Source organism: Synechococcus sp. WH 7805, assembly GCF_000153285.1.
Taxonomy (GTDB): Bacteria; Cyanobacteriota; Cyanobacteriia; order PCC-6307; family Cyanobiaceae; genus Synechococcus_C.
Genome location: NZ_CH724168.1, coordinates 388142 through 499272, shown reverse-complemented (window position 1 = coordinate 499272; position 111131 = coordinate 388142). Strand labels below are relative to the sequence as shown.

The window sequence follows — 111131 nt, the reverse complement described above, 5'->3', positions numbered from 1 at the left end:
TCCTGATGGATGGAGGCTGTTTCAAGCAGCGAGAGCACCCGGGTGGTGCGGGTCGTCAGCGGTGAGCGGATCAGACCTCCCAATCCGCTGGCCCAGTTCTGAACCAGCAGAGTTTGCAGAGTGGTGTCCGGCAGCCCTTCGTTGCACTTTCCATTGTGGGGGTTCCTGGCGATGTGACTCGCCTTCAGTGGTTCGATCCGAAGCCGGAATCCCGCTGACTGTCCCACCGCAGGCCTTCTGCTTCTACCAAATGTATCGCCGCCGTTCTCACTTCGTGTTCATGCAGGGCGCACCAACACCAGAGGCGTGCGCTCGTTGGCGTTTCCTGCGGGATTCGGTTTCAAAGCGCGGTGAAGCAGTTCCTCGTCACATCCACGGCTCGACGCCAGCACCTTGACGCGTCCGAGGTCATTCACATCAACGATGGCCACTGAAACGCCGAGGGCTGCAGCCGCTTCATCACACAGGCGCTCAGGGTCCTGTGGCCCCAGCACGATCGTTTGGTCGTAAGGAGGCGTCGTTCCGGTGATGTCATCGATCAGGCGGGCCTGTTCGCCAGCCAGTCGATAGAACCAGCCACGCTGTCCCAACGGTTTGAGCAGAGAGCCGACCAGCCAGGCCAGCAACACCCGGGTGGGTCCCACCTGGTCGATCAAGGTCTGCAGACCGCAGGCGGTGGCCAGGCTGCTAGTGGGGTGAAACACGCGACAGAGCAGCCGGGCCAGCCATCCCGGACTGATCGTGGAGGGATGGGCATAACGCCCCTGGATTACCGCCACTGGTGTCTCCCCGATCGTGAGGATGTCGCCCTTCTGAAGCAACTCGCCGGCATAGTGACGCAACACCTCGATGGAGTCATCGAGAGGTCCGAGCAGATGGGTCTTCAACGGCAGCACCGAGCATCCTTCGCCCGATCGGAATGCAGCCTGAGCGGCTGCCATGACCGCCGGTCGGCGCAGGGGCACGACCACACCCTGGCGACGGCTTAAGCGACCAAAGGGTCCGTAATTCACCCACTTCACGTCCACCCAGACCGTGTCCACCCTCTCGCCGACAGGTGCAGGTGTGTCACCAGTCAGCGTGATTGCCACGTGGACCTTGGTGCTCTTGTGACCCTTCACGATGTATGCGGGCCAATAGCCATCGGCCCGTGTGTCCTCGTCTGGGTGCTGCGGTGTGATTCGGGTGGAGGTCACGATGTCGCGCAGATCGGCGCTGCCGATCAGGGTGGGGTGGACCTCAAGTTCCGGAACCATCACCTCCATGCGCGCGTGGGGATTGCTGATCTCCAGCCACCCCTCCATGACAAGAGATGCTCCCCTCTGGTTGATGGACCAGTCGCTCTGACGCAGCACCAGAGGGGAAGCGGGTCGGAGTCGATGACGTGCTTCGATCCAGGCGATTGCCAGCCCCAGCAGCAAGAGAATCAGCAGGAGACCATCCATGAAATCGCCGGTCCTGGACCGGAAGCAATGGCGCGCAGCGTAAGGCGTCCGAGCCGGGGGCTCAGCGGGTGATCACCTCGGTGTTGAGCTCGTTGAAACTCAGACTCGTACTTCCGCCTGTGGGGGCGGGGATTCCGGTCGCAGCACTGATCGCCGCATTGATCTCTTCGAGAGGCACCTGTCCCTCTGAATCAAGAATCACTGCACCATTGCCGTCGAGCACCACCACCTGAGGAACAACTCCTTTCCAGTAATGGGCAGGGTCGCTCTGACCCTGGTCACCGCGATCCTGCAGGGCATCGGTGGTGAGGGGCAGCAGGTCCACGCTGTTGCCCCAGACGCGCTGCAGTTCCGATACCGATGAGGAAAACACCTTGCTGGTGCTGCTGTCGTCGAGGTAATAGACCAAGACGCTGGTGCGGCCTGCGGCCTGCGATTCGGCCAGGGTTGTGGCGGGTGGAACCAACGATCCGTTGCCTGCGTACAGAGCGAAGATGTTTCCGTCGTAGCTGTCGGTCTCCCTGGCAGCTTGTCCAGGGAGTGCCATCAGAACCAAAGCAAGAACCATCGAAAGGGAGCGAAACAGGAACCCAGCCATGGTTCAGCAGAAAAGACAACGCATTCTGATCCTTCTCTCTGCACCCTGTCAGCTCTGCGCTCAGCTTCTCCCGAGGCTGCGCCCCATTCCCTGGGCAATGCCCCGGCCGATGAGACCGATCGCGCGACCGACAACCTGAGTGAGAACCACCACCATCAAATCACCGAATCGCTTCACCAGACTCTGCACTTGGGGAGCGATGGCATCGCGGGCTTCAACCAGAAGGGCGACCTGCTGTTGCCACCACTGCAGCTGTTTCAGTTCCTCATCCCTCGGTTCCGTCAGCAACAGGGGCTCGATCTGGCCTGAGTGCAGTCTGTACAGCAGTCTGCGACTCTCGTACAGGCGGATCGGACGTTCAATCCATTCCTGCCAACGGGACTGACTGTTGAGCTGGTTGCGCAGCCGCTCGAGTTCACGGGTGGAAATCAGCGCGTGATCCAGCAGATAACGACGCAGTTCAGGCCACTCGCCGCAGACGCCTAGCAACTCGCCTCCGATCAACTCCGCTGTGCGAACCAGCCAGTTGCTGATGAGTGTCTCGAGCTGGAGTAAGGCCCTGGGATCGTCGGAGGGAAGCAGTTGTCCGTCCACAAGAACGGGTTGGTCCTGCACCAACGCCGCAAGCATGGTCATGGGGTCGGGAAGTTCCTCATCGCCTCGCAACAGATCGGTCCGTTTCAGTAGCTCCTCTGCAACCGGTTGCATGGATTCGCCGAAAGGCACGCGCACGTAGCTGCCCGCCACACTGCGTAGCGCTTGTTGGCGGACCTCCGGCTGCAGGGCATTCCATCGCGTTCTCAGGTCCTGTTGGCTCAATGGAGCTGCGGGGGCTTCCTGCCGTAGGCGCAGCAGCACGGCATGCAGTTGTTTGAGCAGGGCCAGGAGCAGATCGCGGCGACGCTCCGGAAGCAATCCCTCGATCGCGAGCAACTGTCCGGTGCCATTACCCAGGCCTCCGCTTACGGCGGTTTGAAGCCGGTCCTGGATGGCCTCCCATACCGCCTCCGTGTTGCGATCCCTGAGGCTGAGACTGATGCTTTCCGTCGGCTGCGAGAGGGCAACGGCATCGTCAAGACCCATCTGGAGAGGCCCCCAGAGCCACAGCAGCAGATTGCGCGCACTCAACAGCTCCCGCCGGCGTCCTTCCAGCAGCAAGCGCAGTAGCGACTGGTCGGGTGGAGGATTCAAGAGTGCCTCGATGACCTGCAGATCGGCACTGATCTGCTGCAGACCGCTCAGCAGCAGCCAACTGGCAGCGCCGACAGGCTGGCCTGGATGCTCAGCAGCCGATGCGCGGGATTCGATGTTGAGCACCCGGCCCCCCTGCAACAGGCGATGGATGGCGGAACGCAGACCCTCAAGATCGGGATCCTGAAGAATCCCCTCACAGTTCAAAGCCAAAAGCTCCCTTGGATCACGGCTGAAATCCGAGGGAAGAAGAAGCAGGATCGGAGCCGGAGTCCAGCGTTGCTGGAGCTGGAGAATCTCACGATCGAGAAGGAGTGGCTGGCTGCGGCCGGGGAGCGACCAGATCACCAGGTCGGGGTGACCCTCCAATGCATCACTGCTGCGCCGAATGCTGAGGGGATGCTCAGCGGTGGAGAGTTCAGCTACGAGGCTTTCACCGAGTAGGTCGGGAGCGAAAAGGAGAATCTCCCTGGCCTGAACGTTCACGGTGCTCAGCTCTGATGCCTACAGGCGTCAAGGTAACGGTCCTGTTCAGGATCCTCCAGTGGTTTCTGCACGACGGCCACTGAGCTGAAGCGTGTAGGACTCGATCCTGTAGCCGGTGCGCTGTTCAATTTCCTGAAGTAAGGCCGGGGGAAGTTCAACGTCAAGATCTTCTATCGCGCCGCTTTCCAGGCAAGTGATGTGGCTATGGGGGTCATTGCGGTACCCATAGAGACGACCACTGGCACGATCGAGACACTCGATAACTCCAGCGCTCTGCAGGGCTTCGAGATTCTGATAAACCGAGGTATGGCCAATGCTCCGGCCCCTCTGATTCAGTTTTTCGAAAATGTCCCTCGCACTGAGATGGGTTCCCTCGCTCCAGAGCAGATCCAGCACCATCCTGCGTTGTCGGCTCAAGCGCATGCCGAGTGTTCGGCACTGCTCGAACGCTTGCTGAAGGCTCCTGTGTCTGCCTCCATCCTGAGTGAGGGGTGACACGAGCGGAGACTCCACAGCGGTAGTCGGAATGACTTCACTTTAAAACCCTCCCCGGGAGGGTGCATGGCTCAGGCGAAATCCTGAAGCAGGTCCGATGGGGGATCTTGAAGCCGGCCATTCGCCAGTGCTCTTAACGCTTCGCCTAGATCAATCCGTCCGTCGTAGAGCGCACGACCAACAATGACGGCTTCGACCCCGAGCGGTTCCAACGTCAGCAAGGCCAGAAGATCGGCCATGCATCCCACACCACCGGAGGCGATCACAGGAACGGAACTGGCTTCAGCCATCTCTCGAAGGGCCTGCAGGTTCGGTCCCTCCAAGGTGCCATCGGTGCTGATGTCAGTACTGATGATCGCTGCGATGGCGGAGGCGCTGAAGCGGCCGGCCAGCGCGGTGGCTTCTGTGTTGCTGTCCTCGAGCCATCCCTTGGTGGCTACCTTCCCGTGGCGGGCGTCGATGCCCACCACGACCCGCCCGGGATGGCGCTCGGCCAGATCCATTACCAGCTGGGGCTGCTCCAGGGCCACGGTTCCCAGGATCACCCTGTCGAGACCACAGGTGAGCAGAGTCTCCGCCCGCTCCGCAGTTCTCACACCTCCACCGAGTTGAACGGGGATCGTGAGTGCTGACGTGATCGCACGGATAGCGCTGTCGTTGGCAGGTTCCCCACTGCGGGCGCCATCGAGATCCACCAGATGCAGCCGCTCGGCGCCCTGTTCCTGCCAGCGCATGGCCTGGGCCACGGGGTCATCACTGAAGCGAGTGACCTTGTCGTAATCACCTTGGTGCAGACGAACGCAGCTGCCCCCCAGCAGATCGATGGCGGGAATGATCTGCATGGCCGGGTCAGGGAACAACCCCCATCCTGCATGGCTGGGTTGAGCGCGCTTCAATGGCTGCCGATCCGCTGGACTGACTGTGCAAATCCTGTTGATGGGTGGGACCCGCTTTGTTGGGAAACCTCTCGTGAGCCGCCTTCTGCAGCAGGGTCATCAGCTCACCCTGTTCACTCGTGGTCGGCAGCCCCTGCCCGACGGTGTTGAGTCCTGCGTCGGTGATCGCCAGGACGACACCGCCCTGGAGCAGCTCCGTGGCCGCCGCTTCGAGGTGGTGATCGACAGCTCTGGACGGACTCTTGCTGACAGCCAAAAGGTGATTGAACGGACTGGAGCTCCCTCCCACCGTTTTCTTTACGTGAGCTCTGCTGGGGTTTACGCCGGCAGTGAAAGCTGGCCTCTTGATGAGCAGAGTCCGCTGGACCCGCAGAGTCGCCATGCCGGCAAGGCTGAAACCGAAGCCTGGCTGATGCGTGAGGGGATTCCCTTCACGAGTTTCCGGCCTACCTATATCGTCGGCCCCGGCAATTACAACCCGGTGGAGCGCTGGTTCTTCGACCGCATCGTGCATGGGCGCCCGATCCCACTTCCGGGTGATGGAACCACGATCACCCAGGTTGGCCATGTGGAGGATCTTGCTGAGGCCATGGCCCGCAGCCTTGAAGTGGATGCCGCCTGCAACCGCATTTACAACTGCTCGTCCCATCGCGGAATCACTTTCCGAGGTCTGATTGCTTCCGCCGCCGAGGCCTGTGGGCGCGAGTGCGCTGATCTTGATCTGCGTTCATTCGACCCCAGTGGTCTGGATCCGAAAGCCCGCAAAGCGTTCCCCTTGCGGCTCAGTCACTTTCTGACCGATGTCTCCAGGGCGGAGCGCGAACTGGCCTGGATGCCCCGGTTTGATGCTGCCACCTCAATGGCTGACAGTTTTCAGCGGGATTACCAGCTGAACCCCACGCCCAATCCTGATTTCAGTGGTGACGATGCCCTGCTTTCGGCGGCGTGATGTAGGCCAGCCCAGACCAGAGAGCCAGCCCCAGGGCTGGCCAATAGAGGCTCCAGCCCAGCTGACGCAATCCCAGGACGACTGGACCGGCCCCCCAGCTCGGAGGCCAGATCAGCAAAAACAGGCTTAGGAACTGCAGGGTGGTTTTTGTTTTGCCGAGCCAGGAGGCCGGAGCTCCGCTCTGGCTTGCTGATCGCCAGCCCGAAATCAACAGTTCCCTTGCCAACAGAAGCCAGACCGACCAGAGGGGGAGGACCTGTTCGCTGGCGAGCCAGATCAATGGAGCGCTGATCAGAAGCTTGTCCGCCAGGGGATCGAGTCTGGCCCCCCAGCTGCTGCCGCCATCGGCCTTGCGGGCCATCCAGCCATCAGCCCAGTCACTGAGGGCACCCAGGAGCAGTAGGACCCAAGCCGTTGAGAGCTGCTCGGCGGCAAGAGCCAGCAGCACGGGGGCGCCCAGAACAGCACGGAACAGGGTGAGTCGATCCGCCCAGGATCGCCAGGGAGAGACCAAGGCTCAGAATGCGTTCAGTTGATCGGGTTCCATGGTGCTCCAGCAGACGGTCGGGGAGGTGATGTCCGCTCCGGTGCTGACAGTCACTCCTGCCACGCCCTTGAAGGATGCCGTGACCCTGTTGAGTGACCACCACATCAGTGGTGTGCCTGTGGTCGGTGATGACGGCACTCTTGTGGGTGAACTCACCGAACAGAACCTGATGGTGCGCGAAAGCGGGGTGGATGCTGGGCCTTATGTGATGCTTCTCGACAGTGTGATTTATTTACGCAATCCCCTCAACTGGGATAAGCAGGTTCACCAGGTGCTGGGCAACACCGTGGCCGATCTCATGAGTCGTGACAGCCACTGCTGTGCGCAGTCCCTGCCTTTGCCAAAGGCTGCCTCCATGCTCCACGAGAAAGGAACGCAGCGATTGATCGTGGTGGATGAAGAGCGCCGGCCTGTTGGCATGCTCACCCGCGGTGATGTGGTGAGAGCCCTGGCATCCGCCCAGCCCTAGCGCTGGGCGAGGGGCTGGATGCGGATGGCAATCGGCTTGATCAGCCGGAAGTCCACCATGTCGCCCACCTTGAGATCTGCGAACACTTCATCTTCGAGTTCAGGACGAATGTCCAATTTGTGAATCTTTCCGAGGGGACCGCGCAGGGTCACTTTGTGATCTGTGCGTGATAGCCGGACGACTTCGGCGGTTCCGGTCGCCATGGCGACCCGCGTTCCCGACGGGAGTGGACCGAAGGCGTTGCCGAGTCGGCGATCTTCCCGCTGGAAGCTGAGTTTGGTCTGGTTCGAGGGCCTGAGATCCACCACCAGGCCCTGGAGAAGCTCGATGGACACCTGATCTCCAGATTTGAGGCCCGCTGCGGTGGGATCGATTGCACTGGTCAGCAGGCTGGTGTGGCCTTGGGCACCTTTCACCTCGATCACTTTCTGACCGGGAATGATTCTTTGAATCGTGGCCTGCAGCTGAGCCAGTTCGAAGGCTTCAAGCAGTTCGCTCTTGAGGGCCGCGCCGTCATCGATCACGGTGCTGACCATCGGCGCCTGTCCGTTGAACCTGTAGCTCTGCATTGCCGCTTCTGATGCAGGGAGCTTGCGCACATCGATCGCAAGTGGCTGGATCAGCCGGAAGTCAACGGTGTCTCCGACCTTGAGGCGGTCAAAAGGGTTCACCCCGGGTGTGGGGACCACATCGAGGTTGTTGATTCCGCCCAGAGGACCCAGCAGATCGATGGAGTTGTCCTTGGCATCGATGCGGATCACACGGCCGGTTCCAGATGCCAGAGCCACGCGCATGCCCTTCTTGAGCCTGCCCATGTCCATGGGCAGGATGATGTCTTCGCGATTGAAGCTCAAATCACTGCTGGAACTTGGTTCCAGTTCCACCACCAGGCCGTCGAGAATGGAGAGGTTGACTTCGTCCCCCGCTTTCAGGCCAAGGGGAGTGAGATCGATGCCCACCGTCAGGATCTCTTTGTGACCGTGGGGATCGATCACCTCGATCACTTTCTCTTCGGGCAGAGCGGTGGTCACCGTGGCTCGCATCTCGGTGACTTCAAATGCAGCTAGCTCTTCGGGTGAGAACCCTGCAATAGCGGCAGGAGCCAGCAGAGCCGTGAGTCCAAGGCCTGCACCGATCACACCCCGCAAGGGTCCGCAGCGGAGCAGGGATCGGAGAGCGGAGGTGGGAGACACGGGAAGGTCTGATAAGTGGGGAGACGCTAGCCCGACCCGATCTAGGTCACAATGGCCGCGCAAACGCGAATTCAGCCATGCCCCTCCCTTCCTGGCGCATCGCCCTGCCGGCGGGGCTGGCCCTGTTGTGCGTGGGCTTGGCTCCGATGCAGGCTCGGGCTGAAAAAACCATCGAGATCAGCCTCAAGCAGCGATATCTCACGCTGTTTGACAACGGCAAGGTCGTGGAACGCTTCCCTGTCGCCATCGGTGCTCCGGAATCTCCGACCCCCGCAGGCAGTTACGCGATCACGCGCAAAGAAGAAGCTCCCGTTTACCACAAGGGCGGCAAGGTCATCGCACCCGGTCCGAAGAATCCAGTTGGTGTTCGCTACATGGCTTACTTCCAGATCGGTTCCGGTGAGTACGCGATCCATGGCACAGCCTGGCCAAATTGGGTCAAGCTTCGTGCCGCCGTCAGCTTGGGATGCATTCGCATGCTCAATAAAGATGTCGTCACGCTCTTCCAGCAGGTGGATGTCGGCACCCCTGTGGTCGTAACCACCAACTGAACTTCATCAACTCAGCCATGTTCAAGCGCTTATTTCCCTCCCTGCTGATCACAGGGTTCGCCTCCTTGTCCACATCTGCAGCTGTGGCCTCTGCGATGAAGGAGATGCCGGAACAGAAGTTTCTCGATCAGGTCGAGGGTCCCGGTCATGTTCTGATCACCGCCAAAGGGGTGGAGGCTGTAAACGCGGAAGCGCGTCGCCAAGGTCTGCAGTTCCCGGCGATCGGTTACTGGTCGCCAGACAATGTGTGTTTTTCCAAGCCCCCACGTGGGGATTGCAACGGTCTCTTCCGCCGCTGATTTCAGGGGAGGGAAGGTGGAAGAAGCGGAGGCGGTGGCGCGCCAATCAATGGTCTCTCACTCTCTTCTGACTGAACCAAGTCAATAGAGTCAACGTTCACATCATCGTTCTCTAAATCTGACTGAGCGGGGCTGACTTGAATATCGGGTTCGATCACTTCGGGTGGTGGTAGATCCGGAGGCAGATTGGTCTCAAATGGAGGAAGAGCTGGGTCCAGCTGTTCGGTCAGCCCGTCTCGAGGAGGCTGTTCAAGCAGAACCAAGGGGTCAGCGGTGATTGGCGGCTCAGGCAGCGGAGACCGATCTCTGACCTCGGGCGAATCTGCAGACTCCGTGTTGCTGTCTCTTGTTGTTGGTTTCGGTGTCCAGATCATCCGGGCGATGGGTTCAACCCCTTGCTCCATCACCCGGTTGAGACCAGCCAATGCCCTGTCAGCAAGACGCGTTCCAACCAACTGGGCGCAGTCCAACGGTCCGCTGCAGGATTTCTGAGACTGCAGGCGTTCCGAAAGATTGGCCATCAGGCCTCCCTGCAGCTGGTTGCGCCGTTCACTCAGACGGAGGAGGTAGGGGACGTGGACAAAACTTGTCGCCCCTCCGCTGATCCAGTTGGCATCTTCCTCTGTGAATCCCTTCACCCCAGGGATGATCAGACGGCTTTTGGACGCATGGTCTGGCATGTAGGCCGCAACCAGTCCCCGTCGCCGCGCCAATTCCTTGGTCTGCTCGAGAGTAAGGCCGTCCTTGCTCATTAGCATTTCCAGGCGTCCGTCACTGCGCAGGCCGAAGATCATCCTGATCCGTGGCAAGTAGTAGCGGATTCTCTGCCCCATGCTGATGCTGTAAGCGCCTTTGTAGCTGTCAGGGGCTTGCTCAAGATCGTTGTAGATGCTGTGCAGTCCACCGATGAACATGTCGTAGGTCTGCTCGCGTTCGGGGTTGAGTTCTCCGTAGCCGAAGTCCACACCTCCGTCGTTCCGGATTCCAACGAAGGCCCTTTGGCGGGAAGCCGTGCGGTTGCGCCCTCGCCAGATGCGCTGACCAAATTTCAGATCGCCTAGAGGAACGGTGATCTCCTGTCCACCGTTATCGATGTGACGTTCGTACATCGGACCGGACACGTAGGCCAGCGCTGCTGAGTCCTCGAAGGCATCCTGTTCGCGATCCCATCCTTCGAGCAGACCCAGCCTGACTTTGCGTGGGTCGAAATCGAGGGCGTACACCTCATCATCCGGTTGGTACCTGAAGGTGCCAAGCGCGTCACCTTCAATCTCTTTGTCAGTGCGCGGCGTGACGTCAAGATCGGGAGTCCTTGGTGCGAGCGCCAGCAAACCTGCAAAGACAGCGAGTGGAAACCCGAGAACCAGCCATCGTTTCCGTAAGCCAAGCCCTTTCCTTCTTCGCTGAGGCCTCCGACGTTCTCTGCCGGTCGCGGGTGCAGTGTTCCGTTTCACCGGGCCTGCCGTCGCTTTTTTGGTTGGGGTTCGGGAGTGAGCCAAGGAACGATGGTGCCCTCGGCCACCAGCCATTTGCGGTAACGGTGACCGCAGTCATGCCCTCCCGTCAACTCTCCGAAGGCAGGAATCAGCATTCGCTGCTCGTGTTTGTCGAAGGCGAAGCACGGAAGTCGCAAGCGGTCAGCACCATGGCGCAGGGTTACTGCTGGATGAATATGGCCGCAAACATTAAGTAGTTCGGCCTTGTCTGGGCCTTCTTCGGGTTCGTGGCTCAACCAGAGTTCGCCCAGGCGGAATGCTGTTGTTCGGGGAAGCACCGGCATTTGCAGGTCCCTGTCGTGGTTCCCTCCAACCAGAAGAACATTGGTTCCAAGCCGTTCAGACAACGTGGCTAGGTCGTGCATCAACCGGGGTGTGAGCCCTTGGCGACCATGAATCAGATCGCCCAAAATAATGAGTCGGTCGGGATTGAAGGTGATACAAATCTGCTTGAGACGCTGGAGCGTTCCGCGATCCTCATCACTTGGCACTGGAATACCAAAAGCCTGAAACACCTCGGCCTTCCCGAGGTGGAGATCAGCCACTAGAAGATCTCGGCTCGCCTCTCTCCAGATCCCTCGATCCGGCAGAAGCACAAGCTGTTCCTCCCGCCAACGCCAGCTGCAGCAGCCCGCCGGGATCGCCGAATCTGCATCTGTAGCGTCGATGGCAGCCAATGAGTCCCTTGATCGTTCATTGTCAATTCATTCTGGGTCGGTTGAATGTCACGTGCTTCCCAACCCTTCGCACCTGCAGGAGAAACTCTGTATTGGCTCCAGCGTCGATTGATGTCTCTCGAGCGGCAAGAGCGTTTTGAATGTGCCTATGCCCTGAGGATGGAGGTCGCGGAGTGGATTCTTGGAGCTGAAGATGGCAATCTCAAAGTTCCACGGTTTCCCGAACCTCAATGACACTCGCCTTGCTGCTGGCTTTGCTCGGTTCGCTGATCGCCATGGGTTTCATCGTGAGGCGGCTTGAGAACAACGGCTGAGGCGGTGAAGTTGAAGGTCGCATTTCTTTTAGCGGGTCTAACGGCGCTCACTTGGCCTGCAGATGGTCTGGCCCAAACCCTGCGTGTGGGTGTGAGTGGCTCTCCTCCCTTCGTGATGAAGGATGGCGGTTCATTGCCCGGTATCAGTGTCCAGATCTGGGCTGAAACTGCTGCACGCCTCAATAAGCCCTACAAATTGGTTCGATTTCCGACCACCGAGGCGAATATCGAAGCCGTGGTGAATGGACAGGTGGATCTCGCCATCGGGCCGATCAGCATCACCCCTAATCGACTGGCTAACCCCAAAATCGATTTCACCCAACCTTATTTCCACGGCACAGAAGATCTGCTGTTGCCGTTGCGAGCACCCGGGCTCTTGGAACGACTTCGCCCCTTTTTTGGTTGGGCGGCGTTGTCCTCAGCTGGCGGATTGATGCTGCTGCTGTTTCTGGTTGGGAATCTGATTTGGCTGGCGGAACGGCGGCGGAACGCCGCTCAGTTCCCTCGTCACTACCTCAGGGGTGTGGGTAACGGCATGTGGTTTGCCCTGGTTACGCTCACCACAGTGGGTTATGGCGATCGGGCTCCGCTCTCCAAAACCGGTCGCGCCATCGCAGGCGTTTGGATGGTGATGTCGCTCCTGGCGCTCTCATCCATCACTGCGGGTTTGGCCTCAGCGTTCACTGTCTCGCTGACTCGACTTGACCCATCGGGCGTCCGGGAAAAGTCGGATCTACGCGGAAGGACCGTTGCCGTTGTGGATGGAACGACCAGCCAAACCTGGGCGAAGATTTATGGGGCGCGGGCGAAGACAGCTTCAACACTGAATGAAGCCATTGATTTGCTCAGCAAGCAGGCGGTCGAAGCGGTGATTTTCGATGGAGCGCCCTTGCGCTACTACCTCCAGCAAAATCCTGGAGCTCCTTACAAGATGGCCCCATTCAGTCTTGCGAATCAGACCTTCGGTTTTGTTGTGCCTATCGATAGCCCATTGCGGACTCCGATTGATGTGGTGTTGCTCGATCTGCAGCGCAAGGGAGAGGTGAAAAAGATCACGGATTCTCTACTGCAATGACTGGGATCGTTCAGATTCAGCCCTTAAAGCAGCGTTCCATGCCTGCGCAGGCCATCCTCGATTAAAAATGTGGCGAGACTGCTGCAGCTCCGGCCTTCTGCCAGTGCCTGTTGCTTGAGTCGATTCATCACGCCGGCAGGAAGGGTGACATTCACCCGTTCCGATTCAGCGGCCTCAGCGACCTGTCCGGCAGTGATGTCCTGATGCTCCGACTGAAGCTGTTCCTGGAGTTCATGGAGCAATGTCTGAAGGAACGACACGTTTACGTCTCGCTGGCGTAACGCTATCGTATCGTAATGGCTGATAGTCGTCTGACGTTATTCTGTTGCGGCTTTCTCAGGGATTGAATGGAGACTCTGACCCTCAAGCTGGAACCCGGTCAGGATCTTCATCAGTCCCTTCATCAACTTGCGTCTGATCACCAGCTCAGCGGCTTCGTTCTGGGGGTTGTTGGCGATCTTTCAGTGGCCTGTTTTCAGTGCCCCGGTCAGCCCCATCCCACCCAGATGCAAGGCATTTTGGAAGTGATCACCTTGAACGGCACGCTGTCACCACAAGGTGTTCATCTCCATCTCAGCCTCTCGGATGGAGCTTGTCAGGTTTGGGGTGGACATCTCGAACCCGGAACCATCGTTCACAAGGGTGTCCAGCTGCTGGTCGGGCTGAATGAATTACCAGGACAGAGCCAACCAACCAGCAACGAGCGGGTCGAGTTGGCTGTTCTCCAAGGTTGTCCCTGGTGCCATCGAGCGCGCCAGCTTCTCGAGCGGCAAGCGATTCCCCATCGCATCATCGCTGTCGACTCCGACAGCACCTTCGAAGCCTGTCAGAGACGCAGTGGGCTCAGGGTGTTTCCCCAGATCTTTGTTGATGGCGACTTCTTTGGCGACTACACCGCCCTCCATCAGCTGCATCAGAGCGGTCAGATTGATTCCCTTCGATGAGTGAGTCATCGGATACCGGACTTTGGTCGCACAAACCATGGTGGTGTCAGCCATGGACGATCGTTCTCACCGGCCTGATCGTGGTGGGTGGCAGCTGGTTGATGCTCCACCGCCTCTGGGTGACAGGCTCCATCGCGATTGCTGTGGTGTGCTGGTGGGTGCTGTTTCTCGTGATCGCACCAGCCGCTTACCGCAATCAGTCACGCTGAGCCGCTCGAAAGCGTTGTTTCTCCTCCAGGAGTTCGGCTTCTAATTGTTCGATCAGCTGGGTGACGAGCGCCTGAAACTCAGGTTGGCATCCACGGAACGCGGCCTTATGACGGATCGGTTCATTGCGTGTGCGTAGATCGGTCAGCATCAGCTGAAGAGCATCGATCCTGGCGTTGCTGTTCAAGATGTCACGTCAGACGCGTGGCGAGGTTATGACATCGGGAGCCAAGCATCAGAAGCGCACAGTGGTTTCCATCAAAGTGCCGAGCTGGCTCAGGGACGTTCCTCGTGGCGTATCAGCCCCGAAAGGTCGGCTGAGATAAAAAACGGCTGGTGTAACGCTGATCGAATCCGAGATCTGAACCATGAGCCAGCCCTCCATGGCGAAACTCGCATCGTCAGGAGTCGCCCCACCCTTTAACGCCGTCGCAAAGATCGGCTGGCCGACGGCTAGACCCAACGACGTGTCGTTCAACAGCCAATCGGTCCACTGCAGCGCCACTGTCCACGACTGGGAGATGGAAACCAGTCCCTCACTGTTCACACTGTTCTTGTAACGGGTGCTGTTCCAACCCCAACCGGCACTGATGGAAGGCACCCATCCCTTCCTGGCCGGTTGCCAATAACCACTGAGTGCCGTGCCCGTTGTGATTCCCGGTTGATTGAAGCTGCGAAGAGTGAAAGGGCTGGCGTAGTCAATGATGCCGAATCCGTTCTGAATGGTTGCCAGGGCAGCCGCGATTCCCCACTGATCAGCTGCATAGCCCACCTGCGCGGTTGCGCTGCTGCCTGCATCCGCCCCGAAGAGTCCGGATCCGGACGATCCGTTTTCGCCTTGTCCGGCGATGTAGTTGAGGCTGATGCTCAGCGGCCCCCGTTCCCACATCACACCGCCACCGGCGCCAAGATTGCTGCTGTATGCACCCGAAGCCCCTGCCTGGGTGAAGAGATCTAGAACTGAGTCTTCGGGGTAGACACTGGGCCACATCGCCAGCATCACGCTTTGATTCACACGACTACCAACGGTGAAAGTCCAGTTCTCCCCAACTGGGAACTTGTACCAGGCACGATTGATGCCGAGCTTATTGGGATTGGGTCCCTGCTGGAAGGCCACATCCAGCTCTGAAAGTTGACTCGGTCCACCACCACCGAAAGTATTTTGATTTGAATCGAGATTGCCAGCTCTCAGACGGACATTGAGAAGATCCTGGCCCGTGAAGCTCGTGCGCAGGATCAACTTCTCGTCATAGCCGACGATCGTCGCTCCAAAGCTGCTGCGAATGTCGTTGCGCTGCGCTGCGGAGTTACCGCCGAATGCATTGGCCCCGATAACCAATGTGGTGACTCCTTTCAACTGAGTCGTGGGCGAGAACGCTGTGGCTTCAAGGCTCCTGACGGCATCATCCAGGTGGTTCACGCGCTTGTTGCGCTGTTGAATCAGTTCATCGCTGAGTTCATCGAGCAATCTCTGGATTGCTTCGCTTGTCGATCCCTGACGTTGTAAACAGTCCTGCAGCAATGAAGCCGCCTGAACTCGATTGAGCGAATTTGTTGGAGAGATCTCAGTTGAGCAGCCAGCGATCTGCAGCAGACGCGCCAGATGGGGCTCAAGAGGGGTAGAAGACAGGGTTGTATCGACGATTTCCGACCGACCGGAATGAGCGCTCAAAACACTCAGGAGGCCATAAAGCGCCAGGGGCAGCAGGCGTTTCATTGGGCGTTAGGAATCAGACAATGAGCCAGGGTTGACCGAGGCCAGATTGCCAACACCTGGCTCTTTTCTCTCTGGGCATAGGCCTGTTTCATGACCTCTTCGATCAAGCCATCGCTGGGGTCATGCCGGTACGACCTGCCGAAAACCAGCGGCTTCCAAAACCTTCAACGGAGTCTCGAAAAGATCGGACAGCACGCCATCGTTGAGGACCTCTGCTGGTGCACCATCCACAACGACACCACCCTTGCGCATTCCCACCACCCGGTTGATCTCAGGGATGATCGTGTCGATTTGATGGGTGATCAGGATCAGGGTGGTTCCGCTTCGGCACAGCAGCCTCAGCTGGGCCAGCAACCCGTGCCGGGCTCGCAGATCAAGGGCGTTGGTCGGTTCATCGAGAACCAAGACCTGCGGCTGATGCACCATGGCTCTTGCGATCAGCACCCTGCGTTTCTGTCCTTCGGACAGGCTTCCGAAAGAGGAGGATTCAAGCTCCTTAAGGTTGAACTGATTCAGGAGTGCCAAGGACCTTTGAACCTGCTCTGGGTTGGGATCAAGACCGCGTCTAAGCCCGATGGCTCCGAAGAAGGCGGAGTGCATGAGTTCACTGCAGGTCATTGCATCGGGGATCCGTTGCTGCAGCTCCGAATCCACCACTCCCAGACGCTCACGCAGGGCCCAGAGATTGATGCGCTCCTCGCCGAACATGCGGAGGTAGGACTGCGGTTGAACCACGGGGTGAAGGCAGCGACTGATGAGCTTGACGAGCGTGCTCTTGCCGGCCCCGTTCGGACCCAGAATCGCTGTGGATTCACCGATCCAGAGACGCAGTGACAGATCCTCGACGATGCGTTGACCTCCAGCCCAGGCTTCAATGCCCTGAAGGTCTAGCCATGGTGCGTTTTGATGGCTTGCGTGCTGAAGGGGCATGGAGTGATTGTGGCTGCTGAGCCGATGGGATCCCGATGATCAACCGCTGCAGCCGATGCGGCTCCACCAGTTTCCGTGCCGATCGGTCTCTCGGAGGTCGTCTCGTTTGCTCCCATTGCGGGACACCTGCTGGCCAACGCGTGCGAAGCGAGGGTCGCGCCTCGGTCGGGCCGCGCCGCAAAGGCATCAGGTTCTGGGTGATTCTGGCCCTGATGGCACTCGTGCTCGTTCTGGTTGTTCAGTCGCTCTGAATGTCCTGAAGTCTGCCGGTGAGCAGCTTCAGGGTTGGCGCCAGGGGGCGGAGTTCATTGAGTCTGGGGCTCAGAATCTGCCCAGTTCGCAGCTCTGCAGCGGAAGCCAGCACCATGTCCTGCCCTTCATTCAGTTCAAGCAGGTGAAGATCTCTTTGAAGCTCTCCCAGGAACACGTGGGCAGTGCGTTCGGCGGTGCTGTGTCTGATCCACAGCCTGACGTTGGCGGGGCACCAACCGATTTCTTCGATCAGCTCCCTTTGAAGGGCCTGTTCAGCGGTCTCCCCTGATTCAAGGTGTCCGCCGAACAGGCCCCAACATCCAGGAGCCGCGATGCCATCGATGTCGTCACGAAGCTGGAGCAACCAACGTCCATGACGTCCGAGCATGGCAATGGAGACATCGAATGGCATCGGCTGCTCAGAAGATGCCGAGCTTCTTCTTCTTGCAATATCCGGCGCCGATATTCATCCAGCCGGACAGGCAGGCTTTCCCGTTGGTGGGAGCCACTTCGTAATAGATCGGCGACACGCAGGTTGTTCCCAGGGTGTTGACGTAACCCAGCGGACACTCCTCATAGCCGGGAGCCTTGGGGATCTCTTTCTGCGCTAGCGCTGACGCTGGAGTCAACAGGGGAGCGAGTGCCGCCAGCCAGATCAGCTTTTTCATGAATTAAGCAGAGTTGAAAACGGGCTGAAATTAACAGGAAATTGATTCGGTCGTGGTTCAGATCACAGGCAATCATTGACGCAGATGCGTTCAATCATTTGTTTAGGCACCTTTGGCGAATGTCAACGATGAGATTATTTGTCTTTTGGTCGTAGAAAAGAATCAATGCGCATCTCGCGGCGGCGCAGAAGAGCGAAGGTCGTGCCTGCGTTTCCCCTACAGATGCGCAGGATGTCATCCAGGGCTGTGATTTCAAGCCAGGCTGGGAATGATTGATTCACCTTTTTCATGAACTCCAGGCGGCCTCCTCCTGGCAACCCAGGTCCGACCCAGCCTCCTTTGCGGAAGCAGACTGAAACCCGGGTCGCACTCGCGATCGACAGCTCTGCCTCAACAGTGATCGCCGCTAACCCTCTGAGGGGACCATTGAGCCTGAGAACATTCATGCCTCGGCTGTGAACTGGGTCCAGGATCTGCAGATTGTCCAACCATGCCGCCTGTTTCAGCCAGGGTTGGCTTGCGCTGCTCCAGCGCAATTCCCACACCCCGCTGAGTTGTTCGCTCTGCTGATTGAGGTCTACATCAGACCCGGCTTCGGCGTTCTTGATCAAGTCTGGGATGGACGGGTCGTTGGGATGGTCTCTGAGGAGCTGAATCAGTTTGTTCATCGGATCAGATCAGCTCCGGGTGCATTGGATCGCCTTTGAATGGCCCTTGAACAGCTGATGTGATCCATCCACCGTAGAAACCTCCTGGCTGGGGGATCACCGGTTCAGCATTGACCCAGCATCCCTGCATCAAACCCGGATACAACGCAAACCAACCAGCAATGGCTTGAAACCCTGCTGTGGGTGATGGATAACGCCAAACAGCGCGATGAATCCTGCCCTGTGATGTCACCACATCGAAGTACTCCGCCACTCCTTTCCATTCGCAGAAACTTCGTCCCGCTGCGGGTGAGAGCAAGGCCCTGTCCATCCCCGTCGGCGGCAAGTAGTAGGTGGGAGGGTGGTACGTCTCGAGCACGCGCTGGCAGCCCTTGCCATCGAAGAGCACCTCACCGGCGACTTTGATCAGAACGTGATCGTCGGTGGATTCCAGTCGTGGTGGTCGGGGGTAATCGGCGACCTTCTCTGGTGCCATGGCGTCGTCATCATTTGACCTGATGATGGCGCTGCCTCAGCTGCACCGGAGTGATGCGATCTGTCGACCCCCACCAGCCGGTTGTGATTCTCGGTGGTTTTCTGATCACCGAGGAGGCCTATCAGCCGATGGCCGAAGCCCTGCGGCTCTCGGGGGTGGAGCACGTGGTGGTCGTTCCGGTCAGCCGGTTCGACTGGCTGCTCACCAGCTGGGGATTCGGCTGGCGACGTGTTCTGGATCGCGTCGCTGCCGCTGTTGATGCGTTGCAGCCCCTCTCGGCAAGTGGTCAGGTCACGTTGGTCGGCCACAGCTCAGGCGGTGTGATGCTGCGTCTTTATCTCAGTGATGTGGAGTTCCAGGGTTGCCGATACGGCGGCTCTGATCGCTGCAATCGCCTGGTCACACTCGGTAGTCCCCATCAGGCCGTCCGAGCAACGCCCCTGCGCGCCATGGTGGACCGCCGCTTTCCGGGCTGCCATCACCCCGGCGTGGATTACGTGGCTGTAGCCGGCGCGTTGGATCTCAGTGGTTCGACAGCGTCAGCATTCAGTCGACGCAGTGCTTCCGGCAGCTACAGGAGCATCGTCGGGGATGCTGCAGTGGCAGGCGATGGCCTCGTTCCGGTCTCTTCAGCTCTGTTGAAGGATGCGCGTCATCTCGTGCTGAACTCCACCGCCCATGGTGGGCTGTTCGGTGCGCCCTGGTACGGAAGCCCTGAGAGCGTTCAGTCCTGGTGGCGGTTCGTTCATGGTTGACGTTGGATCAGATCACTGCATCCGGCCTTGGCTTCGGCAATCGGCCATCAATGCGCCAGTAGCCGAACCAGTCAGGCTTCAGATCCGTCTCCGGTGGATTGGGCACTGACTGCAAGCTGATTCGCCATCCGCCGATGCCGTCGATCGGCAGACAGTCATCGACGTCGCCAATGGACTCGATCCCATGGAGATCATCCTTGTGAACCTGTAGGGATTCCTTCAACCAACGGGCTTTGGCCCGGGCCTTGGCAGCCTGTTGAGATCTGGCCACCACCAGGCCGAATTGATGCTGTTCCTGAAGCGACTCACGTTGATAACCGCCGAGATTGACGAACCAAAGTCGATCGACAGGTTGCGTATTCGCTGAGGTCAGGAGTTTCTCTGGCATCGGTGCTGCAGGCAGCGGGCGCACTGCAAAGCCATCCACATGCGTGATGGCTTTGTAGCTGTCGACATGCAGACCCTTCTGCAAGCCGAACCATTCGCGCTTCAGTGCTGGAATGGTGTCTTCGATGCAAGACCCCACCATCCAGCGCACATCGTGGAGTTCCACGTGGCATGTCGCCGTGCGTCCTCCGAGGACGACAAGAAACAGGGTCGGTTGATCGATCATGACGACAGGGCGAAGCCTCCCACCAGCCCGCAAACCAGAACGACCCGCCAGGCCGGTTGCTTCCAACCCACCAGCAGCAGAAAGGCCATCAACGCCAGACTGAAATCGGCACTGGACTTGATGCCAGCCAGCCAGACCGGCTGAAACAGTGCTGCCAGCAGCACACCCACCACAGCAGCATTGATGCCCTTGAGGGCGCGTCGCATCGTTGTTCGCTTCCCGAGGACACTCCAGAACGGCAGGGCGCCTCCAACCAGCAGAAAGGCTGGAAGAAACAGAGCCAGGAGGGCAAGCAGGGCGCCGCCGACGCCCTGCAACCCGCCGCGCAGATCAAAGCCGAGGAAGGCGGCAAAGCTGAACATGGGGCCGGGTACAGCCTGAGCTGCTCCATAGCCGGCCAGAAACTGGTCAAGGCTGATCCACCCAGGGGGCACCAGAGACTGCTCGAGCAGCGGGAGCAGAACGTGGCCTCCCCCGAACACCAGCGATCCAGCCTGAAGAAAACCTGCCAGCTGCTGGATGGCCACCGGTCTGGCTTCTGCGGCAAGCCATGGCAGAGCTACAAGCATGCCGACCAACGCCACCAGAAGAAGAAGGGACACGCCTCTGTGCACGGGCACCTTGAGCAGTTCATGGCTCATGGAGCGATCGTCGGGGGGAGGCAACAGGGTGAGACCTGCGACCGCTCCGATCACTAGTGCCAGAAGCTGCACCCAGGCCAGAGGCACCAGCAGCACCAACACAGCTGCAAAAGCCATCAGGCTGGCGCGGTTCCGATCAGGTGCCAGCTTGCGCTGCATGCCCAGCACGGCCTGCGCCACCACGGCAACGGCGGCCACTTTCAAGCCCTGAACCCAGCCTCCGGCCAGCCAGTCCGGATTGGCTGACAGCACAGCGGACGTAAGCACCAGCAGGATCGCCGACGGAAACGTGAATCCAATCCAGGCCGCCAAGGCTCCTGGCCAACCAGCACGCATCAGGCCAAGGCCCATCCCTACCTGGGAACTGGCGGGGCCAGGCAGAAACTGGCAAAGGGCCACGAGGTCGGCATAGGCCGCGTCGGTGAGCCACTTCTCCCGTTGCACGAACCGCTCACGGAAATATCCGAGGTGTGCCACCGGTCCACCGAACGATGAGCATCCGAGCAGCAGGAATTGGCGGAACACCTCGACCACGCCTTCCATGGATGTTCCCGGATGTTTCACGTGGTTTGGTGTGTTGTGAGGATTATTGTCCGCAACCTCGCTGGCGAACAAGGGCGTAGCCCTCCCACATCGATCGATAAGCGTCGGTTGCTCCAGCTGGAACATCTCCAGCCATGTTGATATAAATTCTGTCTCGCATTTGGTCTTTGTAAGACTGAGGCATGGATGGATCCTTGAAAGCAGCGCATGTTTTGTCTGCAGCTGCGACAGGGTCAATGACCGGTTGAGCCATCACGGGTGCACTCAAGGCGATGATGACTGCGGCGGTTGCAGTGCGATTCATTGATTACTGTCTAATTCTTCAACGATAGGAACCGATTGAGCTGCAGGACTCCATCGTGAAATCGATTAAAGCGCTGTTTTGCAAACAAGACAGCTGCTGTTTTGCAGCGAAGGTCACCTTGTGCAGCGCTTTGAATCAAGGCTTTCCAGTTGGCTGTCCATCAATGAAAGAACGCCATTTGAAAAGCCCTGCTTCGTAGAAACCACATAACATCGCGCTTCATTCTATTCATCGGAGTCCCAATCCTCGATGTTCATTGAGTCGGTTTTTGGAAGTCGATCATTCAGACTGGTCAAACTACAGCTTGATCGACCACCAATGGAAGGTTCCGTATTTGGGCAATTCGGATTATTGACAGCACGCATGTATTGGTTACCCCATAATAAGGTGGCACGACCGGTTAACAGGCCATAGCGCCGATTCGCGCCTTTGCACGTATGCCCATTCCCAGCCAATTGAGGCTCATTTTGACCAAAAATGCCTTGGTATTGACATACGATTGATCTGCATTGACCTGCACCTGAATAGGCGTAACCAGCAGGACACGAATTTCCCATTTCATTTTGCAGGCCAGGCCGGTTGGTTTGATCAACCTGAATAACTTTCTGTTGACTTGCGTCAGTGGTCATCGCCTTAACGCATCCAACGTAGTCCTTGGCATCAAGACACATTGCATGGATCTTGGGGTCGACTCCCTGGGCCATGGCAGATAAACCACCGAGTAAAAGAGCTGTGAGTGTGAGTGAAGATCTATTCATGCAAGCTTTTTAGAGATACGACTTGACGATTAAATACAAGAGTAATAGGGAATGAAAGGCTTGATTGACTGCCTCCTTGATGCGTAAAAATATGATCATAACGCGATCGAGCTTTTTCAAATAAGCTTGACCGTGAAGGTCGTTGTGACTAAAAGAAAAGTATATCACTCTATTGATAAGCAAAAGCTTTCAATATAGAGGCATAATAGCTATGAGTAAGCGTATGCATCATCATCTCTTCGCTTTGTATCCTTGTAGTGCCTAAGCGCGATGTTGTACGACTTAAGTATTCATATTGACCATTGAATGAACTGAGATTTCATTTTTGCTTCGCTTCCATGGCGTAGCGAAGCCTTTTGCTAGTTTTGTTGAAATCCGCTGAATGGTTGTCCGATTGTCAATGTCTCATAAACGTTTACTTTATCTGGACCAAATTAAGGCAGTCATAGTTGGTCTGGTCATTGCACTCCATGTTCCAGTTGCCTTTTTCCCGACGGGCTGGAGTGGGGTCCGTATTCCCATTGAAGGAATAGTGGGGGAAGGATTTATAGGATTCTTCAATTGGTATATCTACGCCATTAATTCTTTCATCATGCCAATGATGTTTTTAATTTCGGGTTATTTTGTTCCTCGATCAGTGCATAAGAAGGGAGTCGTGCAGTATTTAAAAAATCGTTTAATACGCCTTGGTATTCCATTTATTTTTGGTTTATTTATTGTCAATAACATTTCACTTCTGATTGGTAGGCTTTCTCCCTCGAGTCCACTGGAGTTTTTATCCCTGAGCGATATTCCATTCAACAGAATCGGCGTTTTGTGGTTTTTGCTAGTTCTATTTGTATTCGATTTGATTTATTGTGCTTGGGTTAAGTTAAGGGGTGATCACTATTTAGTCGATACGGATATTCCATTACCAACAATGCGTTCATGGGTTATCAGTGCTGTCGTTTTAGGATTCATTGAGGTGGCTATGTCAACACAAACTGATCTCTGGGCCTTTTTGCGCAGTACACCTTTGAATGGACTGGGCTTTCAAGGAATGCATGTATTCACCTATGCATTTTTATTCTTTATCGGATGCAAAGCGTCGTTTCATCACTGGTTTGAGCGGATTGATCCGCATCTGGTCATAAAGTGGTTCCGATTGTCGATGTTTTTGCTTCTGAGCCAATTCGGTTTTTCGATGGTGCTTCTGAATATGACTTTGACTTTTAATACCGACATTTTTAAAAACCCAGCATCACTTATTTTGTTTGGACAGTTTATTTATCCTGCGATCGCATGGGGAGTCTTGTCGTATCTAATCATGTGGTTTCAAAGGCATGAAGACTGCTTTGGGCAATGGTTGTCAGTTGCAGGATCGAACAGCTACGGGGCCTATGTGATTCATCCAATGGTGTTGGTGTTGGTTCTAATGGCGGTCGGCTTCATTGGACTCAATCCTTGGCTGACTGCACTCAATGCAATGGTTCTGACAACTCTTTTCTCGTTCGGTTTTGCCGGGCTACTCAGAAGGTTTCCTGTCGTAGCAAGGATCCTTTGAATGAAATGATCTTTAGAGTCGTTGTATATGCATGCTCAGTTCTCTACCATTTTTCAGTTTCTATTAACTTTTGTCTATTGAATGCGTTTGTCTTAGTCTCGTTGGCGCCAGTCATCCGGCTTGTCTTGGCTGAAGAATTCGGTAATGTCATCGACTCCTTGAAGGTTATTGCGATGGTTGCACGGGTCGACAAAGCCGATGTCCATCTGATTCAAAAAATCGTCAAAGTTACCACGTTGCATGGTTGGTTTTGCCGCAGTACGCCTTGCCTTGCGCAGCATCTCACCTGCTGAGCCATTGGCTTTGGCCAGCTTTGACACCCAAATCATTTCATCGAGTTCAACTTCTAAAGCTTCTGTTATTCGATTGCAAATCGACTGTAGTTTCAGTCGTTGTTTCGTGCTCAGCATACGACTTTGCTTTAATTCTCTAAATCCTAGCGAGCGTTGTTTTAGGTTCAGTAAATTATGATGCACTTTTGACCATTACTGCTTTGTGTGCTTTTGGTGATTGTCTGCGTCGTTTTGGAAGGTGATCCATAAGCTAATTAACTGTCTTTTTCCTCGGCAGGGTGCGCTCTTTGAGGTTGATTGCGTTTTTGAAGTCCCTGTTTTGTGCGGATGCTGCTCAGTCAATTTGTTAAATTGTGCCTACTGGTGCCCTGCTATCGATTTGTGATAGCAAAAAGTGAGTTCACAATATTTATTAGGCAAGCTCTTTGTGTTGCCTAGTGTGCTCACTGATTTTGACAATTCATTTGGTTTGATGCGGTTTGAGAGGTTATTGGTGGGGCTTGAGTGGAATGATTGATGGCTTGAAAATTAAATTAATGATGTTGTGGATGTGCTTGTCGTGGCGATTTGATTGGCGCTACTGCTCCTGGTTCAATGCTTCGCGCATCATCCGCTCCACGCGCTCCTGCACGGATTCGTTGGTCATCCGATTGTTTAAGCGTTCCACGAGCAGGGGAAAAGCGAGTGGCCCTGGACGCGGCGTGGGGCAGTGCAGGGTGTCGCCCTTGCGTATCCGTTGTAGAGCGGATCGCAGGCGAGGGAGCTCGAGCTGCTCCTGCAGCACCTCGTCTCTGGCCTGGCGGAGCAGGAGGTTGTTGGGTTCGTGTTTGCTGAACACTTCCCAGAGCAGGGAACCGCTGATCTGCAGTTGGCCGGTGGATTTGTTCTGGCCCGGGAATCCCTGCACCAGCAGTCCGGCCACCTGGGCAATGCTGCGAAACCGGCGTCGGCACAGTTCCGAAAGGTTCAGGGCCTGCTCCAGATCCTCTTCCAGCGTTGTGTCATCAAGGAGCTCGTCGAGGTGGTCCTCCAGCAGCTGGTCCATCGGATAGCCCCTCGGAGCCAGCAGTTCAAATCCGTAATCGTTCACAGATACGGTGATCGTTCCCCGCTGAACGCGCGTGAGGCGCGTTGCCCAGAGAAAGCCAAGCCCTTCATGCACAAACCTGCCCTCAAAGGGATAGGCGTAAAGGTGCATCCCCTCCCGGGTTCGGCAGGTTTCGATCAGCAACTGTTCGCTTCCAGGCAGGGTCGAGAGATCCATCTGTCGCTCAAATAAGGGCTCAAGCGCTTTCAGTTCCGGTGTGTCGAGCTCGCCGCGCCCGGCCCGGGCTACTTCTTCGCGCAGATGATGGGTGAGCAGATCAGACAGCGACATCTGCCCACCAGCCCAGGCCGGTACAGCAGTGCTTTTCTTGGTGGTGCTCTTTACATATGCGGTCATCTCCCTGAGGCGAACGAATTCCAACTGGCGTCCGGCAAAGAAGAACACATCCTTGGGCTTGAGCTGGCTGATGAAATTTTCTTCGACGTGACCGAGCACCGAGCCACGCACGAAGCGCACGCGAATGGAGGGAGCGGAGGTGATCGTGCCGATGTTGAAGCGATGCAGCCTGGCAATGGCGTTTTCACGGATCACGAAGCGTCCGTCGTCTGTGGCTTCCAACTTTCTGTAGCGGGGGTAAGCCCCGAGGCAATCGCCTCCCTGCTCGAGAAAGCGCAGGCACCACTGCCAGTCGCTCTCGCTGAGTTGTTGATAGCTGGCCGTGGTGCGAATCGCATCCAACGTTGATGCAGGCTTGAAGCCCGGTCCGCAGGCGAGTGTGGTGAGGTGCTGCAGAAGCACATCGAGCGGTGCCTTGGGTGGCCGTCTTTCTTCCACCAAGCCGTTTTCCAGTCCGCGACGCACGGCACTGAGCTCAAGCAGTTCCAAGGCGTTGGTTGGCATAAACAACACCTTCGAGGTGCCTCCGGGCAGGTGGGCCGAACGTCCGGCTCTCTGCAGCAGGCGGGCCAGATTCTTGGGAGATCCGATCTGCACCACCTGCTCAACCGGTTGAAAATCAACCCCCAGATCCAGGGAGCTGGTGCAGACCACCCAAAGCATGGACCCTGCTTTCACAGAAGCTTCAATGGCTTCGCGTTCGCTGCGATCCAAAGCGCTGTGATGGAGAGCCAGCAGGCCCTCCATCTCAGGGCAGGCGTAGCGCAGGCACTGAAACCAGCGTTCCGCCTGGTTGCGGGTGTTGGTGAACAGCAGTGTGCTGGTGGTGGGGACCAGGGATCCGACTAGGTCTTCGTAACGTCTGAGGCCGAGATGGCCTCCCCAGGGAAAGCCATCGATGCTGTCCGGAAGAATGCTGCTCACACTGAGGCCCCGCTTCGGCGCTCCGGTGATCAGACAGGGATCGCAACGGTCTCCGAGGGCATGCTGTGCCGACTCCTCCAGATTGCCGATGGTGGCGCTGATGGCCCAGGTCTGAAGCGCGGGGCGTTGTTGTCGCAACCAACTGAGCGCTAATTCGGCCTGAATCCCTCGCTTGCTACCGATCAGTTCGTGCCATTCATCAAGGATGACGCTGTCGAGAGTTTGAAACAGACGCTCGCAGTGGCGACCAGCCAGAAGCACGCAGAGAGACTCAGGCGTGGTGATCAGAATCTCCGGAGGCGTTTTGATTTGGCGTGAGCGCTCGGCCGTTGGCGTGTCTCCATTGCGGATGCCGACCCTCAGAGGCCATTGCATGGCATCAATCGGTTGCTGTATCGCCACAGCGAGATCACGGCTCAGTGCGCGCAGGGGCGTGATGTAGAGGAGTCGAACGCCTTTCTGCTCAGAAGGTGCCTCGAGCATGCGAGCGATCGAGCCCATCACGGCGGCGTAGGTCTTCCCAGACCCGGTTGGAACCTGGATCAATCCGCTCTGACCACTCAGGTGGGCGTTCCAGGCCCGTCGCTGGAACGGCATGGGCGTCCAGCCTTGAAGCGCAAACCAGCGCTCGATGGGAGTCAGGAGATCAGTCAGATCAGAACAACCCTGCCAACGGCGACGTCATCAATCATTCTTGAATTCTCTTCAGACCATTTTGGTGAGTCATTTGTTCTGACTGGATTCTCAGATCTTCGTTGTCGCAAAGCTGCTTCGCCTGCTCGAGCGAATCGGCACTTTCAGCCGAACGGTCTTGGCGCCAACGCAGAATTCTGGGAAATCGAACTGCCAGTCCACATTTATGTCGTTTGGATGGCTGAATGCCTTCGAAACCGACTTCAAACACCAGCTCCGGGTTCACAGAGCGGGTGGGTCCGAAACGCTCCCGCGTGTTTGAGCGAATCCAGCGATCGAGATCGAGAATCTCTCGGTCGCTTAGGCCGGAGTAGGCCTTGGCAAAGGTCACGAGTTGATGTTCTTCAGGATCTGACGATCGACGGTCCCAGAGCGCGAAGGTGTAATCGGTGAACAGATTGGCCCGGCGTCCACGTCCTGCCTGGGCGTAGATCAGCACCGCATCCAGGGTCATGGGATCGCGCTTGTGTTTCCACCAGTGACCGCGTTTGCGCCCACTCAAGTAGGGGGACTGCATCTGTTTCAGCATCAGCCCTTCAGCACCTTCATTGACGGCACGCTGGCGAAGGGTGTCGAGGTCCTCCCACGCGCTGAGCGTCTCCCCGGCGCTGATACGTAACTGTCCCGCTGATCGGGCCTTGTTCATTGGGGAGAGGAGTTCGTCCATCGCGATCAAACGCTCTTCAAGCGTTCTGCTGCGACGATCCTGTCCTTGGCTTTCCAGCAGGTCATAGGCCACGAAGCAGATCGGGCACTCCTCACGGAGTTTGCGGCTCACACTCTTGCGTCCCAGACGGCGCTGCAGATCACTGAAGGGTCGGGGCCGATCCGCATCGACTCTCCAGCAGATCACTTCGCCATCGAGAACCGTGTCATCCGGAAGGGAAGCCGCCATCTCGATCAGCTCAGGAAACTGTTCATTGATCAATTCCTCTCCACGACTCCATAGATACGTTCCGGATTCGCGCTTGATCAGTTGACCCCGGATCCCATCCCATTTGTGTTCCACCCACCAGTCCTTGGCTTGCGTGTCCCGAAGGGTGTCGCTCTGAAGGGGGCTGGCCAGAAAGAAGGGATAGGGGACCGGTCCACGATTGACCCGCTCCGCTTCTGGTGCTGCCGTCAGTCCTTCAAACCAGCGTTGCGACGGCTCCTGTGGTGCCATCAATCGTTCCAGGACCAAAGCCTCCTCAAGCGAAAACCCCTTGGCGATCGCTTTGACCACCAGCCCTCTGGCAACTCCGATGCGGAAGCCTCCGGTGAGCAGCTTGTTGAACAGAAAATGGCGCTCGTCAGGCAGGGTGCTCCAGATCGTGAGCAGCGCGGCGCTCTGGAGCTGGGGTTCAAGCGCAGCCAGCGCCGGTAGCAGCTGTTCCATCCACCAATGCAGTGGTGGATGGGTCTCAATTGTGCTGATCCAGTGTTTCAGCGTGGAATCAACCGACTGTGGCGGGATCGCCCCCTTGAGCTGCGGCCAGAGCAGGGCCAGCGTTTCAGCGGAATCACCGACGTGACTCTGGCAATCCTCGAAGAGCCAGTCGGGAATGGCGTCGCAGGCCTGAAGAACGTCCCGAAGCCGGCGACCGGTCATCAGTCGCCTTCGTTTTTCGCCCATGAGCAGCAACGTGCTCCAGGCGTTGTCGTGGGCGTCGCCGGCGTGCAGATGCTCGGCGATCAGGTCAACCTTGCGCGTCGTGCCTGTGGATTGATCCAGGCTGTCAATCAAGGTGGCGAAGGCATCCATAACCGTGCAGACAGCCTGCGAGCCGCTCAGAAACTCCAGCGATTGAGGTTGCTGTTCTCAGGTCCAGTCACCTGCACATTGCATCCCGGCACCGACGAAGCAGCACGGTTGAAGTCCGTTACATATGACTTTACGTAGCTCCGATCGGCATAGCGCCATAGAGCCTGCTGGACCTCCGCGAGCGCTGTTCCGATCCGATCTCTGCTGAGCACACCTTCTTTTAAGCCCGTGCAGATGTCCGTCGCTGCGGACTTGCCATCAGCGCGGAACACAACGCTGTTGATCTGTTCAATCGTGATGGTCACTGTCTAAGCCGCCATCGGTGAAACCAGGACAACCAAAGTGGTACCTGTCCCCACCAGAGCAAGACGTCTGAGCAGCATCGTGATGAAACGGTGCTCCGACCTTAGGTCAGCTGAGCTGTTCAAGGGGGCGGGCATCGAGCCCATGGCGCTCCCTCAGAAACCGCGACAGCACATCGTTTTGGCCGTGGGTCACGTAAATCGTTCTGGCTCCGGAGTCGAGAACGGTGCGGATCAATCCCTGCCAGTCGGCATGGTCACTGAGCACGAAGCCACGTTCGTAGCCGCGGCGTCGACGTGCACCTCGCACAGCCATCCAGCCCGAGGCGAAGGCTGTCTGGGGGGAACGGAACCGACGCATCCAGGCGGAGCGATGGGCCGATGGCGGAGCAAGGATCAAGCGTCCGGCAAGAGGATCTTTGCTTGAAATGGCGCTCACTGGACAGCTTGGCGTCATGGCGATTCCGGCTTCTCGGTAGCTGCGGGTCACGGTTTCCACGGCGCCGTGAAGCAGTACCTCGTCTTCAACGCCGATGGCGTGAAGCTCCGCCATCAACCGTTGAGCCTTTCCGAAGGAGTAGCAGAACAGCAAGGATGGATGCTCCTGTTCCCCCTGCCACCACGCTCGAATCTGTTCAGCAACGCGGTACCCGGGCTCCCAGGCATAGATCGGCAGCCCGAAGGTGGCCTCGGTGATCAGCACATCGCACGGCACCAGCTCAAACGGTTCACAGCTTGGATCGTCACATCGCTTGTAGTCACCGGTGACCACCCACACTTCACCTTCCACGCACAGGCGGATCTGGGCAGAGCCGAGCACATGCCCGGCACTGTGAAACGACACGCAGGCCTGGTTGAGCCAGAACTGGCGGCCGTAGGGCATGGCATGGAGAGTGATCTCCTGCCCAAGGCGTTGTCTCAGGACTCCTTCGGATGAATCAACAGCCCAGTATTCGTGGCAGCCAGGCCTGGCATGATCAGCGTGGGCATGGGTGATCAGCGCGCGTCTGACAGGTCTAGACGGATCGATCCAGGCATCAGCAGCGCGGCAATAGAGACCGCTGTCGGTGTGTTCGAGAAGCGGCATCCCCACCAATGCCGTTCAGCGACTCATCTCGAGCATGCGGCGGATCGGAGCCTCGGCATCAGAACGGAGCGATTCCTCCATGGCGATCTGAGGCGCAAGGTTTTCAAGACAATCGCGCAGCTTCTCCAGCGTGTTCAGACGCATGTAGGGACAGGCGTTGCAGCTGCAGCCATCGAGTCCTGGTACATCGATCAGCGTTTTGTCCGGCACCCGCTGCTTCATCTGATGGAGAATCCCCGGCTCAGTCAACACAATGAAAGTGTCGGAACAGCTTGTTTGTGTGTAATTGAGCAGTTTGCTGGTGGAGCCGATGAAATCGGCCAGATCCAGAAGATTCTCCTGGCATTCCGGGTGAGCGATTACCTCAGCTTTGGGATTCTCGAGCTTCAGGCGTAACACCGCCTCTTCACTGAAGGTTTCATGGACGATGCAACGTCCTGGCCAGAGGGTGAGGTCACGGCCGCTCTGGCGCTGCACCCAACGGCCGAGATTCTGATCTGGAGCAAACAAGATCGGCCGGTCGGCCGGCAGCTGATTGACCAGGTCCACAGCATTGCTGCTGGTGCAGATCAGATCACTCTGTGCTTTCACCGCCGCGGTGCAATTGATGTAGCTCACCACAAGGTGATCCGGATGCTCAGCGCGGAATCTGGCGAATTCATCGGCTGGACAGTCATCCGCCAGGGAGCATCCCGCGTCGAGGTCCGGCAGAACAACTGTTTTTTCTGGACTGAGGATTTTTGCGGTTTCAGCCATGAAATGAACGCCGCAGAACACGATCACATCTGCATCGGTGCTTGCCGCTTTTCGTGAGAGCTCGAGGGAATCGCCGATGAAATCAGCGATGTCCTGGATTGCCGGCTCCTGGTAGTAATGCGCAAGGATCACAGCGTTGCGTTCCTTGCGGAGTCGGTTGATCGCCGCAACAAGGGCGGTGTCAGCGCTCATCTGAGCCTTCTGGGGCAGGATGGACTCAGCCTAGGCAGTTGCTCTGACGACGCTCCGTCTCGCCATTGCCGGAGATCTGCACGGTGACTGGGGAGACCGTGATGCTGAGCTGGTGGAGCAACTGGGCGCCGATGCCCTCTTGTTCGTGGGTGATCTCAGTGATGGTGACCTGAGGCTGGTCAAACGGATCAAGCAGCTGGCCTGTCCGGTGGCGGTCATCCTTGGCAACCATGATCGGGGCAAAGACCGTAGTGGTGCTCTTCTCCAGCAGCAGTTGACTCTGCTGGGCGAACTCAACTGTTCATGGGCACTCCGTTCCTGGCAGGCCCCTGCTGTCGGCATTGTCGGCGCCCGTCCCTGCAGCGCCGGAGGAGGGTTTCACCTCTCTCACGCGGTTCAAGCTGTGTTCGGTCCGGTGACGGAAGAGGAATCGGCCAGGCGGATCGTTGCAGCCGCAGGTCGTGTTCCCGACGACTGGCCGCTTGTGGTGCTTGCCCATAGCGGTCCCACTGGGTTGGGGTCTGATGCTTCGAGTCCCTGCGGGCGGGACTGGAAACAACCGGCGATTGATTGGGGTGATCGTGATCTTGCGTTGGCCTTGGATCGCATGCAACGGCGGCGGCGTGCTGATCTCGTGGTGTTTGGGCATATGCACCACCATCTGCGCGGGGGTAAAGGCGAACGCATCACCTTTCACCGCGACCGGGTGGGCACGCTGTACGTGAATGCAGCCTGTGTCCCACGCACGGGTGTGGATGCATCGGGGCAACCCCTCCATCACTTCACCTGGGTTGAATTTGATGGCACCCTGCCCACGCTGGTGAGTCATCGCTGGTATAGGCCGCAGGGGGACCTCGCTTACGAACAGACGCTCCACCGCCTGAGCGCGTGGGGACCCGATTGATGTTGATCTATGTCTGCATCAGCAGTCATGGTTTTGGCCATGCAGCCCGCCAGGCCGCCATGCTGCGGGAGCTGCATGCGCTCTGTCCCGACTGGACCTTGGTCATCAGCACGATGGTGGATCGCTGCTTCCTCGAGCTCGTTTTTCGGGACCTTCCCGTGGTGCTTCGTCCTGTGCAATGGGATGTGGGGATGCTCCAGGCCGATGCTCTCGGTGCTGACCCGGCCGCCACTCTGAAGGCGTTGCAGGATCTGGAGGATGCCCTGCCCCAGCGGTTGGATCAGGAAGTGGCTTGGATATCCAACCAGGAGACGCCAGTGCTCGTTATCGGCGATATTCCACCCGTCGCAGCTGAGCTCGCCGAGCGGCTGCAGGCTCCATTGGTCTGGATGGGTAATTTCGGTTGGGATGATATTTACACACCTCTCGGATCCGCCTTCGAGGGATGGGTCCGCCGCGCGCAGGAGTGCTATCAACGCGGGTCCTTGCTGCTGCGTTGCCCGTTCTCCCTGGCGATGAACTGGCACCTGCGGGAAATCAGTTTGACGTTGGTCGCTGCTGAACCCAGGTCCCTTCCCGCAGCGTTTGAGGCCGAGTTGCAAAAGGACTCATTTCCGAACGTGCTGGTGGGCTTCGGGGGGCTCGGACTGGGACTGGAGCCTTCGCTGTTTACGCGTTGGCCTGATCATCGCTTCTTGCTCAACAGGCCGCGGAATCCCGATCTGAGAAAGCATCTCGCGTTGATCAACAACGTGACCTTGCTCCCCGACGACGTTCGCCCCCTGGATGTGATGCCCTACTGCAGGCGACATCTCGGAAAACCGGGTTTCAGCAGTTTCTGCGAGGCCATGGCAGCGGATCTGGGACTGCATGTGGTGGAGCGTCAGGGATTCGCCGAAGCCGACACCTTGATGGAAGGGCTCAGGCAGCACGCGTCCCATCGCATTCTTCGGCGGGAGGAGCTTGAGTCTGGTTGCTGGGGATTGGATCAGCCCTTGCAGCCGCCCACCCACGGCAGGCTTGCTTCCACTGGTGCGTTTGAGGCCGCCAAGGCTGTGAAGAGAGTCGCAATCGATACTGTTCAGCGGATCTGATGGCCTCCATAGGCCTGACTTATTTCTGCTGTGATCGCAGTGCTGATCTGGCCCTACTCGGGGTCGAGGCTGCTGGTCGAGGGTTGGACGATTTGCGGCGTGTCACAGGTGATCTAGGTGGCAACCCCGCTATTCGACACAGTCAGGCCGTGTTGTTCTCAACATTGGAGTTCTGAATCTCGCTTTTAAAGCGTTCATAACTTCCTGTTCTACGGCTTCATCTGCATGACTTCCCTTGCTCGTTTGATCTGTCGTGTTCTTCCGGCGGTATCAGCAAGCGTCTTGCCCTTGTTGTCTTTATCAGCTCCTGCGGAGGCCGTTCTTCCTCCGGTGGGGAACGATCGTTCTCGTCTGGTGATGCTTCCTGAGGAAGCCCAGATGTCGGCTCTCCCCTACGTCATCACCCCGGAACGTCGGGCGATGCTCAACACCATTCGTTTTGCAGAGGGAACCTGGAAGGGTGGCCTCGATCTGGGTTACAGGGTGATGTTCGGTGGTGGACTGATGCGATCGTTGGATCGTCATCCCAACAGGGTGATTTATTCCTCCCGTTATGCCAGTGCTGCAGCGGGTGCTTATCAGTTCATGCCCTTCACCTGGGATTTAGTGAAGCGCAGCCTCGGCGTTCGTGGTTTCGGTCCGGAAGTTCAGGATCAGGGTGCGTTGTTTCTGATTCAGCGCCGCAAGGCTTTGAGCCTGACCGATACAGGTGTCATGACACCGATTCTTGCGGCCAAACTGGCCCCAGAATGGGCATCCTTTCCCACACTGCGCGGACGCAGCTATTACGGGCAGCCTGTGAAGCGTTTCACCAATCTCAAAGGTTTTTACAACTTGAATTTGGCCCAGCTGCGCCAGATTCGTGATGCCAAGAGAGAATCCTTGTCGGCCGATTCTTCTCAAACTGATTCCGGCATGCCGAAAGCCCCTGTTTGCACAGGTCCCACCATTCTTTGTGACATGCCCTGAGGAAAATCCTCAGGGATCGATGCATTTCACCCCTTAATCGTTTGATTCACTCAAACGTCGGCCCACCGTTGCTTGCGCGATTAAATACGCACCAACCGCCCCTCCGATGAATCCCATAGCGTTGCGGAGGAGAGGTAGGAGCTCACTGGTGCGTGTCACGACCGGAGCGATCCCGAAGACCCCAAACAGCATGATCCAGAGAGGAGAAAGGAGCAGTAACCACGCCCACGCCACACGCTCCCCCTCCTTGCGTGGATAGGCCGCAAAGCCGGCGATCAAGCCTCCGAGTACTGAGGTGCTGAGTGTCCAGAGCCATTGCTCGGTGGGAAGACCGGGAACCACCTGGCAACCACCGCGGTCAAGACAGAGTTCCACAGCATCAATCGCGGCGATGAGCGATCCATCCTCGCCATGGTCACGCACGTAGTACTGATTTCCATAGCGCGTTTGCAACTCGACCCACCAAGTGCGGGGCATCAGGGCGAAGAACGCGTCGCCCACGTTGAAATTGAGCAGATTGCCGCCGCGGGGATCCCCCACCATCAGCAAGCTGCGTTCATCGAGCCCCCAGAATTCCTTCACAGCCAATCCTGGGGTGCGTTCGTATTGGGTCAGAACCCTGATCTTCCAGCCGCTGCGTTGCTCGAAGGCATCCAATGACACTTCTAGCGATTGCAGTTCCTTTGCACTGAAAATTCTGGCCAGATCAATCACAGGGGTCGGGTGATCCGGAAGCAGTTCAGGGTTGTCGATGGCCTGTACGGGTGCTGCAAGCAGAAGCAGCAGAGGAAGGATTAGAACTGCCGCCCAGCGACAGAGTGTTCGGCGGAAGCCCATGATCGTCAACGTCTGCCCGCCATTCTCACCAACTGATGGTCTCGGATGTGTGCTGCCCAGCCTGGTTGCTGGACCGACTTCGGCAATCCGGAGGAGAGGTTCCCTTCTCACTGTTCATGCACTGGGCCCTTCACGACCCCGACCACGGGGCGTATGGATCGGGCCGTCTTGCGGTCGGGCCGGAAGGCGACTTCACAACATCGCCATCTCTCGGGGAGGACTTCGCTGAACTGCTTGTGGATCAGCTGGTGGATTGGCTTCAAGCCCTGGCTGAATTCCATCCTGATGACCGCCTCTCAGTGGTGGATGTGGGCCCGGGTGAAGGCACTCTCACCGCCCAGCTCATCCCCCTGCTTCTCAGCAAGGCACCTGGATTGGTCGATCGTTTGGACTGCGTTCTTGTGGAGTGCAACCCAGGCATGGAACTGCGGCAGAAGCAGCGCCTAGGCGCTAGCCCTGCCATTCCCTGCCGCTGGAGTTCACTCGAGGACTTACGCCTTAACCCCTTGGTCGGCGTTGTGGTGGCACATGAGCTGCTGGATGCTCTCTCCGTTGAGCGGTTGGTGCTCAGATCCGGAACCTTGCAACGTCAGATGGTTCGTCTCCGAGACGAGGGTTCCTCAGCACAGATTCATCTGGCGGAGGGGCCGTTCGATGGAGAGCTCAGGGCACGGTTCCAGAGTGAATGTGATCGCTCAGGAATGGTGATCCCACCCGTTGGAGCCGAGGATGGCTGGACCACGGAATGGCATGCATCCGTTGCCCCCTGGATGCGTGATGCCGCTGCGGCAGTGAAACAGGGTGTGCTGCTGGTGGTGGATTATGCCTTTGAAGCTGATCGCTATTACACCTGCCATCGCAGCGATGGAACGTTGCTGGCCTATCAACAGCAGGTCGCAACCAATGATGTCCTTCGCAATGCCGGTACCCAGGACATCACGGCCCATCTCTGTGTGGACGGAGTGGTTGCAGCAGCTGAAATGCATGGCTGGATGTTTGAAGGACATCGCCGTCAAGGGGAGGCTCTTCTTGCTCTTGGCTTGGCCGAACGATTCAGTGCCCTTCAATCCCTTCCCGCTGCGCAACTGGGAGAGGCACTGCGCCGTCGAGAAACTCTGCTGCGCCTGGTGGATCCTTCCTGTCTCGGTGACCTGCGCTGGATGGTGTTCCATCGGCAGAACGAAAGACCAGAGAATGCCCTCGGGCAACTCAGCCGTTTACTGCGGGATCCTCAACAGGTCAGTGCTGGCCCTCTAGACACTGCCTGACGTCGTCATCACTGATCTGATCACTGATTAGCACCGATCCAATGGCATTCGGCACGACGAATCGCAACTGCCCGTGGCGGACCTTTTTGTCAGAGCGAAGTGTGTCAAGCACTCTGTCGATTGCCAGTGAAGGCCATTGGGTGGGTAGCCCGGCCTTACGGATCAGGGTCAACTGACGTTGCTGATCTGTCTCCGTCCAGAGGCCTTTGATGACGGCAAGATCACCAACAGCTGCCATTCCGATGGCAACGGCCTCACCATGCAGCCACGTGCCATAGCGCGTGAGTGTCTCCACGACATGACCGAAGGTATGGCCGTAATTGAGAATCGCCCGGCGTCCGCCTTCCCGTTCATCGGCGGCAACCACTGCAGCTTTGGCCTGAGCGGATCGCTCGAGAATCATCTGCAGCAACTCCTGATCCATCCTGCCTGGCTCGCTGAGATCGTCAGCCTGTTCGAGACGATCAAACAGTTCAGGATCGCCGATCACTCCGTATTTGATCACTTCCGCCATCCCGGCACGGAACTCCCTTGTGGGCAGTGTTCTCAATGTGAGGGGATCAATCAACACCAGCGATGGTTGATGAAATGCCCCAATCAAGTTTTTTCCACAGGCATGATTGACTCCGGTTTTGCCTCCGATCGAGGCATCCACCATCGCCAGAAGTGTCGTGGGAACCTGCACCACCCGGATGCCTCGTAGCCAACAGGCAGCAGCGAATCCAGTCATGTCACCCACCACTCCGCCACCTAGGGCCAGCATCAAGGAGGTGCGTTCCAGACCGTTCCGTTGTGCGGCGTCAAGAATGATCCTGAAGGTGTCGAGGGTTTTCTGCTCCTCGCCAGCATCGATCTGGAGGAGCACCGGCCTGAAACCTCCTGTCTCGAGACTGGTCAGGCATTGAGCGGCGTAGTGATCTGCGACATCCGGGTTGCTCACCACAAGAATTCGGGTGCCTTCTCGCACTTGCAGCGCAGAGATTGCGTCACCCACATGGTTGAGCTGTCCCCGACCGATGATCACGTCATAGGGGTTGCGTTCGAGGGCAACACGGATCCTGGCTTGTGGTTCCATTGCCGTTGTTGTCTCTGGGGTGATGGTCACTGACCCTATCCTCAGCACGAAACGTTTCGGGTTGGATTTTGATGAAATCCGAGGTTGATCGCAGCAGAACCCTCACGGCCTGGGGCTTTCTGAGTCCTGCGCTCATCCTGCTTGGTTTGTCGGTGCTGATTCCAGCCGCAATGGCGCTGGTCATGAGCTTCACGCAAACTGGTCTTGATGTTTCCGAACCTTTGCGTTTCATCGGATTCGCCAATCTGCGGCGGTTGGCAGGCGATCCGATGTTCTACAAAGTTCTAGGAACGACTTTGTTGTATCTCTTCGGAGTTGTACCACCGATTGTTCTCGGTGCCCTGAGTTTGGCTGTGCTTGTGAACAGGGCGATTCCATCAATTCACATCATCAGGGCTGCTTTTTACACCCCGGTGCTCGTTTCGATTGTTGTTGCAGCCATCGCCTTTCGATGGCTTTATGCGGAAAACGGACTGATCAACGGCTGGCTCGGCGCTCTCATCGGCTCTGGATTCATTCCGATTGATTTCCTCACCAACCCTCTTCTGGCACTTCCTTCGGTGATGTTGGTCACGCTGTGGAAAGGATTGGGTTACTACATGGTGATTTTCCTGGGCGGACTTCAAGGGATACCTGCTGAGCTGTATGAGGCAGCTGAACTCGATGGCAGTGAAGGCTGGAGGAAACATCTTGATATCACCCTTCCTCTGTTACGCCCATATCTCACTTTGGTTGCAGTGATTTCAGCGATTGCAGCCACCAAGGTATTTGAAGAGGTGTTTCTGATGACTCAGGGTGGACCTGCAGATTCCACACGCACGCTTGTTTATTACGTCTACGACCAAGCGTTTGCGGAGCTTGAGATCAGTTATGCCTGCACAATCGGTCTGGCTCTATTCCTGATCGTCCTGTTGCTGTCAGCCGTTCGACTGGCCTTCACGGATGATCGTCCACTCATCTGAATCATGTGCTTGACCGAATCAGCTGTCCAATCTCCGCTCGGATGGCAAGCTTCAGGTTGAGCAAAGAACTGACATGGGCAGCGCTGACGGCGCAATCGGTGTGATTGGGGGCGGGCAGCTGGCCCGCATGCTGTCGGAGGCGGCTTCTCTCCGCGGCATTGATGTGTTGGTTCAAACCTCGTCCGAGGACGATTGCGCCGTTGCTGCATCCAGCCGATTGGTGAAGGCTTTGCCGACCGACCAGGACGCCACCCGAGAACTGGCTCGCGATTGCAGTGGCATCACCTTCGAGAATGAATGGGTGTCGGTGGACGCCCTGATGCCTCTGGAACGTCAGGGTGTCAGCTTTGTTCCTTCGCTGGCCAGCTTGGTTCCCCTCGTCAACAAACTCTCCCAGCGCCGACTTCTCGACGATCTCTCCATTCCCAGCCCTCGATGGATCTGTCTGGCTGAGATCAACCCAGGCTCGCCAGCTCTGCCTCCTGGCTGGAACTTCCCCGTCATGGCCAAGGCTGCGTCCGGTGGGTACGACGGAAAGGGCACGCAAATCATTGGCAATCTCAATGATCTGGCCCATCTCATGCGCAATGTCCGAGCACAGGACTGGTTGCTCGAGGCATGGGTCCGCTTTGAACGGGAGCTGGCTCTCGTAGTCAGTCGCGATCGACATGGTCGTATCCGCCATCTGCCAATGGTGGAAACCCAACAGAAGAATCAGATCTGTGACTGGGTTCTCGCCCCTGCCGAAGCGGAACCCCTGCTGGAAGCAACCGCTTACAACATCGCGGCCTCCCTGCTGACGCGCCTGGGATATGTGGGTGTGATGGCTCTGGAATTTTTCTACGGACCGGAAGGTTTGTTCGTGAACGAAATCGCTCCGCGCACCCATAACTCCGGTCATTTTTCCATCGAAGCCTGTTCCAGCAGTCAGTTCGATCAGCAGCTCTGCATCACGGCAGGGCTACCCGTTCCTTCAACAGAGCTCGTGGTGGAGGGCGCTTTTATGGTCAACCTTCTTGGCTTGCCAGAAGCTGAGGCAGGTGATGGCCACTCAGACCTCAACGAACGTCTTGGCAAGCTTCGTGCGATACCCAATGCCCACGTGCATTGGTATGGAAAGCAGGAACTGCCTGGCCGCAAAGTGGGTCACGTCACCGTTGTGCTGCATGAGCACAACGCAGGGTCCCGTCGCCAGACAGCGATGACCATCCTCCGCCAAATCCGAGAAGTGTGGCCGAATCCTCTAAATTGACGCTTGGACTACTCAGTTGGTGAGAGCCTTTTTCTAGTGCTCTGATCTGACTCTCTTTCGACTTGGGGCAACTGTCGTGATGGTGCCGTAGACCGGCCTCGTAGCCGGAAACGAAGCCTCACTTTGTCGCCCCTTCTGGTAACTCCAGGTCGAACACTGGGGCTTGCACGGCTGGGTGGTTCACCCCTTTCAAGGGCTCGATTCGTCAATCCTTACCCGTAATTCCTCTTTGCTCAGCGGTGTCACGACAAAGACTTCCTGAACGGTGGAGCCTCTGCGGGCCATGACCTTGAATCCCCCTTGCACCGGTGTTGAGATTCGAAGCTGTAAAGCTGTGCAGCGACCTCTCACGCGACTGATCACACCTGGAGTGATTGTTTGAATGGCAGGATCTGCAACCAACTCCTTGAGCCAGGGAATCAGACCTTCCAGGTAAGTGCTGTGCGTGATCACCAGGCGTCCCACAACCAGACCAACAATGCGAAACAAGTTGGTCGAAGCTAGGGGATTTGGCTACAGAGAAGACAGCGATGCTGTCCTGCCATGCTCCGATCTGTTGACAGACTTCGTCTTGAAGTGACCACCCCACTCCGGGATCGCTGCGGTCCTCAGGCCAGAGTCTTAACAGCGGAGGTCCACGGTGATGAAGTCAGGGGGCTGGCGTTCTGTCCTGGAAAAGTGATGCGGTATGTGTTGGTCGCTCAGAATCAGAAATTGAAAACCACGGAACTGCTCAAGCTCACCCGAGCCAGCCGCCAACCGGCTGCCTGAGGTTCGATCAATCGAGCTCGCTGGCGAGAACGGAAGACAGCGCCTGCTCGACTTTGCTTTGAAACAGATTGGTATCAACGCGGAGCAGCATCACACCTGCGACGAGGAGCCCGAAGGCTTGCACGATGAAGACACCCGCATAGGCACTGAAACTGTTCTGAGAACCGGTGAACTGACCAAAGAAGCTGAGGAGTGCCCCACCGCCGATGGTGGCCAGTCCCCGGGCGTAAGCCTGTGCAAGCCCCCAGACTCCAATGAATGTTCCTGCCATCAGCGGAGAGGTGAGACCCAGCATGAGGGTGAGACTGGCATTCGTGCTAATCCCTGCAGCCGTACCAAAAAGAAACAACGCTCCCCTGAACAAAGGTTCAGATCCCATGCCTCCTGCCACCACCATGAGCAGCACAAAAACCGCAGACAGGAGACCTCCCACCAGAGCTGTGCGTTGAGCACCGAGCCTGGGCACGAACAGAAACCCTGTCGTGGCAATCCCGAGCAACGTTCCGATCCCCCAGATGGCATTCAGCCTTGTGGTGGCACAGACATCCAGTGCGAAGGTCGCTCCTGCATAGGGTTCAAGGACGGCTTCTTGCAGGAAGAGCGAAAACGTGAAAAGCGATAACACTGCAAAGAAGTAGCCCACCTGTGGTGAGGATCGGAGAATTGTCCAGGACACCGCCAGTGAGATCTCCTGATCCGTGCTCTGACCCTCGCCAACCCGATTGCTGTTGGTGATTTTTGGTTCAACACCAGTGATCGCGACCAGCACGAGGCCAAAGATCACGATGGGGGCGACTGTGATCAGTCGCCTCACCCCATCAATGACATCCGTGAGTTCCGCGCTTGCACAGGAGGAGCCGAGAAAGGAGCTCAAGAGGATGGCGCCGACAACAATCCCAACCATCAGCATGGACCAGACGATCGAGACCAGAACTGGACGTTGCTTGTCGGTGCTCACGTCAACCAACAGTGCCGCAAATGGTGTTGAACTGGCGGAAATCGCAAGGCCATAGAACAAGAAAACGACTGCCAATAACAGCCCTCGTGCGATGACAGCGGAGGTGTCATCGAGCATGGATGCAGCAGCGATCCAAAGAACCAGCCGTCCAGCGATCCAGGTCAGCACACAGAATGCAGCGGCTCCGCCAATGATGAAAGGGGTTCGGCGAAGTCCCTTCCAGCGGCAGCGATCCGATCGTTGGCCGAACCACACGCGAGTAAAAGCAACGAGCTGTTGTGAGCCAAGGGCAAGGGCCGTCAACGCTGCAGGCACGGCGAATTCTTCAATCAGAAGCCTGTTGAAGATCCCCAGGGTGAGAACTGATAACGCTCCAAGACAAGCCTGAAAAAGACCCAGACGAAAAGCGAGGAAAAAAAACCGGGCCGAACCCACGTGGTCGATCGCATGCCAGTGAACCCTACGATCACTAGCAACGTTCGATTGGAGCCATCGTTAAGCCATCAGCTCCCAGTTGCTGGTGGTAAAGCTCCGCTTGCTCGAGAGGGCCACACCAGACCTCTGCGGAACCTTCTCCATCGACACGACGTGCCAAAGCCCAGGCTTTGTCAGTGTTCATGCCAGGAATGATCCTGCAAAGACTCTCCACAACATGCTCGAAGGTGTTCACGTCGTCGTTGAGGACGATCACGCGAGCTTGGGGGTAGCGAAGCGCTTGCCGATCCCGTTCAAGAACGGTGGAAACGCCCGGTGATGACGAAGTCATGAGAGCTCGTGAACAACTGGCCTGAACCAACAAATACATTAGGTAAACTCAGAGCACTCTCGTTAAAGACATGCTGTTCACCCTGGCTTGGGCTTCTCTCGCAGCTGTTTTCAGTTTCTCGATCGCCATGGTGGTTTGGGGTCGCAACGGAGACGGCACGCTGAACTTCTGAGGTGTTGAGCACAGTTCAACCCCAGTTACTGAATCAAGGTTTGGCAGTCACGGCCACGGCTTTGCTCGTTTTTGTTAGTGTCGCCGTGATTTATCTGTCTACCATTGAGTGGAGAGACCGCCGTCGTCGGCGTTCACCACGTGGTCGCAGTTGAGTCCCATTCATCAAGCCGTAGGTTTTTTCATTTTGTACTGAGGTCGTTACCTGTTACAGGACTAGGCATCCTGTTGCTGGTATTCGGATCGATTACTGGACTTTTTCTCACGGAAAGTCGCAGACTTTCTGATCGCGAAGGAACGATTCGTTCTCTCGGCCGAATGGCTGATGCATTCATCCTGATTCAGAGTTTCAAGGGTGATCCTCGCCGTCCTGTTCCTTCCCTCTGGAATGCACGCCTTGGAGTGAAACCGGCTGGAGATCTCTGGCAACGCCAAGGTGGAATGCTCTGGTGGCAGGCCTGGTCTCTCGATGGAGAAGCCTATTTAATTCTTCCTGCAACTCTGATTCCGCCACGATCGCAAGATTCTTTCAGCCAGCGCTACGGAAATCTTGTGGTGGTTGGCACGGATCAACTGCATCGCGAACAGCTCTTGCAACGCGTCAAAGCGGGACATGCTCAATCTGCATCCTTCGCTAAGGCTGGGTTGTTTGCGTCATGCCTTGAATCTTTGGCAGAGCAAACCAGCGTCTACTGGACAGCCGACGCGTTGGCATCCGTCAGCGGAACACTCGCTCCTTTACTTCAGAGAGGACGAGAAGGATGCATGCAACTGCGTCTGCAGGGACAAGTTCTGCAGTGGAATGGCGTGATTTCACAACGCCCTCTCCGGAACAATCCTGCGCAAGCAAAACTGGTTGTTTGGAACAATGCTGCAACTGAACCGGCTCCAGTCGATCAATTCACCTTGTTGCAGGTTGAAGGATCTGCATTGCAGTTGATTCTCGGCACCCTGCTGAGTCGGCAGATCATCCAGGTTCCTCTTGAGCAGAATTACGGCATCAACGAAGTGTTGCGAACGCAGATCAGTGCATCGCCTTTTTCTCTGCGACTCATCGGCCGGCCCAAAGGGTTCTACCGAGCCGGGCTTCAGTTGCAGATTCCAGTTTCAGGAGATCAAGGTTCATGGAACAAGGTTCTTGACACCGTCAGTGAGCGGCTTCGGAGTCGGGGATACGATTCGCTCCCATCCTCACCAGCTCAGTCTGATCAGGGGAAGCAACTCTGGGTTAAAGGGGATGATCCCAAGAAAACGGTCATCGGTGGCTGGCGTTGGCTTCGTATGAAAAAGAATCCGCTGCTTAGCATTGGATTTGGTATTGAACCGGAAGGGACTGCTTTCATCCGTGGTTTTGACCAACCCAAGGGATCTGGGTTGGTTGTTCAATCTGACCCGTCCACCCTTGTATCAATGGATCTTCTGAGCGGACGTTGGCCAAAGCCGATGACCAAAGCATCAACGATGACCTTTCAGGTCAGTCCTCTGGATGCCAGAGGGCTCACGAAGGGCCTATGGAGGATGCGAGGGCAGCTCCTGCTGCCTCAATCCTGAGTCTGGTTGCTTTCAGAGGACTGTCGCTCACGTTTCCGCCGTTCTGAAGCAAGCGTTTCCTCCATCAGTTCGACCGCCTGGGCCATCTTTTCAAGGTTGTTTCTGTACAGGCTGAGATCCTTCTCCAGACGAGGTCTGGATAGTCCTATCTGTTCACCGATGCTGTGGGCTGTCTTGCAGAGGTCTTCAGGATCTTGTGACTCAACGCCCTGCGCTGAGGAAAGAAGAGAAAACAGACCGACGGCCATCAGTCTTGAGTAATGGAACTGCTCACCAGCAATGTCGGCAAGACCAGTGGCGAGAGGTTCTGGAGCCCCTTCACCTTTCGACTGCAACCAAGCCTGTACCTCCTCCATGCTGTGGCCGGCCACAGCTTTTTCTGATCCCTCTGCGACGGAATTCAGCTGTTGGGCGTTGAAACCGTTGCAACTGCACAGGGCATCAAACAGCTCGGTGAGGTGATCAGCAGGTCGATATCCCTTGGTGAAGGCAGTGAAGACCTGCCGGAGTCCGACAGCGAAGAGAGCATTCGACTTGAATTGCGTCTGGTGGCTGAGCAGATGCAGTTCCACAAGCAACTCATCGGCAGTGCGTCGGTAGAGCGATGGAATCACGTAGGGAAAGGCTGCGTGAAACGCTCTTTTGCTGTCTGCGATCGTCCGAAGCCCTGTCAAGGTTTTCTGCAGTTGATTCAAGGCATGACCATAGCGCTGCCGATGCCGCCGTTAGGATTGAGTCAGTGTGCAAGAGCAGCATGATCCCCATCGTGATCGAGGAATCCGGGCGCGGGGAAAGAGCCTTCGACATCTATTCCCGTTTGTTGCGGGAGCGCATCATCTTCCTTGGAGAAGCTGTCACAAGTGAATCCGCCAACCGCATTGTTGCTCAACTGTTGTTTTTAGAAGCTGAGGATCCGGAGAAAGATATTTTCTTGTATATCAATTCACCAGGTGGATCCGTTTACGACGGACTGGGAATTTTTGACACGATGCAGCACATTAAGCCTGATGTTCAGACAGTCTGTGTCGGTCTCGCGGCGAGCATGGGAGCTTTTCTGCTTTGTGCAGGTGCTAAGGGGAAAAGGAGTAGCCTTCGTCATTCTCGGATCATGATTCACCAACCTCTGGGTGGTGCTCGCGGCCAAGCAAGTGATATCAGAATCCAAGCCGATGAAATTCTATTTTTGAAAAATCGTCTTAACCAAGAGCTGGCTGAGCGCACATCCCAGCCTTTGGAGAAAATCCAGGAAGACACAGACCGTGATTTCTTTATGTCTCCACACGAAGCAGCTGACTATGGATTAATCGATAGTGTGATTGACAAAAGACCCGTTCACTCTGTTTAATCTACAAACCCATTCAGGCAATTAAAAGCTGTCTGAATGGGTTTATTATGTTGTTCTAAATAGATAAGTCTTTTTTGCTAGAGCGCAACTCATTCCATAGAACTTTGATTTCAGCGTAGGCTTCGCTTTGTTCAATTTTTCCATTGGCCTGCAAGCCAACGATTAAACCAACACGCTCAGCAAATTGCTCCAAATTCTGATGGAAAACTAAGCGCTCTGGTGACCAATCATTTCCTCGATAACTACTAAAGCTCTCAAGTGGAGAATGTGTTCCACCTCCGGATTCCATAGATCAACTTAAAAAACCATCATGGAATCCGGAGGTTAACTTTTAGCTAAGAACGGGAGAGAAACGATCTTTTTCGGGAATCTCAGTCACTTTGGCAACAAGTTCACGAAACTCATCTCCATCCAGCGTTTCTTTCTCAATAAGCAATTCGACCAGATCATCCATCACCTCCCTTTGAGCTCCCACCAGCTCAAGTGTTTCTTGATAGCACTGCATCACAATGCTGCGCACCTGATCATCAACTTGTTTTGAAATAGCTTCCGAAACATCACTCCGCGTCATCAGATCGCGGCCAAGGAAAACTTCCTGACTCCCACCTTCAAGAGACATGGGACCAAGGTTGCTCATGCCAAATCGAGTCACCATCTGGCGCGCCATCGACGCGACCTGCTGAATGTCACCACCCGCTCCAGTGGTGACTTCTGCACGACCGAAAACAACATCTTCGGCTGCTCGGCCACCAAGTGCACCCATGATCCGAGCTTTGAGCTGAGAGCGAGACACCAGCATCTGCTCCTCATCCGGAGAGAACCAGGTCAGACCCTGGGCTTGTCCCCTTGGAATCAAGGTGACTTTTTGAACAGGGTCGTGATCCTTCACCAGGGTGCCCACCAGCGCATGACCAACTTCGTGGTAAGCAATCAATCTTTTGCTTCGACCATCGGTCAGAGGTTGACCTTCCATTCCGGCAATGATTCTGTCAACGGCGTCGTCGATCTCGGAAAGGCTGATGGTTTCCTTACGACGGCGGGCGGTCAGGATCGCTGCTTCGTTGAGAAGGTTGGCAAGATCTGCACCTGTGAATCCTGGTGTCCGTCTGGCAATGCTGTCGAGTGAAAGGTCAGGATCGAGTTTCTTGTTTCTGGAATGAACTTCCAGGATGGACAGTCGACCTTTGATATCAGGGGCGTCAACAGTCACTTGACGATCGAAACGACCGGGACGCATCAACGCTGAGTCAAGAACGTCGGGACGATTGGTCGCGGCAATGATGATGATTCCACTGTTGCCCTCGAAACCATCCATTTCTGTGAGCAGCTGGTTGAGGGTCTGTTCACGTTCATCATTCCCTCCACCAATACCCGCTCCTCTCTGCCGACCCACGGCATCGATTTCATCAATAAAGATCAGGCACGGGCTGTTCTCTTTGGCTCGCTTGAATAGATCGCGGACGCGGCTGGCACCAACGCCCACGAACATCTCGACGAACTCCGAGCCGGAAAGAGAGAAAAACGGAACCCCAGCCTCTCCAGCAATGGCTTTGGCGAGCAGGGTCTTGCCGGTTCCTGGAGGGCCAACCAGCAGCACACCCTTTGGAATTTGAGCACCAACAGACGTGAACTTCTCAGGCTGCTTCAGGAAGGTCACAACCTCCTCAAGATCCTGCTTCGCCTCATTCACACCGGCGACATCGTCAAACATCACGCCGGTTTCTGCTTCCATTGCGAAGCGGGCTTTGGTTTTTCCGAACTGCATGGCTTGACCAGGGCCGCCAGGCATGTTGTTGGAACGTCGAGCCAGGAAGATCAACGATCCGATCAGGAGCAGAGGAAACAGAAGATTCCCGAGAAGGCCTAGGGCCGGTGGAGCTGTTTTGGGTGGGTGAATGTCAAAGCTGATGCCTTCGGCTTTGAGTGTGTTGATGAGTTCAGGAGCAAGCCCAGGAAGATCAACTCTCAGGCGTTGAACTCGGTTATCGAGATCTGGGTCGACAGCTTCTACGACAGCATCACGACCGCCGTCGTAGATATCAACAGACGTGACACGACCCGCTGCGACGTAATCAAGGAAGCGTCCGTAGCTCATGCGAGCAACTGCGGTATTCCGCGGTGCAACGGTTGGACCTCCGGGCTTCAGGCTATTGAGACCACCGCTCCCGAGTACCTGCCAAGCCAGCACCAGTGCAATCGTGATTGGAAGACCCCAAAGAAGGATCTGGCGCCAGCGTTGGTTCATGGTTCTCGTACCAATTCGAAGATCGTAAGAGCTGCAGGTGTTGAACTGCAGACGCAGATCCCACTAAAGACTCCGCAACGCCGTGATCGGGTCAAGTCGAGCTGCTCGTCTGGCCGGTACAACTCCGAAAAATAGACCGATGGATCCCGATAACCCAACGGTGACAAAAACTGTGGATGCGCCGATGGCGGCCGGCAGGGGAGTGAATGCAGCGACCAATGCAATGGCTCCATAACCGGCTGCCGTGCCGATCACACCGCCGAGGCTTGCCAGAACGAGAGATTCGACAAGGAACTGACGCAGAACATCGGAACTTCTGGCTCCGAGCGCTTTTCTCAGACCGATCTCCTCAGTGCGTTCACTGACCGACACCAGCATGATGTTCATGATTCCGATTCCACCCACTAGAAGCGAGACACCACCGATCGCTCCCAGCATGAGGGTGAGGCCTCCGGTGATGGTTCCAACAATCGTCAGGGCGTCCTTCTGGGATCGCACCGCAAAGTCATCGCTGCGAAGAATCTTGTGCCTCTGCCGAAGAAGGTTGGAGATTTGGAACTTTGCAGCGCCAGTGCTCTGCTCTGAAATAGCTTCAGCACTGATGAAACTCAAACTGACGCCATAGGTGGGATCACGACCGGTCAGCCGGCTCACCATGGTGGAGAGGGGGATGTAAGCGTTTTCATCCTGATTGGAGCCGAAGACAGCACCCTTCGGTGCCATCACGCCGATCACCGTGAAACTCTGATCACGGATCCGCAGGGTTTGCCCAATGGAACCGCCATTGGGGAACAGTTTGTTGCGCAGATCAGGGCCAATGACCACGACGCTGCGTGCAGCTTGGACGTCCTGATCCGTGATGAAACGTCCTCTGGATACTTCAAAACTTCTCACAGGAAGAAATTCTGGCGTGACTCCGAAGATTGCGGCGGTGTTGCTTCTCGCTCCAGCTTGGACCACTTCGTTGGCATTGATCTGCGGTGCTACCCGCTTCACGCTTGGGACCTGCTCCGCAATTGCTTCAGCATCTTCCAGAACAAGCGTTTTCGGAAACGCCACACCTTGCCTGCGGGTGTCGTTGTTGCCGGGAACGACAAAAAGCACATTGGCACCAAGGGTGCTGAGCTGACTTTCAGCCAGATTTTGTGCGCCTCGTCCCACTCCAACGAGGGTGATCACGGATGCATTACCGATCACGATGCCAAGCATGGTCAGCAGGCTCCGAAGGCGATTGGCTCTCAGCGTGGTGAGAGCCATCCCGACTGTTTCGGCGATTGGCAGGTTGCTCGCCATTCTTCTGTTCGTGCTTAAAGCATGGTGTCGAGTTTCATCAGCATGTTGCTGCCAGTGCCGCGATGCACAGCACCTTCCTTGATATGGAGAGTCACTACCTCACCTTCACGCAGATCCCTGGTTGCATTGGCGACGCCAGTGATCACGGAGAGGCCGAGCCGACGGGCAATCACTGCAGCATGCGACTCTTCACCTCCACATTCAGTGATGATCGCAGCGGCCTCACGGAACGCATCGAGGTAATCAGCATTGGTGTCACTGGCGACAAGGATTTCTCCAGGCTCTAGCCGTGCGCAGTCGCTGGCGGTGCGTGCAATGCGGACCTTGCCACTGATCGAACCATTTCCAATCCCGGTTCCTCGTCCGAGCACGGCACTCACGATCCCGACCTTGATCAGATCCGTGGAACCGCTCACACCAGCGAGGGTTCCGGCCGTCTGAACGCAGAGATCACCGTCTTTGAGCACCCCCATCTCCTGGGCGACACCCATCGCCAAGGTGAATGTTGCTGTCGTGCTCTTCTGCGTTTCGATCAGCAAGGGGGTGACACCCCAGACCAGTTGCAGTTTGCGGGCGACGGCCACTTCCGATGTGATGGCGAGAATCGGAGTGGATGGCCGAAATTTGCTCACGTTGTGAGCTGTGGCGCCACTTTTGGTGAGAGGGAGAATCGCTGCGGCATTCAGTTGTCGCGCAATGCTGCTCACGGCTCCGCTGATTGCGTTGGGGATCGTGCTGGGCAAGTGAGTATCAATGGGTCGCTGCGGGTAGTCCCGTTCGATCCGACGTGCAATCGTCGCCATCGTTTCAACGGCTTCAACGGGAAAGTCCCCGACGGCGGTTTCATTCGAGAGCATCACCGCGTCGGTTCCATCCAGGATCGCGTTGGCCACATCACTCACCTCGGCTCGGGTGGGTCTTGGGCTTGATGCCATCGAGTCGAGCATCTGGGTTGCCGTGATGATTGGGATTCCCAGGCTGTTCGCCTTGTGAATCAGATCCTTCTGGAGCAGAGGAACTTCTTCAGCAGGCATCTCAACCCCGAGATCTCCGCGAGCCACCATGACCCCATCGCACAGCGGCAAGATCGCATCTATCTGGTCGATCGCTTCGAATTTCTCGATCTTTGCCACCACCGGAGTGGTGAAGCCATGTTTACGAATCAGTTCTCGAATCTCCTGCATATCCGAAGGATTGCGCACGAAACTCAGGGCTACCCAGTCGACACCCTGCTGAAGACCGAATGCGAGATCCTGACGATCTTTGGGGGTCAGTGCACGCACTGAGAGCTGCACGTCTGGAAAATTCACTCCTTTGTTATTCGAGAGCACGCCACCAACGGTGACGACGCAATGGAGGGTCTGATCAGCGAGATCCACCCTGTCCACACGCATCTCGACGCGTCCGTCATCAAGAAGGATGCGGCTGCCTGCGGTGACCTCATCAGCAAGCTTGTCGTAAGTCACGGTGGCAACCGTTTGGTTGCAGCGCACCTTCTTGGAAGTGAGTGAGAAATGATCACCCTTTCCAAGGGTGATCGGTCCTTCCTCGAAACGCCCGAGCCTGATTTTCGGACCCTGAAGATCCTGGAGGATGCCGATATGAACACCAAGCTCATGGGCCACCTGACGGATCGTGGCCATCCGGGTGGCATGTTCGCTGTGATCTCCGTGGGAAAAATTCAAACGGAAGGTTGTGGCACCAGCCTGAATCAGCTCACGGATCCGCTCGGCGCTTTCGGTTGCTGGGCCGATCGTGGCAACGATCTTGGTTCTACGGTTCAGATCGATCACGGCCATTCTTGGCGCCACAAACCAGCGGAATCTACCGTCAAGCCCATTGACGCTCCATCAACGTGCATCTCAGTGACTATCAGCGGGAATCAAGGGCTACTGCCCGATATCCCGATCTTGGAAACAATCTGATTTATCCAACGCTGGGGCTCGCAGGGGAGGCCGGAGAGGTGGCTGACAAAGTCAAGAAACTGATCCGGGACCGTGACGGCCTTGTCGACCAGAACTTCAAGCAAGACCTCGCTCTAGAGCTGGGAGATGTGCTCTGGTACATCGCGCAGCTCTGTACGGAACTGGGGATGACCCTCGAAGACGTGGCGGAAAAGAACATCGAGAAACTAAACAGCCGTTCTCGACGGGGAACCTTGCACGGCGATGGAGACCATCGCTGAAAGACTCAGCCGATGCTGCCAAACCCGCCAGCAAACGAATAGCTGGCGGAAACGAGAAGTTGCTGCATCAGGCTGAGCGCGAAGAAGGCAAGAATGGCCGATAGGTCGAGTCCGCCCAGTGGAGGGATCAAGCCGCGAAAGGCATTGAGATAAGGATCGGTGATCGAGCTCACGGTGCTCAGAACAGGATTGCTCCAATCGATATTGGGAAACCAGCTGAGGAGCACGCGCACAATCAGCACCAGCGAGTAAATCTGCAGGGTCTGCGCCAACACTTGGAGCGTGGTGGACACCAACTCGATAGCCATGGGAGTGGAAGGACTCAACGAACTCTATGCAGCTTGAGGCGGTTCAGTGCCGCCGATTTCAGGAAGCACGGAAAAGGTTCGATGAAACTTCTCAGTCAGCGTGATCCAAAACGACCGACCATCACTCTGGCGCTTGCGCTCGATGAAATTCTGACTAACCAGTTCCTTGATGTGGTCATAGGCACCGGATCCGCGCAGATCCACCAGGTCCGACTGCAGGATGCGCTTTTTCAAGGCGATCGTGGCCAGTGTTCTCAGAGCAGCTGTTGAAAGGTCAACGGGAAGAAGGTCTCTTACCAGATCGCCCAAACCTGGTCTGAGTTGAAGGCCGTAGCGGCCGTTGGCGTGGTTGATCTCCAACGCTGTATCCCTTTGCGCGTAACCAGCAATCAAAACGAGCAACCCCTGCTCCGCTTCAGAAACAGATACACCGGAGAGGTCTGCCACTTCTTGGAGAGTGAGTGGACGCCCCTTTAAATAAAGGATGGCCTCCAAACGAGCCGGTAAAGAGAGAGCCTGTTCGGTCGGATGCTCAAAACCCGAGACCAGAGGCAACTTGGCGTCACTCAAATCACCACCTTTCAACCTGATGATTCAAAGTAACGTGCGCATGCCTAAAGGCCATCAGGCACCCAGAAAGATGCGGTAGGCGGGATTGGATGTTTCTTCCCAGCTGGCGTAGCCGAGCTCTCTCAACACTGCTTGCCAGTCTTGAAGTTCATCGGGCTTCACCAGTACGCCCACCACAATGCGACCGACATCTGCTCCATGGTTCCGGTAGTGGAAAATGCTGATGGACCAGTCCGCACGCAAGGCACTCACAAAGCGCATGAGCGCTCCGGGTCGCTCTGGGAACTCGAAGCGATAGAGGAGCTCCTTGGGTTGTGAAGACGTCGCATCAGTCCGGACTGGCAGACGCCCACCCACCATGTGTCGGAGGTGAACCTTCGCAAGTTCATCGTCACTGAGATCAAGACAGTCGTATCCGTGACTGCGTAGGGAGTTCAGAAGATCCGAACGATCCTGCAGATCGGCAACCTGCACACCCATGAAAATATGCGCACGTTCTCCAGCACCCATGCGGTAGCTGAACTCCGTCAAGCTTCGCTTCTGGAGAAGCTCACAAAGATTCTTCAGGCTTCCCGGCTGTTCCGGGATCTCCACGGCCAGCATGGCCTCACGCTCCTCACCCAATTCAGCTCGCTCCGCCACAAAGCGCAGCCGATCGAAATTCATGTTGGCGCCGCAGGCGACGGCCACCAGCTCTTGATCTTTCAGTCCGCGACGGGCGACATCCGCTTTTAAGCCTGCAACCGCAAGAGCCCCCGCCGGCTCGAGAATGGATCGGGTGTCTTCAAAGACATCCTTGATCGCAGCACAGATCTCGTCGGTACTGACCGTAACGATCGCATCCACATAACGCTGGACCAGGCGGAAGGTGTGTTCACCGACCTCGCGTACGGCCACACCATCTGCGAACAATCCGACCTGTGGAAGTCGAATGCGTTCACCGGCCTCCAGTGAAAGGGTCATTGCAGCAGCGTCATGTGGTTCAACACCAATGATCTGAACATCGGGCCAGAGGGCCTTGACATAGGCCGCTATTCCACTGATCAAACCTCCCCCACCGATGGCGATGTAGATGGCATCGGGAGGGCGGGGGCTTTGGCGAAGGATTTCCATCCCAACTGTTCCTTGGCCGGCGATGACATCAGGGTCATCGAAAGGATGGATGAAGCAGAGATGCTCATTTTCGCTGCGCCGGCATGCCTCGGCATAGGCCTCGTCATAGGTCTCGCCATGGAGAACCACTTCGCCCCCCAGCTGCTTCACGGCCTCGACCTTCACACTTGGAGTGGTGACCGGCATCACAATCACCGCCCGACAGTGGAGATGGGAAGCACTGAGAGCGACACCCTGAGCGTGGTTTCCAGCACTGGAGGCGATGACCCCACGACTCAGCTCCTCTTCGGACAGCTGGGCCATCCGGTTGTAAGCCCCGCGAAGTTTGAACGAAAAAACCGGCTGAAGATCCTCCCGCTTAAGACGGATGGTGTTGGAGAGCCGGCGACTGAGATTGCTGGCAGCGTCGAGGGGGGTTTCACGGGCAACGTCGTAGACCCGCGCACGAAGAATCCTTTGGAGATAGTCGTCCATCTTCCCAGTGTGACAACTGAGCGGTTGTCGCGGCTGGTAAGGAGGGCCCGTAGATTGCCTGAATCAGAATCGGGCCCATGCACCTGAGCGACTTAGCCCATCCCAATGAGCTGCATGGACTCTCTGTTGCAGAGCTCCAAGACGTTGCCGAACAAATCAGACAACGCCATCTCGAGGTTGTGTCCAATAGCGGAGGGCATCTTGGCCCCGGCTTGGGCGTTGTTGAACTGACGCTTGCTCTTTATCAAACTCTTGATCTGGACAAGGATCGGGTGGTGTGGGATGTAGGCCATCAGGCTTACCCGCACAAGTTGATCACAGGGCGCTACGCCGAGTTCGACTCTCTCCGTCAGCAGGGGGGGGTGGCTGGATACCTCAAGCGCTGTGAAAGTGAGTTCGACCATTTCGGAGCTGGGCACGCCAGCACATCGATTTCTGCAGCTCTCGGGATGGCGATGGCCCGCGACAGGCAGGGTTTAGACCACAAGTGTGTCGCAGTGATCGGGGATGGCGCTTTGACCGGCGGAATGGCCCTCGAAGCCATCAACCATGCCGGGCATATGCCTCACAGCCCCTTCCTTGTGGTGCTCAATGACAACGACATGTCGATCTCTCCTCCGGTCGGAGCATTGTCAAGCCACCTGAATCGGATGCGACTGAGCCCGCCGATGCAGTTCCTATCCGGGAGTGTGGAAGAAAGCATGCGCCATCTTCCATTCATGGGCGGCGATTTACCTCCGGAGCTGAATCGGTTGAAAGAAAGCATGCGGCGACTGGCGGTGCCAAAGGTCGGCGCTGTTTTTGAAGAGCTGGGTTTCACCTACATGGGACCCATTGATGGCCATGACATGGCGGAAATGATCCGCACGTTCCAGGCAGCGCATCGCATCGGCGGCCCTGTTCTCGTGCATGTGATCACCACAAAAGGCAAGGGTTATCCCTATGCGGAAGCTGATCAGGTCGGCTATCACGCTCAGTCGGCATTTGACCTTGGAACCGGTAAGGCACGTCCAAGCAAAACCCCAAAACCTCCTAGCTATAGCAAGGTGTTTGGGCAGACACTTGTGAAAATCTGCGAACAGAATTCCAAGGTGGTTGGCATTACTGCAGCGATGGCAACTGGAACTGGACTGGATTTGCTGCAAAAAGCTGTGCCAGATCAATATGTTGATGTTGGTATCGCAGAACAGCATGCTGTGACGCTTGCTGCAGGTATGGCTTGTGATGGACTTCGACCGGTCGTCGCGATTTACAGCACGTTTCTGCAGAGAGCCTTCGATCAAATGATCCACGATGTGGGGATTCAGAATCTTCCTGTCACGTTTGTGCTCGATCGCGCCGGCATTGTTGGTGCCGATGGCCCGACGCATCAGGGTCAGTACGACATCAGTTACCTGCGGGCCATTCCTAACTTCACAGTGATGGCTCCCAAAGATGAAGCCGAATTGCAACGAATGCTGGTGAGCAGCCTCCAGCATCCAGGGCCCTGTGCCATTCGGATCCCTCGTGGACCGGGTGAAGGAGTACCGCTGATGGAAGAGGGCTGGGAACCACTGCCGATTGGTCGAGGCGAACTGCTTCGCGAAGGTAACGATCTTCTGATCGTGGCGTACGGAGCCATGAACTCAAAAGCGATGGCGACCGCCGAACTGCTGGCTGTTCAAGGGGTGGAGAGCACGGTTGTGAATGCGCGGTTCCTCAGGCCTCTGGATGATGAGCTGCTGCATCCACTGGCACAACGAATCGGCAAGGTTGTCACCATTGAAGAGGGGACGTTGTCAGGGGGATTCGGATCTGCTGTCACGGAGTCACTCAGTGACGCAGACATCAAGCCCTCAATCCTGCGGTTGGGAATCCCGGATGTTCTTGTTGATCATGCAACCCCTCAGCAGAGTTTCGAAAAGCTGGGTCTGACACCCGCACAGATGGCAGAAACGATCTTGACGTTTGTTCAGCGTCCAAAAGGAGCATCGGTCACTCCTTTCATCCAGAACCCGAGTGTGACCGTCGTTGAGAGCTAAAGACTCAGGAGGGACAGTGCCCTCCTGAGTTCATCAATTGATCAGAAAACGCCGCGGGTTGAAAGGCCGAGGATGGCACCCATTCCGAGCAGATGGCCGAAGCTGGTGCAGCCCAGCATGGCACCATGGCTCATCCCACCGAAGAAGGATGCACTGGGCATTTTCGCGCCTTCGTTGGGATACTTGATCGTGGCCTTGCCGATAGCGATCGCAATCACATTGCAGATGATCATCACCAGAGCAACCTTGGGTGTCCAGGTCACGGATGCAGGGGTGATGGCCAGGAGGGACAGGAACATTCTGTAAACAGGCGACGCTTTATCTTCAGCGTTTACACAGCCTAAGCCCACCTCTCGTAAGAGATATTCATCGCTTTGGCAGATCAACTCTGAGAAGACCAGCCACGATCAGAGCGTTGCTGAAAGTGAGGAAGGCTTCAGCACCGCCATGAAGGGGATCGATGGCAACGAGTTCGGCTTGAAAGCGAACCTGAGCCACAATCGCAGCAACGATGGTGACGCCAACGAATAGAAGTGTGAGTTGAAAGCCAACGCGCACAAGCCGGTTGAACCAGCCGTTGCTTCCAAGTTTGTTCAGGAAGAAGAGATACGGAAAAAGTGAAAGCGCAAAAATGGGTGCCGGATCAAAGTTGCCCATCACTGCTCCTCCAACACTGGAGATGCGGGACGCGATTCTGCATGACTGTTCGCTGCTGCCAAGGCGAGACAACAATTGCCGATCAGGGTGGTGAATGCCTGAAGCGTGACCAACCACCGCAATGATTCAGAATTGTCGTAGAGGTGCCAGGTGCATGCCGCCATCGCACTGATCAGTGCTGGAATCATGGCTAGGCCGAACAGGCTTGCACCGGCAAACCTGGGTCCAGGGAAACGGCGTTGGATCAGAACGATGGCAGCAAGCCACTCAACAACAGATGCCCAGTGAATCCACCAGGTTCCAAGGGACAGTTCGTGCATGACAAGTGATCGAATCTCTATACCGTAATGGCACTGCCATTCGATAATGGATTGCAGCGAAAGGAATTCTGTGGCGCACTTAAGCAATGGCAGCCGACGCAGGATCCTGATTTGTGGATACTACGGAGAACATAATCTTGGCGACGATGCGCTACTCGCCGTTCTCTTGAGTCAAATCCAGGGGCAATGGATCCCAGTGATCACGGCAAATGATCAAAAGGCAGTGGAAGCCTTGGCACCAGGCAGTGAAACTGTCAACAGGCGATCGTTGAAATCTGTGCTGACTGCATTGAGGAACGTTGATGCTCTGGTTCTGGGTGGTGGAAGCTTGCTTCAGGACGCAACAAGTACCCGAAGTTTGATGTATTACATCATCCTTATCTGGTGCGCGAAGAGTCTTCAGAAGCCTGTTTTTCTATGGGGTCAAGGCTTAGGACCGTTGAAGCGAAGGATCAGTCGGTTGCTGGTTCGAACAACGTTGAAAACGCTTAGCTCTGTTACGTGGAGAGATCCAGGCGCAATGAAGCAAGCGATTGAATGGAAGTTGAAAGTTCCAATGAAGATGGGGCCAGATCCTGTTTGGACTCACCCAGCACCGACCTGGAGATCAGGCAAGTCGCTGGTCGTATGTTGGAGACCTACTCCGCTTCTTAATCACAAGGGTTGGCTGAAGCTGGTGAATGCTCTCTCACGATTGAGTGAAATGCATGATTGTCATGTTATTTGGCTAGCCTTCCATGCACATCAAGATTCCGATTTATTCCATCATCTTTCTCAAGAAAATATTGTTCCTTCAAATCTGGAGAAGCGATCGTCAACAGTTACTGCAGAGTCAATAAGACAAGTTCAAAAACTTTTCAGTCAATCCAAAATGGTTATTGCGATGCGACTGCATGCTCTGATTTTGGCAGCAGTCGGAGGTGTACCAACAAGTGCACTGAGTTACGATCCAAAAGTGAAGGCAGCGGCAGAACTTTCAAGCATTTTGTGCACTGAGCTCAGCAATGCAATATCAGAAGAAGAATTAATTGATCAATGGTCTATAGCGATGCAAAAACCACTCGACGGTAGCAACATCAACACATTAACGAATGAAGCCAAAGTCCATTCGTTAATATTAAATGAAAAGCTACAGGAGCTGACAATTTAATGCACCATCGTCTCTAGGTCAACACAGAATCTGTCAACGGAACTGTGGCTTCTTATGAACGTCAAAACTTGTTTAGTATCTGGCCAATAGTTAATCCGACAGGAATATTACCACCAAAGGAAGAACCAAGGATATGTCGATACAGCTTTGAATCAACAAGGCGATAAGTTGCGCTTTGAAGAGGAATGTAATTTGTTTGTTTCACAAGTTGTTCAACATTACGCAGGTAAAAGGTAATAAAATTTCGCAAAGGGGTGTTATTGCGCAATGAACGATCGTTGACATAGAGGAAAAGAGGACGCGAAAGAGGCTGATAGACCTCTTTTTGCACCGCTGCGACAGAGGGAAGAACTGAAATCCCCTTGCCATTTACAATCCGAATGGCTTTTAATTTAGATTGATTATTGAGAAAATAGGAAAAACCAAAATAGCCCAGTGCATTGGTATTATTCGCTACACAACCGACAATTACATTGTCATCTTCGCTTGCCTTGTAATCAGTTCTAGAATTAGTAGGAGAGCGATTTATGGCTTTATTAAAGATATCAAATGTGCCTGAGTCTTTTCCTGGTCCGCATAATTTGATTGGTTGATCAGGAAAATCAAGATTGACTTGATTCCAGCTCGATACCTTGCCTTGTGAAGCTTTGGACCACAAGCGTGAGAGTTCGGAAGGTGTAAGCGAATTCAGCCAACCGTTCGATTGATTGGCGACGACAGTTATAGCGTCAAAAGTAATGGGTAATTCGATAAAGTTAACACCATTTTGTTGGCAAGCTTTGATCTCATGACTCACCTTAAGATTGTCAATTAAAATAATGCAGTACTCAGACTTGACACAGCAAATAAATGGATAAGTCGATAATTCAGCTTAAGCTGTTTGTAGTTAATGAAAACTTTTACGCTGTCCAGTTTTCGCATCAAAATGAAAAACTTTAGACTTATCCCATTGTACGAATATACGCTCGGGACAGACGAATGATGGATCAATTGTCATTCTTAATTCACCTTCATCAGAATCTAGATAGAGAAGTTGCGTATTACCTAACCACTCACGGGCGAGTAGACGGCATGGTAGTCCAGAATCACTGATGGTTAAATTTTCGGGCCTAACAGCATCAATAGTATTATTACGTACTTTGAGGCAATTAATTTGTGGGCGACCTAAAAACTGTGCTACAAAAAGTGATTGTGGGTTATGGTACACATTAAATGGAGTGTCTAGTTGTTCAATCTGTCCATTGTTTAAGATGGCAATTTTAGTGGCCATAGCTAGGGCTTCATTTTGGTCATGAGTAACATAAAGCGTAGGTTTTTCCTGACTCAAGATGAGGCTCCTTAGTTCAGGTCGGATTTTTTCTCTCAGTTGAGCATCAAGATTACTCATCGGCTCATCAAGTAAATAAACCTTTGGATCACGCAGCAAAGCACGAGCTAATGCCACTCTCTGTCTTTGTCCACCTGACAATGCAGACGGTAAATGGTTAGGACGATCACTTAATTGAACTATATCAAGAATATTTTGGATTCTTCTTGCTCTCTGCTCTGCTCGCATACCTCGAACTCGCAAACCTAACTCCAGATTCTCATAGACGGTTAAATGAGGGAGTAGTGCATAGCTTTGGAAAACCATACCAATTGCACGCTCTGATGGTTGAAGATTAGTGATATCACGGTCGTCAATTTTGATTGATCCATGATCACATCGATCTAATCCAGCAATTAAGCGAAGAGTAGAACTCTTTCCACATCCACTCGGACCAACGACTACAAGACACTCGTTTTGCCTTACAGAAAAATTGAGATCCTTGACGATCCAGTTATTTCCAACTTTTCGACCGACAGATTTGAGAACAAGTGTCATCCTTTGATGGCTCCACTGGTTAGTCCAGATACGATTGGCTTCTGAAATACTATCACTAGTAAGATAAGAGGTATGGCACCAAGTACAGTTGCAGCTGCATAAGCACCGTAGGGAACAGAATGAATGGAAGAACCAGCGATTCTAGCCATAGCAACGGGAAGCGTTAGCTTAGAATTATCACTAATCCAAGTTAGTGCAATTGGATATTCATTCCAAGAGAAAAGAAAGATCAGGATTGCAGTACTCGCAATTGCTGGGGACAGTAATGGGATGTAGATCCATCTAAAACGTTTTATTAGCGATAGGCCTTCGACCCTTGCAGCATCATCCAGTTCTGAAGGAAGGGAAACAAAAGCGCTTGATAGCAGAAGTACAGCAAGTGGCTGTGATAACGCTGTGTAGGGCAGTGCAAGTGCAATGAGATTATTGCCAAGAGAGAATGTTCTCGCCAATTCTAGTAAAGAAAGAAATAAGAGAACATATGGAAAAAGTGCACAAGCAACGAGAATAACTCTCACATAATTTGATGTCTTTCTTGAGAGCTTGCTAATCGAATAAGCAGCAGGAAGAGCCACAAACAATGTTAATAATGTTGATATTATCCCAACAAAGAAACTGTTCGCTAAGTACATGAAAAAAGGTGGATCAGATGAAATGACATTTCGATAATGGTCCAATGTCCATCTTTCTGATAACTCAGCGAAGGGTGTCACAAGAGCCTGATCAGTAGAGAATGAGGTATAAAGTTGCCAAAGCAATGGCATGATTGACCAAACAAGAAGAAGGACGATCAAGGAGGATTTGAATTTCATTTTGTTATCATAATTGAACGCTTTCTATTAAATAAGTGTACAAAAAACCAACAAGATGCAACGAGGATGCTTAACAAAATAAAGCTACCGATTATAATCGTTGCTCCGTATCCGAAATCTAAAAATCGCAAAGCATTTAAGTATGCATACAGAGCAATACTTTCAGTGCTGCTGGCAGGACCACCTCCAGTCATGACCTGTATAAGATCAAAAACACCAAACGCTTGAGCTAACCGAAACATAGCAGCAAGTCCAATGTAAGGCATAAGAAGGGGAAGGGTAATTCTTCTGAAACAGGAACTAGCGGATGCCCCTTCAAGTCTGCAGGCTTCATATAGGTCTGCAGGAATGCTTTGTAGGCCAGCAAGAAGTATTAAGGCAACAAAGGGTGTCGTTTTCCAGACATCTGAATAAACAGTAGCAATCCAAGCAGTGGATGGATTGCCAAGAATATTGAGGGATTGAGCACCCAGAGCAGTGGTGAACTGATCAATGGGACCGAAGGGGCTGTTAAAGATCCAACGCCATCCAAGGGCCATAACTGTTGTAGGCAAAGCCCAGGGTATTAATGATGACGAACGTATCCACCCTCGAAACTTCATTGGGCGATGAAGGATCAAAGCAATGATCAATCCAAGTAATAATTCTATTCCAACTGAAGCAACCGAAAAACGTATTGTTTGGAGAAAATCTTGCCAATAACGATAATCATGGATAAAACGATTCCAGTTTGCCCATCCGTTAAAGATCGACCTGAAAGATGTTAAAACAGAATTTGCGTGAAGACTTAACCATAAATAGCTTAGTAAAGGAAAACCAAATACGATTCCTAAAAAAATAATTGATGGAAGTAATAAGGCGATCAAGATCATGATGGAGTCCCACCAGCAGCGACTAGAATTTGTTCAGATGATCTATCTGCTCTATTCATTGACAACTTAGGCTTTTCTTCCCCAGTTAATGAGGCACTAAGTGATCGCTGAAGAACGTCACTGATTTGTGCATAGATTGGAGTTTCAGGCCTTAGCACCGCATTATTTAATGCTCTGGATAGCAACGCCAAGTGTGGATAGTCCTGAATTAGTTCTAGATCTTCGTAAAGCGCTTTCACCGTCGGTGTATAACCGTGTTCGATGAACATAACTCTCTGTGCCTCGGCTGAGGTTAAATATTTGATGGCTTTAATGACTGCATCTTTATGGTTTGAACCACGAAGTAGAGTAAAACCCCAACTTCCTAGCGTTGAGGCTGGTTCCACACCAGGCAATGAAACCATTGTTGAGATTCCAATTTTCCCTCTGACCGGACTGTCTTGTTTTTGAAGTTCTGCCCATGCATACGGCCAATTCCTCATGAAAGCACTCTCACCAGATTGAAAATTTCGTAGAGCCTCTGGTTCAGCAAATGTAGTGACAGCTCTAGGACTAATACCAGTTTCAATTAGATCCGTTAACCATTGAGCTGCTTCGACACCGGGCACCTCATTCAATCCTAATGATTGGTTATTAACATCGAACCAATCTCCTCCGAATCCATCAATCATTTCCAAATAAACGCAACTCAAACCCTCATATTGACGACCTTGCCAAACGTATCCCCAGGGAACTTTTCCTTGCGTTTGCAACTGATTGCTAATCGATACTAACTCTGAAGGAGTTTTGGGTGGAGTGTTCATCAAATCAGTACGCCAAAAAAGGAGCCCCATATCAGCTACTAATGGCCATCGATAAAGAGTTCCCTCAAAATCATTTCCTTTTTCTGCACCACTAGCAAGGTCTGCAATATCAGTCTCATCGAAATATGGATCTAGACCTTCTAGCCAGCCCGCTCGAGCGTATTTGGGTAGCCAAGTGATGTCCATCAATAGTCCATCAAATGGTGTATCTCCTAAGAGCAAGCTACTAATAGCAAGATCTGACATTGATTCTGTTTGTCTTGGACCACGTATGACATTCAAATGAATTTGATTTTTATAGAGAGTGTTGAAATTCTCAACAAGTTTGACTGTTGAATCAGCGAAAGGAGCGGGCATCAAAATTGAAATTGTTTCAACTTGGCTTGCAACTAAAGCTGGAGTCGTGCTTATTAAGGCAACCAGGCAAAACAATCCAATAAGAAGTGATGAAAATTTTCTACGAGAGAACATCATGAGTTTTTATATTCTACTTCGAGTGATTGCATTTGTTCATTAGCCCAATCTGAAACTGTAAAATCTTCCACAGCAGAGACCATTTTGCTGATTCTTATTATTTGCTCATCCTCAGACATTTCAAGAGCTGATTCAATCGCCTGATCCATTTGTTTGTGAGAGTAGGGATTGGTTAGTACTGCTCCATCAAGAACCACAGACGCTCCTGTAAATTCTGACAGTACCAAGACACCATCTCTTCCTTTTCGCGCGGCTACATATTCCTTAGCGACAAGGTTGAGACCATCGCGTAATGGTGTAATCCAACAGATATCAGACATCGAAAACCAAGCAACCATTTCTTCATAGGGAATGCGATTTGTTGAGAATCGGATTGGAACCCAATCAATTAAACTAAAACGCCCATTGATTCGCCCAGCTGTTTCTTCAATAAGGCGCTGGGTATCCTCGTAGATCTTCATACCTGAAGCGGCCGCTACACACGCCAACATCAAAACAACTTTGCCTCGTAGATCCTCACGTCGTTCAAGCAATCGCTCGAAAGCTAGTAGTAGCTCTTCATTTCCCTTTGTATAGTCAACACGACTCGCCGAAAGAATTAGTTTTCGCCCCTTTTTGGTATCTTCGTTAATCTGCTTTGTTAAAGTAGCAACGTCGTCTCTCACGACCAAGGATTGAATGACATCCGGTGATGTTCCTACTGGTGAAGAGACCAATTTGACTTTTCGACCATTGTATTCAAGCCAAGGTGTTTCAGAAGGTTCTGTTAAAGCTGATCCAAATTTAAGAAATTTTGGTGCAACATCAATCTTTGGCCCTTTTTTTACTCCAAGTAGACAACTTGCAGCTCGGGCAAAGTTTTCAGTGTAACGTGGTATGTGAAAACCAACGACATCGCAAGACAACAAACTTTCAACAATTTGTTTTCTCCATGGGAGAATTGCAAATACATCGTTCCCAGGGAAAGGTGTATGATGAAAGAATGCTATTTTTAAATCAGGTCGTTTTTTACGAATGAACCCCGAAACAAGCCATAAATTATAATCGTGAATCCATATTGTTGCACCCTGGGCTGCTTCTGAGCAGGCAGCATCGGCAAACCGTTGATTGACTTCTTCAAAGATTGACCAATTAGTATTATTGACGTCAAAGTAAGTTGGAAAGGTATGAAGAATTGGCCACACAGACTCCTTGGACGTTACATGATAAAAGCTTGAGATTTGATTTTGTTCGAGTGGAATGCGTCTGAGAGTAAAGTTGGATGGATTATTCATGAGAATCCTCTCATCCTCCTGACTATTGACATCCTCAACTTGTCGCCAAGCTATCCACGTACCATTGTCTCGACTACGAAATAGATTCCTTAATGTAGGAATGATTCCATTAGGGCTTTTTTGATCTTTCCAAAGTCGATTCCCCTGATCATCGACAGATTCATCAAATGGGGTGCGATGATAAAGAATAATAAAGTCACTTTTCCCTTCACTTATAGTCATGTTCAGCAAGCGCTCAAGAACCTCTTATACCATTGAACAAAACCGCGGAATTGTCAATCGTTTAAGTGGATTGCAACTTCTGTAGTGTTTCAAGCACTTCTTTTGCGTGGCCAACCGGCCTCACACCCGTCCAACGTGCTTGTACAAGACCAGAAGGATCGATCAAAAAGGTGTGTCTCAGTGAATAAGGTGCCATCCAGGAACCGTAGTTTCGACTCACTTCACCATCATGATCAGAGAGTAATGTGAAGCCTAAATCTTCGCTACTGCAGAATGATTCATGATCTTCCACAGAATCGGCACTGATTGCAGCAACATCACAATTGAGACTTGAAAAATTCGCCAATGAATCTTGAAATCCATGGGCTTCAATGGTGCAGCCTGACGTGAAATCTCGAGGGTAGAAGTAAAGAACAAGCCAGCGTCCCTTCCAGTCTGCTAATGACCAACGCGAGTGTTGCGGTACTAGCAAATTTGTACCGGGAAGATCGAAGTCAGGCGCTGAACTGCCAATGTCTGGGGAGCTGCCCCCGAGTGACCAGCCCCTACTCGGAAAAAGAGTGATTGCAACGGCAGCCACGATGCCTTTTTGAAGCAAATGCCGCCGCTTCACTTTGACGTCCAGATTCAAAGACGGGCCAGATCAATTCCAAGAGACTTGGCGTATGCACCTAACCCTTTTTTCTGAATTGTTTTCAAGGCACGTGTTGTGATCCGCAAATTCACCCAGCGCTTTCCTTCTGCCCACCAAAGGCGACGCTGTTGCAGATTGGCTTGTTGCAGCTTCTTGGTACGAATATGGGAATGGCTGACAGCCATACCGTTATTAGCTTTCGTACCTGTGAGCTGACACACCCTGGACATGATCCGGTTCCTTGAAAAAAATGGCGCCTGCCAGGAGGCAATCCTAGCAAAGGGACCTACGCCCCCCGTCGCAGGAGGCTCGACATCAGCAAAGTCGCTCGGGACTGAAATTGACCTAGTTCGGCTGGTTCTAATCCATTAACGGCCAGACGTGCCAGATCGTAGAGGTGTTGAGCCAGGTCCACAGCGAGTTGGTGACTGGGCGATGTGGCTCCATCGGCGATCACTACCGAACCCGATTCAAGATTGAGCAGAGCTTCGACTAATGGGTGCTGTCGGTTCACCAGTAAAACGTGGTAATCAGGAAGACCGGGCAGTCTTTGTTCCATTAGGGCTCCGATGTCGTTCATTCGTCGCATTTGTTCTGGAAGCAGTATCAAGGCAGCGGGCGCATCTGCTCCTCCCTTTAGCGACTGCACTTGAACGGTGACCTTGTCGTTGTTCAACGCTTTCTTGATCAATGTTCTGAGTGATTCACTTTTGGTTTCTCCTTCCTGGTCGCTTATCTCAGGTTGATCATCCTGGAGACTCGAATCAAGCTCGGAATCAACACGTTGAAAAGTCAGTTCGTTTTCTTTTGATTCCAGCCATGGAATGAATTGACTGTCCAAAACAGTTTCGGCGAATAGGACTTCAGAACCTTGACTTTTCCAGAGAGAGAGTGCTCCAGCTTGAGCAATTTCATCTGTACAGTAGAGAATGCGATTTTGACTTTCACTTGTCTGCCGTGTTCTGTAGGACGATATTGTTGTATATGTACGACCATTACCCTCTAATAGATCTTCATTCTCCTCTTTTTTTGCTGTTGTCTGAAAAAGTATCAAATCAGAAACTTGCTCCGAGAATTTGTCGTCTTCCATCGCCCCGATCTTCACGAAGGGAGCTAGCGCATCCCAAGCCTCTGCATACTGATTAGGATTATCCTTTTTGAGATCGCGAAGTTTATCGGCTACCTTTTTTGAAACAAATTGCCCGATCGAGCGCACTCTTCGATCCGTTTGAAGGGCACTCCGGCTTACGTTCAATGGAATGTCAGGTGAGTCGAGGACACCCCGGAGAGGTATAAGATAGCGAGGTACAACTTCTTTAATTGAGTCGCTTACAAAAACCTGGTTGCAATAGAGCTTGATTTCTCCTTTCTCCCAGTCAGCTCTACCGGTTTGTTTCGGAAAAAATAAAATTCCCTGCAGGCTGTAGGGGTAATCGGTGTTGAGATGAACCCATAGCAAAGGATCACCCTGAAAAGGATAAAGATAATGATAAAGGTCAATATAATCCTGATCTTGTAACTCTCTGGCACTGCTCCGCCAAGGTGCATTCATTTTATTGATTGTTTCACCCTCTAATTGAACAGGGACTGCCATGAAATCGCAGTATGTATTGATAAGTGTTTTAATCCGTGACGGCTCTAGGTACTCGAGTTCGTCCTCAAGAAGATGCAGAATAATGTCTGTTCCTGGTTGATCGCGATTCCCTTCTGTCAGTGAGTAACTCGGTGATCCATCGCAGTTCCAATGCACTGGAAGGCTCTCAGGGCGAGCAGATCGTGTTGAGATTTCAACCCTTTCAGCAACCATGAAGCTTGAGTAAAAGCCCAAACCAAAGTGGCCGATGATTGCTTCGCTGTCTTGTTTGTATTTTTCAAGGAAATCTTCTGCGCTTGAAAAAGCAACCTGATTGATATAACGTTTAACTTCGTCGGCAGTCATACCGATGCCGTTATCACTGATTGTGAGGGTCTTATTTGAGCGGTCAATTCTGATCTGAATAACTCCTTCGTCTCCCTCTGAGCAGTCTCCTGCTATCGAAGCCATGCGTCTTTTGCTGATGGCGTCAACACCATTGCTGACGAGCTCTCTCAAAAAGACCTCGTGGCCTGAATAAACTGCTTTCTTGATAATTGGGAAAATATTTTCAGTATGAATTTGAATTTGTCCGTTTTCTTCTGCCACTGCCATGTTGTCGTCAAAATTCTATTTTATCCATTAGTGAACAACTGCCCAAGGACCTTGCGGTTGGGTTTTCCGTACCGAGACGTATTGATTCGTTGCGACACCGAACACGTGAACTATTTGATTTTTTGAAGTTCTTGTCTCTCTTCCGCCAGAATTGCTCCATCAACGGGGCAAACTTGAAGGCAGATTCCACAGTCAATACAAGTTTCAAAGTCAATCCAATAGAAATCAGTCCCTTTCTTATTCTTGCCTTTGCCTGGTTGGATGCATGCGACAGGACATGCATCAACGCAATCCGCTACTCCTTCGCAGATGTCTGTGACGATGGTGTGTGCCATAGATTTTTTTAGACCATCAAAATCTTAGTCGCCGATCCATTCCAATGAGTTGCATCCTGCCCTTTCAACGCGCGCTTCTGCTTCAACTCTGGTCAAGCATGGGTGATGGTCGACTTGGCAGCTCAGGCCTTTGCGATGCCATTCGGCTTGTACTTGCAGAGCTTTCTCCATTGATTGATTCTGTGCATAACACAAAAGAATTCTCTCCGGCTTTCCTGCCTGAATTGAGAATGCTCCAGGGAGATCTCTGAGATCATCCACACAAAAACTGAATCCAAGGCCCGTGGCATCTTTCCCTTGTGCTCCAAGCCGCTGAACAACAGTGTCGTACCTTCCTCCACGGGCAACGACAACGGGTGATGAAACGCCCCGACAGACAAGCTGGAATACGACGCCGTCATACAACTCATAGGTCGGTTGAAATGTTGGATCGAGTTGAAGGCCTACACCAGTTTCTTCAGCAAGAGGGCTGAGATGGGCCACCAACCTGGACAGTTGTTTGAGTACTGGCGCTTCCGGGAAGACGTCCTGAAGTTGCTTGATGACTCCCACAGGTGATCCCCGCCGATCTAGCCACTGCAGCAGGTGAGCATGCTGGGGTTGTCCCTTGAGCAGTTCCTGGAGTTCAAGACGATCCAGTCGCGTCAGACAGCCACGGAAGGCTTGTTGAAGGTGTGGTTCAACATCCCGAAGCAGCAATTGCATCAATCCGGTATGTCCGATCAGAAGTCTCGGCGGATCATTCAGTGGAAGTCTCAGGGCTTTTAACGATGCCATCAGAAGTGTCAGAAGCTCCAGCTCTGCTTCATCACCACTGGCTCCGAAGAGCTCAACGCCGCAATGCAGGTTCTCTTCGATGCAGAGGCCGCCTTCGTCAGCCTGACGACCTTCAAACACAGTGCCGTGACTCCAGAGTCGCAAGGGGCGTTGACGATCCTGGAATCGCGTACACGCTGCTCTGGCAATGGATGCCGTCATTTCCGGCCTTAAGCCCAGGGGCTCATCAGCGACTAGACGGACAATGTCCCGACTGTCGATGGCCCCTCCAGCCTTGAGCGTATCCATGCGCTCAACCCTCGGTGGGGAGACTTCCTCGTACCCCCAGAGTCTGAATACCTCTGCCAGAGTTTCACGCAATTCATGATTGCGTTGAACCTGCTGAGGGTTCAGATCCCTGACACCAGAGGCAGGCTGAAGGGCCATCACACTTGATCATTGACCTGATCAGGATCCCACGTCCAGGTTCCCCCCATAGAGACAGGGAGGAATCGGAGACACCCTTGCGAGTTCGCGTTTCAGAGGCTGATGGAGCTGAGTGCCAGTTGCCAGAATCCTTCCAGATCCAAGCTCGAAGCCCTCTCCGCGGTAATCGTCAACCCATCCACCCGCCAATTGAACGAGTGCTGCACCAGCGGCCAGATCCCAAGGTGCCAAGCCCCGTTCCCAGTACCCATCAAGCCGACCTGCAGCCACAAACGCAAGGTCCACTGCAGCGGCACCGCCGCGGCGCACTCCCCGTGTGCGGTGAGTCATCCACGCAAATTCGGCATAGTTGTTGTCGAGTACCTCACGGCGGTCATAGGCAAATCCCGTGACGAGAAGACTCTCCTCGAGAGAGGAGCACTCCGACACAGATATTTTCTGACCGTTTAGGAATGAACCATCACCAGGGCAGCACCAGTACAGCTCTTTGAGAAAAGGCACTGAGATGGCACCCAGAACTGGTTGGTCGCGCCAGACAAGTCCGACTGACGTTGCGAACAATGGGTAGCTGTGAGCAAAGTTCGTTGTTCCATCGAGTGGATCCACGCACCAGCAGAGATCGGCCACAGTGTCACTGGCGCCAGACTCCTCAGCGAGGACGGCAATGTCTGGTGATAGGCGGGACAAGACGCTCAGAACCTCAGCTTCAGCTGCATGATCAGCCGTAGTCACCAGGTCACCTGATCGGCCTTTCTCGCGAATCGACGTCAGCTTCCCGAAGTGCTCCATCAACTTTCGGCCTCCCTGTTCGGCGGCTTGAATCGCCACTGCCGACAGAGCTCTCATTCGCTCATGGGACAACCCAGCATCGGCAGCAACGGCACAACAATCAAAACGTTCAGGCATCACTCCTCATCCAACGGAAGGCCACGGGTGACGACGCCGCTGCCGAAGTGTCGTCCGAACTGAAGTTCATACACCTCATCCTCATCTTGGGTTTCAGCCTCCAATGGACCTACGGCACGCGCCACACAGAGGAGTCCATAACCCTTGGCGCGCAGTTCTCGAGACAAGCCCATGGCTTCTCGCTGATCGAGTTCACCGCTCAACACCCTGACCGCGCACGATGTGCAACACCCGTTGCGACAGGAAAACGGCAGCGGATCTCCCTGTCGTTCAAAGCTTTGCAGGATGTACTCGCCGTCCAACACGTCATGGCTGATGACACGACCCTGCTGGCGCCAGTGAATGGTGATGCGATGACTTGGCTTCAATACGACTCCTCTAGGACTGCCCTGCTACATTCTCCATTGCCCCATCAGCCGCTGGAGAGGTGGCCGAGTGGTCGAAGGCGCAGCACTGGAAATGCTGTATAGGGGCAACTCTATCGAGGGTTCGAATCCCTCCCTCTCCGCTTCTACACCGGCCAAACGGCCGGTTTTTTTTGCCATTGGTGGGAACTGATGCAGTCCCCACCAGATGATCCGACAAGTCAGATCAACCGAACCGACCAGAGACGTAGTCCTGGGTGGCCTGTTGAGACGGTGCGTTGAAGATTTTTTCAGTCTCGTTGAATTCAACGAGATAGCCAACCTTTCCGGATCCCCCCTCAACGGCTTCAGCGTTATAAAAGGCGGTCATGTCACTCACCCGAACAGCCTGTTGCATGTTGTGGGTCACAATCACAATCGTGAAGCTCTTTTTGAGTTCATGCATTGTTTCTTCGATCTTCAAAGTGGAGATCGGATCGAGGGCCGAGCAGGGTTCATCCATCAAGATGACTTCGGGTTGGATCGCAATCGTGCGGGCGATGCAGAGACGCTGCTGTTGACCACCGGACAGTGAGTAGCCGCTTTCGTTGAGCTTGTCTTTGCATTCATCCCAAACGGCGGCTTGGCGAAGGGAGCGTTCCACAAGCTCATCCATATCGCCTGTGAAACCATTGATTCGTGCTCCGAAGGCGATGTTTTCATAAATCGTCTTCGGGAAAGGGTTCGGTTGCTGAAACACCATGCCGATCCTGCGCCTGACTTCAACAGGATCAACCGTTGGGTCGTAAAGATCTGCGCCGTCAAACAGCACACGTCCCCGCAACGAACAACCTTCAATGAGGTCATTCATGCGGTTGAGAGCACGCAGAACGGTTGATTTTCCGCAACCTGATGGCCCAATGAAGGCTGTGACTTTTCCGCGTGGGATATCGCAATAGACGTTCTTGACGGCCTCGTAACTGCCGTAACTGATGGTGGCGTTTTGAATCGAGATGCAGGTGTTCTCGGAAATTGACTGAGGGGATGAGGTGGAGACAGTCATTGGTAATGAGGAAGTACAGGTAAATGAAGGATGAATCAATTACTTATTCGCGAACTGACCCAGCCAGCGCGCGAATAAATTCATGACAAGAATAAAGAGAACCAGGACAAATGAGGCCGCCCATGCAAGCTCGTTCTGCGCCTCGTAGGGCATGATTGCGAAGTTGTAGATCAGAACGGACAACGTGGCGATGGGATTGAAGATTCCATCGATGCCTTCTGACCAGAAGGGCGAAAAGAGAGCAGTGAAAATCAGTGGAGCCGTTTCGCCAGCCGCTCTGGCAATGGACAGGACCACTCCAGTGGCAATCGGTGTAAATGCTGTGGGGAGCGTAATTCTCACCACCGTTACGAATTTGGAGGCTCCGATGCCCAGAGCACCTCGACGAAGATCATCTGACACAAGCTTCAGACCTTCGTCTGTGGTTTTTATCACCGTTGGAAGCATCAGAATTGAAAGTGCCATACCGCCGGCAGCAGCGCTGTAAGCGTTGCCAAACAACAATCGACTGGTAACGATTGTTCCGTAAATAAAGACACCTGCAATGATTGAGGGAACACCTGAAAGAACGTTGGTTCCAAAGCGGATGAATTGAGCAAATCTTCCACACGCGAGTATTCGGCAAGGAAAATGCCTCCGCCAACTCCTACTGGTATGGCAATGAGAGCCGCAATAATGGTGACGACAAAACTGCCGATGATGGCGTTCCCGATTCCACCTCCTTCAAGTCCGGGAGGGGGAGGTAGCTCTGTAAACAGGGTGAAGCTGATTTTCTGCCCACCTTTGATCAATACATAAATCAAAACTGCGATCAGTGGCAGCACCGCGATTCCTGAAAACAATCCAGCAATCAGCGTGAGCAAGCGACTGATCAGATTCCGTTTTAGACCGTGCTTGTAGGCAAGATCAGGGACGCCGTTCGCTAAGCGAGTTGTAGAAGAAAAAGTCATGATCAGTACTTAAGGCTTAAGCGCTTAACCAGCCACTGGGCGCAAACATTCACTGCCAGGCTGAGGATCATCAAAATAAATGCTGCATACATCAGTGACGAAACCTGACTGCCATCGGCTTCTCCAAATTGATTCGCGAGCATTGCGGCGATGGTGTTTCCAGGAGCAAGTAGTGAGGGGCTGAAGTTGTTTGAATTTCCGATGATCATCGTAACGGCCATCGTTTCACCCATGGCCCTTCCCAAAGCGAGCATCACACCACCAACAATTCCAGAAATTGCAGCTGGTAATGACACATTGAGAACCGCTCCCCAGCGTGTGGTGCCGACGCCATAGGCAGCTTGGCGAAGTTTGTCGGGAACCTGATTCAATGAGTCCCTTGAAATAGACGTGATGATCGGAAGGATCATCACCACGAGAATCAAGATTGCTGGCGCTGTGCCTGGTCCAATGGGTGGAGATGAGAAAATTGGCAACCAGTTCAAAGTTGTGTAGAGAAACTCGAGGAAGGGCCTGATGAAAGGCTCCATCACAAAAATGGCCCAAAGACCGAGTACTACTGAGGGGATGGCAGCCAGCAGCTCCACCATCACGCCGATCACGTTGCGGATCCGCCGAGGGATGATGTTTTCAGTAATGAAAACAGCCGTTCCCACGCCGAGGGGGACGGCAATGAGCAACGACAGCAATGACGTAACGATCGTTCCGTAGATGGCTGTGAATGCTCCGTACTCGTCATCGACGGGATTCCAGTTGGACGTGACCAAAAATTTCCAGCCGTAACGACCCATCGACTCGAGCGACTCCCAGAAGACGACGATGAGGATGGAGAACAAGACCACAGCCACCATCGACGCCAGGGTCACTGCGAGATACCTGAAACTGACATCCACCAACTTTTCAGATGGTGGACGGCGTCTCAGGAGATACAACTCCTTGGACTCGGACATCCCGCTCAGGCAAAGACGACTGAAACGTAACGGTGAAACCGTATCGAATTCACTAAGGGCGCTTTAACGCCAGCTGCATCTGTCCTTGTCTTGGACTGGGAGACAATGGTTTCGGCCGTTAACTTGGGAGTCCCCACAGGCGTCTATGGGACGGATCGTCGGAATCGACCTGGGTACGACCAACTCCGTTGTGGCTGTCCTAGAGGCAGGTCGCCCCGTGGTGATCGCTAACGCCGAAGGTACGAGAACCACTCCCTCCGTTGTTGGTTACACCAAGGACAGCGAACTGTTGGTTGGCCAGCCTGCCCGTCGGCAGCTGGTGCTGAATCCACGCAACACCTTTTCCAACCTCAAACGCTTTGTTGGCCGAAGCTGGGACGAACTCGACGACGGCTCCCTCACGGTCCCTTACACCGTGAGGGCCAACAGCCAGGGCAATGTGCGTGTGGCTTGCCCACAAACCGAACGGGAATACGCCGCTGAGGAGCTTGTTGCCAGCATTCTGCGCAAGCTTGTGGACGATGCCTCCACCTACTTGGGTGAAGAGGTGGAATCAGCCGTGATCACTGTTCCTGCCTATTTCAATGATGCGCAACGTCAGGCCACACGCGACGCCGGGCGTTTGGCCGGGTTAACGGTTGAACGGATCCTGAACGAACCGACTGCAGCCGCTCTGGCCTACGGATTCGACCGTAGTGCTGTGCGCCGTGCCCTGGTGTTCGATCTTGGTGGAGGCACCTTCGATGTGTCCTTGCTGAGGATCGCCAACGGTGTCTTTGACGTGAAAGCCACCAATGGTGATACCCAGCTTGGTGGTAACGACTTTGATCAACGCATTGTCGATTGGCTGGCGCAGTCGTTTCTCCAACAACACAACCTCGATCTCCGGCGTGATCGCCAAGCCCTGCAGCGACTGACGGAAGCCGCTGAAAAGGCCAAACAAGAGCTATCAGGTGTCAGCACGACGCCCGTGTCCCTCCCTTTCATCGCCACGGGACCTGACGGTCCGCTGCATATCGAAACCATTCTCGATCGGGAAACGTTCGAGGGGTTGTGTCCTGACCTCCTCGATCGCCTGATGTTGCCTGTGCAGGCGGCCCTCAGAGATTCTGGCTGGAGCGCGGAAGAGATCGACGATGTGGTCCTGGTTGGAGGAAGCACGCGCATGCCGATGGTGCAGCAACTGGTGAGAACGCTTGTCCCAAACGATCCATGCCAATCGGTTAATCCTGATGAGGTTGTGGCCATTGGGGCTGCGGTTCAGGCCGGAATCATTACGGGAGACCTCAGAGATCTTCTGCTCAATGACGTGACCCCTCTATCCCTCGGCCTGGAAACCATCGGCGGGCTGATGAAAGTCCTGATTCCGAGGAATACGCCGATTCCCGTGCGCCAGTCCGATGTGTTCAGCACCTCCGAATCCAATCAGTCATCCGTTGAGATTCACGTGTGGCAGGGGGAACGCCAGATGGCGGCAGACAACAAATCCCTCGGGCGTTTCCGACTCTCCGGTATCCCTCCAGCCCCCAGGGGTGTTCCTCAGATCCAGGTGGCTTTTGACATTGATGCCAACGGCATTCTTCAGGTGAACGCAACTGATCGAACGACCGGACGAAAACAATCGGTGACCATCCAGGGTGGTTCAACCCTCAGTGAAGATGAAATCCAAGCTCTACTAGCCGAGGCCGAGGCCCGAGCCGATGAAGACCGCCGCCGCCGCGCCACCATCGAGCGCCGTAATTCGGCATTGACCCTGGTGGCTCAGGCGGAACGGCGGCTGAGGGATGCGGCACTCGAATTTGGCCCCTACGGAGCAGAACGCCAGCAAAGAGCAGTTGAAATGGCCATGCGTGACGTGCAGGATTTACTCGAGCAAGAGGATCTCCAGGAACTGGAACTGGCAGTGAGCGGATTACAGGAAGCGCTGTTCGGGCTGAATCGTCGGCTCACGGCAGAGCGCCGCACGGAATCGGGCCCATTCCAGGGGTTGAAAAGCACGCTTGGAACCCTGAAAGACGAGTTGTTCGCTGACGATGACTGGGATGATGATCCCTGGTCAACGCCCCAGGACCGCTACGGCTACGACTCTCGTCCGCGGAGTGGACGAAGAGGCCTTGACCCCTGGGACGATGACAACTTCCGCTGACACCGATTACTGGTCTCTTTTAGGTCTGACTCCGGATGCGGATCAGGAGGCGTTGAAGCGTGCTTTCCGACGAGAAGCACGCCGCTGGCATCCCGACCTCAACGGCAATGACCTTCAGGCAGAAGAGCGTTTCAAGCTCGTCAATGAGGCCTACGCGGTCCTCAGCAATCCTGAACGGAAAACGGAATGGATCCGTTTGCGTCAGGGACAGGGCGAGGGTGCCGATCCCTTCAGCACAGGATTCCCCGATTTCGAGGATTATCTCGATGTGGTGTTTGGTTCGGGGCGCCATCGAAGTTCAAGCCCTGGAATCGACGATCCCGTGGATCCAGACCCTCGATTCGAACATGACAACCACCACTGGCCTGAACCCTCCCCACAACCGTCACCACCGATTCGATCCCACGATGATCTCGAGACTGTGGTTGAACTCTCTCCTGACCAAGCCCTTCATGGAACCCTGGTGGAGCTTGAACTAGGTGACGGAACCCTTGTGGAAGTGAAGACGCCACCCCAGGCAGGTGATGGATGGCGTTTGCGACTAGAAGGCGTAGCGCCCGGCGGCAGGGATCACTTTCTGCAATTGCGTGTGATCACCGAGGAGGGGTTACGGATTGATGGACTCCGGGTGCACTACCGACTGGAACTTCTCCCTCCTGATGCTGCGCTTGGTTGCGCCGTCAACGTGCCCACCCTGATGGGTTCTGTGACACTTCAGGTTCCCCCTGCATCGTCCAGTGGACGCTTGCTGAGGCTGCGAGGGAGAGGTCTTGAACTCGGAACCCAGAGGGGCGATCAACTTGTTGAGATCGTGATCGTGATCCCCTCATCACTGGAGGACGATGAGCGCGCTCTTTACCAGCGGTTGCAGGAGATCAGTCTCGAACGCTCTGGAGTGACCTGAGCAGGGAGCGATGAGAGACTCGCATGGGCGATACATCTGCATGTTGGTTCACGTTCTCCTGTTCGACGCAGGTCAGGACAGCGAAGGCATTCACTCCCTGGAGCTTTCAGGTCACACCGTGGTGCTCATGTTCGAAAACAGCGACGATGCTGAGCGTTACGCGGGACTTCTCGAAGCGCAAGATTTCCCCACTCCCAGTGTTGAAGCCCTTGATCGAGAGGAGGTTGAGTTGTTCTGCCGTGAAGCTGGTTATGAGGCTCGCCTGGTCTCAGCGGGTTTTGTTCCCCAATCCGAGGAGGATCGCTTGATGCTCGCGCCTCCCTCCGCCAATCGGGATGTGAGCAACTGGCAGGACGATGATCCAAGCAGCACCCAGACTCAGGCAGATCCAGACAGTTCTGATCTCGATGCGGTGCGTCGGCGTCTTGAGGGACTGCTGTGATCGAGCCGTCTGCTGATCGAGGCCATCTGCTGACCGAGCAGACCAATCCGTCCAGTGAAAGCCTGGATCTGCTCCCCACCGATGCGCTCATCAGTCTCTTCGTTGAGGAAGACCGACGCCCCCAGATGGCCGTGCAAGGTGCCATCAGCGCTTTGACTGAGGCTGTGGATGCCATCGCGGAGCGCCTGAAAGTTGGCGGCCGCTTGTTTTATCTGGGTGCCGGTACATCCGGACGACTCGGTGTGTTGGATGCAGCCGAATGCCCGCCGACGTTCTGCAGCCCGCCTGATCTGGTTCAAGGTGTTCTGGCGGGGGGGCCTGCGGCACTGTTGCGCAGCTCCGAAGGGCTGGAAGATCTTGAATCGGCAGGAGCGTCTGATCTGAAGAGTCGGGACTTCACGGGGAATGACTGCCTGGTTGGCATTGCCGCAGGCGGGACGACGCCCTATGTGAAAGGTGGATTGCACTATGCCCGCGAGCTTGGCGCGCTCTCTATCGCCATGGCCTGTGTTCCATCTGATCAGGTTCCTATGCCATGCGATATCGACATTCGTCTTTTGACAGGGCCTGAACTTCTGACGGGCTCCACCCGATTGAAAGCAGGGACAGCCACCAAGATGGCGCTGAACATCCTGTCCACTGGCGTGATGGTCAGGCTGGGAAAGGTGTACGGCAATCGGATGGTGGACGTCGCAGCGAGCAACAGCAAGCTTGTGGACCGCTCCATGCGCATTCTTCGTGATCTTCTTGGGCTGGACCGCGATGCGTCCCAGGCACTGCTCGGTTCAGCTGGAGGTTCCGTGAAGCGAGCCCTTGTGATGGGCAGCTGCAATCTGGATACTGCCGCAGCTGATGCCCTGCTCAACGACCATGGATCTGACCTCCGGCAAGCACTGCTGAGCCGAGGAGTCAGCCTTCCTCAGGAGGCTGTCACGCTTCCCCAATAAGGAGAGGTGAAGAGATCAAGCCGGTGTCGTGTGGCATCAGGGACAACGTCAGGAGGCGTCATCAAGGCATCGGCCAGGGCGGAGTGCGCTTTAGACGCAGGAGGCTCTTGGCGGATGCTCTCCATCAAACGGCCAAGAATGGGGCCGGTGGCCAGGGCGTTGGCTTTGAGGTTGCCCACCACCATCTCCACTGTGACGGCGTCGTGATTGTTGTGCCAGCAATCAAAATCAGTCACCATGCTCAAGGAGGCGTAGGCGATCTCAGCTTCCCTTGCCAAGCGAGCTTCCGTGTGATTAGTCATGCCGATGACGTCGCATCCCCAACGGCGGTAAAGCTCACTTTCCGCTCGCGTGGAAAACGCAGGCCCTTCCATGCAGAGATAGGTTCCGCCCCTGTGGAGATGGTGTCCGGCGGGCATCGCCATTGATGCTGCTGAGGCCAAAAGGTCACTGAGTTTGGAACAGAAGGGTTCAGCCAGACTCACGTGGGCAACGCAACCATCGCCGAAAAACGATTGTGGACGCTGCATCGTGCGATCAATGAATTGATCGGGAACCACCATGTCGCGGGGACGGAGATGCTCCCGAAGTGATCCAACCGCTGACACTGACACCAGCCAGCGCACACCGAGGGAGCGCATGGCCCACACATTGGCCCGGTATGGCACCTCACTCGGAAGAAGATGGTGATGACGTCCATGGCGGGCCAGAAAGACGATGTCCACACCATTGAGGCGACCAACCCTGAAGCCGTCGGAAGGTGTACCGAACGGGGTCTCCAGTTCAACCTCCTGCACGTCCTCCAACCCATCAATGGCATAAAGACCACTTCCACCGATCACCCCAACCCGGGCCGAATCCAGCGACGGCGGAGTGTAAATGTTGGTCATAGCAAGGGTGCGGCGCTGGAATTATGCACTTGCCTAGCATGGTGTTTTGGTGTTGATGCTTTGACCACGGTTCTGATGACCACGGACGCCGGCCAGATCAAGCTGGAGATGTTCGACAACGATGCCCCGAACACCGTGGCCAACTTTGTCAAACTTGCGCGTGAAGGCTTTTATGACGGCCTCTCATTCCATCGAGTGATCGATGGTTTCATGGCCCAAGGTGGATGCCCCAACAGCCGTGAGGGTGCCCGTGGCATGGCTGGAACCGGTGGGCCGGGGTACACGATCGATTGTGAGATCAACAGCAAGAAACATGTTCCCGGGGCGCTGTCGATGGCCCACGCTGGACGCAACACGGGCGGAAGCCAATTTTTCATCGTGCATGATTCCCAGCCCCATCTCGATGGAGTTCACACCGTTTTCGGTCAAACTGGAGATATGGACGTGGTGCTGGCTATCAAAAATGGCACCAAAATCCAAACGGTGACGGTTCAGGACCAGTGAATCAACGCCGGCTGGTTCTCTCTCTGGAACCAGTCGGCCTTCTCCATGGTTGATCGAAGCGACTCCAATGAGCGCTCTTCCCTGTTGAGCCACTGCGGAGGATGACTGATCTGAATCGTTTTCACCGCATGAAGCACTCCGATGCGGGAAGTCTCCTGCCAGGACGCCATCGTGACCAGCAGCTTCTGCACCACTGAAAGCGTGGGATCAGAATTCTGAATGGACCAAACGAATCTCGGCCGCTCCCAGAGTGCGAGCAACCGTGGATTGTGTTCGGCCTGCAGCTGCAGCTTGTGCTCCAACGCAAGCTGTTCCATTCGCTGAACCAGCTTGGAGAGGACGGTTTCACCGGTGGCATCAGTGTCGAGGCCAATCACCCAGTGGGAACGCTCGGGGCGCTCTTCGAACAGATGGCCTAGTTTCTCGCGCTTCGTCGCGAGATATTGGGCGTTGTAATCCCCTGGATCAATTTCTAGAGGGACTCGATCCACCACTTCAAGGCCATAGCCTCCCAGGCCAGCAATTTTGCGGGGGTTGTTGGTGAGAAGGCGAAGACGATGAATTCCTAGGTCACTGAGGATCTGTGCGCCAACCCCGTAATTGCGCAGATCTGGCGCAAAACCAAGCTTTTCATTGGCTTCAACCGTATCCAGGCCTCCATCCTGAAGGCTGTAGGCCTTGAGTTTGTTAATCAAACCGATGCCCCGGCCCTCCTGTCGCAGATACACCAGCACACCCTCACCCTCCTGCTCAATCCGACGCAATGCGGCCTCAAGCTGTCCACGGCAATCACAACGCAGTGAACCAAAGGCATCACCCGTCAGACATTCTGAATGCATCCGCACCAGCACAGGTTCCTTCATCGATCCGATCGTGCCTTTGACCAACGCAACATGTTCACTGCCATCAAGGGCATTGCGAAAACCGATGGCCTGAAAACTGCCGAACTGACTGGGGAGGGATGCCTGGGCCTGACGAACGACAAATCGTTCATTCTCCAATCTGTACCGAATCAAATCGGCAATGCTGATCAGACGTAGCCCCCACTGGCGCGCGTAATCCTGTAGTTCAGGCAGACGAGCCATGGATCCGTCAGCATTTTGAATCTCACAGATCACGCCTGATGAATTCAGTCCAGCCAATTGGGCGAGGTCAACCGCAGCTTCGGTATGTCCCGCCCGTTTCAGCACACCACCGGGTCGGGCTCTGAGAGGAAAGATGTGTCCGGGTCGCCGTAGATCAGAAGGTCTTGATTCGGATTGAATGGCCACCTGAATGGTCCGAGACCGGTCTTCAGCGGAAATACCCGTGGAGACTCCGTGCTCTGGTCCCGCGTCAATGCTGACCGTAAAGGCCGTCTGGTTCGCATCGGTGTTGCGGTCCACCATCAAAGGAAGATCCAGGGAATCGAGGCGATCACCTTGCATCGCCAGACAGATCAACCCCCTGGCTTCGGTCGCCATGAAATTGATCTGTTCGGGTGTGGCGAACTGGGCTGCGCAGATCAGGTCTCCTTCGTTCTCCCGACGCTCATCGTCGACGACAACAACGCATTCACCGTTGCGAATGGCTTTGAGCGCATCAGGAATGGTGTCAAACAGGGTTTGAGATTGCGTTGATTGATCGACAGATTCGGGCAGAGCTCTCGATGTCCTGAGTTCAAACTCCATTATCGACGCCGGTACGATCAGTTGATGTGTTGGCGCAGGGATGGTGAATCAACGGGTTGCCGTGGTGGGTGCCTCGGGATATGGAGGGCTCCAGACCTTGCGCCTTCTCAAAGAGCACCCCTCATTTCAGGTGAGCTTTCTGGCTGGCGAGCGCTCTGCTGGCCGTCCCTGGAAGGAGATCTGCCCATTTCTCCCACTGGATGGTGATCCGATCGTTGAAGCTGCGGACCCGGATCGCATCGCTTCAACGTCAGATTTCGCTGTGCTGAGCTTGCCCAACGGACTGGCCAGCAAGTTGGTTCCACCTTTGCTGGAGCGAGGTGTGAGGGTGGTCGATCTGTCCGCGGACTATCGCTACAAATCGCTTGACCACTGGTCCTCCGTGTATGTGCAGGAGGCCAGGAGCGCAGCAAGAACAGACCATGATCTCTGCGAGGAGGCCATCTACGGTCTGCCCGAATGGCATCACCAGGACATTGCCAATGCTCGGTTGGTTGCTGCGCCGGGCTGTTTCCCGACAGCAAGTCTCTTGCCACTACTCCCTTTCCTCAAGCAGGGATTGATCGAGAGTGATGGCTTAATTATCGATGCAAAAACAGGGACGTCAGGTGGAGGGCGAGCCGCGAAGGAACACCTTCTTCTTGCCGAGGCGTCTGAATCGATTGCCCCTTATGGCGTGATCGGTCACCGCCACACCTCTGAAATCGAACAGTTGGCTAGCAACGTTGCAGGCTGCCCCATCCAACTTCAGTTCACGCCCCATCTTGTACCGATGGTGCGAGGGCTTCTTTCAACCGTCTACGCCAGGTTGAGAGATCCGGGACTAACAGCAGAGGACTGCACAACTGTGCTGGAGACCGTTTACCAGCAGCATCCCTGCGTGGAGGTTCTTCCCGTAGGAACCTATCCAGCGACCAAATGGGCCAAACACACCAACCGAGCCATGCTTTCGGTACAGGTGGATACAAGAACTGGTCGTCTCGTGCTGATGAGCGCTGTTGACAATCTTCTTAAGGGCCAGGCCGGCCAAGGCCTTCAGTGCCTAAACCTGATGGCCGGTCTGAAATCCACCGAAGGGCTTCCACTGACACCGTTCTATCCCTGAACCTCTGCATCTCCCTCGTCTCTCCATTGCAAGCCCGCTAACGCTGTGGCCCAGGGAAGGAGCCGATGCTCTTGCCTCTGAATGCGCCTGGAGAGAGCATTTTTATCATCGCTTGCGTAGACAGGGACTGCTGCCTGAGCAATCACTGTTCCTGAGTCCACATCGGCCTGAACGTGATGGACGCTGCATCCGCTGATCCTGACCCCTGCGGCGAGGGCTTGACCAACGGCATCCAATCCTTTGAACGAGGGAAGGAGAGAAGGGTGGAGATTGATCAGCCTGCCGGGATAGGCGTCAATCAACGTCGGCGTGACGATTCGCATCCAACCAGCCATCACCACGGCTTCGACATCGGCAGCCTGGAACGCAGACACCAGGGCGAGGTCCAGGGATTCACGGGTGCTGTGAAGTCGGTGATCAATGAGCTGGCAGGGAATCTGAAGACGAGCAGCCCGTTCCTTGGCTCCGCAGTTCGGGTTGTTCACAATCAGCAATCGCAACGATGCATCGAGGCGTCCCTGTGTCGTCGCCTTGTAAAGAGCTTCGAAATTGCTGCCAGAGCCGGATGCCATGACGCCGATTCGGAGCGGCGGCGTAAACCGTGGCCAGGATCCGAGTGCCGGAACAATGAATTCAGTGGGATCTTCTTCATGGACCTGGCTAGTGTCTAAAAAAGCGGGCATTCGGATTTCATGTCCCATCTCTCCATCCTGCCCACACTGATCAACGATCTCGATCTGCTGGCCTCAGCATTGCGTGCTGAAGGTTTCGACGTGGAGCTCGAAGGACAGATCTGTTCGTTCGGAACGCCCCACAACATGGCTCTTGCGGCCACGCATTCCATGGGATTGGCCCTTGGCTGGACCTGGAACCGAAATCACGACTCCCTCGATGTTGTGGTGGATCTCGGCAGCCCGTTGCCGGCCGTTTCTGCGGAGCGGATCCTGAGCCTGGTTCTGCGTCGCTATGCCTTGCAGCAGGCGCTACGTAATGCCGACCATCAGAACCTTGCCGTGGCCAGTGTTGATGAACAGATCAGGTTCCTAACGCCAGCATCCGTCAGGAGCTGATGGCAGGCGTCAACATCCAACTGGATCTCACCAATCCGGCCACTCAGACGTTCGATGTTGCGTTGCATTGGACGCCACAACTGTCCTTGCAGACCCTGTCGCTCCCTGTCTGGACGCCAGGCTCTTACACAGTTCGTGATCCTTCCCAACACCTCCACAGCCTCTCAGCAATCCAGGGGGATCGAGTTCTGCATTTGGAACAGCGTTCACCAGAACGCTGGGAATTCACGTGTCATCCAGGCGAGCCGTTGTGCATTCGCTACCGGCTTGAGGCCAGGCAGCTCACGGTGCGCACCAATCACTTAGACCCCGATTTCGCGTCTCTCAGTCTCCCCGCTGTGGTGATGTTGGTTGAAGGTGAACGTTGGAATGAACATCGCCTTCAGGTGTCAGTACCAGAGCATTGGTCTGTGGCGGTTCCGCTGCCGCAGGATTCGATCGGCTCGGTGTTTTTGGCCAAGGATTTTGATCAGCTTGTGGATGCTCCGGTTCATGCCGGCACCTTTCATCCCGAGAGGCTCAGCGTTCGCGGGCACGATCATCAACTGATCCTGATCGGATCCCCGCCATTCGGCTGGCCGTCTGGGTTCAAGCACGATCTCGAGGCTGTTTGCACGGCCGTCTGCGATCTCGTTGATTCAGAACCGCCGGCTGATCAGGAGTATCAGATCGTGATCCAGTCTTTGGAACAAGGTTATGGAGGCCTAGAACATGACAATTCCTCTGTGATGCAGTTTCCCTGGCCGACCCTTCAGGAGCCAGGCGGTTATCGCAAGCTTCTTCAACTTGTCGGCCATGAATATCTGCACCAGTGGAATGTGCGCAGACTCCGTCCCAGCGAGTTCATTCCTTATCGCTACGACAGGCCCATCATCAGTGATGGCCTCTGGTTCGCAGAAGGAGTCACGAGTTACTTCGATCTTGCCCTTCCACTGCTTGCTGGACTCTCCTCTCGCCTTGATCTTCTCAAGGACTTAGGCGCCGATCTCTCCCATGTGCTGCTGAATCCTGGTTACGCCATTCAATCGCTCGCCGACAGTTCCAGGGAAGCGTGGGTGAGGCTCTACAAGCAGACACCAGCGAATGCTCACAGTCAGATCAGTTACTACCGACTGGGAACAGCGTTGGCCTTTTGCCTTGATGTTCATCTGCGTCAATCGCAGCACTCACTTGCAAAGGTGTTGCGATGTCTCTGGAAGCGCTTCGGTGTCCATGGACGGGGTTACCGACGCACTGATCTAATCAACTGTTTGAGCGAGTATTCCAAGGATCTTGAGACACTGCTGCCGGTTTGGCTGGATGGTCACTCGGCACTGCCGATCGAGGCGAGCCTCCAGATGATTGGCTTATCACTCAATCCTGTGCGTGACCAAACACCCTCAGCTGGCTGGCTGATTCGTGAACGTCAGGGGCGTGTCTGGATTGATCGCACCGAAGTCGATGGTCCGGCTCAAAGGGGAGGGTTGGTGGCGGGAGATGAACTGATCGCACTGCGTGACTGGCGATGCAGCTCGGTTCAACGCTGTTCAGAGCTTTTGCATGGCAACTCAACCCTCAAGGTGACCTACAGCCGTAGGGGTCTCCTCAGAACCACGGAACTCTCACTCGACGATCCAGGGGTGGACCGACATGAACTGGCCTGGGATCCTGGTGCATCACTGGCTGCACGTTCTCTCCGCGATCAATGGTTCGCCTTTCTCTGAGAAAGAACCTGGCAGCCGTGTTGAAGCGGTTGCATCGTCCCGGTGTGGGGATCGTCCTGGTCAGTACGGCCACACTGCTTGTGGTCGTGGCTCTGGTTGGTGTCACAGCGGAAAAAGACAGAGGAGCGAGGCGCCCTTCTCTGCTTGACCTTCTCAATGAGGTTGGCAAGGACAAGGATTCCGGCCGAACCATCAAGGGTGAGCCACCCGTTCCTCCGAAGGCTCTGGCCTGGGCCTCTCCATTGGCCCGCCAGTGTTCCGGAATTGATCCAAACGTGAGAGAGCGTTTGCTGAAACGCAAGCTCTCTCTTGCTGAAGAGCGGAAGAACATCCCCGCCGATCCGAGCAACTTCGGAAGCCGCTATCGACGCAATCCATGGGGGCAACCACTCAACCCCGATCCGAGGGTGGTGGTGTTGCATGAAACTGTTTATTCACTTGGGTCCGCCATTAACACGTTCCTGACGCCCCATCCCCGTGATGAGGATCAGGTCAGCTATCACACCTTGATTGGTTTAGATGGCTCAATTGTGGATCTCGTTGATCCCCTTCAGCGGGCCTTCGGTGCTGGTTACTCGTCGTTCCTTGGCGAATGGGCTGTCACCAATGCAAAATTCCAAGGTTCAGTGAATAACTTCGCGCTTCATTTGAGTCTGGAAACACCCAACGATGGTCATGATAATGATAGACGTCACAGTGGTTATACCCAGGCGCAATATGACGCCATGGCTCTTGTTCTCGACGAATGGATGGAACGCTTTGGGTTTCAGCCCGCAGCCATCACCACGCATCAGCATGTGGACCTTGGCGGAGAGCGTGGGGACCCACGTAGTTTCTCCTGGAGTGACCTTCAAATTCGATTGGCAGCTCTTGGAAAGCTTTGCACTTAACAATCATCTATTAGGGATGACCATTAGATGAGGTAAGGCTTCGCCGGTTGGCGAACGCTGTAAATGAGGCCATGCAGAGCAGGATCTTGCATGTAGCGCAAAATCCTGGCCGGATAATCAAGTTTTCCATTGTGCAAATAGGCCAGGGTGGCAATGGCCTTCGCATCCACATAGGAGCGACTAGCGATCAAGATCGATCCTTGGTTGAGACCAAGCTCATTTTTGATTCTCGACAATTTCGCTGCCAGGAGCTCGATGTTGGCATCAGGATTCATCAGCAGATCTCGGGCTTCGCTGATCTGTTTGGGGGTGGGTTCTGCAGGTAAGCGGCCCTGGTGAATCAGTTCACTGATCCCAAGTTGAGCTGGTCCATGGGTATCAACCAACCCGGAATGCACTACGAAAGGAAGATCTTCTCCAGGCTTTGAGTGCTGAATTTCATCAAAGAGTATGGCTGTGATCAACATCGGGTTGATGCGATGGCGGGAAGCCTCCCGCTGAATCACAGGTTTCAAACTCCTCAACCTGGAGAGTGTGTTGGCGCGAAGTGGCTGTAACTGATCTACTCCTCGGGTGAAGAGCTGAGCCAGAGGGGTCTGGGGACCATGTACACCAAAACGGCGCTGCAGGAGCTCCAGTTCCTCCACACTGAAATCAGTTGGGTCCGGATTGAGTTCACCGGGTGAGGACTGATCTCGAGCTTGCTTCGATGAACGCGAAGAGAGATCCGAAAGAGAGATCGGACGCAACGACGAATGAAATGCCAGGCAAGTTGCTGCCAGCGCAGCGGCACCGCAGAGAACTCCACGGATGGAGACAACCCGAACCGGAGACCTGTCTGTGGACATGTTCGGAGATTAGCGCCGGTGTTCCATTTGATGGGCAGCCAAGCGGATTGTGGATACCTTCAGAGCGTGCATGCACCTCGTGATGAGCTTCCCGGATTTCAGCGCCACTGATACACAGATTCAATGGCAACGCTTCTGCGATCTCCTCTGGTACCACGACGATCTCGGGATTTGGCTGGATGTCAGCCGCATGCATCTCAACTCCGCAGCATTGGACGAGCTCACTCCCCCGCTGGAGAAGGCCTTCGATGCGATGAAGAAGCTCGAGGGTGGAGCCATCGCCAATGTTGATGAAAACCGCCAAGTAGGCCACTACTGGCTTCGCGATCCTCGATTGTCACCCGATCCAGAGGTCAGCCAGCACATTGCCTCAGAGGTCAACGATATTGAGCAGTTCGGCAAGGCTGTCATCAGTGGCGAGATCAAGTCGCCCACTGGTCAACCCTTCACCGACATTCTCTGGATTGGCATCGGTGGTAGCGGTCTTGGCCCCCTGCTGATGGTCCGTGCCTTGCAGGACAACGGACAAGGGCTGCCATTTCACTTTTTCGACAATGTCGATCCGAACGGCATGAGCCGGGTGCTCGGCGAACTGGGAAATAACCTGCTCACGACACTTGTGGTCACCGTCAGCAAGTCTGGCGGAACGCCCGAACCCCATCTGGGGATGGAACAAGCGCGACACCGTTTGGAGTCGCTAGGGGGCCAATGGGCGGCTCAGGCTGTAGCGATCACAATGTCTCAAAGCCTTCTTGATCAACAGGCTTCGAAAGAGAAGTGGCTCAAACGCTTTGACATGTTCGACTGGGTTGGTGGGCGTACAAGCATCACCAGCGCCGTCGGTCTTTTGCCAGGTGCGCTGATCGGCACCGACATCCGAGATTTTCTGGCCGGAGCTGCTCAGATGGATGAGGCCACCCGCCTCGCCGATGTACGTCGCAACCCTGCGGCTCTGATGGCAGCTGCTTGGTACTTCGCAGGTGAAGGGAAGGGCAAGCGCGACATGGTGGTGCTGCCTTACCGCGACCGTCTGGAAGTCTTCAGCCGCTATCTGCAGCAGTTGGTGATGGAGTCCCTGGGTAAGCGCCTTGATCGCAGTGGAGCCATTGCGCACCAGGGCATCGCTGTGTATGGAAACAAAGGTTCTACAGATCAGCATGCCTATGTTCAGCAGCTTCGCGATGGCGTCGATAACTTCTTCGTCACCTTCATCGAAGTTCTGCGTGATGTTGAAGACATCCCTGAAATCAAGGGTGAGCGTCCTGGTGACTTCCTTGATGGTTTTGTCCAGGGAACACGTTCTGCCCTCACCGAAGGCGGGCGTCAAAGTTTGAGCATCAGCATGCGGACATTCGATGCCCGCAGACTCGGGGCGCTCATCGCCCTGTTCGAACGTGCTGTTGGCTTCTACGGCGAGCTTGTCAACATCAATGCGTATCACCAGCCAGGAGTTGAGGCAGGGAAGAAAGCAGCCGCTGCGATTCTGAAACTTCAGAAACAAGTGGAGGACGTGCTCAGTGATGGAACATCCCGTTCCGTTCTGGAGATTCAGCAGGCGATCGGGGAGGGATCCGATGAAGCGATCTTCTGGATCCTGCGTCATTTGACTGGAAACAACCGTGGATACCAGGCTCAGGGAACTTGGGACAGCCCGGCATCTCTGCGCTTCGTTAAGGGATAAGCAGGGTCAGGACGGCACCAGATTGACAAGCTTCCCCGGCACCACGATCACGCGCCGGGGTGGCTTGCCCTCCAACCATCGCTCCGCCACTTCACTGGCCAAAGCCAATTCCTCCAGTTTCTCTTTGCTGCAGTCAGCCGGAACGCTGATTGATCCGCGCACCTTGCCTTTCACCTGGATCACAAGATCCACGGTGTCTCGTCTTAATGCAGCGGGGTCATGCACCGGCCATGGTTGGTTATGAACGCTGCCCTGTCCGCCGAGGCTGAACCAGAATTCCTCAGCCAAGTGGGGGGCAAACGGAGCGAGAAGGCGGATCAGCGCTGAGATCGCTTCAGCCTGAACACTCCTTGATGCTTCAGCGAGCGATCCTGAAAGGGCATTGGAGAGTTTCATCAACTCCGAAATCGCCGTATTGAATTGGTACTCCCCCCTCAGGTCGTCACTCACGGCTTCGATCGCGGTGTGCACTGCTCGGCGGATCCCAGACTCCTGTTCGGACAGGACAGAACCTTCAGGTACAACGGTAGGCTCGCTGAGAAGCTGATCCTGGTGATCTGAGCGCACGCTCTCGATCAGGCGCCAGAGCCGTTGCAGGAAACGGAACTGCCCTTCAACGTCTGCATCATCCCATTCCAGATCTTTTTCAGGGGGTGCCTTGAACAGAATGAACATCCGAGCCGTGTCTGCGCCATAGCGGTCGATGACGGCGGCGGGATCTACACCGTTGTATTTCGACTTCGACATCTTCTCGAACAGCACCTCCAGATCGCCGCCGTCCAACGGGTCTTTGGGTGCGCTCTCGTCACTCACTTCCGAGGGCGCCACATACCGACCCGTGCGGGGATTGCGGTAGGTCACACCTTGGACCATCCCCTGCGTGAGCAGTCGCTCAAAGGGTTCGCGGATGTTCAATAAGCCACGATCACGCAGCGCTTTGGTGAAGAAACGGGAATAGAGAAGATGGAGGATCGCGTGTTCGATACCGCCGACGTATTGCTGCACGGGCAGCCAACGCTCCACAGCATCAGGATCGAAAGGACGCTCCATGTTGTGCGGATCGGCAAAACGAAGGAAGTACCACGATGAGCACATGAAGGTGTCCATGGTGTCCGATTCCCGTCGGGCGGGTCGCCCGCATGTCGGGCAATCCACGGCCACCCAGGATTCCAGGGAGGCCAGGGGTGATCCCCCTTTGCCTTGCAGATCCACATCCTTGGGCAAGGTCACCGGAAGCTGATCCGCTGGAACGGGTACGGCGCCACAGTGGTCGCAGTGAATGACCGGAATCGGACACCCCCAATAGCGCTGGCGCGATATCAGCCAGTCCCTCAGCCTGAATTGGCGTTTGGGTCGGGCCCATCCCAGATCGTGACCGTGAGCCGTGATCGCCTGCCTGGCATCGTCACTTGACTGGCCATCGAAGCGGCCGCTGTTCAACAGAATCCCCGGTCCTGTCCATGCCTCACCATCACTGAGATGTTCGTTGGCACCGGCGGCCAGGATCACCCGTTTCACCGGAAGTTCGTAGGTGCGTGCAAACAGAAAATCGCGTTCGTCATGGGCTGGGACACCCATCACGGCTCCGGTGCCGTAGCCGGCGAGAACGTAATCGGCGATCCAAATTGGGATTGATTCACCGTTGACCGGGTTCACTGCTGTGGCACCGATGGGCACACCTCGCTTGGGACGGTCATCCGCCGTGCGTTCATCAGCACTCAGCTCACTTACCAGATCTCTAAAAGCGGCGACGGACTCGCGCTGTTTGTCCGATGTGAGAGCGTCAACCAGCGGATGCTCAGGAGCCAGCACGACATAGCTGACGCCATGCAGCGTGTCGGCTCGTGTGGTGAAGACTGTGATCAACGCGTCGTCATGACCGCTGACACGGAAATCAATCTCTGCTCCGATGGATCGACCGATCCAGTTGGCCTGCATTGTGCGAACCCTCTCGGGCCATCCATTCAGCAGGTCAAGATCATCCAGCAAGGCGTCGGCGTAGTGGGTGATCCGCAGGAACCACTGCCTGAGATTTTTCTGCTCCACAAGAGCGCCAGAACGCCAGGAACGTCCCTCACTGTCAACCTGCTCATTGGCGAGAACGGTTTGGTCGACAGGATCCCAATTGACCGTGGCATCTTTCTGGTATGCCAACCCCTGGTCGAGCAGCTCCAAAAACAGCCACTGGGTCCACCGGTAGTAATCGGCATGACAGGTGGCTTGCTCCCTTGACCAATCGATTGACAGGCCTAACCGATCGAGCTGAGCTTTCATCTGTTCAATGTTGCGATCGGTCCAGATCCCTGGATCGATCTGACGCTCAATCGCTGCATTCTCAGCGGGGAGTCCGAACGCATCCCACCCCATGGGATGAAGAACGGCATCGCCCCGCATGCGTTGAGCCCGGGCAATCACATCGGTAATGACGTAATTGCGCACATGTCCCATGTGCAGGGTTCCCGACGGATAGGGGAACATCGAAAGGGCATAGAACGCGTTCTGACCGGGCTCCGGTGAACGGGTTGCATAGAGATCGTCGTGTTGCCACTGGCTCTGCCAGCGCTGCTCGAGCGCGATGGGATCGTACCGATCCGGTCGTTCAGAGGCCGTCGCGGTGGCGGAGGAGGACTTGGAGGCCGTCACGGCACGAAAACACCTGGGGCGATCGTGACATAACCAGGGATCGAACCCGGTGGTTCAGATCAAGGTTCGGATGGTGAGCACGGACTGACGATTGATCAAGATCGGATCGGACGCGTCATCACGTTGAACGGCCAGATAAAGGGGGTCCTGCCATGAAAGTCGGCCGTCGATGCGTTTTCCGTCGCTCAGTTCAACACTCAGAGTGCGCTGGTCGCGGATCCAGGATTGAAGAAGACGGATTCCGGGAAGACTGGGATCAAAGCTTGTCGGCTCCATAGGATCACTCAGGGGTAACGAAGCGCCATGCTGCAGTTCAGCAAATACCAAGGTCTCGGCAACGACTTCATCTTGGTGGAGGGTCGGGATGGTCGGCTTCCTGAGAGCATCACCTCTCCCAATGCTGACTGGGTCCGTAAGGTCTGTGACCGTCGCTTTGGCCTCGGAGGCGATGGCTTGATCCTTGCCCTGCCCCCGCAGGGCCAAGGAGATCTGCGCATGCGGATTTTCAACGCCGATGGTTCGGAGGCTGAAATGTGCGGCAACGGAATCCGCTGCCTTGCCCGCTTCCTTGCCGATAGTGATGGTGATTTACCTGGACGGAGCTGGAGGATCGAAACACCAGCTGGTCAAATCATTCCCGAACTTCAACAGGACGGACAGATCCGCGTCGATATGGGCGCTCCCTTCTTGAAACCAGAGGCGGTTCCGACGCTTTTAAGCCCAGATGAAAACGGTCTGCCACGTGGCGAAGTCACCCGCGAAGGTCTCACCCTCTCCTTGGCCGCGGTGGGTATGGGCAACCCCCATGTGGTGGTTCCTGTGGACGATCTGGAGACGATCCCTTTTGAAGCACTCGGCGCCCAGCTGGAGTGTGATCCAATCTTTCCAGCTAAAACCAACGTTCACTTTCTCAAGGTTCTCAGTCGGCAGCATCTCGAGATTCGCGTCTGGGAACGGGGAGCGGGTCCAACACTGGCTTGCGGGACCGGTGCCTGCGCCACGCTGGTGGCTGCATTTCTGCTCGGGCTCAGCGACAGCGAGGCAACCGTCGTGCTTCCAGGCGGACCGCTGAGCATCAGCTGGCCTGATCAACAGGGGTCGGTTTTCATGACTGGTCCAGCAGTGGCCGTCTTCGATGGCGTGATGAATCCAGACCTGATGCCTGGGGGGCGTTCCGAAGAGATGGCTGCTGAACTGAAACCTGCAGTGGCTTCAACACCTCCAGCTCTGGACTGTGCCAATGACTGCAAGGAGGGTTGCAGGCAACCTAAACGTTGTCTGCGCGAGGAGGCTCAGGCGAAGGTTCAGGCGTTCCTGGCATCCACATCGCTGGACTCGATGATCAACCTGGCCGGAGAGTCCCTCGAACAACGCACTCTGTCCCGCATTCAGCGTGATGGTCAGAGCTGACTCGGGGCCCATTTACCTCGATGCTTGTGCCACGACACCTCTGCGTCCGGGTGTGCAGCAGAGGATGCTGGATGTACAGAACCAGGCCTGGGGCAATCCTTCCAGCCTGCACTCCTTTGGGATTGCCGCAGCGGAAGCCCTGGAACGCAAAAGGGTTGAGATCGGTGCACTGCTCGGCGCCGATGCCAATGACGTTCTGATCACATCAGGAGCCACTGAATCCATACATCTCGGAATCCGGGGCTTGGCGTCGTCCTTCGCGCCAGGACGGATCGTGATCTCCGCTGTTGAGCATCCAGCCGTCACGGCGGCCGCTCATGCACTCACCCCCTTGGGCTGGCAGGTGGCCACGGCCCCGGTGGATTCTGAGGGCATCCTGCAACTGGATCGATTTGAGGAGCTACTGCACCCACCCACGCGGTTGGTGTCCGTGATTTGGGGGCAGAGTGAGGTGGGCACGCTGCAACCTCTTCAGACGATCGGCGCTCTTTGCCGTCGATACGGAATTCCCTTCCACACGGATGCAACCCAGGTGATCAGCCAGGCCCTGCCCGACTGGAACACCCTGCCGGTGGATTTACTCAGCGCGTCTGCCCACAAATGCGGTGGGCCAAGAGGTGTTGGCCTGCTGCTGATTCGTCGAGCCTGGAAACAGCAACTCACCGCCCTGCTGACGGGCGGCGGGCAGGAGAACAACTTGCGCAGTGGAACTGAATCTGTCGTGTTGGTGGCGGGAATGGCTGAGGCGCTCGCGCAGATTCAACGATGTGACGTGGATGGCTTGCCTGACAGTGGCGATGGCATCCGGCGAATCAGGGATGAATTGGAGCTGCAGCTCTGCCGGACAGTTGGTGTCGCAACGCTCGGTCAACCTCAACAACGCCTGCCTCATCATCTCGCCTTGATGCTTCGCGATCGTTCAGGCAAGCCGCTTTCAGGACGACGCATGGTGCGAGTACTCGATCAAGAAGGGTTGGCCGTGAGCAGCGGCAGTGCTTGCTCTTCAGGACGAGACACCGACAGCAGCGTGCTCTCAGCAATGCGCATGCCAAAGGAGATGAGACGCTCAGGTCTGAGGCTCAGCCTCGGGTTCTGGAACAGCTCAAACCAGATCGGAAGCATTGTTGAACGTTTTGAACGAGCAATGCAGGTCTGTAGTGAATGAGTGCGGATCGATCGCTGTACGCTCCGCCCAAGACGCAATAGTGAACTGTGAGCGCTGTCCTTCCCGCTGATCTTCTCGAGGCAGAGAAGCGCACGGTTTCAGCGTTGGAGTCTGTTCTCGGTGGGGCCCGGCGAGGACGATGGTTGGTGACCTGGCGATTCGAAGGTCTGAGAGTCATGGGTCCGGCACTGCGTTTGGCCAGAACGCTTCGGGAACAAGGCTGTCCTCTGCTCGTGGCTTTTCCCGATGCTGGCGCAGCGGCTCTAGCCAAACGAGACGCGACCGATCTCGCCGACTGTTGCGTTGATTTCATGCAGCTGCAGAGGGATCCTGCCTGGGCGGATCGAGGCGAACTGCTGTTGCTCGTTGGTGCCCAACCCAGCGATTATGAAACCGTTGAGGCGATCTGCAACCTCTGGAAAGAACCCGTGGTGCTCGTCAACGGACGGCTTGAAGATGCCGGCGTCGGCATCGGCAGTGTGGCTCGTTCCAGACGTCGCGGTTTTTTGTCCACCTGGACCGTCGCATTCCATCTGGAGCCGCTCCCTCAGGGCGCACTGCTGATGGAAAGAGAGAAGGAATGGGACCTTTTCCGCTGTGATCCCGATGGGTACCGATGGATTCAGCGGTTTGAACAACGACCTGAGCGTGAGCAGATCGACGCAGCAATCAACCCATCAGCGGATGGATTGAAACAGACATTGGGTGCTGTCGATCGGTTGATCGATGATTTGAGAGGTTGATCCCTGGCCGCAACACTTTTAGTGTGCGGTCTCCCTCGGAGCGTCATGGGCATCAAGGATCGTTTCCGCTCCCTGTCGGTCGTTGATACCGCTGCCGCTCTTGTGGCGATGGTCGCAGTTGCTGGCGTGCTCTGGAGCCCGAAGCTCAGCAACACGGTTGCCAGGGCGACAGGATCCGTGAAACCGGTGTTGGTGAGTGTTGATGTCCGCAATTCGAGAGCTGCAGACCCTGAACGTCTGATCAAGGAAGCTCTTGGAAACGGAAGCACCAATCTGATCATTCGCAACCAACCAGCTGGCAGCGCTGAACTTATCCGTGTGGATGACATCCGCAGGAAACTCGTGGCTGTGCAACCCGATGGTCAAGTGGTTTTTGCTGATGATCCCAATCAGCAGATTCAAGGCATCATCGATGCCCGATTCATCCTGCGAAGCAATGCCACCATCACTCCTTCAGGAGTTGTTGTTGCAGGGACCAAACTCAAAGTCGGCACTCCTGTCGAACTGGATGGCCGCCTTTATCGGCTGAATGGGATCGTCAGCGGGATTGACTTGCAATGAAGACACCAATCATTCCTGTCCTTCTCTTGCTGGGAACACTCCAGGAAGGGGTCAGAGCTGAAATCATCCCCTTGATTTCGCCTCCTCCTCCAGAGACACAACAACCACTCCCTGAGCTGCAGGAACCCCGCTCCTGCCCATCGCTTCAGACGGCTATTCAGGCCAATCTCGGTTCCGAATCAAGAGTCTGGTCAGTCACAGTTCTGAATAGTGATGGGGATGTACTGGGGGATATCAATGGTTCGGTCGCCCGTATTCCTGCTTCCAATCAGAAGCTGATCAGTACTGCCTACGCCCTCGATCGTCTCGGACCGGATTTCCGACTGAAGACGCGCCTGATTCAGCGACCGGATGGCTCTATGGAACTGAATGGAGAGGGTGATCCCGATCTCAGTATTGCCGGGCTGCAGCGCTTTGCTCTCGCTGCTCTTCGTCAAGGTGGATCTCGAGGGGTGACGTCAGGACCTGTCAATCTCATGGTGCGTGAGGAACCACGTCGCAACTGGTGGCCGAGTGACTGGCATCCGGCGGACCGTGGCTATGCCTACGGGGCACCTATCACGCGACTTGCTCTCACCAGCAACGCTGTTGGCGGTGCCGTCAGTGATCCCTACAACCGACTGCAGCGTTTGTTTCAGAAAGAGGTGCAACGGCGGGGCGGAGCAGTGCGCATTCAGCAGGTCCAACCTCTGAGCATGGCTGAGATCTCTGATTTGGGGGATCGGGAGGAAATGGTGGTTCTGCATGAAGAGACTTCAGCCCCCATGCATGCTCTGCTCAGTCTCGCCAACACTGAGAGCCATAACTTCACAGCAGAGGTGTTGATGCGTCAGGCGGCCGACTTGTGGGACGTGAAGGCTGCATCCAGAGCGACAGAGCGCTGGATGTGGGAACAGGGTCTTCCCATCCAAGGACTGAGGGTTGCTGATGGAAGCGGGCTGTCCAGGAACAACAGGGTGACCAGCCAGACCGTTGCCGCTCTGCTGATGCGTATGGATCAGCATCCCTATGCCGCTTATTACCAAGCATCCATGGCCATTGCTGGTCGCCGGGGAACGCTCAGAAATCTCTACAGAGGAACTCCAATCGATGGACGCTTTCGCGGCAAAACCGGAACAATCAGCGGGGTTCGCAGCATTTCAGGAATTCTGCAAACCGCTGATGGACCACGCTACGTGAGCATGATTTCCAACGGTTCCGTTCGGCCGAACACGGTGATCGGCCAAATTCTGCGTTCTGTACTGAAACTCAGCCCGTGCCCTTCATCTGCCTCATCCGCGCTGAAGAACGGCGTGCCCGGCTGATTGGAACAGCCTTTGACTCATTCATTTCATTGACAGGAGTCGGGGTTTCACTCCGACCTGTTTGAATTTTCACCAGTTCCTGTCGGCCAGCCAACACCACCTGAGACATCTCCTTCAGGCGCTGTTCGAGTTCACCAAGAGTCTGTTCTGCATAACGATTGGCACCGTCCTGAACAGAGGCAGCCTCCTGGCGACTCCGTTGAATCAAGGACTCGCATTGCTGTTGGGTCTGCTGACGGAATTGCAGCGAATCCTGATGAAGGCGTTCGGCTTCACTCTGAGCTTCCTTCTGAATCCTCAAGCCTTCCTGACGGATCTGATCGAGCTCCTGCAGTGACTGCTGACGGCTCCGTTCATGCTGTTCCGTGAGCTGACGCTTCAATTCGGTGGCTTCCTGATCAAGCTGCTGACGTCGCTGTAAAGCTTCCTGCTCAAGCTGCTGCCTGCGGGACGCGTACTGCTGTTCCAGCTGAGCCTGTTTCGACTGCATCTCCTGTTCCATCTGAGCAGCCTGACCCCGAGCCGAGTGCAGGAGCTGCTCGCACTGTTGACGAACCTGATCACGCATCTCATTCACCTGTCGCTCAGCTTCCTGTCGTATGGACGCCTGGGCAACAAGGAGTTCGCGCTGTTGTTGAGCATTCGAGACGATCTCATCAGCCTGGGAACGCGCTGTGGCGATGAATTCATCGCGCTTCAGCAACAACTGTTCGGCCTGAGACACCTGGGAGGGCATCGCGTCACGGACTGCATCCAGTAGCTCGACGGCGTCCTGCTCATTGACGAGCCTCCCTCCGCTGAAGGGGATACGACTTCCCTCGAGCATGATCTCCTCGAGCAGATCAAGCTGGTCGAGTACGGAAAGCCGGATCTCGCTCATCGTGAAGGGGGTATGAAAGCCGAATTAAAGAACCTCTCGAGGTCTTCCGCCACCTCTCTGGGTACCATGTGGTCAACTGCACCACCGAAACGGGCCACTTCTTTCACGACTGAGCTGCTGAGAAAGCTGTAGTGGGCTGCCGTCGTGAGAAATATGGTTTCAAATTCCGGATCGAGCGATCGATTCGTGTGTGCAATCTGCAGCTCGTATTCGAAATCGCTCATTGCCCTGAGTCCACGCAGGATCAGGCGAGTTCCCTGTGCTCTGGCACAGGCCACGGTCAACCCGTCAAAACTGGTCACGGACACATTGCTGAGGTGCTTCGTGGCAGCGTTGATCTGAGCAAGACGCTGATCAAGGGAAAACGCTGGCGACTTGCCAGGGTTCTTCAGAACAGCAACGACCAGTTCATCCACTAGAGAAGCACCCCTCTCAATGAGATCGAGATGCCCGAGGGTGAGAGGGTCGAAGCTGCCTGGATACAGCGCTTTCATCCAATCTCGATGGCGGTTTGGACGGATCCTATGCACTCACAATTCCTAGGATTCGAGCCATGCCTACCCTGATCGAACAACCGGATCGGCTCGAACAGCGCCTGAAGGAGATCCCCTCTGAACCCGGCTGCTATCTGATGCGGGATGGTGAGGACCGACTTCTCTACGTAGGGAAGTCCAAGAGCTTGCGCAGTCGCGTACGCAGCTATTTCCGCAGCAGACACGACCTCAGCCCTCGAATCAGGCTGATGGTGCGTCAGATCTGTGAGATTGAATTCATCGTGACCGACAGCGAGGCCGAGGCCCTGGCTCTCGAGTCGAACTTGATCAAGAACCAACAGCCGCATTTCAATGTGCTGCTCAAAGACGACAAGAAATATCCCTACCTATGCATCACCTGGAGTGAACCCTATCCGCGCATTTTCATCACTCGACGCCGCCGCTTTCGCAGCCCGCTCGATCGCTTCTACGGCCCTTACGTGGATGTGGGTCTACTCAGACGAACTCTCTTTCTTGTGAAGCGAGTGTTCCCGCTGCGGCAACGGCCCCGACCTCTTCATGCCGACAGGACCTGCCTGAATTACAGCATTGGTCGTTGCCCTGGGGTCTGTCAGGAAAAAATCAGCTCTGAGGACTACCACCGGACGCTGCGCAAGGTGGCGATGGTGTTTCAAGGGCGCAGTGATGAATTGCAGATGTTGCTCCATCAGCAGATGGAGCGCTATTCGGAACGGATGGATTACGAATCTGCAGCAAAGATCAGGGATCAGCTGCAGGGTTTGGATCAACTAACCGCTGATCAGAAGATGAGCCTGCCTGACGCCTCGGTGAGTCGCGATGTGATCGCTATGGCCGGTGATGATCGTTTGGCAGCAGTGCAGTTGTTCCAGATGCGGGCTGGCAAGCTTGTCGGTCGCCTGGGCTATCTCGCGGACGCATCCAACCAACCGTCTGGACTGACGCTGCAGAAAGTGATCGAAGAGCACTACAGCCAGGTGGATTCCGTTGAAATTCCTCCCGAACTGCTAGTTCAGCATCAGCTGCCGCAGCAGCCACTGATTGAAGAATGGCTTTCTGAGCAACGGGAACGCAAGGTTCAGATTCACTGTCCGAAGCAGCGCCAGAAGGCTGATCTGATTGAGCTTGTTCAGCGCAATGCTGACTACGAACTGCAGCGCGCCAAACAAGGACAAGAACAGCAGGCTTTGGCAACGGAGGATCTGGCCCAGCTGCTCGAGCTGCCCATACCGCCGCGACGAATCGAGGGCTACGACATCAGTCATATCCAGGGGAGCGATGCCGTTGCGTCCCAGGTTGTGTTTATTGATGGCCTGCCTGCCAGGCAGCATTACCGCAAATACAAGATTCGCAGCAGCAGCATCCGAGCTGGTCACAGCGATGATTTCATGGCCATGGCAGAGATCATGCGCAGGCGCTTCCGGCGATGGGCCCTGGCCAAGAAAGAGGGTGTGGATGTCGGAGCACTGCGACAGAAAGGTGGCAGTGCTTTGCAGACCGATGGACTGAACGACTGGCCTGATGTGGTGATGATCGATGGTGGAAAAGGTCAGTTATCGGCAGTGATGGAAGCGTTACGGGAACTTGATCTGCACGAAGACCTCACCATCTGCTCTCTTGCCAAACAAAGGGAAGAGGTGTTTCTACCGGGGGAGACTCAGCCCCTCGAAAGTGATATGGACCAGCTGGGCGTTGCCCTGCTGCGCAGACTCCGCGATGAAGCCCACCGTTTTGCCGTCAGCTTTCATCGTCAGCAGCGTGGGGAACGCATGAAACGGTCGCGTCTATCAGATATCCCAGGAGTGGGACCGAAGCGGGTGAAAGACCTGCTTGCGCATTTTCATTCGATCGATGCCATTCAATTGGCCTCTGTTGAGACCCTCGTCAAAGCCCCAGGTGTGGGGCTCGCTCTAGCGCGCGATATTCGCTGTTTCTTTCACCCTGAGGAGGACACACAGCAGGATGGTGCGGTTCAAGTCTCGGAGTCGATCAGCTGATGATCCGCGTTCTGCCGTTGATCCTCTGCCTGATTGGCATGCTGTCAAGTCTCTGGTGTCCTAGAGCAGCGAACGCCTCACCAGGACTCTGTACGGGGCCGGTCTGCGCTGATGACATCACGCGCAGTGCGAAGAACCACTGGCAACTGGTGCTGAAACTGAATGACCAGCAGGGTCATCGGGAAAAAGTGGTGATGAACTGCCTGGCAGGGCAGCTAAGCCCAAGCTCTGGACCCGTAGACCGTGCTTATGCAACCGCCGTTGGCCGCAGGGCCTGCCGTTTAGCGGGTGAGGGCCGCTGACGATGGAGATCGCTCTTGTTTATCCCCATCAGTTGTTCGCGGACCATCCGGCGATCACCAAAGGTCGTCCCGTAGCCCTGATCGAAGACCCGCTCCTTTTCGGCACCGATCCTCACTGGCCGATCCGGGTTCATAGGCAACGTCTTCTGCTGCACAGAGCCACGATGACGGTCTATGCCGAGACATTGCGACATCGGGGTTACACAGTTTTCTACCGCCGACATCACGAAGCGAGCACAACCGAGGATCACCTTCAAGCTCTTCGTTCATCAGGGTTCGTCAGTTACCACCTTGCTGATCCGCTCGACGATTTGCTCGAGAAGCGCCTGCGTCGGTTCGTGGATCGCACGGGGGGAGAGCTACGGATCCTGGCCTCACCGATGTTCCTCACACCAGCGTCGATGGTTGAGGAGCACTTCGCCAGCGGACGCAAACCCTTCATGGCCAAGTTCTACGAGCAACAGCGCCGGCGGATGGGCTTGCTTCTAGAAGACGACGGAGGACCGCTCGGTGGCCATTGGAGTTTCGATGCCGACAATCGCAAGAAGCTTCCGAAAGGGATCAGCGTTCCAGCTGAACCCTCGCACCGCAACGGTGCCGAAGTCGAACAAGCCCGCAAAGAACTCGAGTCTGAGGCGCTGCCCTTCATCGGCAGCTGGGAGGCCTTCAGCTACCCAATTCGGCATGAGGACGCGGATCGGTGGCTGCAAACGTTTCTCGAGTATCGCCTGCGGGATTTCGGTGCGTATGAGGATGCAATCAGCACCCAGCATCGGGTGATGTGGCACAGCGTGCTCACACCCATGCTGAACATCGGCCTTCTAACGCCGCAGCAGATTCTGGATCGCACATTGGAACGAGCTGCGGACGGTGACATTCCCCTCAATTCCCTGGAGGGATTCATCCGTCAGATCGTGGGATGGAGGGAATTCATGGCCGTGATGTATCGCAGGCATGGTGTGGCCATGCGCAACAGCAATTTCTGGAAGTTTGAGGACAGACCAATCCCAGATGCTTTCTACACCGCGACAACGGGACTCCCTCCAATTGATGACGCCATCGGCCACGCCCTGAGCAGTGGCTACTGCCATCACATCGAACGGTTGATGCTGCTTGGAAACGTCATGCTTCTCTGCGGCTTTCACCCCCAACGGGTGTACCAATGGTTCATGGAGCTGTTTGTGGACGCCTACGACTGGGTGATGGTTCCCAACGTCTTCGGGATGAGCCAATTCGCTGACGGAGGACTCTTCACCACCAAGCCCTATCTCTCAGGCTCGAATTATGTCCGCAAGATGTCCGACTACAAGAAGGGTGCCTGGTGTGACGTCTGGGACGGACTGTTCTGGAGTTTCATCAAGCGCCACGAAGACTTTTTCCGAAAGCAATACCGACTGGCGATGATGGCAAGGAACCTTGATCGCATGGATCCAGAAACTCTCCTGGCTCACCAGCGATGCGCGTCCGAGTTTCTTGACGGGCTGGCCTGAAGCCTGCTTATGGTCCCTTTCAGTCCTTCCCTAGCGATGACGCTTCCTCCCGAGGCCTATCTCTGGTTCAAGACCCTTCACATCGTTGGTGTCGTGGTCTGGTTTGCAGGCCTCTTCTATCTCGTGCGTCTCTTCATCTATCACGTGGAGGCCGATGAGATGGATCCAGACCTGAGCTTGGCCTTCAAAAGCCAGTACGGGCTGATGGAAAAGCGACTGGCGAACATCATCACAACCCCGGGGATGATCGTGGCGGTCACGATGGCGATCGGATTGCTGGTGGCTCAACCGACCTGGCTGCAACAGGGTTGGATGCACGTCAAGCTTGCGTTCGTTGCCGCTTTGCTTGTTTATCACTGGTTCTGTTACCGGCTGATGGGACAACTCCAGGCAGGTCACTGTCAGTGGAGCGGAAAACAGTTACGCGCCCTGAATGAACTGCCAACGCTGCTTTTGGTGATCGTGGTGATGCTTGTGGTCTTCAAATCACAATTCCCAACCAGTGCAGCCACCTGGTTCATCGTGGGTCTGGTGGTCTTCATGGCTGCTTCCATTCAGTTCTATGCCCGGTGGCGCCGGCTGAAAGCTGAATCCATCGCTGCGGAGTCTGGTCATGCCAGCTGAGCAGCATCCTCTCCGCGCGGTCTTAGAGACAGTCGGCCCTTTGAGCTGTCCTGACGAGCTCAATTTTCACTGTCACACCATCTGCAGTGATGGGAGTCTTCGACCAGAGGATTTGATCCAACAAGCGAGCAGTCATGGACTGCGTCACCTCGCAGTGACAGATCACCATTCCTCTGCTGCCTACCTGCCCATGCAGAGTTGGCTAGAGGCCCAAACAGAGCTGGACCATCCAGCACCAACGCTCTGGACTGGAATGGAAATCAGCTGCACTCTGCGCGGTTGCTTGGTGCACGTCCTGGCCCTCGGCTTCGAGCCGAGGCATCGAGCTCTGGCGGTTTATAACCACGGGGATGCAGCCGTCGGTGAAGCGTTGCGTGCCGACACCGTTGTTAAAGCGATTCACGAGGCTGGTGGACTGGCCGTATTGGCTCATCCAGCGCGTTACAGGCTGGGATTCCGTGACCTGATCAATGCCGCTGCCGATCTGGGAATCGATGGTGGCGAAGCCTGGTACGACTACGACATGCAAACGCAGTGGCAGTGGACTCCGATGGTCTGTGAACAGATCGATGATCAGTTGAAGAACCTTGGCCTTTTGCGTACGTGTGGAACCGACAGCCACGGAGTTGACCTAAGAGGTCGCTAAGTTCAACCAACGTCCCTGATCTCGGGTATGGGTTTCTTCGACCGTCTGCTCAATTCCGGTTCCTCCGATTCCGATCGGACCCGTGAGGCCACCGGACCCAAGCAGGCAAAACCCAAGCCCGAGGCCTATTACCTCGATAGTGACAGTTCCTCGACCCTTGGGAACAGGGATTACATGCGGGAAGCCAAGACCATCCGTCGTACCTTCCCTGGCACGCTTGATAACCCTGGCGGCAAAGAACTCGTCACTGAGGTGGACGCCCTCGATCTCAAGGTGGACAAACGCAGCGATGGTCTCGGGGATCGGAAGGCTGAAAAGCCCATGGAAAGTTTGATCAAGGACGGGATTCCCAAGCCGGTGAAAAAGACGTTCGCCGAGACCATGACCAAGACGGAGCTGGATCAAAAGCTCAAAGGCAGTGCTCTGAAGGCATCTGGAGTCAATACTCCCAGTGCGCCTGATTCCGCGCCCGTTGCACGCAAGGAAGAACTCAAGCCTCAGGAAGAACCAGTCCCGACTCGTGGTGGCGCCGCTCCAAGCAGCAAGCCCGGCTCAATCGATCCGTTCCGTGCAATGGTCCGCGACCTCAACAACTGACCAGTACGTCATTCGTACAAGCCACCACCGCATTCGACCCTTCGTTCAGCCGCCAGAAGCAATGCTTTGATCCCTTTGAGGAGGGAATCATCTGCATTGCTCCACAGCTTGCGATGGGATGCCTCGAGCAGCCGTTCAGCCATGTCCCGTAGAGCCCAGGGATTCACTCTCTGCAAAAACGCCTGAACGTCGTCATCCAGCAGCCAATGTTCCGCAATTTGGGCGTAGCACCAATCGGGAACAGCTCCTGTTGTGGCGTCGTAGGCAAAGAGATAGTCGAGGCTGGCAGCCATTTCGAAGGCCCCTTTATACCCATGCCGTTGCATCCCCTCGATCCAACGGGGGTTGAGCAGACGACTGCGGACAACCTTGTCGATCTCCCGTTCAAGGCCATGGATGCGCAGACGTTCGCGACGAGAGTGATCTGCGAACAGAAGGCTGGGTGTCTGACCACCGGCCTGCTCGACAGCGGCGGCCAGACCTCCCTGGAACTGGTAGTAATCGTCGGAATCCAGGAGGTCGTGTTCACGGTTGTCCTGGTTGTGGATCACCACCTGCACCGAGCGAAGAGCCTGTTCAAGACCAATTCGGTCCGCATGGCCCACGGCATCGCCGTCGTAACGCCAGGAGCTCCAGGCGAGATAAGCCTCGCCCAGGTCAGACCGCCGCTCCCACTGACCTGAATCGATCAGGGCCTGAAGACCGGCTCCATAGGCTCCCGGTGCTGAACCGAACAGCCTGGACTGTGGTCCTTCCGATCGGGTGAGATGAGCCAGAGGATTCTCCGAGTCCGGCTCATTCAGTCCAGCAACCAGGGTGAGCGCACGATTCACCCAGCCCAGAAGCTGGGGAAAGGCATCCCGAAACAAACCGGACATGCGCAGAGTCACATCCACCCGCGGCCGTTCAAGCAAGGTGAGAGGTATCAGCTCGAGATCCACCATCCGTCGGGTCGGGCCGTCCCAGACAGGGCGGACGCCGAGCAAGGCGAACATCTGGGCGATGTCTTCCCCACCATTACGCATGGTCGCTGTCCCCCACACCGACAAGGCAAGGTGGCGTAACGGTTCACCGTGCTCCAGCTCGTAGAGCTCCACCAGCTGTTCGGCACTGCGCCGACCAAGATCCCAGGCTGCCTCCGTGGGCAGTCCACGCAGATCAACGGAGTAGAAGTTACGTCCTGTTGGAAGCACGTCATCCCGTCCCCGGGTGGGTGCTCCGGACGGACCGCTCGATACGCGTCGCCCTGAAATCCCCGCCAGTAAGGCATCTCGTTCCCGCGTCCCACAGTGCTGAAGTCGAGGCCAAAGGTCCGTCCTGATGAACTCAAGCGGTGCAGGAAGCGATGGTCCCTCGAAAACGCGGATCAGCGGATCAGCCAGCGCGAACGAAGCATCGCCTGAAGCTTCGAGCTCTAGACCCAACAACCGTTGCAACAGCCGTTGCGCTTGCCCCTCAAACCACTCAACCGCATCACTGACCCGACGGCAGGCTGGCGCACCCAGGGCACGCAGAACGGTTCTGTCGTGATCAACCAGGAGCAGTCCGTCCTCATCGCCCCAAGGATCAACACTGAGCTTGCACTCGCGAGCAATCCATTGGGTGAGACCCGGTCGGTCTGCAACAGGAGCTCGGGCAATAGCGATTAGCAGTTCGAGAAGCGATGTTGATGAGGGCAGTTCACCCAGTCGATGCAATCCGGTGCGGATCTGGGCTTCCTTCAGCTCGCAGAGATAGGTTTCGACCTGCTCAAGGGTTGCGCTCCAGTGTGAGAACTCGGAGACCGCATCGAGTGTTTCAGGACGACCAGGCCAATCCAATTCAACGAGCAGTGCACTGAGTTGTTGTTCCAGAGCGCGGCAGCGGGACGCGCCGAGCTGACGCGCCTCGATGTACTCATCCAGCAGTGATTCAAGAGAGAGCAGGGATCCGTGTAATCCAGCCCTGCCAAGCGGAGGCGTCAGATGATCAATGATCACGGCATGGCCGCGACGTTTGGCCTGGGATCCTTCACCCGGGTCGTTGACGATGAAGGGATAGAGATGGGGGATTGGACCAAGGGCCAGGGAAGGGGCACACGACGCGCTGAGTCCGACGGACTTACCCGGTAACCACTCGGCACTTCCATGTTTGCCCACATGGATCATCAGCTGACAGCGCTCCACAAGGCGCAACCAGAGGTATTGGGCCAAATAGCGATGGGGAGGAGGAAGATCCGGTGAATGGAGATCACTGAGCTGCTCCGGGTCATACCCACGACTCGGTTGCACCAGCACGGTGACCTTTCCGAATCGGATTCCGTGGATGGCGAATCCGTCGGCATCGAGATCTTCAGCACTACGGGGCTGCCCCCAGCGGCGTTCAATCACGTCACGGGCCGATTGCGGAAGCGTTGACCACCAGCTCAGATAGGTCTCGAGCGGGAGGTGGGTCAGGGGAGGCCTGAGATGACTCTCCGGATCGTTGGTCCGCCCGGCAAGAATCATCGCCATCAGAGCATCGGAATCCTGGGGCAAGGGCTGACGTCCAAGATCGAATCCCTCGTCCTGCAGCCAGCGAAGGATGTTCAGGCAACTGGCTGGGGTATCGAGCCCCACACCGTTCGCCAAACGTCCATTGCGGACTGGATAGTTGGCCAAAAGGAGCGTCAGGCGCCGTTCACTTGCACCGGTCGTCTGAAGATCGACCCAGGCGAGGGCATGGTCAGCGATCCAGTTGATCCCTGCGCTGTCGGGTTCGAGTCGCTTCACGGCCGTGCAAAGCCGATCGTCGGCTTTGAGCACTTCACGGAAAGCGCCGATTCTTGTCGTGATCCGCCCATCCAGTTCAGGAAGAACAACCTGCAGAGAGAGATCGATGGGATCAAGACCCTGAAACGACGACAACCAGGAACTGCGTGGACGCGATGAACTCAGGAGCTGAAGGACTGGACAATCGAGACCGTCCCAGAGCGGAGCGCCCAGACCAGCTTCCGAAAACTGAACCGATGCGAAGGATGTCGTGGTGATCACCAGGGCAACCTGCTGATGGCTGAACATCCGTTGGACGGCCTCCTGCACAGCGGCGTCACGGAGGCTGCTCACCCAGAGAGCTCGGGGAGAGAGTCCGCGCTGGCGAAGAACGTTCAGCAGTGCATCGCACCAGAGCAGATCACCAGACTGGCGATGCGCTCTGTAGAGGAGCACGCCGACCCGTGTGCCCGACTCCTCCTGCCAGTCATAGGGATCAGGATCAGGAGTGGGAACTGCCGTGAGCAACGGTGGTGCCTGGGATCCCGATCGGTCGGGATCGCTCTCGAGAATCCAACGGAGACCCGACAGCCAGATGTCCAGATTGTCTGCTCCACCCTCTCGGAGCAGAAGAGCCATGGCGTCGCAGAAACCTTCAGGAAGTGATCCGAGGCTGTGAAGCTCGCGATCCTGATCGGCGGTTCCAGCAAGAACGAGAAGTCTCCGCTCAGTTCTGGCGGATTCCCAGAGAGAGCACTGGTCCAATCCGTAGGACCAATGCCCCCGTCCTCCGAGGAGGCGCACAACGATCAGGCGTGTGAGCGATGTGCAATTTGAGAGGTAGTGATCGATCTGTGCAGGATGGTTCAGGGCATCGAGCGGGAGTGCACGAATCCGGCCATCCCATTCCTTCGAGGGAGAACCCTCCAAAAATCCTGCCAGAGCAGACAGATCCGTACTGGCACTGCTGAGAAAAAGCACTTCAGCGCTCGGCTGCTCGACATAAGCAACCGGATCGTCGGTATCGCCTCCGGGGAGACTGGTTAAACGATGCATCAGCCCATTGTCCCGAGTGATCGACTCCCCGGTGCGCGCAAGTGAGAAGATCTGATCATCGGATCGTCATCGATGCATCAGTTCCTTCCCTATGCCTGGTTCCAGGGACGCTGCGTTCCGTTCGAGGAAGCCAAGGTCTCGGTGGCGACCCATGCTCTGCACTACGGGACTGGAGCTTTCGGAGGGATGCGAGCGATTCCAGATCCCTCCAAGCCCGGAGGCATGCTGCTGTTCCGACCAGAACGGCATGCACGTCGGCTGTCTCAAAGCGCCCGTCTCCTGCTGGCGGATCTGAGTGAGGCCACGGTGATGGATGCACTGGTGACGATGTTGAGAGCCAATCGACCCGCAACACCGATTTATCTACGACCCTTCGTTTACACCAGCGATCTCGGGATCGCTCCCAGGCTTCACGACATCGAGACCGATTTCCTGATCTATGGCCTCGAACTCGGCGACTATCTGTCACCAGAGGGTGTGAGCTGCAGGATCAGCAGCTGGACACGGCAGGAAGACCGGTCCCTGCCACTGAGGGGAAAAATCAGCGGTGCCTACATCACCAGCTCACTCGCCAAGACGGAGGCCGTGAGCAGCGGATTCGACGAAGCACTGCTGATGAACACCCGTGGCAAGGTGAGTGAAGCCAGCGGGATGAATCTGTTCATCGTCAGGGATGGCGATCTGATCACACCTGGAGTGGATCAGGACATCCTTGAGGGGATCACCCGCGCCAGCGTGATCGAACTGGCGAAATCGATGGGACTGAACGTGATCGAGCGACCGGTCGACAAGACAGAGCTCTTTATCGCTGATGAAGTGTTCCTGACCGGAACGGCTGCCAAGATCACGCCGATCCGTCAGTTGGAATCCACGGTTCTCTCCAATCAACGTCCCGTCATGGATGCCTTGCGTCAACGGCTGATCGCCATCACCGAAGGCCGGGATGAGGAATTCCGTCACTGGGTGACACGCATCGAGCTGGATTCCTGACCGTTTCTCTCAGTGGCAGGAACGGGGGCTGACCGAGGAAGCGCGCTGCGGTTCTTAGGATGATCTCAACGGTTTTGGTGAGATGCAGGCAGTTCAGAGCAAACCCGGTACTGCAACCTCCCGCTTCCTACAGCGTCTTCACGATCCCTCCAAACCTGTTCTGGTGTTTGACGGTGCGACTGGGACATCGCTGCAGCAGATGGACCTAACCGCCGACGACTTCGGGGGGGAAGCCCTTGAAGGGTGCAATGAGAATCTTGTGATTACTCGTCCAGATGCGGTGCAGGCCGTTCACCGTCTGTTCCTCGACGCAGGATGCGACGTGATCGAGACAGACACGTTCGGGGCCGCCTCGGTGGTTCTCGCGGAATACGGACTGGAGAATCAAGCCTTTGAGCTGAATCGCCGTGCCGCGGAGCTGGCGCGTGAGATGGCGGATCAATACAGCAGCGAGAGAAAGCCCAGGTTCGTGGCCGGTTCGATGGGACCGACAACAAAGCTGCCGACCTTGGGGCACATCGACTTCGACACGCTGCGTGACTCGTTCAAGGAACAAGCCGCAGGATTGCTCGCCGGTGATGTGGATCTGTTCATCATTGAAACCTGTCAGGACGTTTTGCAGATCAAAGCGGCCCTGCAGGGGGTGGAAGCGGCCTTCCATGCCAGCGGCCAACGCCGCCCCCTGATGGTGTCGGTGACCATGGAGACCACCGGCACCATGCTGGTTGGTTCCGACATTGCAGCTGTGGTGTCGATTCTCGAGCCCTTCCCTATTGATGTTCTGGGTCTGAACTGCGCCACGGGCCCGGAGCAGATGAAAGAACACATCAAATACCTCTCGGAGTACTCACCCTTTGTGGTCAGTTGCATCCCCAATGCAGGGCTGCCCGAAAACATCGGTGGTGTGGCCCATTACCGGCTTACACCCCTGGAGCTGAAGATGCAGTTGATGCATTTCGTGGAAGACCTAGGGGTTCAAGTAATCGGTGGTTGTTGCGGCACAACGCCGGCTCATATCAAGGCACTATCTGAAATCTCGGAAGAACTCAAACCCGCACAGCGCGATGTGCGCACTCGTCATCTTGAACGTCAGCAACTGCGTTATGAACCGGCGGCGTCATCGATCTACGGAGCAACACCCTATTTCCAGGACAACTCCTTTCTGATCATCGGTGAGCGACTGAATGCGAGTGGTTCGAAGAAGGTCCGCGAACTCCTCAACGAAGAAGATTGGGATGGTCTCATTGCAGTAGCGCGTGGTCAGGTGAAAGAGAACGCCCATGTTCTTGATGTGAATGTGGACTACGTGGGACGGGACGGAGAGAAAGACATGCATGAGCTGGTGACGCGAGTTGTCACCAATGTGAATCTCCCACTCATGCTCGATTCAACCGAGTGGCAGAAGATGGAAGCTGGCTTGAAGGTGGCCGGTGGAAAATGCATTCTCAACTCAACAAATTACGAAGATGGCGATGAACGCTTCTTCAAGGTGCTCGAGCTGGCAAGGCGGTATGGAGCCGGTGTGGTAATCGGTACGATCGATGAAGACGGAATGGCTCGAACTGCTGAAAAGAAGGTTGCCATTGCCAAGCGTGCTTATCGCGATGCCGTTGAATTCGGAATCCCCGCAAGAGAGATTTTTTACGACCCTCTTGCACTCCCTATTTCAACCGGAATCGAGGAGGATCGTCGCAACGGTGCAGAGACCATCGCTGCAATACGTCGTATTCGTAGTGAACTTCCTGGAGTTCATGTCGTTCTCGGTGTCTCCAATGTGAGTTTCGGTCTGTCTCCAGCTGCCCGAATCACCCTCAATTCAGTGTTTCTTCACGACTGCTGTGAGGCGGGCATGGACGCTGCCATCGTTTCACCAGCGAAAATTCTCCCGCTTGTCAAAATTGACGCCGATCATCAGCAGGTGTGCCGCGATTTGATCAATGACACGCGTCGCTTTGACGGCGACGCCTGCATTTATGATCCGCTGACCAAGCTCACGACGTTGTTCGAAGGCGTCAGCGCAAAGGATGCAAGGGCCTCAGGCCCTTCACTTGCTGATCTCCCTGTTGAAGAAAGGCTCAAGCAACACATCATCGATGGAGAGAGGATTGGCCTCGAGGATGCGCTCAACGAAGGGCTCCAAACCTACCCACCTCTCGACATTGTGAACACGTTCTTGCTTGACGGCATGAAGGTGGTGGGAGAGCTCTTTGGCTCAGGCCAGATGCAACTTCCATTTGTACTGCAGTCTGCTGAAACGATGAAAGCTGCTGTTGCTTTCCTCGAGCCTCACATGGAAAAAAGTGAAGGCAAGCGCAGCGCTAAAGCGAAATTCTTAATCGCCACAGTCAAAGGAGATGTTCACGACATCGGCAAAAATCTTGTTGACATCATTCTTACGAATAACGGTTATGAGGTCATCAACTTAGGAATCAAGCAAGATGTTGGCGCGATTATTTCAGCTCAACAGAAGCATGGAGCTGACTGCATCGCAATGAGTGGTCTTCTTGTGAAATCTACTGCTTTCATGAAGGATAATTTGCAGGCCTTCAATGATGCTGGGATTGACGTCCCTGTGGTTTTAGGGGGTGCTGCCCTCACGCCACGGTTTGTCAATAAGGACTGCAGCGATGTTTACAACGGAAAAGTGATTTACGGGCGTGATGCATTCACTGATCTTCGTTTTATGGATGCCTTCGTGGATGCGCGCAAGCAGGGGCACTGGGACAATCTCAAGGGATTCCTCAACGGCACACCCGAGGGGATCAGCCTCGGAGGTGAGAACGAACCATCATCCGAGGAGAGTTCAAATGAAGGAGGCCCTGCATCAGCCAGTGAAGAAGCAGCCGCACTGTCAGTAACAGATGAACGTTCGGATGTCGTTCCTGAAGAACCTCCTTTGCGTCCTGAATTTCTTGGCTCCAAGGTGCTGCAGGGTGCTGAACAGATCCCTTTGAGGGAAGTCATTGCCTATCTCGATCGTCAAGCGCTGTTTGCCGGCCAATGGCAAATGCGTAAAGCCAAGGATCAGTCGAGGGAAGACTACGAAGCAGATCTGAAAGCAAAAGCTGAGCCAATCCTGCAGACCTGGCTGGAGCGATCGCTGAATGAGGATCTGTTGCAACCAGCTGTGGCCTACGGCTACTTCCCGTGTGGCCGTGACGGCAATGCCGTTGCTGTCTTTGATCCCGATTCAAACGATGAACTAGGGCGATTTGCGCTTCCTCGGCAGCGCAGCGGCAATCGCTACTGCATTGCAGATTTTTATCGCGATCTCTCCAGTGGGCACCCCACTGATGTGTTGCCAATGCAGGCCGTCACCATGGGCGAAAAGGCCTCCGTCTTCGCTCAGAAGCTTTTTGAAGCAGATTCCTACAGCGACTATCTGTTCTTCCATGGACTGGCTGTTCAGATGGCTGAGGCTTTGGCGGAGTGGACCCATGCCCGGATCCGTCGGGAATGTGGTTTCGCAGATCCCGATGGCATGCCTCTCAGGGATGTGTTGGCTCAGCGCTACCGCGGCAGCCGCTATTCCTTCGGCTATCCCGCCTGCCCGAATGTGGCCGATTCCCGCCAACAATTGCTCTGGCTTGGTGCTGAACGAATCGGCCTGAGCATGGACGAGAGCGATCAACTCCATCCCGAGCAGAGCACCACGGCTCTCGTGGCGCTCCATAGTGTTGCCAGGTATTTCAGCGCCTGAGGCTGCGGGTTGCTGCAGACTGCAGCGGCCCTTTTCCTTCAGACCATGGATCTCAGCGGGCCTGACGCCATCGACAAGGCCATAGATGCAGGGGTTGATCTCGATGGATCCCCTCTGCCTGATGCAATGCTCTCGCTCTACCGCGAGGTCATGACCCTCGAAGGTCAACGCAAGCGCAGCGGTGTTCGGAAGTCCATGCGCAATCGCGTCGTCCGGACAGGTGCCAAGCACTTCGACCAGGACACGCTCAACAAGCGCTTGCTCGAAGCGGGCTGGGAGGGTCTGAAGGCCAAGGAGATTGCCTTCTTCTTCGGCTGACCCGAACCGACAGCGTGGCTCTGCCGTTCAGTCTTGGCAGAGCTTTTCCATGGTGTCGATCACTTCCTGCTGAAAGGCATCGAGAGCATTCGACTCACTCAGATCAATTCCTTCACCTGCAGCGTTCTGGGCAAGGTCTTGAAAGTGAAAGGCACCCTCACCATTGGCCAAAAATTCAATCGCAGACGATTCCCCACTTTCGCGAAAGGCATCGCAGAGGGCGAGGAACGCCGCGTCTTCAGTGAACTCCCAATCCATCGAGGAGGCATAACTGAATGACCTTTAACGCCTCGCCCCCGGGATCCGTCAACCACTTGGTCGCGCAATGTGGCACTCCTTCGTCAGAATTGAGGGGCTTGAGGGGCCCAAATGACCAG

Annotated in this window: 118 protein-coding genes, 1 tRNA gene, 1 other RNA gene and 1 pseudogene (2 of these 121 running past the window's edge); 51 read left to right on the top strand and 70 right to left on the bottom strand. The window is 55.4% G+C overall.

Annotated features, from left to right (window positions below):
* The 6 genes from WH7805_RS02850 to hisA all read right to left on the bottom strand — a co-directional run.
* A protein-coding gene (locus tag WH7805_RS02850; RefSeq protein WP_006041452.1) for a hypothetical protein crosses the window boundary here: on the bottom strand, window positions 1-227 show its start. It extends 838 nt beyond the left edge of the window; only the first 227 of its 1065 coding nucleotides appear in the window; the start codon lies at window positions 225-227; the stop codon falls past the left edge of the window.
* Between the two features lie 51 nt (window positions 228-278).
* Entirely contained in the window at window positions 279-1445 is a 1167-nt protein-coding gene (locus WH7805_RS02845; RefSeq protein WP_006041451.1) for a hypothetical protein, read from the bottom strand.
* Window positions 1446-1506: 61 nt separating this feature from the next.
* Window positions 1507-2043 carry a thylakoid membrane photosystem I accumulation factor gene (locus WH7805_RS02840; protein ID WP_006041450.1) on the bottom strand — a complete coding sequence of 179 codons (537 nt, stop codon included), beginning with the start codon at window positions 2041-2043 and terminating at the stop codon, window positions 1507-1509.
* 60 nt (window positions 2044-2103) lie between these two features.
* Window positions 2104-3720, bottom strand: a complete 1617-nt coding sequence (locus tag WH7805_RS02835; protein ID WP_006041449.1) for a DUF3685 domain-containing protein — start codon at window positions 3718-3720, stop codon at window positions 2104-2106.
* A 45-nt stretch (window positions 3721-3765) separates the two neighbouring features.
* Window positions 3766-4143, bottom strand: a complete 378-nt coding sequence (locus WH7805_RS02830; RefSeq protein ID WP_232199026.1) for a Fur family transcriptional regulator — start codon at window positions 4141-4143, stop codon at window positions 3766-3768.
* Between the two features lie 143 nt (window positions 4144-4286).
* The gene (hisA, locus tag WH7805_RS02825; RefSeq protein ID WP_006041447.1) at window positions 4287-5057 is read right to left on the bottom strand and encodes a 1-(5-phosphoribosyl)-5-[(5-phosphoribosylamino)methylideneamino]imidazole-4-carboxamide isomerase; all 771 of its coding nucleotides are present in this window, start codon (window positions 5055-5057) and stop codon (window positions 4287-4289) included.
* Between the two features lie 79 nt (window positions 5058-5136).
* On the opposite strand from hisA, the gene WH7805_RS02820 reads away from it, so the two are divergent.
* A complete protein-coding gene (locus tag WH7805_RS02820; RefSeq protein ID WP_006041446.1) occupies window positions 5137-6060 on the top strand; it encodes an NAD-dependent epimerase/dehydratase family protein in 924 nt (307 codons plus the stop codon).
* Here WH7805_RS02820 and pgsA read toward each other — a convergent pair.
* Complete coding sequence (gene pgsA, locus WH7805_RS02815; protein ID WP_006041445.1) at window positions 6026-6574, bottom strand: CDP-diacylglycerol--glycerol-3-phosphate 3-phosphatidyltransferase; 549 nt, start codon at window positions 6572-6574, stop codon at window positions 6026-6028. The two genes, WH7805_RS02820 and pgsA, sit on opposite strands and share 35 nt — an antisense overlap.
* A gap of 31 nt (window positions 6575-6605) precedes the next feature.
* Between pgsA and WH7805_RS02810 the strand changes: the two genes are divergently transcribed.
* Window positions 6606-7076, top strand: a complete 471-nt coding sequence (locus tag WH7805_RS02810; protein ID WP_006041444.1) for a CBS domain-containing protein — start codon at window positions 6606-6608, stop codon at window positions 7074-7076.
* Here WH7805_RS02810 and WH7805_RS02805 read toward each other — a convergent pair.
* Window positions 7073-8269 (bottom strand): hypothetical protein, encoded by a 1197-nt coding sequence (locus WH7805_RS02805; RefSeq protein WP_006041443.1) that lies wholly within the window; start codon window positions 8267-8269, stop codon window positions 7073-7075. The genes WH7805_RS02810 and WH7805_RS02805 overlap by 4 nt on opposite strands.
* 77 nt (window positions 8270-8346) lie before the next feature.
* Between WH7805_RS02805 and WH7805_RS02800 the strand changes: the two genes are divergently transcribed.
* Both WH7805_RS02800 and WH7805_RS02795 read left to right on the top strand, forming a co-directional pair.
* Window positions 8347-8820 carry a L,D-transpeptidase gene (locus WH7805_RS02800; RefSeq protein WP_006041442.1) on the top strand — a complete coding sequence of 158 codons (474 nt, stop codon included), beginning with the start codon at window positions 8347-8349 and terminating at the stop codon, window positions 8818-8820.
* Between the two features lie 17 nt (window positions 8821-8837).
* Complete coding sequence (locus tag WH7805_RS02795) at window positions 8838-9119, top strand: hypothetical protein (protein ID WP_006041441.1); 282 nt, start codon at window positions 8838-8840, stop codon at window positions 9117-9119.
* 2 nt (window positions 9120-9121) lie between these two features.
* Here the strand turns inward: WH7805_RS02795 and WH7805_RS02790 are convergent, their stop codons facing one another.
* Entirely contained in the window at window positions 9122-10450 is a 1329-nt protein-coding gene (locus tag WH7805_RS02790) for a hypothetical protein (protein WP_006041440.1), read from the bottom strand.
* Between the two features lie 119 nt (window positions 10451-10569).
* Window positions 10570-11292, bottom strand: coding sequence for a ligase-associated DNA damage response endonuclease PdeM (gene pdeM, locus WH7805_RS02785; protein ID WP_006041439.1), 723 nt, complete (start codon window positions 11290-11292; stop codon window positions 10570-10572).
* 45 nt (window positions 11293-11337) lie between these two features.
* Here pdeM and WH7805_RS02780 point away from each other — a divergent pair, with 45 nt between their 5' ends.
* Together WH7805_RS02780 and WH7805_RS02775 are read left to right on the top strand one after the other, a co-directional pair.
* Window positions 11338-11526, top strand: coding sequence for a hypothetical protein (locus WH7805_RS02780; RefSeq protein WP_006041438.1), 189 nt, complete (start codon window positions 11338-11340; stop codon window positions 11524-11526).
* A gap of 84 nt (window positions 11527-11610) precedes the next feature.
* Complete coding sequence (locus WH7805_RS02775) at window positions 11611-12681, top strand: transporter substrate-binding domain-containing protein (protein WP_006041436.1); 1071 nt, start codon at window positions 11611-11613, stop codon at window positions 12679-12681.
* A 23-nt stretch (window positions 12682-12704) separates the two neighbouring features.
* Here the strand turns inward: WH7805_RS02775 and WH7805_RS02770 are convergent, their stop codons facing one another.
* Window positions 12705-12941 (bottom strand): CopG family transcriptional regulator, encoded by a 237-nt coding sequence (locus WH7805_RS02770; RefSeq protein WP_006041435.1) that lies wholly within the window; start codon window positions 12939-12941, stop codon window positions 12705-12707.
* An 87-nt stretch (window positions 12942-13028) separates the two neighbouring features.
* On the opposite strand from WH7805_RS02770, the gene WH7805_RS02765 reads away from it, so the two are divergent.
* Window positions 13029-13625 carry a PCC domain-containing protein gene (locus tag WH7805_RS02765; protein ID WP_006041434.1) on the top strand — a complete coding sequence of 199 codons (597 nt, stop codon included), beginning with the start codon at window positions 13029-13031 and terminating at the stop codon, window positions 13623-13625.
* On the top strand, window positions 13622-13834 hold the full coding sequence (locus WH7805_RS02760) for a DUF6737 family protein (RefSeq protein ID WP_006041433.1): 213 nt from the start codon (window positions 13622-13624) through the stop codon (window positions 13832-13834). The genes WH7805_RS02765 and WH7805_RS02760 overlap by 4 nt, the downstream gene beginning before the upstream one ends.
* On the opposite strand, the gene WH7805_RS02755 is transcribed toward WH7805_RS02760, so the two are convergent.
* The 3 genes from WH7805_RS02755 to WH7805_RS02745 all read right to left on the bottom strand — a co-directional run bounded on the left by WH7805_RS02755 (window position 13822) and on the right by WH7805_RS02745 (window position 16479).
* Window positions 13822-14019 (bottom strand): hypothetical protein, encoded by a 198-nt coding sequence (locus WH7805_RS02755; protein WP_006041432.1) that lies wholly within the window; start codon window positions 14017-14019, stop codon window positions 13822-13824. The genes WH7805_RS02760 and WH7805_RS02755 overlap by 13 nt on opposite strands.
* A 48-nt stretch (window positions 14020-14067) precedes the next feature.
* The gene (locus tag WH7805_RS02750) at window positions 14068-15549 is read right to left on the bottom strand and encodes an iron uptake porin (RefSeq protein ID WP_006041431.1); all 1482 of its coding nucleotides are present in this window, start codon (window positions 15547-15549) and stop codon (window positions 14068-14070) included.
* Between the two features lie 120 nt (window positions 15550-15669).
* Window positions 15670-16479, bottom strand: coding sequence for an ABC transporter ATP-binding protein (locus WH7805_RS02745; RefSeq protein WP_006041430.1), 810 nt, complete (start codon window positions 16477-16479; stop codon window positions 15670-15672).
* A 35-nt stretch (window positions 16480-16514) separates the two neighbouring features.
* On the opposite strand from WH7805_RS02745, the gene WH7805_RS02740 reads away from it, so the two are divergent.
* Window positions 16515-16730: a hypothetical protein gene (locus WH7805_RS02740; RefSeq protein ID WP_006041429.1), complete on the top strand. Its 216-nt coding sequence runs from the start codon at window positions 16515-16517 to the stop codon at window positions 16728-16730.
* Here the strand turns inward: WH7805_RS02740 and WH7805_RS02735 are convergent.
* The 4 genes from WH7805_RS02735 to WH7805_RS02720 all read right to left on the bottom strand — a co-directional run bounded on the left by WH7805_RS02735 (window position 16718) and on the right by WH7805_RS02720 (window position 18542).
* Window positions 16718-17143, bottom strand: a complete 426-nt coding sequence (locus tag WH7805_RS02735) for an NUDIX domain-containing protein (protein WP_006041428.1) — start codon at window positions 17141-17143, stop codon at window positions 16718-16720. The two genes, WH7805_RS02740 and WH7805_RS02735, sit on opposite strands and share 13 nt — an antisense overlap.
* Window positions 17144-17150: 7 nt before the next feature.
* On the bottom strand, window positions 17151-17399 hold the full coding sequence (locus WH7805_RS02730; protein WP_006041427.1) for a hypothetical protein: 249 nt from the start codon (window positions 17397-17399) through the stop codon (window positions 17151-17153).
* A 134-nt stretch (window positions 17400-17533) separates the two neighbouring features.
* Window positions 17534-18067 carry a PAP/fibrillin family protein gene (locus WH7805_RS02725; protein WP_006041426.1) on the bottom strand — a complete coding sequence of 178 codons (534 nt, stop codon included), beginning with the start codon at window positions 18065-18067 and terminating at the stop codon, window positions 17534-17536.
* Between the two features lie 4 nt (window positions 18068-18071).
* Entirely contained in the window at window positions 18072-18542 is a 471-nt protein-coding gene (locus WH7805_RS02720; RefSeq protein ID WP_006041425.1) for a DUF427 domain-containing protein, read from the bottom strand.
* A 53-nt stretch (window positions 18543-18595) separates the two neighbouring features.
* On the opposite strand from WH7805_RS02720, the gene WH7805_RS02715 reads away from it, so the two are divergent.
* Complete coding sequence (locus WH7805_RS02715; protein WP_006041424.1) at window positions 18596-19297, top strand: triacylglycerol lipase; 702 nt, start codon at window positions 18596-18598, stop codon at window positions 19295-19297.
* 7 nt (window positions 19298-19304) lie between these two features.
* Here the strand turns inward: WH7805_RS02715 and WH7805_RS02710 are convergent, their stop codons facing one another.
* From WH7805_RS02710 to WH7805_RS14890, 4 genes are all read right to left on the bottom strand, one after another.
* Window positions 19305-19910: a DUF1543 domain-containing protein gene (locus tag WH7805_RS02710; RefSeq protein WP_006041423.1), complete on the bottom strand. Its 606-nt coding sequence runs from the start codon at window positions 19908-19910 to the stop codon at window positions 19305-19307.
* A complete protein-coding gene (gene chrA, locus WH7805_RS02705) occupies window positions 19907-21094 on the bottom strand; it encodes a chromate efflux transporter (RefSeq protein ID WP_006041422.1) in 1188 nt (395 codons plus the stop codon). The genes WH7805_RS02710 and chrA overlap by 4 nt, the downstream gene beginning before the upstream one ends.
* Window positions 21095-21137: 43 nt before the next feature.
* Entirely contained in the window at window positions 21138-21398 is a 261-nt protein-coding gene (locus WH7805_RS02700; protein ID WP_006041421.1) for a hypothetical protein, read from the bottom strand.
* A gap of 224 nt (window positions 21399-21622) precedes the next feature.
* Window positions 21623-22027: a hypothetical protein gene (locus tag WH7805_RS14890; RefSeq protein WP_232198925.1), complete on the bottom strand. Its 405-nt coding sequence runs from the start codon at window positions 22025-22027 to the stop codon at window positions 21623-21625.
* A 529-nt stretch (window positions 22028-22556) separates the two neighbouring features.
* Here WH7805_RS14890 and WH7805_RS02695 point away from each other — a divergent pair.
* The gene (locus WH7805_RS02695; RefSeq protein ID WP_006041418.1) at window positions 22557-23699 is read left to right on the top strand and encodes an acyltransferase; all 1143 of its coding nucleotides are present in this window, start codon (window positions 22557-22559) and stop codon (window positions 23697-23699) included.
* Between the two features lie 92 nt (window positions 23700-23791).
* Here WH7805_RS02695 and WH7805_RS02690 read toward each other — a convergent pair whose 3' ends face one another.
* The 6 genes from WH7805_RS02690 to nadA all read right to left on the bottom strand — a co-directional run bounded on the left by WH7805_RS02690 (window position 23792) and on the right by nadA (window position 31134).
* Complete coding sequence (locus tag WH7805_RS02690; protein WP_006041417.1) at window positions 23792-24109, bottom strand: hypothetical protein; 318 nt, start codon at window positions 24107-24109, stop codon at window positions 23792-23794.
* Between the two features lie 460 nt (window positions 24110-24569).
* Window positions 24570-27014 carry a ligase-associated DNA damage response DEXH box helicase gene (locus WH7805_RS02685; RefSeq protein ID WP_038004311.1) on the bottom strand — a complete coding sequence of 815 codons (2445 nt, stop codon included), beginning with the start codon at window positions 27012-27014 and terminating at the stop codon, window positions 24570-24572.
* Window positions 27015-27048: 34 nt separating this feature from the next.
* Window positions 27049-28797: an ATP-dependent DNA ligase gene (locus WH7805_RS02680; RefSeq protein ID WP_006041415.1), complete on the bottom strand. Its 1749-nt coding sequence runs from the start codon at window positions 28795-28797 to the stop codon at window positions 27049-27051.
* A gap of 26 nt (window positions 28798-28823) precedes the next feature.
* On the bottom strand, window positions 28824-29102 hold the full coding sequence (locus tag WH7805_RS02675) for a hypothetical protein (protein ID WP_006041414.1): 279 nt from the start codon (window positions 29100-29102) through the stop codon (window positions 28824-28826).
* A 106-nt stretch (window positions 29103-29208) separates the two neighbouring features.
* On the bottom strand, window positions 29209-30186 hold the full coding sequence (locus WH7805_RS02670) for a ligase-associated DNA damage response exonuclease (protein ID WP_006041413.1): 978 nt from the start codon (window positions 30184-30186) through the stop codon (window positions 29209-29211).
* Between the two features lie 15 nt (window positions 30187-30201).
* A complete protein-coding gene (gene nadA, locus WH7805_RS02665) occupies window positions 30202-31134 on the bottom strand; it encodes a quinolinate synthase NadA (protein WP_006041412.1) in 933 nt (310 codons plus the stop codon).
* A 112-nt stretch (window positions 31135-31246) separates the two neighbouring features.
* Here nadA and WH7805_RS02660 point away from each other — a divergent pair, with 112 nt between their 5' ends.
* The 3 genes from WH7805_RS02660 to WH7805_RS02650 all read left to right on the top strand — a co-directional run bounded on the left by WH7805_RS02660 (window position 31247) and on the right by WH7805_RS02650 (window position 34101).
* Window positions 31247-32038: a TIGR04168 family protein gene (locus tag WH7805_RS02660; RefSeq protein WP_006041411.1), complete on the top strand. Its 792-nt coding sequence runs from the start codon at window positions 31247-31249 to the stop codon at window positions 32036-32038.
* Window positions 32038-33132 (top strand): hypothetical protein, encoded by a 1095-nt coding sequence (locus WH7805_RS02655; protein ID WP_006041410.1) that lies wholly within the window; start codon window positions 32038-32040, stop codon window positions 33130-33132. The genes WH7805_RS02660 and WH7805_RS02655 overlap by 1 nt, the downstream gene beginning before the upstream one ends.
* Before the next feature lie 225 nt (window positions 33133-33357).
* Window positions 33358-34101, top strand: a complete 744-nt coding sequence (locus WH7805_RS02650) for a glycoside hydrolase family 104 protein (protein ID WP_006041408.1) — start codon at window positions 33358-33360, stop codon at window positions 34099-34101.
* Between the two features lie 33 nt (window positions 34102-34134).
* Here WH7805_RS02650 and WH7805_RS02645 read toward each other — a convergent pair whose 3' ends face one another.
* The gene (locus WH7805_RS02645; protein ID WP_006041407.1) at window positions 34135-34938 is read right to left on the bottom strand and encodes a TPM domain-containing protein; all 804 of its coding nucleotides are present in this window, start codon (window positions 34936-34938) and stop codon (window positions 34135-34137) included.
* 35 nt (window positions 34939-34973) lie between these two features.
* On the opposite strand from WH7805_RS02645, the gene WH7805_RS02640 reads away from it, so the two are divergent.
* Complete coding sequence (locus tag WH7805_RS02640) at window positions 34974-36206, top strand: class I SAM-dependent methyltransferase (RefSeq protein WP_006041406.1); 1233 nt, start codon at window positions 34974-34976, stop codon at window positions 36204-36206.
* Here the strand turns inward: WH7805_RS02640 and aroB are convergent.
* Window positions 36178-37281, bottom strand: a complete 1104-nt coding sequence (aroB, locus tag WH7805_RS02635) for a 3-dehydroquinate synthase (protein ID WP_038004308.1) — start codon at window positions 37279-37281, stop codon at window positions 36178-36180. The two genes, WH7805_RS02640 and aroB, sit on opposite strands and share 29 nt — an antisense overlap.
* 71 nt (window positions 37282-37352) lie before the next feature.
* On the opposite strand from aroB, the gene WH7805_RS02630 reads away from it, so the two are divergent.
* From WH7805_RS02630 to ssrS, 3 genes are all read left to right on the top strand, one after another.
* Window positions 37353-38243, top strand: a complete 891-nt coding sequence (locus WH7805_RS02630) for a carbohydrate ABC transporter permease (RefSeq protein ID WP_006041404.1) — start codon at window positions 37353-37355, stop codon at window positions 38241-38243.
* A gap of 73 nt (window positions 38244-38316) precedes the next feature.
* Window positions 38317-39495 carry a 5-(carboxyamino)imidazole ribonucleotide synthase gene (locus WH7805_RS02625; RefSeq protein ID WP_006041403.1) on the top strand — a complete coding sequence of 393 codons (1179 nt, stop codon included), beginning with the start codon at window positions 38317-38319 and terminating at the stop codon, window positions 39493-39495.
* Between the two features lie 2 nt (window positions 39496-39497).
* Window positions 39498-39681, top strand: a non-coding RNA gene (gene ssrS / locus WH7805_RS13740) — 6S RNA.
* 3 nt (window positions 39682-39684) lie between these two features.
* Here the strand turns inward: ssrS and WH7805_RS02620 are convergent.
* Complete coding sequence (locus tag WH7805_RS02620) at window positions 39685-39960, bottom strand: DUF2103 domain-containing protein (RefSeq protein ID WP_038004929.1); 276 nt, start codon at window positions 39958-39960, stop codon at window positions 39685-39687.
* 78 nt (window positions 39961-40038) lie between these two features.
* On the opposite strand from WH7805_RS02620, the gene WH7805_RS02615 reads away from it, so the two are divergent.
* Window positions 40039-40266, top strand: a complete 228-nt coding sequence (locus tag WH7805_RS02615; protein WP_006041401.1) for a hypothetical protein — start codon at window positions 40039-40041, stop codon at window positions 40264-40266.
* A 7-nt stretch (window positions 40267-40273) separates the two neighbouring features.
* Here WH7805_RS02615 and WH7805_RS02610 read toward each other — a convergent pair whose 3' ends face one another.
* Both WH7805_RS02610 and clpS read right to left on the bottom strand, forming a co-directional pair.
* Window positions 40274-41659, bottom strand: a complete 1386-nt coding sequence (locus WH7805_RS02610) for a BCD family MFS transporter (protein WP_006041400.1) — start codon at window positions 41657-41659, stop codon at window positions 40274-40276.
* 34 nt (window positions 41660-41693) lie between these two features.
* Entirely contained in the window at window positions 41694-41990 is a 297-nt protein-coding gene (gene clpS, locus WH7805_RS02605; protein WP_038004927.1) for an ATP-dependent Clp protease adapter ClpS, read from the bottom strand.
* Window positions 41991-42060: 70 nt separating this feature from the next.
* On the opposite strand from clpS, the gene petN reads away from it, so the two are divergent.
* Both petN and WH7805_RS02595 read left to right on the top strand, forming a co-directional pair.
* On the top strand, window positions 42061-42162 hold the full coding sequence (petN, locus tag WH7805_RS02600; protein WP_006041398.1) for a cytochrome b6-f complex subunit PetN: 102 nt from the start codon (window positions 42061-42063) through the stop codon (window positions 42160-42162).
* A 317-nt stretch (window positions 42163-42479) separates the two neighbouring features.
* Window positions 42480-43712, top strand: a complete 1233-nt coding sequence (locus WH7805_RS02595) for a hypothetical protein (RefSeq protein WP_006041397.1) — start codon at window positions 42480-42482, stop codon at window positions 43710-43712.
* Here WH7805_RS02595 and psb29 read toward each other — a convergent pair.
* On the bottom strand, window positions 43703-44386 hold the full coding sequence (gene psb29 / locus WH7805_RS02590) for a photosystem II biogenesis protein Psp29 (RefSeq protein WP_038004925.1): 684 nt from the start codon (window positions 44384-44386) through the stop codon (window positions 43703-43705). The two genes, WH7805_RS02595 and psb29, sit on opposite strands and share 10 nt — an antisense overlap.
* An 80-nt stretch (window positions 44387-44466) precedes the next feature.
* Here psb29 and clpP point away from each other — a divergent pair, with 80 nt between their 5' ends.
* Complete coding sequence (gene clpP, locus WH7805_RS02585; RefSeq protein ID WP_006041395.1) at window positions 44467-45057, top strand: ATP-dependent Clp endopeptidase proteolytic subunit ClpP; 591 nt, start codon at window positions 44467-44469, stop codon at window positions 45055-45057.
* 55 nt (window positions 45058-45112) lie between these two features.
* Here clpP and WH7805_RS13735 read toward each other — a convergent pair whose 3' ends face one another.
* The 4 genes from WH7805_RS13735 to pyk all read right to left on the bottom strand — a co-directional run bounded on the left by WH7805_RS13735 (window position 45113) and on the right by pyk (window position 50394).
* Entirely contained in the window at window positions 45113-45346 is a 234-nt protein-coding gene (locus WH7805_RS13735; protein ID WP_006041394.1) for a hypothetical protein, read from the bottom strand.
* 42 nt (window positions 45347-45388) lie between these two features.
* Window positions 45389-47302, bottom strand: coding sequence for an ATP-dependent zinc metalloprotease FtsH (ftsH, locus tag WH7805_RS02580; protein WP_006041393.1), 1914 nt, complete (start codon window positions 47300-47302; stop codon window positions 45389-45391).
* 63 nt (window positions 47303-47365) lie between these two features.
* The gene (locus WH7805_RS02575) at window positions 47366-48595 is read right to left on the bottom strand and encodes an ABC transporter permease (protein WP_006041392.1); all 1230 of its coding nucleotides are present in this window, start codon (window positions 48593-48595) and stop codon (window positions 47366-47368) included.
* 14 nt (window positions 48596-48609) lie between these two features.
* The gene (gene pyk / locus WH7805_RS02570; RefSeq protein WP_006041391.1) at window positions 48610-50394 is read right to left on the bottom strand and encodes a pyruvate kinase; all 1785 of its coding nucleotides are present in this window, start codon (window positions 50392-50394) and stop codon (window positions 48610-48612) included.
* Between the two features lie 56 nt (window positions 50395-50450).
* On the opposite strand from pyk, the gene WH7805_RS02565 reads away from it, so the two are divergent.
* On the top strand, window positions 50451-50780 hold the full coding sequence (locus tag WH7805_RS02565) for a nucleoside triphosphate pyrophosphohydrolase family protein (protein ID WP_006041390.1): 330 nt from the start codon (window positions 50451-50453) through the stop codon (window positions 50778-50780).
* Window positions 50781-50785: 5 nt separating this feature from the next.
* On the opposite strand, the gene WH7805_RS02560 is transcribed toward WH7805_RS02565, so the two are convergent.
* The 3 genes from WH7805_RS02560 to ilvA are packed head-to-tail and all read right to left on the bottom strand — an operon-like array spanning window position 50786 to window position 53245.
* Entirely contained in the window at window positions 50786-51088 is a 303-nt protein-coding gene (locus WH7805_RS02560; RefSeq protein WP_006041389.1) for a YggT family protein, read from the bottom strand.
* A gap of 24 nt (window positions 51089-51112) precedes the next feature.
* Window positions 51113-51658, bottom strand: a complete 546-nt coding sequence (scpB, locus tag WH7805_RS02555) for an SMC-Scp complex subunit ScpB (RefSeq protein WP_232198924.1) — start codon at window positions 51656-51658, stop codon at window positions 51113-51115.
* Window positions 51659-51712: 54 nt separating this feature from the next.
* Window positions 51713-53245, bottom strand: a complete 1533-nt coding sequence (gene ilvA / locus WH7805_RS02550) for a threonine ammonia-lyase, biosynthetic (protein ID WP_006041387.1) — start codon at window positions 53243-53245, stop codon at window positions 51713-51715.
* Window positions 53246-53322: 77 nt separating this feature from the next.
* On the opposite strand from ilvA, the gene dxs reads away from it, so the two are divergent.
* Entirely contained in the window at window positions 53323-55266 is a 1944-nt protein-coding gene (dxs, locus tag WH7805_RS02545; RefSeq protein WP_006041386.1) for a 1-deoxy-D-xylulose-5-phosphate synthase, read from the top strand.
* Window positions 55267-55307: 41 nt separating this feature from the next.
* Here dxs and psaK read toward each other — a convergent pair whose 3' ends face one another.
* The 3 genes from psaK to WH7805_RS02530 all read right to left on the bottom strand — a co-directional run bounded on the left by psaK (window position 55308) and on the right by WH7805_RS02530 (window position 56243).
* A complete protein-coding gene (psaK, locus tag WH7805_RS02540; protein WP_006041385.1) occupies window positions 55308-55565 on the bottom strand; it encodes a photosystem I reaction center subunit PsaK in 258 nt (85 codons plus the stop codon).
* Between the two features lie 67 nt (window positions 55566-55632).
* On the bottom strand, window positions 55633-55923 hold the full coding sequence (locus WH7805_RS02535) for a DUF3593 domain-containing protein (protein WP_006041384.1): 291 nt from the start codon (window positions 55921-55923) through the stop codon (window positions 55633-55635).
* Entirely contained in the window at window positions 55923-56243 is a 321-nt protein-coding gene (locus WH7805_RS02530) for a DUF2499 domain-containing protein (RefSeq protein WP_006041383.1), read from the bottom strand. The genes WH7805_RS02535 and WH7805_RS02530 overlap by 1 nt, the downstream gene beginning before the upstream one ends.
* Before the next feature lie 70 nt (window positions 56244-56313).
* Between WH7805_RS02530 and csaB the strand changes: the two genes are divergently transcribed.
* Window positions 56314-57393 carry a polysaccharide pyruvyl transferase CsaB gene (gene csaB, locus WH7805_RS02525; protein WP_232198923.1) on the top strand — a complete coding sequence of 360 codons (1080 nt, stop codon included), beginning with the start codon at window positions 56314-56316 and terminating at the stop codon, window positions 57391-57393.
* 61 nt (window positions 57394-57454) lie between these two features.
* On the opposite strand, the gene WH7805_RS13730 is transcribed toward csaB, so the two are convergent.
* From WH7805_RS13730 to WH7805_RS02490, 13 genes are all read right to left on the bottom strand, one after another.
* Window positions 57455-58189 carry a substrate-binding domain-containing protein gene (locus tag WH7805_RS13730; RefSeq protein WP_071933668.1) on the bottom strand — a complete coding sequence of 245 codons (735 nt, stop codon included), beginning with the start codon at window positions 58187-58189 and terminating at the stop codon, window positions 57455-57457.
* 90 nt (window positions 58190-58279) lie between these two features.
* Entirely contained in the window at window positions 58280-59257 is a 978-nt protein-coding gene (locus WH7805_RS13725; protein ID WP_006041381.1) for an ABC transporter ATP-binding protein, read from the bottom strand.
* Window positions 59254-60069: a carbohydrate ABC transporter permease gene (locus tag WH7805_RS13720; RefSeq protein WP_071933667.1), complete on the bottom strand. Its 816-nt coding sequence runs from the start codon at window positions 60067-60069 to the stop codon at window positions 59254-59256. Before WH7805_RS13720 ends, WH7805_RS13725 begins: the two co-directional genes overlap by 4 nt.
* On the bottom strand, window positions 60066-60941 hold the full coding sequence (locus WH7805_RS13715) for a carbohydrate ABC transporter permease (RefSeq protein WP_156783586.1): 876 nt from the start codon (window positions 60939-60941) through the stop codon (window positions 60066-60068). The genes WH7805_RS13720 and WH7805_RS13715 overlap by 4 nt, the downstream gene beginning before the upstream one ends.
* Window positions 60938-62215: an ABC transporter substrate-binding protein gene (locus WH7805_RS13710; protein ID WP_006041378.1), complete on the bottom strand. Its 1278-nt coding sequence runs from the start codon at window positions 62213-62215 to the stop codon at window positions 60938-60940. Before WH7805_RS13710 ends, WH7805_RS13715 begins: the two co-directional genes overlap by 4 nt.
* Window positions 62215-63714, bottom strand: a complete 1500-nt coding sequence (gene ggpS, locus WH7805_RS02520) for a glucosylglycerol-phosphate synthase (protein WP_038004303.1) — start codon at window positions 63712-63714, stop codon at window positions 62215-62217. The genes WH7805_RS13710 and ggpS overlap by 1 nt, the downstream gene beginning before the upstream one ends.
* Window positions 63715-63775: 61 nt before the next feature.
* On the bottom strand, window positions 63776-64345 hold the full coding sequence (locus WH7805_RS02515) for a peroxiredoxin (RefSeq protein ID WP_006041374.1): 570 nt from the start codon (window positions 64343-64345) through the stop codon (window positions 63776-63778).
* Window positions 64342-64578, bottom strand: coding sequence for a 50S ribosomal protein L28 (rpmB, locus tag WH7805_RS02510; RefSeq protein ID WP_006041373.1), 237 nt, complete (start codon window positions 64576-64578; stop codon window positions 64342-64344). The genes WH7805_RS02515 and rpmB overlap by 4 nt, the downstream gene beginning before the upstream one ends.
* A gap of 56 nt (window positions 64579-64634) precedes the next feature.
* Window positions 64635-66536: a molecular chaperone HtpG gene (gene htpG, locus WH7805_RS02505; protein ID WP_006041372.1), complete on the bottom strand. Its 1902-nt coding sequence runs from the start codon at window positions 66534-66536 to the stop codon at window positions 64635-64637.
* Window positions 66537-66646: 110 nt separating this feature from the next.
* The gene (locus WH7805_RS13705; protein ID WP_006041371.1) at window positions 66647-66871 is read right to left on the bottom strand and encodes a ferredoxin family protein; all 225 of its coding nucleotides are present in this window, start codon (window positions 66869-66871) and stop codon (window positions 66647-66649) included.
* Window positions 66872-66895: 24 nt separating this feature from the next.
* Entirely contained in the window at window positions 66896-68074 is a 1179-nt protein-coding gene (locus WH7805_RS02500; RefSeq protein ID WP_006041370.1) for an ATP phosphoribosyltransferase regulatory subunit, read from the bottom strand.
* A 21-nt stretch (window positions 68075-68095) separates the two neighbouring features.
* Entirely contained in the window at window positions 68096-68980 is an 885-nt protein-coding gene (locus WH7805_RS02495) for an inositol monophosphatase family protein (RefSeq protein WP_006041369.1), read from the bottom strand.
* Window positions 68980-69348 carry a 2Fe-2S iron-sulfur cluster-binding protein gene (locus tag WH7805_RS02490; protein WP_006041368.1) on the bottom strand — a complete coding sequence of 123 codons (369 nt, stop codon included), beginning with the start codon at window positions 69346-69348 and terminating at the stop codon, window positions 68980-68982. The genes WH7805_RS02495 and WH7805_RS02490 overlap by 1 nt, the downstream gene beginning before the upstream one ends.
* 53 nt (window positions 69349-69401) lie before the next feature.
* On the opposite strand from WH7805_RS02490, the gene WH7805_RS02485 reads away from it, so the two are divergent.
* Window positions 69402-69488 (top strand) — tRNA-Ser (locus WH7805_RS02485).
* Window positions 69489-69571: 83 nt separating this feature from the next.
* On the opposite strand, the gene pstB is transcribed toward WH7805_RS02485, so the two are convergent.
* From pstB to pstC, 3 genes and pseudogenes are all read right to left on the bottom strand, one after another.
* The gene (pstB, locus tag WH7805_RS02480) at window positions 69572-70387 is read right to left on the bottom strand and encodes a phosphate ABC transporter ATP-binding protein PstB (RefSeq protein ID WP_006041367.1); all 816 of its coding nucleotides are present in this window, start codon (window positions 70385-70387) and stop codon (window positions 69572-69574) included.
* Between the two features lie 39 nt (window positions 70388-70426).
* A pseudogene (gene pstA / locus WH7805_RS02475) lies at window positions 70427-71337 on the bottom strand (phosphate ABC transporter permease PstA).
* Between the two features lie 2 nt (window positions 71338-71339).
* The gene (gene pstC / locus WH7805_RS02470) at window positions 71340-72287 is read right to left on the bottom strand and encodes a phosphate ABC transporter permease subunit PstC (RefSeq protein WP_006041364.1); all 948 of its coding nucleotides are present in this window, start codon (window positions 72285-72287) and stop codon (window positions 71340-71342) included.
* 145 nt (window positions 72288-72432) lie between these two features.
* Between pstC and dnaK the strand changes: the two genes are divergently transcribed.
* The 4 genes from dnaK to murQ are packed head-to-tail and all read left to right on the top strand — an operon-like array spanning window position 72433 to window position 76726.
* Window positions 72433-74433: a molecular chaperone DnaK gene (gene dnaK, locus WH7805_RS02465; RefSeq protein WP_006041363.1), complete on the top strand. Its 2001-nt coding sequence runs from the start codon at window positions 72433-72435 to the stop codon at window positions 74431-74433.
* Window positions 74417-75337: a DnaJ C-terminal domain-containing protein gene (locus WH7805_RS02460; protein WP_006041362.1), complete on the top strand. Its 921-nt coding sequence runs from the start codon at window positions 74417-74419 to the stop codon at window positions 75335-75337. The genes dnaK and WH7805_RS02460 overlap by 17 nt, the downstream gene beginning before the upstream one ends.
* 40 nt (window positions 75338-75377) lie before the next feature.
* On the top strand, window positions 75378-75779 hold the full coding sequence (locus WH7805_RS02455) for a DUF3110 domain-containing protein (RefSeq protein WP_006041361.1): 402 nt from the start codon (window positions 75378-75380) through the stop codon (window positions 75777-75779).
* Window positions 75776-76726: an N-acetylmuramic acid 6-phosphate etherase gene (murQ, locus tag WH7805_RS02450; protein ID WP_006041360.1), complete on the top strand. Its 951-nt coding sequence runs from the start codon at window positions 75776-75778 to the stop codon at window positions 76724-76726. Before WH7805_RS02455 ends, murQ begins: the two co-directional genes overlap by 4 nt.
* Here the strand turns inward: murQ and mtnP are convergent.
* Window positions 76699-77616: an S-methyl-5'-thioadenosine phosphorylase gene (gene mtnP, locus WH7805_RS02445; RefSeq protein WP_006041359.1), complete on the bottom strand. Its 918-nt coding sequence runs from the start codon at window positions 77614-77616 to the stop codon at window positions 76699-76701. The two genes, murQ and mtnP, sit on opposite strands and share 28 nt — an antisense overlap.
* Window positions 77617-77691: 75 nt before the next feature.
* Here mtnP and WH7805_RS02440 point away from each other — a divergent pair, with 75 nt between their 5' ends.
* The gene (locus WH7805_RS02440) at window positions 77692-78120 is read left to right on the top strand and encodes a peptidylprolyl isomerase (protein WP_198005723.1); all 429 of its coding nucleotides are present in this window, start codon (window positions 77692-77694) and stop codon (window positions 78118-78120) included.
* Here the strand turns inward: WH7805_RS02440 and ribBA are convergent.
* Entirely contained in the window at window positions 78108-79790 is a 1683-nt protein-coding gene (gene ribBA / locus WH7805_RS02435) for a bifunctional 3,4-dihydroxy-2-butanone-4-phosphate synthase/GTP cyclohydrolase II (protein ID WP_006041357.1), read from the bottom strand. The two genes, WH7805_RS02440 and ribBA, sit on opposite strands and share 13 nt — an antisense overlap.
* A 40-nt stretch (window positions 79791-79830) precedes the next feature.
* Between ribBA and argC the strand changes: the two genes are divergently transcribed.
* Window positions 79831-80895, top strand: coding sequence for an N-acetyl-gamma-glutamyl-phosphate reductase (gene argC / locus WH7805_RS02430; protein WP_006041356.1), 1065 nt, complete (start codon window positions 79831-79833; stop codon window positions 80893-80895).
* Here argC and purN read toward each other — a convergent pair.
* Complete coding sequence (purN, locus tag WH7805_RS02425; RefSeq protein WP_006041355.1) at window positions 80886-81578, bottom strand: phosphoribosylglycinamide formyltransferase; 693 nt, start codon at window positions 81576-81578, stop codon at window positions 80886-80888. The two genes, argC and purN, sit on opposite strands and share 10 nt — an antisense overlap.
* Before the next feature lie 9 nt (window positions 81579-81587).
* Here purN and WH7805_RS02420 point away from each other — a divergent pair, with 9 nt between their 5' ends.
* From WH7805_RS02420 to WH7805_RS02410, 3 genes are read left to right on the top strand one after another with little or no spacing between them, the layout of a single operon-like run.
* Window positions 81588-81965: a DUF1257 domain-containing protein gene (locus WH7805_RS02420; RefSeq protein WP_006041354.1), complete on the top strand. Its 378-nt coding sequence runs from the start codon at window positions 81588-81590 to the stop codon at window positions 81963-81965.
* On the top strand, window positions 81965-83668 hold the full coding sequence (locus tag WH7805_RS02415; protein ID WP_006041353.1) for a M61 family metallopeptidase: 1704 nt from the start codon (window positions 81965-81967) through the stop codon (window positions 83666-83668). Before WH7805_RS02420 ends, WH7805_RS02415 begins: the two co-directional genes overlap by 1 nt.
* Window positions 83650-84558: an N-acetylmuramoyl-L-alanine amidase gene (locus WH7805_RS02410; protein WP_006041352.1), complete on the top strand. Its 909-nt coding sequence runs from the start codon at window positions 83650-83652 to the stop codon at window positions 84556-84558. Before WH7805_RS02415 ends, WH7805_RS02410 begins: the two co-directional genes overlap by 19 nt.
* Window positions 84559-84581: 23 nt before the next feature.
* On the opposite strand, the gene WH7805_RS02405 is transcribed toward WH7805_RS02410, so the two are convergent.
* Window positions 84582-85406, bottom strand: a complete 825-nt coding sequence (locus WH7805_RS02405; protein ID WP_006041351.1) for a hypothetical protein — start codon at window positions 85404-85406, stop codon at window positions 84582-84584.
* 82 nt (window positions 85407-85488) lie between these two features.
* Between WH7805_RS02405 and WH7805_RS02400 the strand changes: the two genes are divergently transcribed.
* The gene (locus WH7805_RS02400) at window positions 85489-87087 is read left to right on the top strand and encodes a glucose-6-phosphate isomerase (RefSeq protein ID WP_038004915.1); all 1599 of its coding nucleotides are present in this window, start codon (window positions 85489-85491) and stop codon (window positions 87085-87087) included.
* Between the two features lie 6 nt (window positions 87088-87093).
* On the opposite strand, the gene leuS is transcribed toward WH7805_RS02400, so the two are convergent.
* Both leuS and WH7805_RS02390 read right to left on the bottom strand, forming a co-directional pair.
* Window positions 87094-89730: a leucine--tRNA ligase gene (gene leuS / locus WH7805_RS02395; RefSeq protein ID WP_006041349.1), complete on the bottom strand. Its 2637-nt coding sequence runs from the start codon at window positions 89728-89730 to the stop codon at window positions 87094-87096.
* 54 nt (window positions 89731-89784) lie between these two features.
* Window positions 89785-90006: a hypothetical protein gene (locus WH7805_RS02390; protein ID WP_006041348.1), complete on the bottom strand. Its 222-nt coding sequence runs from the start codon at window positions 90004-90006 to the stop codon at window positions 89785-89787.
* Window positions 90007-90033: 27 nt separating this feature from the next.
* Here WH7805_RS02390 and dapF point away from each other — a divergent pair, with 27 nt between their 5' ends.
* The 5 genes from dapF to dacB are packed head-to-tail and all read left to right on the top strand — an operon-like array spanning window position 90034 to window position 94913.
* Window positions 90034-91140: a diaminopimelate epimerase gene (dapF, locus tag WH7805_RS02385; RefSeq protein ID WP_006041347.1), complete on the top strand. Its 1107-nt coding sequence runs from the start codon at window positions 90034-90036 to the stop codon at window positions 91138-91140.
* A complete protein-coding gene (locus tag WH7805_RS02380) occupies window positions 91127-92305 on the top strand; it encodes a cysteine desulfurase family protein (RefSeq protein ID WP_006041346.1) in 1179 nt (392 codons plus the stop codon). The genes dapF and WH7805_RS02380 overlap by 14 nt, the downstream gene beginning before the upstream one ends.
* Before the next feature lie 47 nt (window positions 92306-92352).
* Window positions 92353-93048 (top strand): DUF1995 family protein, encoded by a 696-nt coding sequence (locus tag WH7805_RS02375; RefSeq protein WP_006041345.1) that lies wholly within the window; start codon window positions 92353-92355, stop codon window positions 93046-93048.
* A 45-nt stretch (window positions 93049-93093) separates the two neighbouring features.
* Window positions 93094-93609, top strand: coding sequence for a DUF4330 domain-containing protein (locus WH7805_RS02370; protein ID WP_006041344.1), 516 nt, complete (start codon window positions 93094-93096; stop codon window positions 93607-93609).
* Window positions 93606-94913 carry a D-alanyl-D-alanine carboxypeptidase/D-alanyl-D-alanine-endopeptidase gene (dacB, locus tag WH7805_RS02365; RefSeq protein ID WP_006041343.1) on the top strand — a complete coding sequence of 436 codons (1308 nt, stop codon included), beginning with the start codon at window positions 93606-93608 and terminating at the stop codon, window positions 94911-94913. Before WH7805_RS02370 ends, dacB begins: the two co-directional genes overlap by 4 nt.
* Here dacB and WH7805_RS02360 read toward each other — a convergent pair.
* Window positions 94858-95793 carry a hypothetical protein gene (locus tag WH7805_RS02360; RefSeq protein WP_006041342.1) on the bottom strand — a complete coding sequence of 312 codons (936 nt, stop codon included), beginning with the start codon at window positions 95791-95793 and terminating at the stop codon, window positions 94858-94860. The two genes, dacB and WH7805_RS02360, sit on opposite strands and share 56 nt — an antisense overlap.
* Window positions 95790-96287 (bottom strand): pantetheine-phosphate adenylyltransferase, encoded by a 498-nt coding sequence (gene coaD / locus WH7805_RS02355; protein WP_006041341.1) that lies wholly within the window; start codon window positions 96285-96287, stop codon window positions 95790-95792. Before coaD ends, WH7805_RS02360 begins: the two co-directional genes overlap by 4 nt.
* A 59-nt stretch (window positions 96288-96346) precedes the next feature.
* Between coaD and uvrC the strand changes: the two genes are divergently transcribed.
* From uvrC to WH7805_RS02325, 6 genes are read left to right on the top strand one after another with little or no spacing between them, the layout of a single operon-like run.
* Window positions 96347-98302, top strand: coding sequence for an excinuclease ABC subunit UvrC (gene uvrC, locus WH7805_RS02350; protein WP_006041340.1), 1956 nt, complete (start codon window positions 96347-96349; stop codon window positions 98300-98302).
* Window positions 98302-98604 carry a hypothetical protein gene (locus WH7805_RS02345; RefSeq protein ID WP_006041339.1) on the top strand — a complete coding sequence of 101 codons (303 nt, stop codon included), beginning with the start codon at window positions 98302-98304 and terminating at the stop codon, window positions 98602-98604. The genes uvrC and WH7805_RS02345 overlap by 1 nt, the downstream gene beginning before the upstream one ends.
* Window positions 98605-98606: 2 nt before the next feature.
* Window positions 98607-100094: a cryptochrome/photolyase family protein gene (locus WH7805_RS02340; RefSeq protein WP_006041338.1), complete on the top strand. Its 1488-nt coding sequence runs from the start codon at window positions 98607-98609 to the stop codon at window positions 100092-100094.
* A gap of 36 nt (window positions 100095-100130) precedes the next feature.
* A complete protein-coding gene (gene hemJ / locus WH7805_RS02335; protein ID WP_006041337.1) occupies window positions 100131-100718 on the top strand; it encodes a protoporphyrinogen oxidase HemJ in 588 nt (195 codons plus the stop codon).
* Complete coding sequence (locus WH7805_RS02330) at window positions 100708-101364, top strand: PHP domain-containing protein (protein ID WP_006041336.1); 657 nt, start codon at window positions 100708-100710, stop codon at window positions 101362-101364. Before hemJ ends, WH7805_RS02330 begins: the two co-directional genes overlap by 11 nt.
* 27 nt (window positions 101365-101391) lie before the next feature.
* On the top strand, window positions 101392-101961 hold the full coding sequence (locus WH7805_RS02325) for a hypothetical protein (protein WP_006041335.1): 570 nt from the start codon (window positions 101392-101394) through the stop codon (window positions 101959-101961).
* Between the two features lie 8 nt (window positions 101962-101969).
* Here WH7805_RS02325 and cobN read toward each other — a convergent pair whose 3' ends face one another.
* Window positions 101970-105746, bottom strand: coding sequence for a cobaltochelatase subunit CobN (gene cobN, locus WH7805_RS02320; RefSeq protein ID WP_006041334.1), 3777 nt, complete (start codon window positions 105744-105746; stop codon window positions 101970-101972).
* 72 nt (window positions 105747-105818) lie between these two features.
* Here cobN and WH7805_RS02315 point away from each other — a divergent pair, with 72 nt between their 5' ends.
* The 3 genes from WH7805_RS02315 (at window position 105819) to WH7805_RS02305 (ending at window position 110754) form a co-directional block, all read left to right on the top strand.
* The gene (locus tag WH7805_RS02315; protein ID WP_006041333.1) at window positions 105819-106736 is read left to right on the top strand and encodes a branched-chain amino acid transaminase; all 918 of its coding nucleotides are present in this window, start codon (window positions 105819-105821) and stop codon (window positions 106734-106736) included.
* An 82-nt stretch (window positions 106737-106818) separates the two neighbouring features.
* Window positions 106819-110436 carry a methionine synthase gene (metH, locus tag WH7805_RS02310; RefSeq protein ID WP_006041332.1) on the top strand — a complete coding sequence of 1206 codons (3618 nt, stop codon included), beginning with the start codon at window positions 106819-106821 and terminating at the stop codon, window positions 110434-110436.
* A gap of 45 nt (window positions 110437-110481) precedes the next feature.
* A complete protein-coding gene (locus WH7805_RS02305; RefSeq protein WP_006041331.1) occupies window positions 110482-110754 on the top strand; it encodes a DUF4090 family protein in 273 nt (90 codons plus the stop codon).
* 27 nt (window positions 110755-110781) lie between these two features.
* Here the strand turns inward: WH7805_RS02305 and WH7805_RS02300 are convergent, their stop codons facing one another.
* Window positions 110782-111012, bottom strand: a complete 231-nt coding sequence (locus WH7805_RS02300) for a hypothetical protein (protein ID WP_006041330.1) — start codon at window positions 111010-111012, stop codon at window positions 110782-110784.
* A gap of 111 nt (window positions 111013-111123) precedes the next feature.
* Here WH7805_RS02300 and WH7805_RS02295 point away from each other — a divergent pair, with 111 nt between their 5' ends.
* Window positions 111124-111131 carry the beginning of a DUF2237 family protein gene (locus WH7805_RS02295; RefSeq protein ID WP_006041329.1) on the top strand. The gene runs 400 nt beyond the window's last position, so the window shows 8 of its 408 coding nt (coding positions 1-8); the start codon lies at window positions 111124-111126; the stop codon falls past the right edge of the window.

What these genes read in the sequence shown, in the direction of transcription:
- coaD (WP_006041341.1), bottom strand. Translation starts at nt 96,287, where the DNA reads ATGAAAGCGCTGTATCCAGGCAGCTTCGACCCTCTCACCCTCGGGCAT.
- uvrC (WP_006041340.1), top strand. Translation starts at nt 96,347, where the DNA reads ATGCCTACCCTGATCGAACAACCGGATCGGCTCGAACAGCGCCTGAAG.
- ilvA (WP_006041387.1), bottom strand. Translation starts at nt 53,245, where the DNA reads ATGGACGACTATCTCCAAAGGATTCTTCGTGCGCGGGTCTACGACGTT.
- mtnP (WP_006041359.1), bottom strand. Translation starts at nt 77,616, where the DNA reads ATGACCAACATTTACACTCCGCCGTCGCTGGATTCGGCCCGGGTTGGG.
- WH7805_RS02325 (WP_006041335.1), top strand. Translation starts at nt 101,392, where the DNA reads ATGGGTTTCTTCGACCGTCTGCTCAATTCCGGTTCCTCCGATTCCGAT.
- cobN (WP_006041334.1), bottom strand. Translation starts at nt 105,746, where the DNA reads ATGCATCGTTTAACCAGTCTCCCCGGAGGCGATACCGACGATCCGGTT.
- WH7805_RS02460 (WP_006041362.1), top strand. Translation starts at nt 74,417, where the DNA reads ATGACAACTTCCGCTGACACCGATTACTGGTCTCTTTTAGGTCTGACT.
- WH7805_RS02715 (WP_006041424.1), top strand. Translation starts at nt 18,596, where the DNA reads ATGCGATCTGTCGACCCCCACCAGCCGGTTGTGATTCTCGGTGGTTTT.
- WH7805_RS02530 (WP_006041383.1), bottom strand. Translation starts at nt 56,243, where the DNA reads ATGCACGAACTGTCCCTTGGAACCTGGTGGATTCACTGGGCATCTGTT.
- pstC (WP_006041364.1), bottom strand. Translation starts at nt 72,287, where the DNA reads ATGTCCGAGTCCAAGGAGTTGTATCTCCTGAGACGCCGTCCACCATCT.
- WH7805_RS02810 (WP_006041444.1), top strand. Translation starts at nt 6,606, where the DNA reads ATGGTGCTCCAGCAGACGGTCGGGGAGGTGATGTCCGCTCCGGTGCTG.
- WH7805_RS02305 (WP_006041331.1), top strand. Translation starts at nt 110,482, where the DNA reads ATGGATCTCAGCGGGCCTGACGCCATCGACAAGGCCATAGATGCAGGG.
- WH7805_RS14890 (WP_232198925.1), bottom strand. Translation starts at nt 22,027, where the DNA reads ATGACCACTGACGCAAGTCAACAGAAAGTTATTCAGGTTGATCAAACC.
- WH7805_RS13720 (WP_071933667.1), bottom strand. Translation starts at nt 60,069, where the DNA reads ATGAAATTCAAATCCTCCTTGATCGTCCTTCTTCTTGTTTGGTCAATC.
- WH7805_RS02615 (WP_006041401.1), top strand. Translation starts at nt 40,039, where the DNA reads ATGCTCCGATCTGTTGACAGACTTCGTCTTGAAGTGACCACCCCACTC.
- WH7805_RS13725 (WP_006041381.1), bottom strand. Translation starts at nt 59,257, where the DNA reads ATGACACTTGTTCTCAAATCTGTCGGTCGAAAAGTTGGAAATAACTGG.
- WH7805_RS02795 (WP_006041441.1), top strand. Translation starts at nt 8,838, where the DNA reads ATGTTCAAGCGCTTATTTCCCTCCCTGCTGATCACAGGGTTCGCCTCC.
- pyk (WP_006041391.1), bottom strand. Translation starts at nt 50,394, where the DNA reads ATGGCCGTGATCGATCTGAACCGTAGAACCAAGATCGTTGCCACGATC.
- WH7805_RS02745 (WP_006041430.1), bottom strand. Translation starts at nt 16,479, where the DNA reads ATGCCCCTTCAGCACGCAAGCCATCAAAACGCACCATGGCTAGACCTT.
- pstB (WP_006041367.1), bottom strand. Translation starts at nt 70,387, where the DNA reads ATGACTGTCTCCACCTCATCCCCTCAGTCAATTTCCGAGAACACCTGC.
- dxs (WP_006041386.1), top strand. Translation starts at nt 53,323, where the DNA reads ATGCACCTGAGCGACTTAGCCCATCCCAATGAGCTGCATGGACTCTCT.
- hisA (WP_006041447.1), bottom strand. Translation starts at nt 5,057, where the DNA reads ATGCAGATCATTCCCGCCATCGATCTGCTGGGGGGCAGCTGCGTTCGT.
- WH7805_RS02370 (WP_006041344.1), top strand. Translation starts at nt 93,094, where the DNA reads ATGGGCATCAAGGATCGTTTCCGCTCCCTGTCGGTCGTTGATACCGCT.
- WH7805_RS02730 (WP_006041427.1), bottom strand. Translation starts at nt 17,399, where the DNA reads ATGAAAAAGCTGATCTGGCTGGCGGCACTCGCTCCCCTGTTGACTCCA.
- petN (WP_006041398.1), top strand. Translation starts at nt 42,061, where the DNA reads ATGCTGTTCACCCTGGCTTGGGCTTCTCTCGCAGCTGTTTTCAGTTTC.
- WH7805_RS02410 (WP_006041352.1), top strand. Translation starts at nt 83,650, where the DNA reads ATGGTTCGCCTTTCTCTGAGAAAGAACCTGGCAGCCGTGTTGAAGCGG.
- WH7805_RS02640 (WP_006041406.1), top strand. Translation starts at nt 34,974, where the DNA reads ATGGTCTCGGATGTGTGCTGCCCAGCCTGGTTGCTGGACCGACTTCGG.
- WH7805_RS02420 (WP_006041354.1), top strand. Translation starts at nt 81,588, where the DNA reads ATGTCCCATCTCTCCATCCTGCCCACACTGATCAACGATCTCGATCTG.
- WH7805_RS02750 (WP_006041431.1), bottom strand. Translation starts at nt 15,549, where the DNA reads ATGAAACGCCTGCTGCCCCTGGCGCTTTATGGCCTCCTGAGTGTTTTG.
- WH7805_RS02345 (WP_006041339.1), top strand. Translation starts at nt 98,302, where the DNA reads ATGATCCGCGTTCTGCCGTTGATCCTCTGCCTGATTGGCATGCTGTCA.
- WH7805_RS02330 (WP_006041336.1), top strand. Translation starts at nt 100,708, where the DNA reads ATGCCAGCTGAGCAGCATCCTCTCCGCGCGGTCTTAGAGACAGTCGGC.
- ggpS (WP_038004303.1), bottom strand. Translation starts at nt 63,714, where the DNA reads ATGACTATAAGTGAAGGGAAAAGTGACTTTATTATTCTTTATCATCGC.
- WH7805_RS13715 (WP_156783586.1), bottom strand. Translation starts at nt 60,941, where the DNA reads ATGATCTTGATCGCCTTATTACTTCCATCAATTATTTTTTTAGGAATC.
- WH7805_RS02760 (WP_006041433.1), top strand. Translation starts at nt 13,622, where the DNA reads ATGAGTGAGTCATCGGATACCGGACTTTGGTCGCACAAACCATGGTGG.
- dapF (WP_006041347.1), top strand. Translation starts at nt 90,034, where the DNA reads ATGCTGCAGTTCAGCAAATACCAAGGTCTCGGCAACGACTTCATCTTG.
- WH7805_RS02390 (WP_006041348.1), bottom strand. Translation starts at nt 90,006, where the DNA reads ATGGAGCCGACAAGCTTTGATCCCAGTCTTCCCGGAATCCGTCTTCTT.
- WH7805_RS02800 (WP_006041442.1), top strand. Translation starts at nt 8,347, where the DNA reads ATGCCCCTCCCTTCCTGGCGCATCGCCCTGCCGGCGGGGCTGGCCCTG.
- WH7805_RS02690 (WP_006041417.1), bottom strand. Translation starts at nt 24,109, where the DNA reads ATGCTGAGCACGAAACAACGACTGAAACTACAGTCGATTTGCAATCGA.
- WH7805_RS02645 (WP_006041407.1), bottom strand. Translation starts at nt 34,938, where the DNA reads ATGGGCTTCCGCCGAACACTCTGTCGCTGGGCGGCAGTTCTAATCCTT.
- WH7805_RS02440 (WP_198005723.1), top strand. Translation starts at nt 77,692, where the DNA reads ATGACCACGGACGCCGGCCAGATCAAGCTGGAGATGTTCGACAACGAT.
- WH7805_RS02780 (WP_006041438.1), top strand. Translation starts at nt 11,338, where the DNA reads ATGTCACGTGCTTCCCAACCCTTCGCACCTGCAGGAGAAACTCTGTAT.
- WH7805_RS02695 (WP_006041418.1), top strand. Translation starts at nt 22,557, where the DNA reads ATGTCTCATAAACGTTTACTTTATCTGGACCAAATTAAGGCAGTCATA.
- WH7805_RS02575 (WP_006041392.1), bottom strand. Translation starts at nt 48,595, where the DNA reads ATGGCGAGCAACCTGCCAATCGCCGAAACAGTCGGGATGGCTCTCACC.
- WH7805_RS02405 (WP_006041351.1), bottom strand. Translation starts at nt 85,406, where the DNA reads ATGTCCACAGACAGGTCTCCGGTTCGGGTTGTCTCCATCCGTGGAGTT.
- WH7805_RS02340 (WP_006041338.1), top strand. Translation starts at nt 98,607, where the DNA reads ATGGAGATCGCTCTTGTTTATCCCCATCAGTTGTTCGCGGACCATCCG.
- dnaK (WP_006041363.1), top strand. Translation starts at nt 72,433, where the DNA reads ATGGGACGGATCGTCGGAATCGACCTGGGTACGACCAACTCCGTTGTG.
- aroB (WP_038004308.1), bottom strand. Translation starts at nt 37,281, where the DNA reads ATGGAACCACAAGCCAGGATCCGTGTTGCCCTCGAACGCAACCCCTAT.
- dacB (WP_006041343.1), top strand. Translation starts at nt 93,606, where the DNA reads ATGAAGACACCAATCATTCCTGTCCTTCTCTTGCTGGGAACACTCCAG.
- WH7805_RS02400 (WP_038004915.1), top strand. Translation starts at nt 85,489, where the DNA reads ATGAGCTTCCCGGATTTCAGCGCCACTGATACACAGATTCAATGGCAA.
- WH7805_RS02455 (WP_006041361.1), top strand. Translation starts at nt 75,378, where the DNA reads ATGTTGGTTCACGTTCTCCTGTTCGACGCAGGTCAGGACAGCGAAGGC.
- WH7805_RS02680 (WP_006041415.1), bottom strand. Translation starts at nt 28,797, where the DNA reads ATGGATGCCTTCGCCACCTTGATTGACAGCCTGGATCAATCCACAGGC.
- WH7805_RS02360 (WP_006041342.1), bottom strand. Translation starts at nt 95,793, where the DNA reads ATGAGCGAGATCCGGCTTTCCGTACTCGACCAGCTTGATCTGCTCGAG.
- WH7805_RS02725 (WP_006041426.1), bottom strand. Translation starts at nt 18,067, where the DNA reads ATGAACAAACTGATTCAGCTCCTCAGAGACCATCCCAACGACCCGTCC.
- metH (WP_006041332.1), top strand. Translation starts at nt 106,819, where the DNA reads ATGCAGGCAGTTCAGAGCAAACCCGGTACTGCAACCTCCCGCTTCCTA.
- WH7805_RS02625 (WP_006041403.1), top strand. Translation starts at nt 38,317, where the DNA reads ATGGGCAGCGCTGACGGCGCAATCGGTGTGATTGGGGGCGGGCAGCTG.
- argC (WP_006041356.1), top strand. Translation starts at nt 79,831, where the DNA reads ATGGTGAATCAACGGGTTGCCGTGGTGGGTGCCTCGGGATATGGAGGG.
- WH7805_RS02300 (WP_006041330.1), bottom strand. Translation starts at nt 111,012, where the DNA reads ATGGATTGGGAGTTCACTGAAGACGCGGCGTTCCTCGCCCTCTGCGAT.
- ftsH (WP_006041393.1), bottom strand. Translation starts at nt 47,302, where the DNA reads ATGAACCAACGCTGGCGCCAGATCCTTCTTTGGGGTCTTCCAATCACG.
- clpS (WP_038004927.1), bottom strand. Translation starts at nt 41,990, where the DNA reads ATGACTTCGTCATCACCGGGCGTTTCCACCGTTCTTGAACGGGATCGG.
- WH7805_RS02380 (WP_006041346.1), top strand. Translation starts at nt 91,127, where the DNA reads ATGGTCAGAGCTGACTCGGGGCCCATTTACCTCGATGCTTGTGCCACG.
- WH7805_RS02495 (WP_006041369.1), bottom strand. Translation starts at nt 68,980, where the DNA reads ATGCCTGAACGTTTTGATTGTTGTGCCGTTGCTGCCGATGCTGGGTTG.
- WH7805_RS02710 (WP_006041423.1), bottom strand. Translation starts at nt 19,910, where the DNA reads ATGATCGATCAACCGACCCTGTTTCTTGTCGTCCTCGGAGGACGCACG.
- WH7805_RS02655 (WP_006041410.1), top strand. Translation starts at nt 32,038, where the DNA reads ATGTTGATCTATGTCTGCATCAGCAGTCATGGTTTTGGCCATGCAGCC.
- WH7805_RS02735 (WP_006041428.1), bottom strand. Translation starts at nt 17,143, where the DNA reads ATGCCATTCGATGTCTCCATTGCCATGCTCGGACGTCATGGACGTTGG.
- WH7805_RS02720 (WP_006041425.1), bottom strand. Translation starts at nt 18,542, where the DNA reads ATGGCACCAGAGAAGGTCGCCGATTACCCCCGACCACCACGACTGGAA.
- WH7805_RS02535 (WP_006041384.1), bottom strand. Translation starts at nt 55,923, where the DNA reads ATGGGCAACTTTGATCCGGCACCCATTTTTGCGCTTTCACTTTTTCCG.
- WH7805_RS02700 (WP_006041421.1), bottom strand. Translation starts at nt 21,398, where the DNA reads ATGAATCGCACTGCAACCGCCGCAGTCATCATCGCCTTGAGTGCACCC.
- WH7805_RS13710 (WP_006041378.1), bottom strand. Translation starts at nt 62,215, where the DNA reads ATGTTCTCTCGTAGAAAATTTTCATCACTTCTTATTGGATTGTTTTGC.
- hemJ (WP_006041337.1), top strand. Translation starts at nt 100,131, where the DNA reads ATGACGCTTCCTCCCGAGGCCTATCTCTGGTTCAAGACCCTTCACATC.
- WH7805_RS02670 (WP_006041413.1), bottom strand. Translation starts at nt 30,186, where the DNA reads ATGCCGCTTCTCGAACACACCGACAGCGGTCTCTATTGCCGCGCTGCT.
- rpmB (WP_006041373.1), bottom strand. Translation starts at nt 64,578, where the DNA reads ATGTCCAGGGTGTGTCAGCTCACAGGTACGAAAGCTAATAACGGTATG.
- WH7805_RS02560 (WP_006041389.1), bottom strand. Translation starts at nt 51,088, where the DNA reads ATGGCTATCGAGTTGGTGTCCACCACGCTCCAAGTGTTGGCGCAGACC.
- WH7805_RS02845 (WP_006041451.1), bottom strand. Translation starts at nt 1,445, where the DNA reads ATGGATGGTCTCCTGCTGATTCTCTTGCTGCTGGGGCTGGCAATCGCC.
- psaK (WP_006041385.1), bottom strand. Translation starts at nt 55,565, where the DNA reads ATGTTCCTGTCCCTCCTGGCCATCACCCCTGCATCCGTGACCTGGACA.
- htpG (WP_006041372.1), bottom strand. Translation starts at nt 66,536, where the DNA reads ATGGCAGTGGCAGAAGAAAACGGACAAATTCAAATTCATACTGAAAAT.
- WH7805_RS02630 (WP_006041404.1), top strand. Translation starts at nt 37,353, where the DNA reads ATGAAATCCGAGGTTGATCGCAGCAGAACCCTCACGGCCTGGGGCTTT.
- WH7805_RS13735 (WP_006041394.1), bottom strand. Translation starts at nt 45,346, where the DNA reads ATGGAATCCGGAGGTGGAACACATTCTCCACTTGAGAGCTTTAGTAGT.
- WH7805_RS02595 (WP_006041397.1), top strand. Translation starts at nt 42,480, where the DNA reads ATGGCTGATGCATTCATCCTGATTCAGAGTTTCAAGGGTGATCCTCGC.
- WH7805_RS13705 (WP_006041371.1), bottom strand. Translation starts at nt 66,871, where the DNA reads ATGGCACACACCATCGTCACAGACATCTGCGAAGGAGTAGCGGATTGC.
- WH7805_RS02650 (WP_006041408.1), top strand. Translation starts at nt 33,358, where the DNA reads ATGACTTCCCTTGCTCGTTTGATCTGTCGTGTTCTTCCGGCGGTATCA.
- chrA (WP_006041422.1), bottom strand. Translation starts at nt 21,094, where the DNA reads ATGGAAGGCGTGGTCGAGGTGTTCCGCCAATTCCTGCTGCTCGGATGC.
- WH7805_RS02830 (WP_232199026.1), bottom strand. Translation starts at nt 4,143, where the DNA reads ATGCGCTTGAGCCGACAACGCAGGATGGTGCTGGATCTGCTCTGGAGC.
- nadA (WP_006041412.1), bottom strand. Translation starts at nt 31,134, where the DNA reads ATGAGCGCTGACACCGCCCTTGTTGCGGCGATCAACCGACTCCGCAAG.
- WH7805_RS02315 (WP_006041333.1), top strand. Translation starts at nt 105,819, where the DNA reads ATGCATCAGTTCCTTCCCTATGCCTGGTTCCAGGGACGCTGCGTTCCG.
- WH7805_RS02840 (WP_006041450.1), bottom strand. Translation starts at nt 2,043, where the DNA reads ATGGCTGGGTTCCTGTTTCGCTCCCTTTCGATGGTTCTTGCTTTGGTT.
- WH7805_RS02415 (WP_006041353.1), top strand. Translation starts at nt 81,965, where the DNA reads ATGGCAGGCGTCAACATCCAACTGGATCTCACCAATCCGGCCACTCAG.
- ribBA (WP_006041357.1), bottom strand. Translation starts at nt 79,790, where the DNA reads ATGGAGTTTGAACTCAGGACATCGAGAGCTCTGCCCGAATCTGTCGAT.
- WH7805_RS02765 (WP_006041434.1), top strand. Translation starts at nt 13,029, where the DNA reads ATGGAGACTCTGACCCTCAAGCTGGAACCCGGTCAGGATCTTCATCAG.
- purN (WP_006041355.1), bottom strand. Translation starts at nt 81,578, where the DNA reads ATGCCCGCTTTTTTAGACACTAGCCAGGTCCATGAAGAAGATCCCACT.
- WH7805_RS02500 (WP_006041370.1), bottom strand. Translation starts at nt 68,074, where the DNA reads ATGGCCCTTCAGCCTGCCTCTGGTGTCAGGGATCTGAACCCTCAGCAG.
- clpP (WP_006041395.1), top strand. Translation starts at nt 44,467, where the DNA reads ATGATCCCCATCGTGATCGAGGAATCCGGGCGCGGGGAAAGAGCCTTC.
- WH7805_RS02740 (WP_006041429.1), top strand. Translation starts at nt 16,515, where the DNA reads ATGATCAACCGCTGCAGCCGATGCGGCTCCACCAGTTTCCGTGCCGAT.